At 62.4% G+C, this 113,338-nt stretch carries 111 protein-coding genes, 3 tRNA genes and 1 riboswitch; of the genes, 43 read left to right on the forward strand and 71 right to left on the reverse strand.

Going from position 1 to position 113,338, the window contains the following annotated elements:
• Window positions 1–85: 85 nt before the first annotated feature.
• Window positions 86–3,622 (forward strand): urea carboxylase, encoded by a 3,537-nt coding sequence (gene uca, locus FF80_RS03520; RefSeq protein WP_035097585.1) that lies wholly within the window; start codon window positions 86–88, stop codon window positions 3,620–3,622.
• The gene (atzF, locus tag FF80_RS03525) at window positions 3,622–5,427 is read left to right on the forward strand and encodes an allophanate hydrolase (RefSeq protein ID WP_035097587.1); all 1,806 of its coding nucleotides are present in this window, start codon (window positions 3,622–3,624) and stop codon (window positions 5,425–5,427) included. The genes uca and atzF overlap by 1 nt, the downstream gene beginning before the upstream one ends.
• 142 nt (window positions 5,428–5,569) lie before the next feature.
• On the opposite strand, the gene FF80_RS03530 is transcribed toward atzF, so the two are convergent.
• Complete coding sequence (locus FF80_RS03530) at window positions 5,570–6,316, reverse strand: SDR family NAD(P)-dependent oxidoreductase (RefSeq protein ID WP_035097761.1); 747 nt, start codon at window positions 6,314–6,316, stop codon at window positions 5,570–5,572.
• Window positions 6,317–6,456: 140 nt separating this feature from the next.
• Entirely contained in the window at window positions 6,457–6,852 is a 396-nt protein-coding gene (locus FF80_RS03535) for a metalloregulator ArsR/SmtB family transcription factor (RefSeq protein ID WP_035097589.1), read from the reverse strand.
• Window positions 6,853–7,032: 180 nt separating this feature from the next.
• On the opposite strand from FF80_RS03535, the gene FF80_RS03540 reads away from it, so the two are divergent.
• Window positions 7,033–7,719, forward strand: a complete 687-nt coding sequence (locus tag FF80_RS03540; protein WP_035097591.1) for a hemolysin III family protein — start codon at window positions 7,033–7,035, stop codon at window positions 7,717–7,719.
• Here FF80_RS03540 and FF80_RS03545 read toward each other — a convergent pair.
• Window positions 7,716–8,204 carry a DUF192 domain-containing protein gene (locus FF80_RS03545; RefSeq protein ID WP_052153131.1) on the reverse strand — a complete coding sequence of 163 codons (489 nt, stop codon included), beginning with the start codon at window positions 8,202–8,204 and terminating at the stop codon, window positions 7,716–7,718. The two genes, FF80_RS03540 and FF80_RS03545, sit on opposite strands and share 4 nt — an antisense overlap.
• 10 nt (window positions 8,205–8,214) lie before the next feature.
• A complete protein-coding gene (locus tag FF80_RS03550; protein ID WP_035097593.1) occupies window positions 8,215–8,760 on the reverse strand; it encodes a cold-shock protein in 546 nt (181 codons plus the stop codon).
• A gap of 260 nt (window positions 8,761–9,020) precedes the next feature.
• Here FF80_RS03550 and FF80_RS03555 point away from each other — a divergent pair, with 260 nt between their 5' ends.
• The 4 genes from FF80_RS03555 (at window position 9,021) to FF80_RS03570 (ending at window position 10,339) form a co-directional block, all read left to right on the forward strand.
• Window positions 9,021–9,437 (forward strand): VOC family protein, encoded by a 417-nt coding sequence (locus tag FF80_RS03555; protein WP_035097595.1) that lies wholly within the window; start codon window positions 9,021–9,023, stop codon window positions 9,435–9,437.
• A gap of 153 nt (window positions 9,438–9,590) precedes the next feature.
• Complete coding sequence (locus FF80_RS03560; protein WP_035097598.1) at window positions 9,591–10,067, forward strand: D-Ala-D-Ala carboxypeptidase family metallohydrolase; 477 nt, start codon at window positions 9,591–9,593, stop codon at window positions 10,065–10,067.
• Between the two features lie 72 nt (window positions 10,068–10,139).
• Window positions 10,140–10,214: transfer RNA gene (locus FF80_RS03565), tRNA-Glu, on the forward strand.
• 50 nt (window positions 10,215–10,264) lie between these two features.
• Window positions 10,265–10,339: transfer RNA gene (locus FF80_RS03570), tRNA-Glu, on the forward strand.
• Between the two features lie 123 nt (window positions 10,340–10,462).
• Here the strand turns inward: FF80_RS03570 and FF80_RS21570 are convergent.
• Complete coding sequence (locus FF80_RS21570; RefSeq protein ID WP_152558248.1) at window positions 10,463–10,765, reverse strand: hypothetical protein; 303 nt, start codon at window positions 10,763–10,765, stop codon at window positions 10,463–10,465.
• A gap of 400 nt (window positions 10,766–11,165) precedes the next feature.
• Here FF80_RS21570 and FF80_RS03575 point away from each other — a divergent pair, with 400 nt between their 5' ends.
• A complete protein-coding gene (locus FF80_RS03575) occupies window positions 11,166–11,435 on the forward strand; it encodes a hypothetical protein (RefSeq protein ID WP_035097600.1) in 270 nt (89 codons plus the stop codon).
• Here the strand turns inward: FF80_RS03575 and FF80_RS21575 are convergent.
• On the reverse strand, window positions 11,417–11,656 hold the full coding sequence (locus FF80_RS21575; protein ID WP_152558249.1) for a hypothetical protein: 240 nt from the start codon (window positions 11,654–11,656) through the stop codon (window positions 11,417–11,419). The genes FF80_RS03575 and FF80_RS21575 overlap by 19 nt on opposite strands.
• 226 nt (window positions 11,657–11,882) lie before the next feature.
• Here FF80_RS21575 and FF80_RS22045 point away from each other — a divergent pair, with 226 nt between their 5' ends.
• On the forward strand, window positions 11,883–12,068 hold the full coding sequence (locus FF80_RS22045; protein ID WP_035097604.1) for a hypothetical protein: 186 nt from the start codon (window positions 11,883–11,885) through the stop codon (window positions 12,066–12,068).
• 356 nt (window positions 12,069–12,424) lie between these two features.
• Here FF80_RS22045 and FF80_RS21580 read toward each other — a convergent pair whose 3' ends face one another.
• The 12 genes from FF80_RS21580 to FF80_RS03650 all read right to left on the reverse strand — a co-directional run bounded on the left by FF80_RS21580 (window position 12,425) and on the right by FF80_RS03650 (window position 26,928).
• A complete protein-coding gene (locus FF80_RS21580) occupies window positions 12,425–13,240 on the reverse strand; it encodes an ABC transporter ATP-binding protein (protein WP_035097606.1) in 816 nt (271 codons plus the stop codon).
• 12 nt (window positions 13,241–13,252) lie between these two features.
• Entirely contained in the window at window positions 13,253–14,308 is a 1,056-nt protein-coding gene (locus FF80_RS21585) for an iron chelate uptake ABC transporter family permease subunit (protein ID WP_200877155.1), read from the reverse strand.
• The gene (locus FF80_RS03605) at window positions 14,305–15,336 is read right to left on the reverse strand and encodes an iron chelate uptake ABC transporter family permease subunit (protein ID WP_052153132.1); all 1,032 of its coding nucleotides are present in this window, start codon (window positions 15,334–15,336) and stop codon (window positions 14,305–14,307) included. Before FF80_RS03605 ends, FF80_RS21585 begins: the two co-directional genes overlap by 4 nt.
• On the reverse strand, window positions 15,333–16,295 hold the full coding sequence (locus tag FF80_RS03610) for an ABC transporter substrate-binding protein (RefSeq protein WP_035097608.1): 963 nt from the start codon (window positions 16,293–16,295) through the stop codon (window positions 15,333–15,335). Before FF80_RS03610 ends, FF80_RS03605 begins: the two co-directional genes overlap by 4 nt.
• A gap of 3 nt (window positions 16,296–16,298) precedes the next feature.
• Window positions 16,299–17,258 carry an ABC transporter substrate-binding protein gene (locus FF80_RS03615; protein WP_081917219.1) on the reverse strand — a complete coding sequence of 320 codons (960 nt, stop codon included), beginning with the start codon at window positions 17,256–17,258 and terminating at the stop codon, window positions 16,299–16,301.
• Window positions 17,259–17,375: 117 nt separating this feature from the next.
• The gene (locus FF80_RS03620) at window positions 17,376–18,611 is read right to left on the reverse strand and encodes a cyclopropane-fatty-acyl-phospholipid synthase family protein (RefSeq protein ID WP_081917221.1); all 1,236 of its coding nucleotides are present in this window, start codon (window positions 18,609–18,611) and stop codon (window positions 17,376–17,378) included.
• Window positions 18,612–19,024: 413 nt separating this feature from the next.
• Window positions 19,025–20,815, reverse strand: coding sequence for a single-stranded-DNA-specific exonuclease RecJ (gene recJ / locus FF80_RS03625; protein WP_035097610.1), 1,791 nt, complete (start codon window positions 20,813–20,815; stop codon window positions 19,025–19,027).
• A 211-nt stretch (window positions 20,816–21,026) separates the two neighbouring features.
• Window positions 21,027–22,013, reverse strand: coding sequence for a class II fructose-bisphosphatase (gene glpX / locus FF80_RS03630; RefSeq protein ID WP_035097612.1), 987 nt, complete (start codon window positions 22,011–22,013; stop codon window positions 21,027–21,029).
• A 37-nt stretch (window positions 22,014–22,050) separates the two neighbouring features.
• Window positions 22,051–23,391 (reverse strand): homoserine dehydrogenase, encoded by a 1,341-nt coding sequence (locus FF80_RS03635; protein ID WP_052153160.1) that lies wholly within the window; start codon window positions 23,389–23,391, stop codon window positions 22,051–22,053.
• Between the two features lie 219 nt (window positions 23,392–23,610).
• Complete coding sequence (locus tag FF80_RS03640; protein ID WP_052153134.1) at window positions 23,611–24,588, reverse strand: ABC transporter substrate-binding protein; 978 nt, start codon at window positions 24,586–24,588, stop codon at window positions 23,611–23,613.
• A gap of 17 nt (window positions 24,589–24,605) precedes the next feature.
• Window positions 24,606–25,574: an iron-siderophore ABC transporter substrate-binding protein gene (locus tag FF80_RS03645; RefSeq protein ID WP_035097614.1), complete on the reverse strand. Its 969-nt coding sequence runs from the start codon at window positions 25,572–25,574 to the stop codon at window positions 24,606–24,608.
• A 139-nt stretch (window positions 25,575–25,713) separates the two neighbouring features.
• A complete protein-coding gene (locus FF80_RS03650) occupies window positions 25,714–26,928 on the reverse strand; it encodes an LL-diaminopimelate aminotransferase (protein ID WP_035097774.1) in 1,215 nt (404 codons plus the stop codon).
• Between the two features lie 425 nt (window positions 26,929–27,353).
• Here FF80_RS03650 and FF80_RS03655 point away from each other — a divergent pair, with 425 nt between their 5' ends.
• Window positions 27,354–28,664 carry a glycosyltransferase gene (locus FF80_RS03655; protein ID WP_152558251.1) on the forward strand — a complete coding sequence of 437 codons (1,311 nt, stop codon included), beginning with the start codon at window positions 27,354–27,356 and terminating at the stop codon, window positions 28,662–28,664.
• A gap of 233 nt (window positions 28,665–28,897) precedes the next feature.
• Here FF80_RS03655 and FF80_RS03660 read toward each other — a convergent pair whose 3' ends face one another.
• The 5 genes from FF80_RS03660 to FF80_RS03680 form a co-directional block, all read right to left on the reverse strand.
• Complete coding sequence (locus FF80_RS03660) at window positions 28,898–30,268, reverse strand: dicarboxylate/amino acid:cation symporter (protein WP_035097618.1); 1,371 nt, start codon at window positions 30,266–30,268, stop codon at window positions 28,898–28,900.
• A gap of 173 nt (window positions 30,269–30,441) precedes the next feature.
• Window positions 30,442–31,077 (reverse strand): SdpI family protein, encoded by a 636-nt coding sequence (locus tag FF80_RS03665; RefSeq protein ID WP_035097621.1) that lies wholly within the window; start codon window positions 31,075–31,077, stop codon window positions 30,442–30,444.
• 106 nt (window positions 31,078–31,183) lie between these two features.
• Complete coding sequence (gene rpsI, locus FF80_RS03670) at window positions 31,184–31,666, reverse strand: 30S ribosomal protein S9 (protein WP_035097623.1); 483 nt, start codon at window positions 31,664–31,666, stop codon at window positions 31,184–31,186.
• A 1-nt stretch (window position 31,667) separates the two neighbouring features.
• The gene (gene rplM, locus FF80_RS03675) at window positions 31,668–32,132 is read right to left on the reverse strand and encodes a 50S ribosomal protein L13 (RefSeq protein WP_035097625.1); all 465 of its coding nucleotides are present in this window, start codon (window positions 32,130–32,132) and stop codon (window positions 31,668–31,670) included.
• 143 nt (window positions 32,133–32,275) lie between these two features.
• On the reverse strand, window positions 32,276–33,349 hold the full coding sequence (locus FF80_RS03680) for a COX15/CtaA family protein (RefSeq protein ID WP_052153135.1): 1,074 nt from the start codon (window positions 33,347–33,349) through the stop codon (window positions 32,276–32,278).
• A gap of 69 nt (window positions 33,350–33,418) precedes the next feature.
• Here FF80_RS03680 and FF80_RS03685 point away from each other — a divergent pair, with 69 nt between their 5' ends.
• Window positions 33,419–33,655 carry a DUF2842 domain-containing protein gene (locus tag FF80_RS03685; protein ID WP_052153136.1) on the forward strand — a complete coding sequence of 79 codons (237 nt, stop codon included), beginning with the start codon at window positions 33,419–33,421 and terminating at the stop codon, window positions 33,653–33,655.
• Window positions 33,656–33,885: 230 nt separating this feature from the next.
• Here the strand turns inward: FF80_RS03685 and FF80_RS03690 are convergent, their stop codons facing one another.
• A complete protein-coding gene (locus FF80_RS03690) occupies window positions 33,886–34,926 on the reverse strand; it encodes a polysaccharide deacetylase family protein (RefSeq protein ID WP_035097627.1) in 1,041 nt (346 codons plus the stop codon).
• Window positions 34,927–34,938: 12 nt separating this feature from the next.
• Entirely contained in the window at window positions 34,939–37,146 is a 2,208-nt protein-coding gene (locus tag FF80_RS03695) for a GumC family protein (RefSeq protein ID WP_052153137.1), read from the reverse strand.
• A 138-nt stretch (window positions 37,147–37,284) separates the two neighbouring features.
• Between FF80_RS03695 and FF80_RS03705 the strand changes: the two genes are divergently transcribed.
• From FF80_RS03705 to FF80_RS03720, 4 genes are all read left to right on the forward strand, one after another.
• Complete coding sequence (locus FF80_RS03705) at window positions 37,285–37,848, forward strand: polysaccharide biosynthesis/export family protein (protein WP_052153138.1); 564 nt, start codon at window positions 37,285–37,287, stop codon at window positions 37,846–37,848.
• Window positions 37,849–37,859: 11 nt separating this feature from the next.
• Window positions 37,860–38,990, forward strand: a complete 1,131-nt coding sequence (locus tag FF80_RS03710) for a glycosyltransferase family 4 protein (protein WP_035097633.1) — start codon at window positions 37,860–37,862, stop codon at window positions 38,988–38,990.
• A 73-nt stretch (window positions 38,991–39,063) separates the two neighbouring features.
• A complete protein-coding gene (locus FF80_RS03715; protein WP_035097634.1) occupies window positions 39,064–40,581 on the forward strand; it encodes an undecaprenyl-phosphate glucose phosphotransferase in 1,518 nt (505 codons plus the stop codon).
• Window positions 40,578–41,864 (forward strand): O-antigen ligase family protein, encoded by a 1,287-nt coding sequence (locus tag FF80_RS03720; protein ID WP_052153139.1) that lies wholly within the window; start codon window positions 40,578–40,580, stop codon window positions 41,862–41,864. The genes FF80_RS03715 and FF80_RS03720 overlap by 4 nt, the downstream gene beginning before the upstream one ends.
• On the opposite strand, the gene FF80_RS03725 is transcribed toward FF80_RS03720, so the two are convergent.
• From FF80_RS03725 to FF80_RS03740, 4 genes are all read right to left on the reverse strand, one after another.
• Complete coding sequence (locus FF80_RS03725) at window positions 41,857–42,834, reverse strand: phosphotransferase (protein ID WP_052153140.1); 978 nt, start codon at window positions 42,832–42,834, stop codon at window positions 41,857–41,859. The two genes, FF80_RS03720 and FF80_RS03725, sit on opposite strands and share 8 nt — an antisense overlap.
• A 65-nt stretch (window positions 42,835–42,899) precedes the next feature.
• A tRNA-Pro gene (locus tag FF80_RS03730) sits at window positions 42,900–42,976 on the reverse strand.
• Between the two features lie 258 nt (window positions 42,977–43,234).
• A complete protein-coding gene (locus FF80_RS03735) occupies window positions 43,235–45,325 on the reverse strand; it encodes an adenylate/guanylate cyclase domain-containing protein (RefSeq protein ID WP_035097636.1) in 2,091 nt (696 codons plus the stop codon).
• A 3-nt stretch (window positions 45,326–45,328) separates the two neighbouring features.
• Window positions 45,329–46,246, reverse strand: coding sequence for a helix-turn-helix domain-containing protein (locus FF80_RS03740; RefSeq protein ID WP_052153141.1), 918 nt, complete (start codon window positions 46,244–46,246; stop codon window positions 45,329–45,331).
• Between the two features lie 105 nt (window positions 46,247–46,351).
• On the opposite strand from FF80_RS03740, the gene FF80_RS03745 reads away from it, so the two are divergent.
• The 6 genes from FF80_RS03745 (at window position 46,352) to FF80_RS03770 (ending at window position 54,122) form a co-directional block, all read left to right on the forward strand.
• Complete coding sequence (locus FF80_RS03745) at window positions 46,352–47,626, forward strand: extracellular solute-binding protein (protein ID WP_052153142.1); 1,275 nt, start codon at window positions 46,352–46,354, stop codon at window positions 47,624–47,626.
• A gap of 96 nt (window positions 47,627–47,722) precedes the next feature.
• Window positions 47,723–48,607 (forward strand): sugar ABC transporter permease, encoded by an 885-nt coding sequence (locus tag FF80_RS03750; RefSeq protein WP_035097638.1) that lies wholly within the window; start codon window positions 47,723–47,725, stop codon window positions 48,605–48,607.
• Window positions 48,604–49,422: a carbohydrate ABC transporter permease gene (locus tag FF80_RS03755; RefSeq protein ID WP_035097640.1), complete on the forward strand. Its 819-nt coding sequence runs from the start codon at window positions 48,604–48,606 to the stop codon at window positions 49,420–49,422. The genes FF80_RS03750 and FF80_RS03755 overlap by 4 nt, the downstream gene beginning before the upstream one ends.
• A gap of 10 nt (window positions 49,423–49,432) precedes the next feature.
• Complete coding sequence (gene ugpC, locus FF80_RS03760; RefSeq protein ID WP_035097642.1) at window positions 49,433–50,521, forward strand: sn-glycerol-3-phosphate ABC transporter ATP-binding protein UgpC; 1,089 nt, start codon at window positions 49,433–49,435, stop codon at window positions 50,519–50,521.
• Window positions 50,522–50,583: 62 nt separating this feature from the next.
• Window positions 50,584–52,596 (forward strand): aldo/keto reductase, encoded by a 2,013-nt coding sequence (locus FF80_RS03765; protein ID WP_035097644.1) that lies wholly within the window; start codon window positions 50,584–50,586, stop codon window positions 52,594–52,596.
• 319 nt (window positions 52,597–52,915) lie between these two features.
• Window positions 52,916–53,060: riboswitch (FMN riboswitch) on the forward strand.
• Window positions 53,061–53,159: 99 nt separating this feature from the next.
• Window positions 53,160–54,122, forward strand: a complete 963-nt coding sequence (locus FF80_RS03770) for a DMT family transporter (RefSeq protein WP_035097646.1) — start codon at window positions 53,160–53,162, stop codon at window positions 54,120–54,122.
• 142 nt (window positions 54,123–54,264) lie between these two features.
• On the opposite strand, the gene FF80_RS03775 is transcribed toward FF80_RS03770, so the two are convergent.
• Window positions 54,265–55,380 carry a Gfo/Idh/MocA family oxidoreductase gene (locus FF80_RS03775; RefSeq protein ID WP_035097648.1) on the reverse strand — a complete coding sequence of 372 codons (1,116 nt, stop codon included), beginning with the start codon at window positions 55,378–55,380 and terminating at the stop codon, window positions 54,265–54,267.
• Between the two features lie 120 nt (window positions 55,381–55,500).
• On the opposite strand from FF80_RS03775, the gene FF80_RS03780 reads away from it, so the two are divergent.
• The 6 genes from FF80_RS03780 (at window position 55,501) to iolB (ending at window position 62,693) form a co-directional block, all read left to right on the forward strand.
• Window positions 55,501–56,334, forward strand: a complete 834-nt coding sequence (locus tag FF80_RS03780; RefSeq protein ID WP_035097649.1) for a MurR/RpiR family transcriptional regulator — start codon at window positions 55,501–55,503, stop codon at window positions 56,332–56,334.
• A 154-nt stretch (window positions 56,335–56,488) separates the two neighbouring features.
• Window positions 56,489–58,411 carry a 5-dehydro-2-deoxygluconokinase gene (gene iolC / locus FF80_RS03785; protein ID WP_035097651.1) on the forward strand — a complete coding sequence of 641 codons (1,923 nt, stop codon included), beginning with the start codon at window positions 56,489–56,491 and terminating at the stop codon, window positions 58,409–58,411.
• A gap of 305 nt (window positions 58,412–58,716) precedes the next feature.
• Window positions 58,717–60,564, forward strand: coding sequence for a 3D-(3,5/4)-trihydroxycyclohexane-1,2-dione acylhydrolase (decyclizing) (iolD, locus tag FF80_RS03790; protein WP_035097653.1), 1,848 nt, complete (start codon window positions 58,717–58,719; stop codon window positions 60,562–60,564).
• Between the two features lie 159 nt (window positions 60,565–60,723).
• Complete coding sequence (gene iolE / locus FF80_RS03795; RefSeq protein ID WP_035097655.1) at window positions 60,724–61,641, forward strand: myo-inosose-2 dehydratase; 918 nt, start codon at window positions 60,724–60,726, stop codon at window positions 61,639–61,641.
• A gap of 61 nt (window positions 61,642–61,702) precedes the next feature.
• A complete protein-coding gene (locus FF80_RS21590; RefSeq protein ID WP_152558252.1) occupies window positions 61,703–61,948 on the forward strand; it encodes a hypothetical protein in 246 nt (81 codons plus the stop codon).
• A complete protein-coding gene (iolB, locus tag FF80_RS03800) occupies window positions 61,893–62,693 on the forward strand; it encodes a 5-deoxy-glucuronate isomerase (RefSeq protein ID WP_035097657.1) in 801 nt (266 codons plus the stop codon). The genes FF80_RS21590 and iolB overlap by 56 nt, the downstream gene beginning before the upstream one ends.
• Before the next feature lie 149 nt (window positions 62,694–62,842).
• On the opposite strand, the gene iolG is transcribed toward iolB, so the two are convergent.
• The 6 genes from iolG to FF80_RS03830 form a co-directional block, all read right to left on the reverse strand.
• Window positions 62,843–63,880 (reverse strand): inositol 2-dehydrogenase, encoded by a 1,038-nt coding sequence (gene iolG / locus FF80_RS03805; RefSeq protein ID WP_052153143.1) that lies wholly within the window; start codon window positions 63,878–63,880, stop codon window positions 62,843–62,845.
• 201 nt (window positions 63,881–64,081) lie between these two features.
• On the reverse strand, window positions 64,082–65,098 hold the full coding sequence (locus tag FF80_RS03810; RefSeq protein WP_035097659.1) for an ABC transporter permease: 1,017 nt from the start codon (window positions 65,096–65,098) through the stop codon (window positions 64,082–64,084).
• A gap of 178 nt (window positions 65,099–65,276) precedes the next feature.
• Complete coding sequence (locus FF80_RS03815; RefSeq protein ID WP_035097661.1) at window positions 65,277–66,815, reverse strand: sugar ABC transporter ATP-binding protein; 1,539 nt, start codon at window positions 66,813–66,815, stop codon at window positions 65,277–65,279.
• A 277-nt stretch (window positions 66,816–67,092) separates the two neighbouring features.
• Window positions 67,093–68,043 carry a sugar ABC transporter substrate-binding protein gene (locus tag FF80_RS03820; RefSeq protein ID WP_035097663.1) on the reverse strand — a complete coding sequence of 317 codons (951 nt, stop codon included), beginning with the start codon at window positions 68,041–68,043 and terminating at the stop codon, window positions 67,093–67,095.
• A gap of 82 nt (window positions 68,044–68,125) precedes the next feature.
• Window positions 68,126–68,944 carry a TIM barrel protein gene (locus tag FF80_RS03825; protein WP_035097665.1) on the reverse strand — a complete coding sequence of 273 codons (819 nt, stop codon included), beginning with the start codon at window positions 68,942–68,944 and terminating at the stop codon, window positions 68,126–68,128.
• Window positions 68,945–69,136: 192 nt separating this feature from the next.
• Entirely contained in the window at window positions 69,137–70,168 is a 1,032-nt protein-coding gene (locus FF80_RS03830; protein WP_035097667.1) for a LacI family DNA-binding transcriptional regulator, read from the reverse strand.
• A 152-nt stretch (window positions 70,169–70,320) separates the two neighbouring features.
• Between FF80_RS03830 and FF80_RS03835 the strand changes: the two genes are divergently transcribed.
• The 3 genes from FF80_RS03835 (at window position 70,321) to FF80_RS03845 (ending at window position 73,331) form a co-directional block, all read left to right on the forward strand.
• Complete coding sequence (locus FF80_RS03835; RefSeq protein WP_035097669.1) at window positions 70,321–71,400, forward strand: fatty acid desaturase family protein; 1,080 nt, start codon at window positions 70,321–70,323, stop codon at window positions 71,398–71,400.
• 217 nt (window positions 71,401–71,617) lie between these two features.
• Window positions 71,618–71,929 (forward strand): MocE family 2Fe-2S type ferredoxin, encoded by a 312-nt coding sequence (locus FF80_RS03840; protein WP_035097671.1) that lies wholly within the window; start codon window positions 71,618–71,620, stop codon window positions 71,927–71,929.
• Window positions 71,930–72,101: 172 nt separating this feature from the next.
• Window positions 72,102–73,331 (forward strand): FAD-dependent oxidoreductase, encoded by a 1,230-nt coding sequence (locus FF80_RS03845; RefSeq protein ID WP_035097673.1) that lies wholly within the window; start codon window positions 72,102–72,104, stop codon window positions 73,329–73,331.
• 13 nt (window positions 73,332–73,344) lie between these two features.
• Here FF80_RS03845 and FF80_RS03850 read toward each other — a convergent pair whose 3' ends face one another.
• The gene (locus FF80_RS03850; RefSeq protein WP_052153145.1) at window positions 73,345–73,890 is read right to left on the reverse strand and encodes a MarR family winged helix-turn-helix transcriptional regulator; all 546 of its coding nucleotides are present in this window, start codon (window positions 73,888–73,890) and stop codon (window positions 73,345–73,347) included.
• Between the two features lie 85 nt (window positions 73,891–73,975).
• Here FF80_RS03850 and FF80_RS03855 point away from each other — a divergent pair, with 85 nt between their 5' ends.
• Window positions 73,976–75,508, forward strand: a complete 1,533-nt coding sequence (locus FF80_RS03855) for an MDR family MFS transporter (RefSeq protein ID WP_052153161.1) — start codon at window positions 73,976–73,978, stop codon at window positions 75,506–75,508.
• A gap of 21 nt (window positions 75,509–75,529) precedes the next feature.
• Here the strand turns inward: FF80_RS03855 and FF80_RS03860 are convergent, their stop codons facing one another.
• From FF80_RS03860 to FF80_RS03885, 6 genes are all read right to left on the reverse strand, one after another.
• Window positions 75,530–75,985, reverse strand: a complete 456-nt coding sequence (locus FF80_RS03860) for a MerR family transcriptional regulator (RefSeq protein WP_035097676.1) — start codon at window positions 75,983–75,985, stop codon at window positions 75,530–75,532.
• 27 nt (window positions 75,986–76,012) lie between these two features.
• Complete coding sequence (locus FF80_RS03865; protein WP_035097678.1) at window positions 76,013–76,324, reverse strand: integration host factor subunit alpha; 312 nt, start codon at window positions 76,322–76,324, stop codon at window positions 76,013–76,015.
• 234 nt (window positions 76,325–76,558) lie between these two features.
• Entirely contained in the window at window positions 76,559–77,536 is a 978-nt protein-coding gene (locus FF80_RS03870) for a beta-ketoacyl-ACP synthase III (protein WP_035097680.1), read from the reverse strand.
• Window positions 77,533–78,603 (reverse strand): phosphate acyltransferase PlsX, encoded by a 1,071-nt coding sequence (plsX, locus tag FF80_RS03875; RefSeq protein ID WP_035097682.1) that lies wholly within the window; start codon window positions 78,601–78,603, stop codon window positions 77,533–77,535. Before plsX ends, FF80_RS03870 begins: the two co-directional genes overlap by 4 nt.
• 125 nt (window positions 78,604–78,728) lie before the next feature.
• Complete coding sequence (locus FF80_RS03880) at window positions 78,729–79,274, reverse strand: DUF177 domain-containing protein (protein ID WP_052153146.1); 546 nt, start codon at window positions 79,272–79,274, stop codon at window positions 78,729–78,731.
• On the reverse strand, window positions 79,271–79,798 hold the full coding sequence (locus FF80_RS03885) for a ubiquinol-cytochrome C chaperone family protein (protein WP_035097685.1): 528 nt from the start codon (window positions 79,796–79,798) through the stop codon (window positions 79,271–79,273). The genes FF80_RS03880 and FF80_RS03885 overlap by 4 nt, the downstream gene beginning before the upstream one ends.
• A gap of 161 nt (window positions 79,799–79,959) precedes the next feature.
• On the opposite strand from FF80_RS03885, the gene bamE reads away from it, so the two are divergent.
• Window positions 79,960–80,409: an outer membrane protein assembly factor BamE gene (bamE, locus tag FF80_RS03890; protein ID WP_035097687.1), complete on the forward strand. Its 450-nt coding sequence runs from the start codon at window positions 79,960–79,962 to the stop codon at window positions 80,407–80,409.
• A 47-nt stretch (window positions 80,410–80,456) separates the two neighbouring features.
• On the opposite strand, the gene FF80_RS03895 is transcribed toward bamE, so the two are convergent.
• From FF80_RS03895 to glyA, 7 genes are all read right to left on the reverse strand, one after another.
• Entirely contained in the window at window positions 80,457–81,662 is a 1,206-nt protein-coding gene (locus FF80_RS03895) for an MFS transporter (RefSeq protein WP_035097689.1), read from the reverse strand.
• 97 nt (window positions 81,663–81,759) lie between these two features.
• Window positions 81,760–82,254: a transcription antitermination factor NusB gene (gene nusB / locus FF80_RS03900; protein ID WP_035097691.1), complete on the reverse strand. Its 495-nt coding sequence runs from the start codon at window positions 82,252–82,254 to the stop codon at window positions 81,760–81,762.
• On the reverse strand, window positions 82,255–82,728 hold the full coding sequence (locus FF80_RS03905; protein WP_052153147.1) for a 6,7-dimethyl-8-ribityllumazine synthase: 474 nt from the start codon (window positions 82,726–82,728) through the stop codon (window positions 82,255–82,257).
• A gap of 10 nt (window positions 82,729–82,738) precedes the next feature.
• On the reverse strand, window positions 82,739–83,356 hold the full coding sequence (locus FF80_RS03910; protein WP_035097693.1) for a riboflavin synthase: 618 nt from the start codon (window positions 83,354–83,356) through the stop codon (window positions 82,739–82,741).
• Between the two features lie 56 nt (window positions 83,357–83,412).
• On the reverse strand, window positions 83,413–84,522 hold the full coding sequence (gene ribD, locus FF80_RS03915) for a bifunctional diaminohydroxyphosphoribosylaminopyrimidine deaminase/5-amino-6-(5-phosphoribosylamino)uracil reductase RibD (protein WP_035097695.1): 1,110 nt from the start codon (window positions 84,520–84,522) through the stop codon (window positions 83,413–83,415).
• Window positions 84,519–84,998 (reverse strand): transcriptional regulator NrdR, encoded by a 480-nt coding sequence (nrdR, locus tag FF80_RS03920; RefSeq protein ID WP_035097697.1) that lies wholly within the window; start codon window positions 84,996–84,998, stop codon window positions 84,519–84,521. The genes ribD and nrdR overlap by 4 nt, the downstream gene beginning before the upstream one ends.
• 11 nt (window positions 84,999–85,009) lie before the next feature.
• Complete coding sequence (gene glyA, locus FF80_RS03925; RefSeq protein WP_035097700.1) at window positions 85,010–86,314, reverse strand: serine hydroxymethyltransferase; 1,305 nt, start codon at window positions 86,312–86,314, stop codon at window positions 85,010–85,012.
• 197 nt (window positions 86,315–86,511) lie between these two features.
• Here glyA and FF80_RS20815 point away from each other — a divergent pair, with 197 nt between their 5' ends.
• Window positions 86,512–86,985, forward strand: coding sequence for a BA14K family protein (locus tag FF80_RS20815; protein ID WP_152558253.1), 474 nt, complete (start codon window positions 86,512–86,514; stop codon window positions 86,983–86,985).
• Window positions 86,986–86,996: 11 nt separating this feature from the next.
• Here the strand turns inward: FF80_RS20815 and FF80_RS03935 are convergent, their stop codons facing one another.
• From FF80_RS03935 to FF80_RS03950, 4 genes are all read right to left on the reverse strand, one after another.
• Window positions 86,997–87,200 carry a hypothetical protein gene (locus FF80_RS03935; RefSeq protein WP_052153149.1) on the reverse strand — a complete coding sequence of 68 codons (204 nt, stop codon included), beginning with the start codon at window positions 87,198–87,200 and terminating at the stop codon, window positions 86,997–86,999.
• Window positions 87,201–87,300: 100 nt separating this feature from the next.
• On the reverse strand, window positions 87,301–88,458 hold the full coding sequence (locus FF80_RS03940) for a L,D-transpeptidase family protein (protein ID WP_160172787.1): 1,158 nt from the start codon (window positions 88,456–88,458) through the stop codon (window positions 87,301–87,303).
• 405 nt (window positions 88,459–88,863) lie between these two features.
• Entirely contained in the window at window positions 88,864–89,373 is a 510-nt protein-coding gene (locus tag FF80_RS03945) for a MarR family winged helix-turn-helix transcriptional regulator (RefSeq protein WP_035097704.1), read from the reverse strand.
• A 218-nt stretch (window positions 89,374–89,591) separates the two neighbouring features.
• A complete protein-coding gene (locus FF80_RS03950; protein ID WP_035097706.1) occupies window positions 89,592–89,990 on the reverse strand; it encodes a hypothetical protein in 399 nt (132 codons plus the stop codon).
• Between the two features lie 130 nt (window positions 89,991–90,120).
• Between FF80_RS03950 and FF80_RS03955 the strand changes: the two genes are divergently transcribed.
• A complete protein-coding gene (locus FF80_RS03955; RefSeq protein ID WP_035097708.1) occupies window positions 90,121–90,849 on the forward strand; it encodes a helix-turn-helix transcriptional regulator in 729 nt (242 codons plus the stop codon).
• A gap of 16 nt (window positions 90,850–90,865) precedes the next feature.
• Here FF80_RS03955 and FF80_RS03960 read toward each other — a convergent pair whose 3' ends face one another.
• Together FF80_RS03960 and FF80_RS03965 are read right to left on the reverse strand one after the other, a co-directional pair.
• On the reverse strand, window positions 90,866–91,303 hold the full coding sequence (locus FF80_RS03960; RefSeq protein ID WP_035097710.1) for a VOC family protein: 438 nt from the start codon (window positions 91,301–91,303) through the stop codon (window positions 90,866–90,868).
• A 29-nt stretch (window positions 91,304–91,332) separates the two neighbouring features.
• The gene (locus FF80_RS03965) at window positions 91,333–91,722 is read right to left on the reverse strand and encodes a hypothetical protein (RefSeq protein WP_035097712.1); all 390 of its coding nucleotides are present in this window, start codon (window positions 91,720–91,722) and stop codon (window positions 91,333–91,335) included.
• Between the two features lie 94 nt (window positions 91,723–91,816).
• Between FF80_RS03965 and hemB the strand changes: the two genes are divergently transcribed.
• The 4 genes from hemB to FF80_RS03985 all read left to right on the forward strand — a co-directional run bounded on the left by hemB (window position 91,817) and on the right by FF80_RS03985 (window position 95,268).
• Window positions 91,817–92,830, forward strand: coding sequence for a porphobilinogen synthase (hemB, locus tag FF80_RS03970; RefSeq protein WP_200877156.1), 1,014 nt, complete (start codon window positions 91,817–91,819; stop codon window positions 92,828–92,830).
• A 66-nt stretch (window positions 92,831–92,896) separates the two neighbouring features.
• Window positions 92,897–93,415 carry an RDD family protein gene (locus FF80_RS03975; RefSeq protein WP_052153151.1) on the forward strand — a complete coding sequence of 173 codons (519 nt, stop codon included), beginning with the start codon at window positions 92,897–92,899 and terminating at the stop codon, window positions 93,413–93,415.
• Between the two features lie 59 nt (window positions 93,416–93,474).
• Window positions 93,475–94,203, forward strand: a complete 729-nt coding sequence (locus tag FF80_RS03980) for an arginyltransferase (protein WP_035097714.1) — start codon at window positions 93,475–93,477, stop codon at window positions 94,201–94,203.
• 75 nt (window positions 94,204–94,278) lie between these two features.
• A complete protein-coding gene (locus FF80_RS03985) occupies window positions 94,279–95,268 on the forward strand; it encodes an endonuclease/exonuclease/phosphatase family protein (RefSeq protein ID WP_035097716.1) in 990 nt (329 codons plus the stop codon).
• Here FF80_RS03985 and FF80_RS03990 read toward each other — a convergent pair.
• From FF80_RS03990 to FF80_RS04000, 3 genes are all read right to left on the reverse strand, one after another.
• Window positions 95,249–95,587, reverse strand: coding sequence for a Dabb family protein (locus FF80_RS03990; protein WP_035097718.1), 339 nt, complete (start codon window positions 95,585–95,587; stop codon window positions 95,249–95,251). The two genes, FF80_RS03985 and FF80_RS03990, sit on opposite strands and share 20 nt — an antisense overlap.
• Entirely contained in the window at window positions 95,584–97,884 is a 2,301-nt protein-coding gene (gene parC, locus FF80_RS03995) for a DNA topoisomerase IV subunit A (RefSeq protein ID WP_035097720.1), read from the reverse strand. Before parC ends, FF80_RS03990 begins: the two co-directional genes overlap by 4 nt.
• 108 nt (window positions 97,885–97,992) lie before the next feature.
• Complete coding sequence (locus FF80_RS04000) at window positions 97,993–98,625, reverse strand: TetR/AcrR family transcriptional regulator (RefSeq protein WP_035097722.1); 633 nt, start codon at window positions 98,623–98,625, stop codon at window positions 97,993–97,995.
• Window positions 98,626–98,693: 68 nt separating this feature from the next.
• On the opposite strand from FF80_RS04000, the gene FF80_RS04005 reads away from it, so the two are divergent.
• Window positions 98,694–99,293, forward strand: coding sequence for an NAD(P)H-dependent oxidoreductase (locus FF80_RS04005; protein ID WP_035097723.1), 600 nt, complete (start codon window positions 98,694–98,696; stop codon window positions 99,291–99,293).
• Here the strand turns inward: FF80_RS04005 and recO are convergent.
• Together recO and FF80_RS04015 are read right to left on the reverse strand one after the other, a co-directional pair.
• Entirely contained in the window at window positions 99,290–100,003 is a 714-nt protein-coding gene (recO, locus tag FF80_RS04010) for a DNA repair protein RecO (protein WP_052153152.1), read from the reverse strand. The genes FF80_RS04005 and recO overlap by 4 nt on opposite strands.
• Before the next feature lies 1 nt (window position 100,004).
• Window positions 100,005–100,484: a MarR family winged helix-turn-helix transcriptional regulator gene (locus FF80_RS04015; RefSeq protein WP_035097725.1), complete on the reverse strand. Its 480-nt coding sequence runs from the start codon at window positions 100,482–100,484 to the stop codon at window positions 100,005–100,007.
• Window positions 100,485–100,582: 98 nt separating this feature from the next.
• Between FF80_RS04015 and FF80_RS04020 the strand changes: the two genes are divergently transcribed.
• Window positions 100,583–100,921, forward strand: a complete 339-nt coding sequence (locus tag FF80_RS04020) for an antibiotic biosynthesis monooxygenase (RefSeq protein WP_035097727.1) — start codon at window positions 100,583–100,585, stop codon at window positions 100,919–100,921.
• Between the two features lie 126 nt (window positions 100,922–101,047).
• Here the strand turns inward: FF80_RS04020 and era are convergent, their stop codons facing one another.
• The 7 genes from era to rpoZ form a co-directional block, all read right to left on the reverse strand.
• On the reverse strand, window positions 101,048–101,971 hold the full coding sequence (era, locus tag FF80_RS04025; RefSeq protein ID WP_035097729.1) for a GTPase Era: 924 nt from the start codon (window positions 101,969–101,971) through the stop codon (window positions 101,048–101,050).
• A complete protein-coding gene (gene rnc, locus FF80_RS04030) occupies window positions 101,968–102,675 on the reverse strand; it encodes a ribonuclease III (protein WP_035097731.1) in 708 nt (235 codons plus the stop codon). Before rnc ends, era begins: the two co-directional genes overlap by 4 nt.
• Complete coding sequence (gene lepB, locus FF80_RS04035) at window positions 102,672–103,496, reverse strand: signal peptidase I (protein ID WP_052153153.1); 825 nt, start codon at window positions 103,494–103,496, stop codon at window positions 102,672–102,674. Before lepB ends, rnc begins: the two co-directional genes overlap by 4 nt.
• Before the next feature lie 30 nt (window positions 103,497–103,526).
• Entirely contained in the window at window positions 103,527–103,946 is a 420-nt protein-coding gene (gene acpS, locus FF80_RS04040) for a holo-ACP synthase (RefSeq protein ID WP_035097734.1), read from the reverse strand.
• Window positions 103,943–104,536, reverse strand: a complete 594-nt coding sequence (pyrE, locus tag FF80_RS04045) for an orotate phosphoribosyltransferase (protein ID WP_035097736.1) — start codon at window positions 104,534–104,536, stop codon at window positions 103,943–103,945. Before pyrE ends, acpS begins: the two co-directional genes overlap by 4 nt.
• Window positions 104,529–106,805: a bifunctional (p)ppGpp synthetase/guanosine-3',5'-bis(diphosphate) 3'-pyrophosphohydrolase gene (locus FF80_RS04050; RefSeq protein WP_035097738.1), complete on the reverse strand. Its 2,277-nt coding sequence runs from the start codon at window positions 106,803–106,805 to the stop codon at window positions 104,529–104,531. The genes pyrE and FF80_RS04050 overlap by 8 nt, the downstream gene beginning before the upstream one ends.
• 106 nt (window positions 106,806–106,911) lie before the next feature.
• Window positions 106,912–107,280, reverse strand: a complete 369-nt coding sequence (gene rpoZ, locus FF80_RS04055; protein ID WP_035097740.1) for a DNA-directed RNA polymerase subunit omega — start codon at window positions 107,278–107,280, stop codon at window positions 106,912–106,914.
• A 250-nt stretch (window positions 107,281–107,530) separates the two neighbouring features.
• On the opposite strand from rpoZ, the gene FF80_RS04060 reads away from it, so the two are divergent.
• The gene (locus FF80_RS04060; RefSeq protein WP_035097743.1) at window positions 107,531–108,124 is read left to right on the forward strand and encodes an NYN domain-containing protein; all 594 of its coding nucleotides are present in this window, start codon (window positions 107,531–107,533) and stop codon (window positions 108,122–108,124) included.
• Window positions 108,125–108,149: 25 nt separating this feature from the next.
• Here the strand turns inward: FF80_RS04060 and FF80_RS04065 are convergent, their stop codons facing one another.
• Entirely contained in the window at window positions 108,150–108,911 is a 762-nt protein-coding gene (locus tag FF80_RS04065; protein WP_052153154.1) for a DUF1007 family protein, read from the reverse strand.
• A 56-nt stretch (window positions 108,912–108,967) separates the two neighbouring features.
• Between FF80_RS04065 and FF80_RS04070 the strand changes: the two genes are divergently transcribed.
• Window positions 108,968–109,672 (forward strand): hypothetical protein, encoded by a 705-nt coding sequence (locus FF80_RS04070; RefSeq protein WP_152558255.1) that lies wholly within the window; start codon window positions 108,968–108,970, stop codon window positions 109,670–109,672.
• An 8-nt stretch (window positions 109,673–109,680) separates the two neighbouring features.
• Here the strand turns inward: FF80_RS04070 and smpB are convergent, their stop codons facing one another.
• Window positions 109,681–110,178 carry an SsrA-binding protein SmpB gene (smpB, locus tag FF80_RS04075; RefSeq protein WP_052153155.1) on the reverse strand — a complete coding sequence of 166 codons (498 nt, stop codon included), beginning with the start codon at window positions 110,176–110,178 and terminating at the stop codon, window positions 109,681–109,683.
• 5 nt (window positions 110,179–110,183) lie between these two features.
• Window positions 110,184–111,059 carry a 4-hydroxy-tetrahydrodipicolinate synthase gene (gene dapA, locus FF80_RS04080; protein WP_035097748.1) on the reverse strand — a complete coding sequence of 292 codons (876 nt, stop codon included), beginning with the start codon at window positions 111,057–111,059 and terminating at the stop codon, window positions 110,184–110,186.
• A 247-nt stretch (window positions 111,060–111,306) separates the two neighbouring features.
• On the opposite strand from dapA, the gene FF80_RS04085 reads away from it, so the two are divergent.
• Complete coding sequence (locus FF80_RS04085; protein ID WP_081917231.1) at window positions 111,307–113,334, forward strand: lytic transglycosylase domain-containing protein; 2,028 nt, start codon at window positions 111,307–111,309, stop codon at window positions 113,332–113,334.
• The last annotated feature ends 4 nt before the right edge of the window (window positions 113,335–113,338 follow it).

Here is a 113,338-nt window from a genome sequence, read left to right on the forward strand (position 1 = left end):
ATGCCAATACAGTCCTCAGCACCCCCACCCCTAACCCCTCCCCTCAAGGGGGAGGGGAATGGTCCCGCGTATGGGGTGACCACTAATGTTCACCAAAGTCCTCATCGCCAACCGCGGCGAAATCGCCGTGCGCGTCATCAAGACCCTGCGCCGCATGGGCATTGCCTCCGTCGCCGTCTATTCCGACGCCGACCGCTTCACCAAGGCCGTGTCCCTCGCCGATGAAGCCGTTCGCCTCGGCCCCGCGCCCGCCAGCGAGAGCTATCTCAATATCGACGCCGTAATCGCCGCCTGCAAATCCACCGGCGCCCAGGCGGTCCATCCCGGCTATGGCTTTCTCAGCGAAAATATCGGTTTCGCCGAACGCCTCGCTGCCGAAGGCATCGCCTTTATCGGCCCGACGCCGGACAATATCAAAGCCTTCGGCCTCAAGCACACCGCCCGCGAACTGGCCAAGGCCAGCGGCGTGCCGCTCCTGCCGGGCACGGACCTACTGACCAGCGCCGCCGAAGCCCTGTCCGCGGCCGAAACCGTCGGCTACCCCGTCATGCTCAAAAGCACGGCCGGCGGCGGCGGCATCGGCATGCAGCTTTGCGCAGATGCCGCAGCCCTCGCCGCCGCCTTCGACAGTGTGCAGCGCACCGCCACCGCCAGCTTTGGCGATGCCCGCGTCTATATCGAGCGCTTCGTTTCCGGCGCCCGCCATGTCGAAGTGCAGATTTTCGGCGACGGCAAGGGCAAAGTCATCGCCTTGGGCGAACGCGATTGCTCCCTGCAACGCCGCAACCAGAAAGTCGTCGAGGAAACTCCCGCCCCCGGCCTGTCTGAGGCCACCCGCGCGCGCCTGCACAAAGCCGCCACCGACCTGGGCGCTGCTGTCGCCTATGCCTCGGCCGGCACCGTGGAATTCATCTACGATCCCCTTCGCGAGGACTTCTACTTCCTCGAAGTCAATACCCGCCTCCAGGTCGAGCATCCCGTCACCGAAGCCGTGTTCGGCATCGACCTCGTCGAATGGATGATCCGCCAGGCCGCCGGCGAAGACCCTATCGCCCAGGCCGGCCCGCTCACCCCCAAAGGCGCCGCCATCGAAATGCGCCTCTACGCCGAAATCCCGCATGCCAATTTCCAGCCCAGCGCGGGCCTCCTAACTGAAGTGCGGTTTTCCGACACCGCCCGCATCGACACCTGGATCGAGACCGGCACCGAGGTCACCCCCTATTACGACCCCATGCTCGCCAAGATCATCGTGGCCGGGGCCGACCGCCCCGCAGCCATCGCCAATCTGCGCGCCGCGCTCAAGGACACTTCGATCACCGGCATCGAAACCAACCTGGCCTATCTGTGCGCCATCGCCGCATCCGACCTGCTCGCCAGCGGCAAAGTGGCCACCACCGCGCTCAAGGACTTCGCCTTCGTCCCCGATGTCATCGAAGTCCTTGCCCCCGGCGCCCAATCGAGCCTGCAGGAATTACCCGGCCGTCTGGGCCTCTGGCATGTGGGCGTGCCGCCAAGCGGCCCCATGGACGAGCGCTCCTTCCGCCACGCCAACCGCCTCGCCGGTAACGCCGACGTTACGGCTGCGCTCGAACTGACCGTCGCCGGCCCTACCCTGCGCTTCCACGCCCCGGCCACCATCGCGCTGGCCGGCGCCGCCATGCCCATGAAGCTCGACGGGAACCCCATCGCCCACAACACGGCAATTGCCGTCGCCGCCGGCCAAACCCTTGCCATCGGCACGATCGACGGCCCCGGCCAACGCAGCTATCTCGCCGTGTCCGGCGGCCTTGCGGCTCCCGTGGTCCTCGGCTCCCGCGCCACCTTCGGCCTCGGCCAATTCGGCGGCCACGCCACCGGTACGCTCAAAGCAGGGCAAGTGCTCCACCTGGCCCGAGCCGAGCAGACAGCTACCCAGCCTGCCAGCGCCCCGGCTCCCCTCACCCGCCATTGGGATGTCGGCGTACTCTATGGCCCCCATGGCGCGCCGGACTTCTTTCTCGACACCGATATCGAAACCCTGTTCGCCACCGATTACGAGGTCCATTTCAACAGCGCGCGCACCGGCGTCCGCCTTATCGGCCCTGCCCCCCAATGGGCCCGCACCGATGGCGGCGAAGCGGGACTGCACCCCTCCAACCTGCATGACAATGCCTATGCCGTGGGCGCCATCGACTTCACCGGCGACATGCCCATCATCCTGGGCCCCGATGGCCCCAGCCTGGGCGGCTTCGTCTGCCCCGCCGTTATTGCCCGCGATGAACTCTGGAAAATGGGCCAGTTCAAGCCCGGCGACACTATCCGTTTCCGGCCGCTCACCCGCCCCGACGATCCGATTGCCGCGCCCGCCATCCAGCGCCCGGACATCGACACCGGCTCGGCCATTCTCGCCCGCTCCGATGATGGTTCCGTGCCGGTCGTTTATCGCCGTCAGGGCGACGATAATTTGCTGGTCGAATATGGCGATATGTCCCTCGATATCGCGCTGCGTCTACGCGTTCACTTGTTGATGGAAGCCATTCAGCGTGATGGCAAGATTGGCGCGATCGATCTCACTCCCGGCATCCGTTCGCTGCAGATTCACTATGACAGCACCGCCATGTCGCGCAGCCGCCTGCTGGGTTTGCTGGGGGAAATCGAAAAATCTCTGCCCGCCGCTGAAGAGGTGGTCGTCCCCAGCCGGATCGTGCACCTGCCTTTGTCCTGGAACGACCCGGACATTCAACTAGCAATGCAGAAATACCAGGAACTGGTGCGCCCCAACGCGCCCTGGTGCCCGGACAATATCGAGTTCATCCGCCGCATTAACGGGTTCGACAGCGTCGATGCCGTCAAGCAAACCATCTTCGACGCCAGCTATCTCGTGCTCGGCCTGGGTGACGTTTATCTGGGCGCGCCGGTCGCTACCCCGGTTGATCCGCGCCATCGCCTCGTCACCACCAAATACAACCCCGCCCGCACCTGGACGCCCGAAAACGCCGTCGGCATTGGCGGGGCCTATATGTGTATCTACGGCATGGAAGGCCCTGGCGGATATCAGCTTTTCGGCCGCACCATTCAGGTCTGGAACACCTGGCGCTCGACGCCCGCCTTCCAGCCCGGAAAGCCCTGGCTGCTCAATTTCTTCGACCAGATCCGCTTCTTCCCCGTCGACCATCAGGAGCTGGCCGAAGCCCGTGCCGCCTTCCCGCATGGTGCCTACCCGATCCGCATCGAGGAGACCCAATTCTCCTATGCCGACTACGCCCGTGACCTTGCCGCCAATGCGGGTAGCATCACTGCCTTCAAGACCCGCCAGCAAGCCGCCTTCGACGCCGAACGCAACCGCTGGAAGGCCGAAGGCCTCGATAGCTTCATCGCCGACGACGCCGGCAATGGCGCGGTGGAAGGCGACATTCCCGCCGGATGCTTCGGCGTCGGCAGCACTGTCCCCGGCAATATCTGGAAAATCCTGGTCGAAGACGGCACCGCCGTCGCCGAAGGCGAAGCCGTCGCTATCGTGGAATCCATGAAAATGGAGATCACCGTCACCGCCCACGCCGCCGGCCGCGTCCGCGACGTGCGCGCGGCCCCTGGCCGCAATGTCAAAACCGGCGATGTCATCGTCGTTCTGGAGGAAATCTGATGCTGCCGATCATGCTGGACCTGGCAAACCTTAAAGCCCTCTATGCAGAGGGGGAGGCGACCCCGCTCGACATCATCGAAGCCGTTATCGAACGCCGTGCGGCCTGGCCCGACAAGGCGGTTTTCATTACGCCCGTCAGCGACGACGCCCTCCGCTCGGCCGCCCAGACCCTGATGGCCGAACATCCAAAGCCCAATAGCCTGCCGCTCTGGGGCATTCCCTTCGCGGTCAAGGACAATATCGACGTGGCGGGCCTGCCTACCACCGCCGCCTGCCCGGCCTTTGCCTATCAGCCCGCAGCCGACGCCACAGTCATCGCCCGCCTGCGCGCCGCCGGCGCTATCGTCATCGGCAAGACCAATCTCGACCAATTCGCCACCGGCCTCAACGGCACCCGCTCGCCGCACGGCGCACCGCGCTCGGTCTTTGATGCCGACTATGTCTCAGGCGGCTCCAGCTCCGGCTCGGCAGTCGCCGTCGCCGCGGGCTTTGCCAGTTTTTCCCTGGGCACCGACACGGCGGGCTCCGGCCGCGTCCCCGCCATGTTCAACAATCTGGTCGGCATCAAGCCAACGCCGGGGCTGCTGCCCAATACCGGCGTGGTACCCGCCTGCAAAAGCGTCGATTGCGTGACGATTTTTGCCGCGACCGTGGGCGATGGCGTCGCCATCCGCAAAGTGGCCGAAGGCTTCGACGCCGCCGATCCCTTCTCCCGCCGCGCCGCTTGGAGCAACCTGCCCGCTACAAGCCTGCGCGTCGGCGTTCTCGATGGCGCCGAGCGCGAATTCTTCGGCAATGCCGAGGTCGAAAAGCTCTATGATGCGGCGATAGAGAACGCCCGCGCTCTAGGTGCCACCATCGTCCCCTTCGACTATGCCCCGTTCCGCGAGGCAGCGGCCCTGCTCTATGACGGCCCCTGGGTCGCCGAGCGGCTGGCCGCAGTGAAGGATTTCTTCGCCAGCAACGAGGCCGATTTCGACCCCACCGTGCGCGCCATCATCGCCGGCGCCAAGGGGAAGACGGCAGTAGAAGCCTTCAACGGCAAATACCGGCTGGAAGAATTGCGCCGCATAACCGAAGCCGAATGGGCCAAGGCTGACGTGCTGCTGCTGCCCACCTCGCCCACCACCTATACCGTGGCCGAAATGCTGGCCGACCCCATCCGGCGCAATTCGCATTTCGGCCGCTACACCAATTTCGTCAACCTGCTCGATTGCGCCGCCATCGCCATCCCGGCCGGTTTCGATAGCGATGGCCACCTGCCCGCCGGCGTTACCCTGGTTGCGCCCGCCTTCACCGACAACGCATTGGCTCCCCTCGCCGATGCATTGCACCGCCGCGCCGCCAGCGGCATGGGTCGCGACAAGGCTGCAATCCTGCCCGAATCCAGCAAGGTTCCCGCAACGCCCGACGCCTTCATCCCGATCGCGGTCGTCGGCGCACACCTCTCCGGCATGCCGCTCAATCACGAACTGACCGGCCCCGGCGGGCGCCTGCTCAAACGCTGCCGCACCGCGCCCGACTACCAGCTCTTCGCCCTGCCCGGTACCGTCCCGCCCAAGCCGGGCATGGTACAACAGCCGGGCTTTGCGGGAAGAGGCCTCGAAGTCGAGATCTGGGCTCTACCCGCCGCCGCGTTCGGCCAATTCGTCGCCCGCATCCCCGCCCCGCTCGGCATCGGCAAGGTGAGCCTGGACGATGGCAGCACGGTTTCAGGCTTCCTCTGTGAGGCCCATGCCGTAGCCGGCGCCCAGGACATCACCCATCACGGTGGCTGGCGCAATTTCATTGCCTCCCGCACCTGACAAGGAGTTCAAAATGCTGGCCTGGCTCACAAAACTCCGCCGCCTTATCCAACAGGGGCTAATCGCCCGAATAGAAGCTGTCGGTTCCCACCGCTCAGCGGGCGATCGCCCCAAACGCTGAGAACTTCACTGGCGGCCTGCCCTAATAGGTGGTGCGGCCGCCGGAGAGGTCGAAAACGCTGGCGGTGGTGAAGGAATTGTCCTTGCTGACCAGCCAGGCGACCATGGCGGCGGCTTCCTCGACCTCAAGGAACCGGCCGCGGGGAATGCGGACCAGCATGTAGTCGATGAATTCCTGGGTCAGCGTTTCCAGGATACGCGTCTTGGCTGTGGCCGGGGTGATGGCATTGACCGCGATGTCGAACTTGGCCAGTTCCTTGCCCAGCGATTTGGTGAGGCCGATTACCCCGGCCTTGGCGGCGGAATAGGCGGACAGATTGGGATTTCCCTCCTTGCCGGCGACCGACGAGATATTGACGATGCGCCCGTAATTGGCCGCCTTCATCGAGGGGATCACAACCTTGTTGACGTAAAATGTGCCGTTGAGGTTGATCTCGATGACCCGGCGCCATTCTTCGGGATCATAGTCCTCAAGGCTCGCATTGCTGCCGGCGATGCCGGCCGAATTGACCAGGATCGACACTGGGCCGATTTCGGCTTCCACCTGCGCATGGACGGCGGCGAGGCCATCGAGGTCGGTGATGTCCACGACCTCGCTGGACGCCCCCTCGCCCAGTGCGGCAACGGCCTTGTCGAGCGCTGCGGCGTCGCGATCCCACAGGCTCACCTTGGCGCCGGAAGCCAGCATGCGGTGCGCCATGGCAAAACCCAGCCCCTGGGCGCCGCCAGTTATTACGGCGACCTGGCCATTCAAATCGATCTGGTTCATCTCGGAAAAGGCTTTCTGCTCAAATAGTTGCGACATCAGCGGTCGGCGATTCTCATGCCCCAACCGGCACATCGCAGACTCACTGGCACCCCTCCTCAGGCGGCGCTTCAAGCAGACAAGCTATCGCTGTATCGCAGCGCTTAGAAGTCAAAACCCATTTGAGATAGCGGGGCGGGTTTACGCGGCTTGGCTGGTACTGGCGCCTCAGTCACGACGTCCGCCACCGGATCAGGAAGGGGAGCAGGCGCAGGCTTGGCAACCGCAGCAGGCCCCGGAGCCGGCGCCTGCTTGTCCAGCCATTTGCGTACTGGCGTCAGGCGCTTGGCCTGCAAGGCGTAGTGGTTTTCCCGGCCCGACTTTTCCTCGCGGATCAACCCGGCTTCTCGTAGCACCCGCAGATGGCGCGAGATGGCCGGGCGGCTGATGTCGAACTCTGCAGCCAGGCGATGGACGGGCGACGGGCCCGCCCGCAGCAATTCGACGATGCGGCAGCGCGTCGGATCGGCCAGCGCGATGAAGATGGGAACAGGGGCCATAATTTTCTCGATATCGGAGCCCGTCTAAGTAACCCAGGTGTTACCCGTCAAGCCGGAACCGCTTGATAGCGCAGCTTGTTCACCGGAACCATGGCTTCACCTTTGATGCCCTAGTACGGCCTTGACCATGCAATAGTGTTCAATCTGCCGGGCTTGATGCCCGCAAAGGAGCCTTGACGCGTGCAGACAAATGCAAAGCCGGCCTATTCATGGTGGAGTCGCCAGCAGCGGCCCTATTCGATTGCCGAAATGGTCGTCGATTGCGTCGTCCACGTCCTGGGGCTAGTGGTTGCCGTTGCGCTTGGCTCGGTTCTGCTGGCCTACGCCACGACCGTCACAGCGCCGGAGGCCGTGCCGGCGCTATCGCTTTATGTCGGGACGTTGATTGCCGTGCTGGGGGTGTCGCTAGCCTATAATATGTGGCCGGTTTCGCCAATCAAACGGGTGCTGGCGCGCTTCGACCAGGCGGCCATTTTCCTTTTTATCGCTGGGACTTACACGCCATTCCTTGCCGTCATCGGCGGCACCACAACCGGCATGGTGATGACCAGTTTCGTCTGGGGGGCGTCCCTTGTTGGCGTTGCCCTCAAGCTGATCGTGCCGCAGCGCTTCGGGCGCCTCGCCATCGTGCTTTATCTGGCCATCGGCTGGAGCGGAATCCTGGTGTTTCAGTCGCTGGCGCAGACGCTGCCCGCCAGCACGATGTGGCTGATATTGGCCGGCGGCGTGGTCTATTCGCTGGGGATCGTGTTCCACCTGTGGGAACGCCTGAAATTTCAGAATGCGCTGTGGCACGTTTTCGTGGTCACCGGCGCAAGCCTGCATCTGTGGGCCGTGCTCGATTGCATGGTGATCCACCGGCTCTAATTGGCTGCGGCGGGCGCTCCGACCCTGGGATGGTCCATCGTGTCGCCGGCCTTCAGCCCGATTTCGACCGAGCGGCCACCGGGGATTTCCAGCACGAATTGCACCGGACCGTCGGACGGAATGCCCGTCGGATCATGCGGGCGTGCATTGACATGGATATTCTTCACCACGCCCTTGGCATCCACGAAGATCATGTCGAGCGGGATGAAGGTGTTGCGCATCCAGAAGGACACCGGCTGTTCGCCTTTGAAATCGAACAGCATGCCCGCATCATCGGCCAGTTCCTGGCGATACATCAGCCCCTGCGCGCGGCTTTCCGGCGTGTCGACCACTTCGACGTTGAAATTGTAGTCGCCGGTCGATGAATGCAGCACCAGCTTGCCTTCGTCGCTGCAGGCGGCGAGCGGCGCCGCTGCAAGGAGCACGGCCATGGCAATCCCGGCCCGGCGCAGGGTGGAGCCGATCCGATGGGCAGGCAAGGTCATGCTGAAATTCCTAGTGCGAGGACGGTGCTTCGCCCCAATTATCGGGCCGGATTTCGGCGACCATAAGGCCCTTGGGGCCGTTGCCATAGCGCACCAGCACAAATTGGCCCGGGCGCAGCTCGGTAATGCCGAAGCGGCGCAGCGTTTCCATATGCACGAAAATGTCGGGCGTGCCCTCGCCGGCTGACAGGAAGCCGAAGCCGCGAATGCGGTTGAACCACTTTACCTCAAGCCGAACCATGCCCGAGGTCGGCTCGACCACGACATGGGTGCGCGGCGCCGGCATCTGGGCGGGGTGGCGGGCGGTGGAATCATCCATGGAAACAATGCGGAAGGCCTGCAGGCCACCGGGGCGGTTGAGCGCTTCCACGACGATGCGGGCGCCTTCATGGGCGGTCTGGTAGCCGTCACGGCGCAGGCAAGTCACATGCAACAGCACATCGGCCATGCCATTGTCGGGAACGATGAAGCCAAAACCCTTGCCGGCATCGAACCATTTAATTGCGCCGGTGATCTCAATGGTATCGAGCCCGGCTTCGCCAGGCTGAATCGACATGTCGGAACGGTTGCTCGTGCTGCCGTCACCCGGTTGGGTTACGGGCTGATCACCGTCACCACTGAACTTGGCCCCCATAGTCCCAAAGCCCTTTAATACTCGACTCGCTACTGCGAGGTACTCCACACCAATGCAGTCTGGCCGATTCAGTGCCAAAAGTTAAGAAGGTGTTGCGATTTTGTTTGATCGCGGCGCCGGTTGCGGCGGGGCGGCGTGCTTGCTAGGCCATGGTCCAGCGGTTTTTGCCCAGGAGGAATGCCATGCAGTTTCTGCACACCATGGTTCGCGTTACCAATATCGAGGATAGCATTCGCTTTTATTGTCAAGGACTTGGCCTTGAGGAAGTGCGGCGGACGGAGAATGAGAAGGGGCGGTATACCCTGATTTTCCTGCGGGCGCCGGGCGATGCGGGCGGCGAGGTGGAACTGACTTATAATTGGGACCCGGAAGAGTATACCGGCGGCCGCAATTTCGGGCACCTGGCCTATCGGGTGAAGGATATTTACCAGCTCTGCCAGCACCTTGCCGATATGGGCGTCACCATCAACCGGCCGCCGCGCGATGGTCATATGGCGTTCGTGCGCTCGCCGGACGGCATTTCGGTGGAGCTGATTCAGGAAGGCACCCTGCCCCCGCAGGAGCCGTGGCTATCGATGCCAAACACCGGAAAATGGTAACGGACTGCTAACGCCGACGCGCGTTAAAGCTAAGGTTTCGCTAACCATCCGGGTTAGGCCCAGGTTAGCGAAACCGATCGTATTTTAGAGACTTCACAGGACCGAGCATTGCCTGTTGCGAATTTGCAACGGACCCGTCCCAGGAAGTCGCCGATGCACCCCCTCCTCCGCCCCATTGCCGCTGCCGTGGTTTGTTCGCTCACCTTGGGCGCCTGCGTACCCATGGCCATGTTCGCCAGTTCGAGCGGCTCGGCCTATTCGGGCAAGCGCAATGACTGGGGCACGTTCGTCGCCAGCCGGGAGGTGAATGCATTGTGCATCACCCCCAAGCTCAGATTCGTGATCTGGGAATTCGAGGGCCGGTTCGGGCGCAAGGTGATCATGAATTCGGGCTATCGCGACGGGCAGCACAATTCGGCGGCCGGTGGCGCCGACAGCTCCTATCACACCAAATGCATGGCGGCCGATTTCTACATTCCGGGCGTGCCCAAGGCAGAGTTGATCGCCTTTGCCATGCAGGTCGATGGCGTGGGCGGGCTGGGCTGCTATCCCGGGCGCCAGTTCATCCATGTCGACGTGCGCGACCGGCCGCGCGGCTATAACCGCCCGGTGACTTTCTCAGGCTGTTGAAAAAAGTCACTTTCATGTCGTCAAATGGGTTGCGCATCACGAGAGGCCCAACTATACGAACCCAGCGCTTAGGCGCCCTTCGTCTATCGGTCAGGACGCCACCCTTTCACGGTGGAGAGAGGGGTTCGATTCCCCTAGGGCGTACCATTCTTCTTGCTGAAGTTTGGCCAAGTAGCTAACACTGAGATCCTTGCTCCGCGCCCATCGTCTAGCGGTCAGGACACCGCCCTCTCACGGCGGGAACAGGGGTTCGATTCCCCTTGGGCGTACCAAGCGAACCAGGGGATCAGGTTTCCCCTCCCCGATTTCAATGATTGCGATAAGCGCGCGAGTTGCAGCCGCAATTGGACTGCACGCCAAGACGAGCTTGGCATGCAGTTGTGTGAACGTTCTGCCTAACTTACTGACATCTCGACGGTGCCGCCGCTGGCACACCAATTGACGTAAGTGCGCGCCCGTCCCCTCCCAAATCCAGTCACGGTGAGGTCGGCGCGACATACCCCGTCGGGCAGGGTAATGGTCTTGACACAAACATCCTCGCGCGGCGCGCAAGGCCTCCCCTCAACTGTGCCGCCCGTCACCCAAATCCTGCTAATTTCACTATTACCGTTGTTTGTGATTTTCAATGTGTAGGTAGCCGCAACGCTGGGTGTCGCTGTCAGCGCAAGAGCAAACACGACCGTAATAATCTTATTCATGATGTCCCCCAAGGTAATGAGGTCAGAAGATCGGCTCGGACGAGCGCTGTCAATTCAAGCACATAGAGCGGTTTTCTCGGATCCGCCGGCAATGGAGGCCGGACGGACGGGCCATCCAACTCGAGAGCCATCAAGCGGCCCTCGCGCGGCTTGCGCTGTAACAAATCGCGTCAATGTTTCACGATCGCAACAAGCGCGCGTTCAACAATTGGGAAAGTGAGCAGCTTATGGCGTCAGGGAGTGCATTTTGTTGTGGTTAACGCAGCAAATTCGTGCACAATATTTGGTGAGCCCAGATGATCTGGGAACGCCCACGAGAGAATGGCCCTGATGCCAGGCTCTCGGATCTGAAGAATGGCCGCTACGCCTGTAGCTGCCACGCTTTGTATCGGGGGCAGAAATGGCGGTCTTCAAAATACACACACTCGCTGGCGACCTGGTGACGGTGGAAGACGGACGAGACCTCACCACACTGTGCAACACGTTGCGCGACCTGGGCTATCTGCAGGTGCAACGGCGCGATTCCCACTATTCCCCCTCAATGATGACCCTGGTGTCCTTCATGGCGCATGCGGTCATTTCAATTGAGCTGGATTCGGCCGCAGGGGAGGCCGAAGGCGCCACATCCTCCAATATCTCGCTGCCCGGAACCTATAACGGGCGGCGCTGATGACGCGACGCGCCGAGCGCCGCAAGGCCAGTTTGTAACAGACGTAACGTGCCGTCTTGTGGCCTGGGACGATAGGCCAGCTCGATTGCGGCTTCGACCGCGACCTCGATATGCGCGCGCAGAGGCGCGGCGCCAGGCGCTTTGGGCACAATGGCCAGCGCCTGCTCCAGATGGTCACGGACGCATTCATAGCGGGGATCGGGAAGGTTGTGCTTGAGCATGGCGGCCTCGTTATAAGTAGCCGCACGAACAGGTTGCCTTGATCTGGTTGTTGAGCTGTCAAAACCGGCATGCCGATTTTATTCAAACAAGGGCTGAATCGACATTCAGGTTGGTTTCCGGGCACGGAGAAAGCGAAGGCCCCTCACCCGGCCCAAACGGGCCGGCCTCTCCCCCAAGCGAGAGGTGAAGCGGCGCCAACTCCGGGCGGCGGCAGCCTCTTTCCCGTTGCCTGGACGCGGCCGGCATCGCCTGGTCTGGTATGCCGGCGCCGAGGCCGCCTGGTTCATGCAGGATGGCCACCTTGGCCGACCGGGGATTCGGCTGCGAGTCGGCGACTGGCGCGTCATCATGGAGGATGGCGTGGTGCTTGAAGTGCTGGAGATTGGGCCGCGCGGCGGCGTCTATGAATGATCGGAGCGGAAATGAATGAAATGGTGACAATTCCCCGTGAGGAATATGAGCGGTTGCTGAGCGCGGCCGAAGATCTGGCCGATATCGCTGCCTATGATCGCGCCAAGGCCGGGCTGGCTGCGGGCCGGGATGAGCTGATCCCTGCTGCATTTGCCGATCGGCTCATTGCTGGCGAAAGCCCGTTGCGGGTGTATCGCGAATTGCGCGGGCTGACGCAGGTTGGCCTGGGCGAGGCTTCAGGGGTTAATCGCGTCCAGGTTGCCGATATCGAGGCCGGGCGAAAAACTGGTTCGGTTACGACCCTGCGCAAGCTGTCGACGCCCTTGGCATTGCTCTGGATGATCTGGCCTGACAGCCTAAGCCAGCACTTTTGCCCCAACGTGATGGCGGCCGATGGGGACGATCATGGGGGTGTCGGAGATGGGGTCGATGACGATGCGCGAGGCCATGCCGAAGATTTCGGCGACGATGGCTTCGGTCATGACTTCGGATGGCTTGCCTTCGGCGACGAGGCGGCCAGCTTTCATGGCCACGATGTGGTCGGCATAGCGGCAGGCGAGATTGAGGTCGTGCAACACGACGACGATTGTGCGGCCATTATTGCGGACGAGATCAGTCAGCAGGTCGAGGACTTCCACCTGGTGGTTGATGTCGAGAAAGGTGGTCGGCTCGTCGAGCAATAGCAGGTCGGTTTGCTGGGCCAGGGCCATGGCGATCCAGACGCGCTGGCGCTGACCGCCGGATAGCTCGTCAACAGGGCGATCAGCCAATTCGAGCGTGTCGGTGGCGCGCAGGGCCTCGGCGACGGCAGCGTCATCCTCGGGGGTCCAGCGGCGGAACCAGCCTTGATGGGGATAGCGGCCGCGGCCGACGAGATCGGCAACGACGATGGCGTCTGGGGCAATGGGCGATTGCGGCAGCACGCCCAGAATGGTGGCGACTTCGCGGGTCGGCATGGTGTGGATGGGCTTGCCATCGAGATAGACCGCGCCGCGCGTGGGCGCCAGCAACCGGGCCATGCCGCGCAGCACAGTGGATTTGCCGCAGGCATTGGCGCCGACGATGACCGTGAGCTTGCCGGGCGGAATGGTCAGGTTGAAATCGGAGACGACCTGGCGGTCGCCATAGCCCAAATCCATGCCGGCGGCGATAAATTGGTGTTCGGCGGACATGGCTGTCCTCCCCTAGTTGACCCGCCCTGCCCGATTGGATGCCATCAGCAGCCAGAGCAGGAACAGCGCCCCGAAAACGCCGGTGACGACGCCCACGGGCAATTGAATGGATGGAAGCGCGTGCTGCGCCACCATGTCTGACCCCAGCATGACCAGCGCGCCGACCAACCCGGCTTGCAGGAAGCCATTGCCGGCGCCGTTGAGCAGGCGGCGGGCAATCGGGCCGGCGACAAAGGCGACAAAGCTCACCGGGCCGACGGCGGCGGTAGCGAAAGCGGCGTAGCCGACGGCGGCGAGGATCAGGCCCAGCCGGGAGAATTCGACGCGGGCGCCGAGCGCGGTGGCGGTGTCGTCGCCCAATTGCATGGCGTCGAGCGTGCGCAACAGTGCGATGGTGAGGGGGATGAGCACGACCAGCGCCATGGCGAGCGGATAGATGTCGCCGGTATTGGCGGCATTGAGGCTGCCGATCAGCCAGGCGAGAGCTTGCTGCACTTCGAACAGGCGCGCGCGGGTGAAGAGATAGGACATCACTGCGCCCATGATGGCGGCCATGCCGATGCCGATCAGCACCACGCGATAGGCGGTGACGCCATTGCGCCAGGCAAGGCCATAGATGGCAAGAGCGGTCAGCACGGCGCCCGCGAAAGCGCCGACCGAGACCCAGAGCCCGGACAGGCCCAGCACGATAATGCCGAACACGGCAGAGGCGCTGGCGCCGTGGGAGATGCCGATAATGTCGGGGCTGGCCAAGGGGTTACGCAGCAATGTTTGGAAAATGATTCCGGACAGAGCGAAGGACATGCCGGTGAGCACGGCGAGCACGGCGCGGGGGACGCGCACATTGAGCACGATGAAATCGACGCCCTTGTTGACCTCCCCGGTCAAAGGGGACAGCAGCGAGCGCAGCACGTCGAGAGGAGCGACGGGGAAGTCACCGAGATAGAGCGCGAGTGCGAAGGTCAGCGCCAAGGCTGCGGCGAGGCCGAGCGTGACGTTGCGGCGGCGGGTGGCGAGGTTGCCGCGAATGGCGTGGACCGCTGCGGATGGGGTGAGTGCCATGGTCATAGCGAGGCCAGCTTGCGGCGGCGCACCAGCGCGATGAAGAAGGGCGCGCCGAGAAAGGCGGTGACGATGCCGACCTGCACTTCGCCGGGTGGAGCGAGGATGCGGCCCAATATATCGGCACCCAGAAGGAGAATGGGGGCCAGCAGCATGGAATAGGGCAATATCCAGCGGTAATTGGGGCCCGTTATCGCGCGCGCCACATGGGGCATTGTAAGGCCGACAAAGGCGATGGGACCCGCGGCGGCGGTGGAGGCGCCGGCCAGGATGACCGCGGCAAGGCCGGCGATGGCGCGGGAGAGGCCTATGCGTTGACCCAAGGCGCGGGCGACGTCTTCGCCCATGGAGAGGCCATCGAGCAGGCGGGCCGAGGCCAGAGCCAGTATGATGCCGACGGCGAGAAACGGGGCGACCTGGATGACGATATCCATATTGCGGCCAGCGAGCGAGCCGACCTGCCAGAAACGCACTTCATCGAGCGTGCGGGGGCTGGTGAGCAGGATGGCGCTGATGACCGATTGCAGCGCCGCCGTCATGGCCGCGCCGGCCAGCGCCAGCTTGATGGGCGTGGCGCCGTCGCGGCCCAGCGAGGCGACGGCGTAAACGATCAGCATGGCGGCCCCTGCCCCGGCAAAGGCCAGCCAGACATAGATGCTGAGCTGGGAGATGCCCAGGATGGCGACGCCCAGGACTACGAACAAAGCGGCGCCGGCATGGATGCCCAGGATGGATGGATCGGCCAGCGGATTGCGGGTGGCGCCTTGCAAGACGGCGCCGGCCAGGCCCAAAGCCGCGCCGACCAATAGGCCGATAACGGTGCGCGGCAGCCGCAATTCCCAGATGATGCGGTGATCGGTGGAGTCGGGATTGTAGGCGGTCAGGGCGGCCCAGACGGTGTCGAGGGTCACCGGGCGGGCACCGACAGTGATCGACAGGAAGGCGATGGCCAGCACCAGCGCCACAAGCCCGAGGAGGCCGAGCAGGAGGGGCGCGCCATGGCGGGCGTCGAATGTCGGCGCAACGTTGGTCATTGCGCGGTGGTCAGGTTCTCGTCGGCGGCCGAGACCACGGCGGTGAGCTTGTCCAACTCGCCGGCATAGGCAGTGTAATTGCGCAGCCAATAGGCCGGCCATTCGCCGATGGCGCCGGCAGCGGCGGCTTTCATGGCGGTCCAGGTGGGCTTGGCCTCGGCACTGGCGCGATTGGTGGGCTTGCGATTGTCGATCAGGATGATGTCGGGCTGGTAGGTGTCGGAGCGCTCCCAGCTGATGGTTTCCCAATAGCCGCTATCGGGGTTGAGCCCGGTCTTGAGGAAGCCCAGGCCCCAGCGCTTGAGGTCCATCAATTCGGCCGAGCCTTCGGGTGCAGCGACCCACAGCCCGTCATCGCCGGGCCAGACGGCCAAGGCGGTCATGTTTGGCTTGGCTTTGGCGGCGGCGGAGAAGGCGTCGCGGGCGCGCTCGAAATTGGCTTTGGCCGCAGCGATTTCGGGTGTCGACAGATCGGCGCCGAAGCTGGTGGCCAGCGCCTCGTATTCTTCGATCAGGCCGACGACGCTATCGAGCTGGGCTGGGCCGGTGACCGGCGCCAGAGCGCGCAACTGGCCGTCGGGGCCGGTGACAGCGGGACCGCCACCCCATTCGCGGTCGCCGGGCCAATATTCGGCAATCACCAAGTCGGGCTGCAGAATGGCGGCTTTTTCGATGTCGACTTCGTTATAGGCCACGCCGACCATTTCGATGCCGGTGAGATCAAGGCCCTGCAGGGCCCGCGAATCCTGGGGCTGGCTGCTGGCGATGATGCCGACGGGACGGATGCCCAAGGGAATGAGCGCGGCGGCGGCGTCTTCGGTGGCAATGATGCGCTGGGGCACTGCGTCGAGCGTGACCGTTTCACCGGCGCCGTCGGTATAGGTCCAGGGTTCGGCATGGACTGCCAGGGGCGTGGCCGCGAGCACGAGGGCGAGCAGGGTCTTGAGCGCGGAATGCATCGCTTACTCCGAAAGGTTCGCGTCGGCGGCGGTGATGGCTGTGGTCAGCTGGTCGAGTGCGCCGGCATAGGCGCCGTAATTGCGCAGCCAATAGGCGGGCCATTCGGTGACGGCACCGGCAGCGGCGGCCTTGATGGTGGTCCAGGTGGGCTGGGCCTGGGCGATCTGCAGCTGGGTGCTGGTGCGATTGTCCAGCATGATCAGGTCGGGCTGGTATTTGTCGGCATTTTCCCAGCTGATATTTTCGAAATAGCCGTGCTGGTCGATGGCATCCGGCACGATGATGTCGAGGCCCCAGGTCTGAAAGTCGGTGAGTTCGGCACTGCCAACCGGGGTGGCGATATAGAGCGCGTCAGTGCCGGCAAAGGCGGCCAGGGTGGTGAGGCCGGGCTTTGCTGATATAGCGGCCTTGAAGCCATCCAGCGCTGTTTCGAAGCGGGCGCGCTCGGCTGCGATATTGGGGTTGGCCAGATCGGCGCCCAGGCTTTGTGCCAGGGTTTCGTAATCCTCGATGATGGCGATGATGGAATCGCCGACCGTGACGCCGGTGACGGGGGCCAGGGCGCTGAGCGGCGAGTCGGGGCCGGCCAGCTTGTTGCCGCCGCTCCACTCGCCCGAAACGGGCCAATATTCCGCGACGATCAGATCGGGCTCGAGCGCAGCGGCCTTTTCGATATCGATTTCGCCCCAGCTCTGGCCGATGATTTCGATACCGGTGAGATCAAGCCCCTGCAAGGCCCTGGCATCGGCCACAGGACTATCGGCATAGATACCAACCGGGCGAATGCCGAGCGGGATCAGCCCAGCCGCTGCGTCCTGACTGGCGATGATGCGCGTGGGGACGGCGTCGAGCGTGACCGTCTTGCCCGTGCCATCGGTATGGCTCCAGCCGGCCGCAAAAGCAGTGGCGGAGAGCGGCAGGAACAGCGCCAGGAGGGCCAGGCGCATTGAGGTTCGGGTCATGATCGGCAGCTCCGTCGCGGTGTGGCGAAACGGGGCTACCTAACGGGCACAAACATGATAGGTCAAGTCATGTTTGGCGGAGAGGCATTTTCTTGGTGGCGCCAGGCGCCCTCGCGATCAAGCGGGCTTGCGATATTGGTAGATGCCGACGTCGATCGAGCCTTCGGTGAAGCCGGCCTCGCAATAGCTGAGGTAATAGACCCATTTGCGCTTGAATTCCTCGTCATAGCCAAGCGGGGCGATCATCGGCCAGCGCTCGAGGAAACGCTCGCGCCACAGCTTGAGCGTCTTGGCGTAGGACAGGCGGAAATTCTCGACATTTTCGAGTACGAGGCCGACCTTGTCGCCGAATTCGCGCATCACGGTCTTGGTCAGCAGCATGCCGCCGGGGAAGATGTAGCGTTGGATGAAATCGGGGCCGGAGCGATAGCCATCGAAATCGGCTTCGTTGATGGTGATGGCCTGGATCGCCGCCGTGCCGCCGGGCTTCAGCCGATCGTGCACAGTCTGGAAATAGCTGGGCCAATTGTCCTCGCCCACGGCCTCGATCATTTCGATGGAGCCGATATGGTCGAACTGGCCTTCGGTGTGGCGATAATCCTCGAATACCAGGGTGGCGAACTGGTCCAGCCCCTGCTTGGCCAGGCGCTCCTGGCCATATTTGAGCTGTTCGGCCGAAAGGGTAATGCCGCGCAGATGGGCCTTGTAGTCGCGCGCGACGGTTTCGGCAAAGCCGCCCCAGCCGCAGCCGATCTCAAGCACCGAGGAGCCCGCGGTGATGCCGGCCATATCGGCGACGCGATGGTATTTGGCCAGTTGGGCTTCCTCAAGGCTCTGGTCGCCGGAGGTGAATACTGCCGATGAATAGGTCATCGAGGGGTCGAGCCACATGCCGTAGAAATCGTTGCCCAGATCATAATGCTCGGCAATGTTCTTCTTGGAGCCTTCGAGCGTGTTACGGCGCGACAGGTGATAATGCAGATCGCCGGCAGCGCGCCGGAAAAAACCCGGATTGGCGCTTTCGAACATGTCGCGATTCTGCAGGAAGAATCGGAACAGGGCCGTCAGGTCATCGACCTCGATATCGCCGCGCATATAGGCGGCGGCAAAGCCCACCGTGCCACGTTGCATGGCCTCGGTCAGCACCCTGAAATTGTTGAGCCGCAGCACTGCGTGCTCGCCCGTTGCGGGGTTGCCGACGGTTCTGGTGCGGCCATTGGGGAAAATGACGGTAATGCCGCCGTGGCGGGGACGCCCGATCAGCGCAACGCCGATACGCTCCACGAGCCATGATACAAAATGAGTCCACGGCGTGGTGCCGGGGCCGGTATTCTCAACTGCTGTTTTGGTCATTGAGCCGCTCGGTCCAAATATCGAAAAACTTGGCGGCGGCTCCTCAGCTGTCGCCTGAATTCAAGCGTCGGCGGCATACCTTTGAGCTACAAAACCAGTGCTTCCCAGCGCATGCCCGTGACTACTTTAGCTGTCATAAATGGATATGCAAGCAGCAGTTTCAACGGTGTTACGCCGGATGGCGGGTGGGGCAAGGCACTGAAAATGCTGATCGAGTGGGCCGAGCCACGACTCACCCGCCCTTTTCGCGGCGCTTGCTCAAAGCCATCCTCACCCACGGTGTCATCCCGGCGCAGGCTGGGATCCAGGTCCGTGGTGATCAGCACACATCCGGTGCCGGGATGGCCTTCAGCATGGATTCTGGCCTGCGCCGGAATGACACGGTGGGTAGTTCAAATTCGGCAAAGCGAAGCTCACCCCTTGGGGCGGGCCAGGTCGGTCAGGCGGAACTGGACCTGTTCGCGGCCCTGATAATGGTCGATGGACAGCCCGCCGGCGAAGTGGAATGCGGTGTCGGTTTCGCGCAGCAGGGCATCGCCGATGGGGGTGTTGGCGGCGCGGAAGGCGATGGCCTTGAGGCGGGCGCCATCGCCCGAGGTCAGGGTGAAGCTGACATGGCCGCCCTTGCCCACGACCTGGGGGAATTTGGCGCGATGGGCGGGGAAGGCAAAGACCGGCGTAGGATTGCCCGAGCCATAGGGGCCGGCGCGTTCGATATCGTGGATGAGATCGACAGTTGCCCCGCGCGCCGTCAGGGCAGCGTCGATCTTGAGTGCAGTCATGGCGCGGGCGGCGGTGACGTCGAGCGACAGCGCCTGGGCGAGGAACGAGCGGAACGGGCCGAGTTGCCCCGGCTTGATGGTGACGCCGGCCGCCATGGCGTGGCCGCCGCCCTTGGCGATGAGCCCGGTTTCGACCGCCTCGATGACGGCGCGGCCGAGATCCACGCCCGGCATGGAGCGGCCTGAGCCGGTGCCGGTGCCGTCGGGCTGCAGGGCGATGGCGAAAGTGGGGCGCTCGAAGCGCTCGCGCAGGCGCGCGGCGATGAGGCCAACAACGCCGGGGTGCCAATTGGCCGAGGCGAGGACCAGTACGGGAGGCCCCTCCCCGCTGCCGATTTCCATTTCGGCCACGGCGGCGGCTTCTTCGACGGCCTCGATCTCGATGCGCTGGCGCTCGGAATTGAGTTCGTCGAGCCGGGCGGCAAGGGCCAGCGCGTGGTGTTCGTCGTCGACGGTGAGCAATTCGGTGCCCATGGCGGCATTGCCGATGCGGCCGCCGGCATTGATGCGCGGACCGATGAGGAAGCCCAGATGGTAGGGATTGATCGGGCCGCCGACGCGGGCGGCCAGAGCCAGTGCGGCAATGCCCTTGTTGTCGCCGCGGCGGGCGACTTCGAGGCCGCGCACCACGAAAGCCCGGTTGAGCCCGACCAGGGGCACCACGTCGCAGATGGTGGCAAGAGCGACGAGATCAAGCAGTTTGAGCAGGTCAGGCAGGCCGGTGTCGCCGCGCAGGCGCAGGGCGCGGTTGACGGCGACCAGCACCATGAAGGTGACGCCGGCGGCGCAGAGATAGCCCAGGCCCGAAATGTCGTCAGGCCGATTGGGATTAACCAGCGCATTGGCATTGGGCAGGTCGTGATCGGACAAATGGTGGTCGATGACCAGCACATCGGCGCCGCGTGCGCGGGCATGTGCAATGGGGCCATCGCTGGTGGTGCCGCAATCGAGCGTGATGATGAGGCTGGCGCCGGCATCGATCAGCTTGTCCATGGCCGCGCTATTGGGGCCATAGCCTTCAAAGATGCGGTCGGGGATGTGCACCTGCGCATTGATGCCGAAATGGTTGAGGTAGCGGGCCATCAGGGCACAGGAGCAGGCGCCGTCCACGTCATAGTCACCGAAGAGCGCGATGGCCTCGTTGTCGGTGATGGCTTTGGCCAGCCGCTGGGCCAGGGCATCCATGGCGGTGAGCGTCGATGGGTCGGGCATCAGCCCGCGAATGGTGGGTTCGAGGTGCTTTTCGGCATCCTCCAGCGTTACCTCGCGTGCGGCGATGATGCGGGCCAGGATTTCCGAAATGCCGCTGCGCTGGGCAATGGCACTGGCCATTCGCGTGGCATTGCCATCAAGACGATCCGTCCAGGCGCGGCCGGTGACCGAACGGCTGACGTCAAGAAAAGGGCGTGGCGTTTCGAGCATGGGCGAGAGGTAGGCGATTTAGGGGAGGCGGTCGAGGGGGAAGTGTGGGCCTCACCATGGTGTGCGCCCGAAAGCGCAACAATCACTGCATCTTCCTCGGGCTTGACCCGAGGATCGCTCGCCGCTTGTGCCGTGTGGCGAGTGGCCCTCGGGTCAAGCCCGAGGGAAAGCGGTGGGTGGGGTGGCCGTGGTGTTTCGTCCGGGGAAGGGATCACCGCGCGTGCTGGGCCTTGATCCAGCGCACCGTCTGGCTCCAGGAGCGCATGACGATGGTGTTGGTTTCGACCGAGTCGCGGCGCAGGCGGACGCCTTCGAGCAGGGTGCCATCGGTGACGCCGGTGGCGGCGACCAGGACGTCGCCGGCGGCAAGTTCGGTCACGTCGTAGATGCGGTTGGGGTCGGTGATGCCCATGGCATGGGCGCGCTCGCGCTTGGCAGGGCTATCGAGGATCAGCTTGCCTTGCATCTGCCCGCCAATGCAGCGCAGCGCCGCAGCGGCCAGTACACCCTCAGGTGCGCCGCCGGAGCCGAGATAGATATCGATGCCGGTATCCTCGGTGTTGACCGCATGGATGACGCCGGCAATGTCGCCATCGCTGATCAGCTTGACCGCAACGCCTGTGGTGCGCAGTTCCTCGATGAGGCCGGCATGACGGGGGCGATCGAGCACGATGGCGGTGATTTCGCTGAGCGGCACGCCCTTGGCGCCGGCCAGCGCCCTCACGTTTTCGGTGGCCGACCACTCGATATTGACCGTGCCGGCGGGATATTCGGCGCCGATGGCGATCTTGTGCATGTAGACGTTGCGGGCAACATTGAGCAGCCCGCCGCGCTCGGCCATGGCCAAGACAACGATGGAATCGGGCTGGTTCTTTGCGCAGAGGGTTACGCCTTCGAGGGGGTCGACGGCGATATCGACCTCGGGCCCCTGCCCCGCGCCCACCGGCTGGCCGATGAACAGCTCGTCGCATTCATGCTCTTCGCCTTCGCCAATAACGACGCGGCCGGAAATAGCGACGCGGTCGAGCTCGGCCTTCATGGCGCGGACGGCGGCATCATCGGCGGCTTTTTCGTCGCCCTTGCCGCGCCATTCGGCAGCAGCGATGGCGGCGCGCTCGGTGACGCGCACCAGTTCCAGCGTCAGGCTGCGGTGCAGATGCGCGGGGTTTCGATCACCCTCGGCTTTGGACAGTCTCATATTCCCTCCCGGGCTCCGACTTGCCCGGGACGGGGTATCAGAGCGTTTCGATCCGGATCAATTGCGGTTCGCCCACTATGAACCCGTCGGCGGCGATCTGCGCAAGCGAGTCGCGCACGTCTGATTCCAAAGTCTGCTGCGTGATCATGACCACGGTGCGGGTCGGCAAGCCGTCCGGCGCGACTGCTTTAGCGCTCAAATCGGACCGCTGGATGACGGAATCGATGGAAATACCGCGCTCGCCCATGCGGGTGGCGATGGCAGCAAGAGCTCCGGGCACGTCCTTGGCATTGAGGCGGATGTAATAGCCGCCCTGATGGGCGCGCATCGGCGCCTCGCGATAGGGCATCAACTCATCGCTGGGCACGCCGAGCGGCGGCACACGGGTGCCGCGGGCGATGTCGAGAATGTCGGACAATACCGAGGAGGCCGTGGGCGGGCCACCGGCGCCGGGGCCGGCCAGCAGAAGCTCGTGCACATGGTCGGTTTCGAGCGCCACGGCGTTCATTACCCCATCGACGCCGGCAATGGCGCTTCCCTTGGGCACGAAAGTGGGGTGGACACGCTGCTCGATGCCATCATTGGTGCGCTGGGCAATGCCGAGCAGCTTGATCTTGTAGCCAAGTTCGGCGGCGACCTTGATATCGTGCTGGCTGATCTTGGAAATGCCCTCGACGCGGATTTTGTCGGGCGCGATTTCGTAGCCGAAGCAGAGCGTGGCGAGAATGGAGAGCTTGTGGGCGGTGTCGTAGCCTTCGACGTCGAAGGTCGGGTCAGCTTCGGCATAGCCCAGCGCCTGCGCGTCTTTCAGGCAATCGGCGAAGGAAATGTCCTCATTGCCCATGCGCGTCAGGATGTAATTGCAGGTGCCGTTCATGATGCCGAACACCTTGGCGATGCGGGCCGAGCCCAGCCCTTCGCGGAGGGTCTTGATGACCGGGATGCCGCCGGCGACAGCCGCCTCGAAGCCGAGCTGGGCGCCGGATTCCTCGGCCAGTTTGGCCAGAACGACGCCATGCTTGGCCAGCAAGGCCTTGTTGGCAGTGACCACGGGACGGCCGATTTCGAGCGCGGCTTTGACGGCGGCAAAGGCGGGGCCGTCTTCGCCGCCGATGAGTTCGACGAAGAGATCGATGCCATCGGATTTGGCCAGGGCTACCGGATCGTCGAACCAGTCGAGCCCGGAAATATCGATGCCGCGGTCGCGGGAACGCGAGCGCGCGGCAACGGCCGTCACCACCAATTGGCGGCCAAGTTTTCGCGTCAGCTCGGCGCCATCCTTTTGCAGGATGCGCACCAGCGTCGCCCCGACATTGCCCAGGCCCGCCACGCCCACGCGCAGCGGCGGCAGCGCTTCGCCATCGCCGAAATCCTGCATGGCCTTGAGGATGCGCGCCCGCGTATCGGAACGCGGCTCACGCCCCTCGCGCAGGTCGAACACGAACAGCGGATCACCCGCAACGGTGCGGCCGAAACGGGTCGGGGTCCAGCCGCGTGCGGCAATGAAGGATTCAACGGTTTGGCGGAAGGAAGCGATATCACTCATGGTGGCGACATGTGCATAGGAATTCGCCTAGCCGTCAATAGGAGTTTGCGCCTAGTCGGCCTTTGCCACCGCGGCTGTTTCGCCGACGGTCTTGATGAAGTCGGCAAAGGCCCAGCGGAGCGAGAGGGGCGTGATGGCGCCGCCCACGGCCATGATGACGTCTTCACCCACGATGGCGGCCACGGCGTGCTTCTGCACCAGCGGCGCCAGCTTGATATAGGAGAGATCGAAGAAATCGTCGGCGCTTTGCTGGTTGTCGAAGAAGGTGACCAGCATGTCCGCCGCAATCTGGTCGAAGGTCTCGTAGCTCAGCGTATAGGAGGTGCCGGTGGAGACCATGAGGCCGCCCGGCGTCATCGGCGCCGCCTGCATGCCCAGATCGACCAGCAGGCGGACGCGCGGGTCTTCCTCCATGCGCACGGCGACAGAGCCGTCATTGCGATTGATCACATTGGCAAAGACGGTGCCCTGAATGGCGGGGTATTTGTCGGCCTCGGCCTGCATGAAAGCCTGCGTCTGCTGCTCAAGCGCCTCGGCTTCCGCACTCAGGCCGAGCGCCTTTCCGGTCAGTTCGACCACTTGCTGCCAGGAGGCGAACCAGGGCGTTTCGGGATAGCCAACTACCGGAGCGATATTGCTCAACAGGTCGAATTCTTCCTGGGTCAGCCCAGAATAGGGCGCGATGATTACGTCGGGTTGTAGCGCGGCAATGGCCTCGATGGGCGGCTCGGCGGAATCGGGTAGCACTACGGGCATGTCCACGCCAAGCCTGGCAATGGCTTCGGCGGTCCATGGCAGCACGCCATCGTCACCGCCGCCATAGCGGAAGAATGGCATGCCGACCGGCACCATGCCCAAATCGAGCACCACATCCTGGGCCGACCAGCCCCAAGTCACGACGCGTTTCGGCTTGGCGGGAATGACCGCATCGCCCAGAGCGGTGGTGATGGTCACCGGGAAGCTGTCTGCGGCATGCGCAACGGTGGCAAAAGCCATGGTTGCAAGCGCCACGAGTGCAAATTTGGTCATGGTGTTATCCTCGAAAACTATTCCGCTTTGGTCGCACGGGCGGCCTTGGCGATGACTTCGATATATTGTGGAAAGCCCCAGCGCAGCGACAGGACGCTGGGCGGGGAGACGGCGGCGACGTTTTCGGTGCCGACCAGGGCGGCTAGCGCGCCTTTTTGCACTTGCGGCATGGCTTTGACGTAGCTGCGGGTCAGGAGTTCGTCGAGCGGGGCCTGTTCTTCGTAATAGGTGATCAGGATGTCGCTGGTCAGCGTGTCGAAGACTTCGTAGCTCAGCGAAAAGATGAACTTGCCATCATCGGGGGAGAGCTGCTCGACGCTGGGCGCGAGCACGAGGCCAAGGCCGGTGAGAAAGCGCATGCGGGCGTCGAGCGGCGCATAGACGGCGATGGCGCCATCGAAATCGTTGAAGCCGGCAAAGGTGGTGCCGGGGATTTCGGGATATTTGGCGACTTCGTCGGCGAGGAATTGCTCGGTATCGGCGATCAGCGCGGCGGCTTCGGTGGGTTTGCCGAGCGCTGCGCCGACTATGGCAGTGACCTCCTGCCAGGTGGCGGACCAGGCGTCGCCGGAATAGGCGATGGTGGGAGCTATGCCCGAGAACAGCGTGTACTGGTCCTGCGTGATGCCGGAGAAAGCGGCGATGATCAGGTCGGGTTGCAGGGCGGCGATCTGCTCGAAGGGCGGCTCGCCGGTATTGGCGAGCACGGTTGGCTTGTCGTCGCCGGCCAGCGCCTGCTCGATCCAGGGCTGAATGCCATCTTCACCGCCGCCATAGGACTGGAAGGGGATGCCGACCGGTATCGTGCCCAACGCGATCACTGCATCCTCATTGCCCCAGCCCCAGGTGACGATGCGCTTGGGCGCGGACTCGATAGTGGTCGAGCCGTAGACATGCTCGAGCGTGACCGGGAATTGCTGGGCAGTGGCTCCGGCGGCCATGGCCAGCGCAAGGGGAATGCCGAGGAGGAGCGGGCGGGCGGACATGGATACACCATTTTGGTGGAGGTGGCTCTCCATACAAAAGGTGAGTTGCTATGTCATGTAATATTTGGGTCTGCCCAACCCACAATATCATTCCGGCCTGCGCCGGGATGACACTGTGGGTGTTGGAAGGGCGAGGCCCCTACCCCACCAGCGGCACGACGTTGCCGCCGGTGGTTTTGGAGCCCAGGAGCTTCTTGATGTTGCGGGCGGCCTGGCGGATGCGTTGTTCGTTTTCGACGAAGGCCAGGCGGATATATTGGTCGCCATATTCGCCGAAACCCACGCCGGGGGCGACGCCCACGCCGGTTTCCTTGATCAGGAGCTTGGCGAATTCGAGCGAGCCGAGATGGGCGAACTGAGCGGGAATGGGCGCCCAGGCAAACATGGTGGCCTTGGGCACCGGGATTTCCCAGCCCGAGCGGCCAAAACTCTCGACCAGCACATCGCGGCGGGATTTGTAGACCTTGCGGACTTCTTCGATCACGTCATCGGAGCCGTTGAGGGCTGCGGTTGCCGCCACCTGGATGGGCGTGAAGGCGCCGTAATCGAGATAGGACTTCACCCGCGCCAAAGCCGCGATCAGCCGTTCATTGCCCACGGCAAAGCCCACGCGCCAGCCGGGCATGGAATAAGTCTTGGACATTGACGTGAACTCGACTGTGATGTCGATGGCGCCCGGCACCTGCAGCACCGATGGCGGGGGCTCGTTTTCATCGAAGTAGATCTCGGAATAGGCGAGATCGGACAGGATGAAGATGTCGTTGGCCTTACAATATTTGACCACCTCGGTGTAAAAATCGAGGTCGGCCGTATAGGCGGTCGGGTTGGCCGGATAGTTCAGCACCAGCGCGATCGGCTTGGGGATGGAATGCCTGACAGCGCGATCCAGCGAGCGCATGAAATCCTCATTGGGATCAGCCGGCATGGAGCGCACGACGCCGCCCGACATGATGAAGCCGAAGGAATGGATCGGATAGGTCGGATTGGGCACCAGCACCACATCGCCGGGGGCGGTGATGGCGGAGGCCATATTGGCAAAGCCTTCCTTGGAGCCTAGCGTCGCCACGACCTGCGTGTCGGGGTTCAACTTCAAGCCGAAGCGGCGGCCATAATAGCTGGCCTGGGCCTTGCGGAGGCCCGGAATACCGCGCGAGGTCGAATAGCGGTGGGTGCGCGGGTCCTTGACCGTTTCCTGCAGCTTTTCAACGATGTGCTGGGGGGTCGGCATATCCGGATTGCCCATGCCCAGGTCGATGATGTCGACGCCTTCGGCGCGCGCCCTGGCCTTGAGCGGATCGATATGGGCAAAAACGTAAGGGGGCAGACGGCGGATGCGATGGAAATCGTCGCTCATATTATCCTCGGCGGTCCTGCTCGGGACCTTGATCTGGGCCGCGACGCGCCTTGGGCGCACCGGCATCTGATACAGACGCCGTGATTATCGCGGAATTATGGTTGTGAACGGGTTAAACGGCCCCGTTTGGGGCGCTTTTCTCATGTTCGGCTCTTCCCGGCCCTTTTGGTGAGGCCATTCGGGAAGAGCTAGCGGGCGTTCGCGCCCGCCGCTGCGAAGGCGGCCGCCGACACGAAATTGCCGGCGAGCGAGGCTCCAACCAATGCAAATGTGTACAGGGACGGCATGTCTCTTGCCCTTCAGAAGCGTTTTTTGTAATGAAACCAGCTATCGATAAGGCCGTTCATAAATCCTCGTCGGGGTATTGTAAATGGTCCGGAGGACGCCAACCTTCGGGATCAGAACGGCGTATGTGAGGTAATATCTTGAAGCGGATTGCCCTTGTTACAATCGGCACGCAAGGCGACGTTCAACCCTACCTAGCCTTGGCCATTGCGCTCAAGGAGCGCGGCTATTCGGTTGTATTGGGAGCCTCCGAGGAATTCCAGGACATGGTGGAAGGCTATGGCGTGGAGTTCCACACGCTCGGCCCCTCCATCCAGGCCTTCCTGCTGCAGCAGCGATTCGAGAATGCGATGAGCCAGTCCATGCTCATCAACGGCCCTTCCCTGTTGCGCCAGGGCCAACAGATCGTGGATACCGCCGCGCGCCACGCCTGGAATATGTGCCAGGGTGCCGACATGCTGATCCTCAACATGAATACCAGTTTCGGCATCGACATTGCCGAAGCGCTGCATATTCCGGCGGTGATGGTAGCCTTGCAGCCACTGAATTCGACCAGTGAATTCCCGCTCTGCATCTATTACGGCGCCGATTTCGGCCCGGCCTTCAACAAGCTGACCTATACGGCCATGACCGTGCAGCAGATCTATTACAACCTGCCGCGCAACAAACTGCGCCGCGAGTTGATGGGGCTGGATTCGCGCAAGAAGGGTGGCTTCTTCCGCAATACGGACGGCACGCCGCTGACCACGCTTTACCCCTATTCCCCCGAGATTTCGCCGCGCCCGCGCGATTGGCCCAAGAGTGCCATCGTCACCGGCTATTGGCAGCTCAAGGACCGGACCGACTGGCAGCCCTCCGAGGCATTCCAGAAATTCCTCTCCGAGGGCGAGGCGCCGGTCTATATCGGGTTTGGGTCGATGCCGTTCGGCGCCGAGCGCAATACCAAGATCTTGAAGGAAGCCGTGGCCATGTGGGGCGGCCGTGCGGTCGTGGCGCGCGGCTGGGGCGGCATCAATCCGCAGGATTTGCCGGATACCATCTTCGCCATCGAGAAGGCGCCGCACGACAAGCTGTTCAAATATGTTTCGGCCGTGGTGCATCATGGCGGCGCGGGCACGACATCGGCGGGGCTGCATCTGGGCCGGCCGACCTTCGTCGTGCCGCAGACGGTGGACCAGCCCTATTGGGGCCGCCGGATTTATGAGCTGGGCTGTGGGCCCAAGCCGGTGCGGCTGCGCAAGCTGACCTCGGAAATCCTGGCCGGAGCTCTGGCGGATCTTACGACCAACGAAGACTATCGCCGCAAGGCCGCCGATATCGCCGAAAAGCTGCATGCCGAGAATGGCACGGACAAGGCGATCACGATTATCGAGCGGGTCATGGCGAATTACGTGCCGGCCGCGAACAAGGTCAAGAAGGCCAGGAAGCCGTCGCTTAAGCTGGTTGGGTAGGGGTTCCCTGCCCTGACGTTGTGCGTGGGGGAGCTTTGGCGCTGATGACGTCTCAACACCGTTCTCCCTCGGGCTTGACCCGAGGGCCTCTCTCAATGCGGTGCGGGTGGTAAGTGGCCCTCGGGTCAAGCCCGAGGGAGAACGGTGGGTGCGGGAGCGCTGGACGCACGACCTCGCGGCACAAAAAAGGGAGGCTTTCGCCTCCCTTTTGCGTTTCCAGCGATTGATCCAGCTTACTCTGCCGGCACCGCGTCGGCGTCCAACGCGTCGATGCTTTCGCCGCGGTCGTAGACTTCCTGGTCGAGGATGCCTTCGCGCTTGGCGACGATGGTGGGGATCAGGGCCTGGCCCGCGACGTTGACCGCGGTGCGGCCCATGTCGAGGATCGGATCGACGGCGAGCAGCAAGCCGACGCCTTCGAGCGGCAGGCCCAGGGTCGAGAGGGTCAGGGTCAGCATGACGGTGGCGCCGGTGAGACCGGCAGTGGCGGCGGAGCCGATCACCGAGACGAAGACGATCAGCAGATAATGCTCGATGCCGAGCGGCACGCCAAAGAACTGGGCCACGAAAATGGCCGAGATCGCTGGGTAGATCGCCGCGCAACCATCCATCTTGGTCGTGGCGCCGAGCGGTACGGCGAAGGCGGCATATTCACGCGGCACGCCCAGATTCTGCTCGGTGACGCGTTCGGTGAGCGGCAGCGTGCCGATCGAGGAGCGGGACACGAAAGCCAGCTGGATGGCGGGCCAGGCGCTCTGGAAGTAGCGGATGGGGTTGAGGCCGTGGGCCTGCAACAGGACCGGGTAGACCACGAACAGCACGAGCGCCAAGCCAATGTAGATGGCGGCCGAGAACCAGCCAAGCTGCGCCAACGCGTCCCAGCCATAGACGGCGACGGCATTACCCAGCAGGCCAATGGTACCGATCGGGGTGAGGCGGATCACCCACCACAGGATCTTGTGCACGATCTTGAGGAAGGAGCGGTTGAACGCCAGGAACGGATCGGCAGCCGGGCCGACGCGCAGGGCGGCAATGCCAACGGCGATCGAGACCACCAGGATCTGCAGCACGTTGAAGCTGAGGCTGGTGGAGGCCGAACCATCGGTGACGCGGGTCGAGGCGGTGAGGCCCAGAATGTTGGACGGGATCAGGCCCTTGAGGAAATCGAGCCAGGAGCCGGTGGAGGACGGCGCCCGGGCGGCTTCTGCAGCGACGGCGGTGTTGAGGCCGGGCTGGATGATCAGGCCCAGCGCAATGCCGATGGCCACGGCAATCAGCGCGGTGATGGCGAACCAGAGCAGGGTCTGCCAGACCAGCTTGGCGGCATTGTTGAGTTCGCGCAGATTGGCGATGGACGCCACGATGGCGGTGAAGACCAGCACGGGCACCAAAGCGCGCAGCAGCGAGACGAAGGAGGAGCCGACGGTCGACAGCGTCTGGGTCAGCCAATTGGCATCGCCGGCCGCGTCGGGGCCCATATTGCGGGCGATGAAGCCCAGGACAAGGCCGATGACCATGGCGGCGAGCACCTGGAAGCCGAACGAGCGGTAGAACGGCTTGGGTGCACGCGCCGGGCGCGCGGCAGAAACAGTGGTTGGGGACATGTCAAACCTGTGAAGCACCGAGGAATCGCACACCAATTGAGCGAAGCGCCTCGAAATTAGCCACAAGATAGGCTTGCGGGGCAGTTTTTTCTGCGCATCGTTTTCCGTTTGGCACAAGTGAGAAGAAAATTCTTCTTGGGGCGACGGGCTTTTGCGGCAATCCTGATGCGCGATCAGAGGCGGCGAGACAGCAGCGTCGCCATGCCGGCAACGGCGGGCAGCAGGATCAGCGTGGCGGCATAGGCGATGACCAACAGGCCAAGGCCGGGGTCAAACCAGGCCAAAGCCAGCAGAACTGCGCCGGCAAGGCCGCTGGCGATACCCGTGATGCGATGCACCAGCTTCCAGGCGCGATCCGAGGCGATGGGCCAGGGCATGCGCAGGCCGGCATAGGTGTGGCGCTCAGCCTCAAAGAACACGATGCCCAGGATCAATAGCGCAATGCCCAAACCTGCCCCGGTCAGGCGCACCAGATCGATATCCGAGCCGATGCCGATGACCAAGAGGCCGAGCTGGATTGCCGTGACGACGGCCAGCAGCAGGGTCAGCGCGGGGTCGAGAATATGCTGGACCTTGGCAAAGTGGTTTTTGGTCAGCAGGCGAGCAAGCAGGAAGAAGGCGCCGATCACCAGCACTTCAAAGGGCGCGACCAGCAGGGCGATGTTGCGCGGCCAGAGCCAGTCGGCATAGCTGCCCGACCAATGCGCCGGATAGGCAAAATCGGCGGGAATGCGGACGAAGCCAACGCCGGTAATGGCGACGGTGACCATGAGCAGCAAGAGGTGGAAGCGGGTAACGAGGCTGGACATAGAAGCCTAGATGGGATGATCGCTGCGGAAAACCAGATGCTGCGCAATGCGGGCAAAACAAAAGGGCCGGTTTCCCGGCCCTTTCGCAAAATCGATAAATCCAGGCTTAGCGCTTGGAGAACTGGAAGGACTTGCGGGCCTTGGCCTTGCCGTACTTCTTGCGTTCGACGACGCGGCTGTCACGGGTCAGGAAGCCACCCTTCTTGAGGACCGGGCGCAGGGCCGGCTCGAAGAAGTTCAGGGCCTTGGAGATGCCGTGACGAACGGCACCGGCCTGGCCGGAAAGACCACCACCGGCAACGGTGACGACAACGTCGTACTGGTCATTGCGTTCGGTCGCGACGATCGGCTGCTTGACGATCAGCTGCAGAACGGGACGAGCGAAATAGGTGGCGAATTCGCGACCATTGATGGTCACGGTGCCCTTGCCCGGCTTGATCCAGACGCGGGCAACGGCGTTCTTGCGCTTGCCAGTGGCATAGGCGCGGCCGAGCGAATCCAGCTTCTGCTCATGGATGGGGGCGGTGTTGACGACCGGAGCGACCGAGGTGGTGCCGAGATCTTCGAGGGAGTTGATGGTGTCGGCCATATTACTTCACCCGCACATTCTTGGAGTTCATCGCAGCAACATCCAGCGTGGCCGGGTTCTGCGCTTCATGGGGATGCTCGGCGCCGGAATAGACGCGCAGGTTCTTGAGCTGGGCGCGGGTCAGCGGGCCACCAGGCATCATGCGGCGAACGGCGTTCTCGAGAACGCGCTCGGGGAAACGACCTTCCAGCAGTTCACGAGCGGTACGGTCCTTGATGCCGCCGGGGTAGCCGGTGTGCCAGTAGAAGCGGTGCTGGTCCAGCTTGCGGCCGGTCAGCTTCACCTTGTCGGCATTGATGACAATGATATTGTCGCCCATGTCCATGTGGGGGGTGAAGGTCGGCTTGTGCTTGCCGCGCAGACGCGAAGCGATGATCGAAGCGACACGACCCACGACCAGCCCTTCGGCGTCGATCAGGACCCACTTCTTTTCGATCTCGCTCGGTTTTGCCGAGTAAGTGCTCATCGTTGAATTCCTTAGATTTCTGGCTTGCCGACCTTCATCCAAGGAAGAAAGCAGCATGTTCGGCGGCTCGTGTATGAGGGAAACGCGACGCCGTCAAGGGTCTTAATAAAGACAAGTAATTTCAATCACTTATCTTTGCGGTATTATGATACCGCGCGCTTTGCCCGGATCAGGTCGGCCAGATAGAGCGTCCCTGCCCCCGCCAGCAGGAAGGCCATACCCTGGTGGGCGACGGCCAGATCGATCTGCACCATGCTCAAAAGGGTGGCTATGCCAAGCCCCACCTGGATCAGCACCATGATGGCCAGGCGCGGCAGCCAGACATTGGCGCCGGAAAAGCCGCCATTGCGGGCCTGACGCCAGATCAGCAGGCCAAGATAGATGACGATGGCGTAGGCGATGCAGCGGTGGATGAACTGCACGGTGAGGCCGTTTTCAAAGACATTACGCCAGAGCGGGTCCAGGCGGTCCAGCCCGCTCGGGATCAAAGCACCATCCATCAGCGGCCAGGTGTTGTAGCCCATGCCTGCATCGATGCCGGCGACGAAGGCGCCCGCTGCGATCTGGAGGATAATGAGCGCGATGAAGGCGCCAGCCGTCCAGAGATGGGCGGGCTTGACTGTGCCGGTGATATGGCCGGGATGCAGGCTGCGCGGCACATAGACCAGCGCGATGAACAGAATCGCGGCGGCAGTCAGGTGGGCAGCGAGGCGGTATTGGGAGACCGAGGTCAATTCGGTGAGGCCCGAAGAGACCATCCACCAGCCCAGCACGCCCTGAAAGCCACCCAGCAGGAACAGGCCGAACAGCGGCCAGGCCAGTTGCGCGGTGAAGCGCTTCTGCACCAAAAAGACCAAGAATGGGACGATGAAAAGCACACCCAGGAACCGGCCCAACAGGCGGTGGAACCACTCCCAGAAGAAGATCATCTTGAAGTCGTCCACGCTCATCCAGGTATTGTTGACTTGGTATTGCGGGATCTGCTTGTAGGCGTCGAACTCGGCCAGCCATTGCGCATCGTTGAGCGGCGGAATGATGCCGGAAATGGGCTTCCAGCTGGTGATGGACAGGCCCGACTCGGTGAGCCGCGTGATCCCGCCGACCACCACCATGAGCAGCACGAAGGCAGCCATGACATAGAGCCAGATGCGGACCGGGCGAAGGCGATCGGCCGGATAGCTGGTCTGACTGAGGGCGGGCGAATGGGTCGAAGTCACGGCGCTTTCCCGGTATGAGTTGGGGCATGGGAGTGGTATGCCCCCCCGAACTGTCCCGCAAGAGCACCGATGCCGCACATGACCCAGAGCCACCGCAAGTTGATCGGCGTGTTTTTGACCATGATCTCGATCGCCCTCTGGGCCGTGCTCGGCACCGCGATCTACCTGCTGCTGCCGCCCGGCCTGCCCGCCTGGGTGCTGCTGATCTATTTCATCATTGCAGGAATGGGCTGGCTGTTGCCATCCATGGCAATCATCCGCTGGATGGCGAAGCCGGACGCGGCTGTGAGCGCCAACCAGCAGTAGGCCTGATCCTGGAGGACACCTTAGGCTGAATTGGGCACCTGGTTACCTCGCCCCTCAGGGGAGAGGTCGGCGCGTAGCGCCGGGTGAGGGGTGCGATGCTGCAACGTGCGTGATGGTCGAGCATCGCACCCCTCACCCTGGCCCTCTCCCCTGAGGGGCGAGGGGACGATAGAGCCGCTGGATCGGCCGATATATGATGACTCTGGAGGAGTGAAGGGCCACCCCTGATCCTAGCCCGTCAGCTTGCCCATGGTGGAGAAGATCACTCCTGTCGCAAATACATCGACATAGCGGCGTGATTGAAAGTAACCGTTGAGCGAGACGCGCGGCAAAGCGTGCAGGCTTTGGGCGTGGTGGGCATAGAGGCCGCCCGGACGGGTGGTAACGCCGCTGACGAAGCCGAGTTCGCGCGCCATGTCGAATTCGCGCTGGCCGGCCGAGGCCGGGCCGCCGATGGGATAGGAAATGTGGCTGGGGCGTTGGCCGAACTGGGCCAGCAGCACATCGGCCGATTGCTGCATTTCGGAGCGAGCCTGATCGGCGTCGAGCTTGGCCAGCTCGTAATGGTGCACAGTATGGGCGCCGATGGTGCAGAGCGGATCGTCGGCCAATAGACGCAGTTCCTGCCAGTCCATGATGAGAGAGCGGCATTGCTGGGCCAGGTCGTAGCCGTAGCTGCGAGCAAAACTGTGCATCAGTTCGACGCGGTCGGCCTCGGGCATTTTGCGCATGCGCCAATAGAGCGTGTCATAGGCCTGCTGCTTCTGGGCCGTGGTGCGGGTATCGACATAGTCCGTCTCGTCGCCCTGGGTGAAGGCGACGGCATCCTGGCGAGCGATAATGTCCTCGATGGCCTGCCACCAGATGTCGCCAACGCCATCGACCAGCGCAGTGGGAACATAAAGCGTGAACGGCGCTTCGTGGCGGCGTAGCACGGGCAGCGCGTATTGCAGATTGTCCTTATAGGCATCGTCAAAGGTGAGGACGACGAAGGGGCGGCCCTTTTCGCTGGCCTTCAGCCGTTCGATGGCTTCGTCCAGGCTGACGATATCGATGCCCAGATCGCGGACGCGTTCGATGACATAGTCGAGGAAATCCGGCGTCACCTGCAGGATGGCATTGGGCGAGAAATCAGCCGGCGCATCGGGCAGGACCCGGTGCAGGGTTAAGATGACGCCGCGCGAGGCCGAAAGGGTCCGCAACAATCGGGGCAGCCGGGACAGCCACAGCGCCTCGAACATGGCCCTGATGGCGGTATATTTCAGCGACATTGCGGGCTCCGGTCAGGCAGCGACACGCTCGGGCGCGGCGGCGATCTCGATCGAGCCGAAGCCGGCTTCAGCCAGTTGAATGCGGGTCTGCTCGATGGCCTCGAAGGGCTCGTCCTTGGGGGCAACCAGCAGGATGCGGCCATCCAGCGCGCCGAACATGGAGAGGGTGGAGGCCATGCCAACGGGGCCGGTCATGATGACAACCACCTCGTAGATGTCGCCCAGGGCCTCGATCAGGGTGATCGGCTTGGTGGAGCGGCGGTCGATCGCACTCCCCTGCCCCCAGGGAATTTCGGCAAAGCTGTTATCGGCCGATTTGTGCACGACGTCGCCGAAGCTGACGCTTTCGGTGCTCAGATCGGTCAGGCCCGCCTCGTCGGAGGCGCGCCCGCTGCCAGCGTCGACCAGGGCCACGCTCAGGCCCTTGGCGAGCGCGTCGCCCACCAGTTCCTCGGCGAGGTCTTCGCAATCTTCATTGGAACTTTGGCCGGCCAGAATGACCAGATGGGTGCGGCCCAGCACCAGGTCCGAGGCGAGCTGGCTATAGCTGATGGTGTTCGCCGGCAGCATGTTTGCGCGGGCTGGCTGGGCGGCAACTTCGGCTTCGGCTGCGACTTCTGGCTCGGCCATGATGACCTGCGCAGGTTCTTCGGCCGATGGGGCTGGCTCGTCTTGCGCCGCGACAACGGGCTCCACCCGCTCGGGTGCAGGCTCGTCTTTCACGGGCACGATTTCGGCCACAGCGGGCTCTTCCCAGCGCTGGTCGGGCTCAAGCTCGTCTTCGGAGAATGGCACTTCTTCCAGCTCGTCCTGCGGGCGGGCGCCGGGAACGATGGCGCGGCCCGAGATCAGTTCGGAGAAGATGATGATGCCGACCTGCAGCGCCACCGAAACGATGCCGACAGCCAGCAGCACCATCTGGGTGCGCGGCGAGGCCGGGGAGACAGACGGGGCCGCGACGCTGATGACACGCACATCCGGCAGGGCCGAGTTGGAGTCGGTGCGCGAAATGGCTTCGTTATAGCGCTGCAGATAGCCCTCGAGCAGGTCGCGCTGGGCCTTGGCCTCGCGCTCCAGGCCGTCGAGCGTCACCGTATCCTGCGTGGCGGTGGAGGCGGAGGATTTGACGCGGGTCAGATCGGCCTGCAGCGAGGCTTCGACGTCGGCCTCGACCTGGGCTTCGGCTTCCAGCGCCTCGGCAACACGGCGGCCTTCGATGGCGATCTGGTTGTTGAGTTCGGCGATCTGGGCGGTCAGCGCCTGAATGGTGGGGTGATTGCCCAGCAAAGTGGCCGAACGTTGCGCCTTTTCGCCCTGCAGGCGAGCCTTTTCCTCGCTGAGCTGCTGGATGACCGGCGACTGGCGCACGTCATTGAGGCTATCGATCGGCTGGCCGCGATCAAGCAGGCCGCGAATGACGGCGGCGCGCGACAGGGCCGTATTCTTGCGTTCCTGGGCGGCGCTGATCTGGCTGGCAATGGTGGACAGCTGCTGATCGACCAGGCTGGTATTGTTGCCGCCGCTAAACAGGTCATTGTTCACCTTGAAATCGGCGACGGCCCGCTCGGCATCGGTCACGCGGACGCGCAGCTTGTCGATTTCCTCACGCAGCCAGGTGGACGCCTCGGCGGTATCCGAAAGCGAAAGCTGGGCGCGGCGGGTGACGTGCGCGTTGGCGACGGCATTGGCAATATCGGCGGCCAATTGCGGATTGGTCGAACGGATCAGCACCGAAATGATGCGCGAGTCGCGCGCCTGGATCACGGTCATGCGGTCGTAGAGTGTGCTCAGCACCACCTCGTCCACGCTGACCGGCGCCGATTTACGGCCCAGCATCCGGGTGATCACTGCCATGGGCGAAAAACCGCCGCCGGCAGACCCGTTGAACTCGGGCACCGAGCGCAGGTCGAGTTGGTCGACCACCTTGAGCAGAGTGTCGCGCGACTTCAGCAGTTCCATCTGGCTGGAAACCACGCTGGCGTCAGTGGGACTGGTCGAAGCCGACTCGTTGGCAGCCCGGGTATAAACATTGTCCCGCTGCTCGATCAGGATGGATGCCGAGGATTCATACAGCCGCGGCTGAAACATCAGAAAGGCGAAAGCAGCAGCCAGCAACAGCAGTGTAATGAGGATGATGCGAGGCAGACGCCTGAAGACGGCGCCAAGCACCGCTCCCACATCTATTCGCGCATCGCGCACAGCCGGCGACTCATAAGTCATCGCAATCCCTCGTTTGTCGGCAGGATTTATGGCCGCAACGTAGTAAGCAATCCGTTAAACTTCATGCAGATCGCAATAGTACGATGCCGGCTTAAGGGAATTCTTAACCATAGCCGGATGACATTGGCGTCACCTCAAATGCGCGAGATTCTGATGCGCTGGCTGCCAATTCTCATCGTCGCTCTCATGCCGCTGGCGGGTTGCGCCACTACGCGCCCGGCCACTTATCTGGTGGAGACCAAGGGGCCATATCAACTCGATACCGGCGACTCGGTGCGCGTTACCGTCTATGGCGACGCGGAACTCAGCTCGACCTATCGCGTCGATGACGCCGGCTCCATCGCCTTTCCGCTGGTCGGGCCGGTGCAGGTGCGCGGCACGACGACAACGGGCGCAGCCGCCCGGCTCGCGGCGGCGCTGTCCAATGGCTTCATGCGCAATCCCAACGTGGCCGTGGAAGTGGCTGAGTATCGTCCCTTCTTCATCCAGGGCGAAATCGCCAATGCCGGCCAGTTCCCCTATGTCTACGGCATGACGGTACGCGCCGCGATCAGCACGGCGGGCGGCTTCTCCGATACGGCCAACCGTGACACGGCGGTCGTTTACCGTAGGCAAGGCAATGAGATGGCCAAGGGCGTTGTTGGGCTCGACTTCCCGATCTTCCCGGGCGATACCATCGTCATCGAAGAAAGATGGTTCTGACGGAGCGATAGATGGCCGGACCCAAGCTGCGCATCCTGCAAGTGATGCGCGCTCCCGTGGGCGGCCTGTTCCGGCACGTTGCCGACCTCACACGCGCACTCTCCGAAATGGGGCATGATGTTGGCCTTGTGGTCGATAGCCTTGCCAATGATGCCCAGACCGAAAGCAAGCTAGAGGCTTTACTGCCCTATGCCAGCCTGGGCATTCATCGCTTTGCCATGCCGCGCGTGCTGGGGCGCGGGGATATGGTCACGCCGCTGGGTGTGCGCAAGCTCGCCAGATCGCTGGATATCGATGTGCTGCATGGCCATGGCGCCAAGGGTGGCTTTTATGCCCGGCTCGCCAGGATTGGCGGGGGCAAGGCGATTGCGGTCTATACGCCGCATGGCGGGGTGCTGCATTTTTCCCGCGCATCGCGATCGGGCCGCATCTTTCACCGGCTCGAGCGCCTGCTGATGGGTCAGACCGGCGCCATCATTTTCGAGAGCGCCTATGCGCAAAAAACCTATTCGGCGCTGATTGGCGAGCCCACCTGCCCCACGCGTATCATTTACAATGGGCTGACGCCGGACGAATTCGTGCCCGTACCGCCCGACGCTGACGCGGCCGATTTCGTGTTTGTCGGCGAATTGCGCGACCTCAAGGGTATTCACGTGCTGGCCGAGGCGCTGGCGGGGGTCCGCCGCCCCGATGGCCAGCCCGCGACGCTGACGCTGGCGGGCGACGGACCGGACCGGGCAGCATTGGTCGAGCAGATCGCACGGCTGGGACTTACCGAGCGGATCACCCTGCCCGGCGCACAGCCGGCGCGCGCGATGTTTTCGCGCGGGCGCTGCATCATCGTGCCCTCGCTGGCCGAATCCCTGCCCTATATCGTGCTAGAGGCCGCCGCCGCGCGGCTGCCGGTGATCGCCACCAATGTCGGCGGCATTCCCGAAATCTTTGAGGGCAGCGCGGAAAGCCTGATCCCGCCCAGCGATGTTCCGGCCCTGCAACAGGCCATGCAGCGCGTGCTGGACGACCCGCGGACGGCGCGGGCGGAAATGGAAATGCGGCTGGCGCGGATCGAAAGTGCTTTCTCGCTGGCCAACATGGCCGGGCAAATCGAAGCGCTCTATCAATTGCTGTTGGTAAAGACTTAGGCAGTCGGTTTCACCGAGTTTTCATTCCTTGAACCCAAGATGTCGCCAGTTTCGAGGACTGGTGGCATTCAGAATGTATCGTGTCGATGCAAAACAAGCCGTGCTGGATCACGTATCCAAGCAGGGCGTGGCGGGCGAGCGTCAGCTTTCGCCCGAGGCGGAGGCGATTATCGCAGCGCCGGTTGAGCGGACGCTGTCGGGCGCCGTGGTCGTGGGCATCGCGCAGGTGATCGAAGCCGTGCTGCTGGCGGGGCTGGGCTATTTCATCTTTGAAACGCTGGTGGCGATCGGGGAGGCCGAATTCTATGTGCCGGTAATCCTGGCATCGTGCCTGTTGGCGAATGTGCTGTTCAACGCCGCCCGCACCCACCGCATTGTCGCCTATCGCACCCTGTTCAACCAGATCGGCCGCGTGCTGGTGGGCTGGACGCTGGTGATGACCGTGCTGGCAGTCGGCATCTTCTTCTTCAAGGCCGCCGACCTGTTCTCGCGCCTGTGGCTGCTGAGCTGGTTCGTTGGTGGCGCGGTGTTGCTGGTCGCCTATCGGCTGGTCTTGCGCGCCATAGTCATGCGCTGGACGGCCGCTGGCAGGCTGCGGCGCCGCACCGTCATCGTGGGTGGCGGCAAGGATGCCGAAGTGCTGATCGAACAGATCCGCGCCAGCGCCAACAACGATATTCGCCTGCTCGGCCTGTTCGATGACCGTGTCGATGCACGCTCGCCCGATAGCGTTGCGGGCTCCCCCAAGCTGGGCAAGGTTGCCGATCTCATCGAATTCGCGCGCCGCACGCCGATCGACCTGGTCATCGTGTCCATGCCGCTTTCGGCCGAAAAGCGCGTGCTGGAAATGCTGACTCAGCTGTGGGTCCTGCCGGTCGATATCCGGCTCTCCGCGCATATGAGCAAGCTGCGGTTCACCGACCGCGCCTATTCCTATGTCGGCGATATCGCCGTGTTCGACATGGCCGATAGGCCGATTTCGGACTGGAACCTGGTGTTCAAATGGGTGTTCGACAAAGTGGTGGCGCTGACCGCATTGATCCTGCTGTCGCCCGTCATGATCGCCACCGCCATCGCCATCAAGCTCGAGAGCAAGGGGCCGGTGTTCTTCATGCAGAACCGGCATGGCTTCAACAACGAGCTGATCAAGGTCTATAAATTCCGCTCGATGCGCACCGACATGCTCGATGCCTCGGCCGCCAAGCTGGTGACCAAGGGGGATCCACGCGTCACCAAGGTCGGCAAGATCATCCGCAAAAGCTCGATCGATGAGCTGCCGCAGCTGTTCAATGTGCTCAAAGGCGAGCTTTCCATCGTCGGCCCCCGCCCGCACGCGCTACAGGCCAAGGCCGACAACAAGCTCTATTACGAGGCCGTCGAAGGCTATTTCGCCCGCCACCGCGTCAAGCCGGGCATGACCGGCTGGGCCCAGGTCAATGGCTGGCGCGGGGAAACCGACACGATCGACAAGATCATGCAGCGGGTGAACCACGACCTTTATTATATCGAGCACTGGTCGATCCTGTTCGATCTCTACATCGTGCTGCTGACCCCGGTGTCCCTCGTTTCCAAGAATGAGAATGCATATTGAGCAGCATCGGGGCGGTTGATGGCGGCGCCTTTACGGCCGGATCCAAGGGGTTCGGCCTTGCCGTGCTGCGCTCCAAAACCGGGCGGCTGCTGGATATCCTGGTGGGCTTCTGGGTCTTTACCGGCGCCCTGGTGTTTATCGAGCCCTCGCCCTACGAGGTGAGCTTTGCCGCCGTATTGCCGGTGGCGGTCCTGGCCGGCATGGGTCTCTATCGGTCCACCTACGGCCTTTTCGCCATCATGCTCGGCTTTATTCCCTTCGCGCTGATCGCGGTGTTTCAGGTGCGGACCACCCCGCTCGATGACGCATTGGTCTTCACCATCGTCACCATCTTCCTGCTGCTGACCAGCTATTTCATCGCCAATTACCTCGCCGAAGACACGACACGGCGATCGCGCCTTGTCATGGGCGCCTATACGGCAGCGGCGGTGATCGTGTCGGTGATCGGCACACTCGCCTATCTGCGGCTCATACCCGCCGCCGATCTTTTCATGCTCTATGGCCGCGCCAAGGGCACGTTCAAGGACCCCAATGTCTTTGGGCCATTCCTCGTGCTGCCGGCCATGTTCGCCCTGCAGCGCGTACTGCTGTTCAAGGGACGGCGGGCGCTGGTTGCGGGCCTGGTCTATGGCATTCTCTTTGTCGGCGTGTTTGCGAGTTTTTCGCGCGCCGCCTGGGGGCATTTTGCCTTCTCGTCCATCATGGTGATGGGCCTGGTGTTCTGGCTGGAGGCGGCGGCGCGCGACAAGGTGCGCATCATGATCATGTCGCTGCTTGGGCTGGTCATGCTCGGAGTAGCATTGGCCGGACTGCTCAGCATTCCCTCGGTGTCGTCACTGTTCGAGCAACGCGCCGCCGGACAAAGCTATGACGAGGGCGAAACGGGCCGGTTTGGCCGGCAGGGCTATGCCTACGATCTGGCGCTGGAACATCCCTGGGGCATCGGCCCCAAGGAATTCCGCAATTTGCGGGTGAGCGAAGACCCGCACAATGTCTATGTCACCGTGCTGCATGTCTATGGCTGGGGCGGCGGCTTTTTCTATTATCTGCTGGTGATCCTGACGCTCTGGCGCGGCTTCGCGGCTCTGGCACGCCCCTCGCCCTACCGGCTGATCATGATTCCATTGATCAGCACATTCGTCATGCTGGCCGGCGAGTCGGCCATTATCGACACCGATCACTGGCGCCACTATTTCCTGATTGCCGGAATGATCTGGGGTATCTCCACCGCCATTCGCAACGACCACCGTTCCGGCGCGCCGCGCGAGCAGATGGTCATTTAGGCCAGAGCGCGCCGCGCAGATAGCGCTCGGCCAATTGGGCGGTTCCGGCGGCGAAGCCCCGCCTGTGGGTTTGCGCCAGTCGCGTTTCGGCATGCGAGCCGATCCAGGCCAACAGGGCCATGCGGCGCAGCATGACCATGGAATCGATAGCCTCGACATGCTCATCGCCCAGCGGCCGCATGGTGCGGTAGCCCTCGATCCAGCATGAGCGCAGGCCCGGCACGGCGGCATGGGTTTCGTGGAAGGAGATGGCTGCGGCAAAATCGTAGACGAACCAGCAGAAGCCGGCATCGTCAAAATCGATCAGCGTCACATTGGAGCCATCGACCAGCAGATTGCCCAGCCGCATGTCCGCATGGATCAATCCGAACCGGTCTTCGCCCAGGCCATATTCGCTCAATCGCCGCCACAGGGCGGAATCGGTGCGGTCGAGAACGCTGCGGATCGCTGCGTCGACGCCCGGCGCGATGCGCCAATCGCCCCATAGCCCGTCGGCATCCAGAATGCTCGCCGCGCGCCAGACCGGCCGCTGGAAGCCCTCGGGCCGCTGCCATTGGGTGGCATGCAGGTGTAATTGCGCTGCATAGCGCCCCAGGGTGCGGAACAGTTCGCACATATTGTTGTCAGGTGCCGGCTCGATGCCGTCGGCAAAACGGAAAAGCACGGCGAGGTGCGTTTTCTCGGCCGGTGTCTTGAAGGCCTGCAGCAGCCTGCCATCCCTGCCGGGAATGGGTTCGGGAATCGGCACATCGGTATCGCGCCGCAGGGCCGTGAGCCAGGCCAGTTCGCTCTCGATGGCGGGACGCGACTGATAGCCGGGACGATGGATCCGCAGGGTAAAACGGCCGCGGCGCTCGGTCTCGACCAGGAAGGTCTGGTTTTCCGAATGATTGATCAGCCTGGCGGTGCCCCCGGCCAGATCGGGCCAGAGCGACAATGCCGGCTGAACGTCGCCTGCGCTGAGCGGCATCACGGCTCTCCAGATTGCATCGCACCCCGAGAGGGTAGCAAGAGGATCATCGATGTGGAGGGATTTGGTCGGAGCGGCCGGATTTGAACCGACGACCCTTTGTCCCCCAGACAAATGCGCTACCAGGCTGCGCTACGCCCCGACTGCGCGGAGACATACGGAAAGGGTGGTTTTGATGCAAGAGGTGTTTTCGGGAAAATGGAACAAACCCACATTCGTCGCAGCCTAAACGTGTTCGGGCGCCGCCGGGAGTCCCCAGACAGATTGGCTTTTTATGCTAATGCGATGGAAGTGTTGAGGGAACCCGGCTGCGATAGCGGCGTTTAGCATGAACAGGTTTGCCCCTGTGACCTCCAACGACGTCATGTCGAGACCCCGGCCCCTATGCACAGGACCGGGGTCATTTTTTGTCGGGCAGTGGCAGGAAATCGTCGGGACGCGTCAGGCAAGCGGCGTAGAAGTCCGCCAGACGTGGGTCGAGGGACTCGGCAAGCGTGCTGCAGTGTGCAATTTCGGCATGACCCGGCAATTGTTTCGCCAGTGATTCCAAAAGATTGGCATGCGCAGCCTCCAGCGCGACAAATGCCGGATCGGCAGCCAGCGTCTCGTCGCCCAAGAGAAGATGGACCGGCTCACGCTCGCTCATGCCCCTGAGGGCCAAGGCGCCGGTCGGCAGGCAGGCGAGTTCGGGCGCGGCGGCGCGGGTTTGGGCTGATATCAGGATGTCGTAGCCCACGATCCGGCAAGCGCTTTCGAGGCGGCTGGCGACGTTGACGGTGTCGCCGACACACGAATAATTGAAACGGCTTTCAAGCCCCATATTGCCGACCAGTGCAGGGCCGGTGGCAATGCCGATACCGATGGCGATGGGTTCGCTCGCGCCCGCATTGAGGCGCTGCAGTGCAGCTCGCATGGCGAGGGCCGCCCGGCAGGCATGGAGCGGGTGCCGGTCGAGCGTGGCGGGGGCATTCCAGAAGGCCATCACCGCGTCGCCCATGAATTTGTCGATCGTGCCATGCTGGCCGATGATCGCGGCACCCAGGGCCGCAAAGAGCCGGTTTAGGATGGCGACCAGTTCGGTGGGCGCGGTGCGCTCGCTGAGGGCTGAGAAATTGCGCACGTCAGAGAACATCACACTCATCTCGCGCAGATCGCCGCCCAGCTTGAGGAGGCTCGCGTCGCGATCGAGGCGATCGAGCAGCGTCGGCTCGACATAATGGGCGAAGGCCTGCCGGACACGGCGCTTGTCGGCGTCGGTCACCGCGAACTGGAAAAACGCCATGGCGGCATAGGTGAGTACGGCGCCGAACAGCGCAAAGCTGGGGTCGACCAGCAATCCATATTGGCTGAAGGCAAACCAGCTGCCCGCCACCGATAGAGCCGCGACCATTAGCGAGAACGCCAGCCCCACCATGGGTCCGCTCGACAGCAGCACCAGAACAATGGCCAGCCCGCTCACCGCCAGGACGACGATTTCGAGGCCTGCGACCCAATCGGCGCGATTGAGGAAGGTGCCAGTCAGAATCTGTTCGAGCGCCTGCGCATGGATGGAGACGCCCGCCACCGCCTCCCCCAAGGCGCTGGCGCGAATATCGAGCAATCCGCTGGCCGAGGCGCCGACAAAGACAATGTGGCCGGCAATGCGCGATGCAAGTGTGGCGTAGCCATCCGCAAGCAGATCGGCGGCTGGAATATAGATCGATGGCTCAAGGCGCCGGTAATAAAGCCACAGATCGCCCGTTGGGCCGGTGGGCACGGAATAGTCGCCGACACGCAGGCTATCGACCATGCCGGCGCTGTCGCCCAAGATCACCAATGTCGGCGCCCCCTGCGCCACGCGTAGAGCTTCCACCGCCAGCGTGGGTATTGGCGCGGTGCCGTTGGACCATAGCAGCGGCAGGCGGCGCGCCACCCCTGCCCCGGTTGTATCGAGGCTGGCGACGCCCAGACCCTTGGCCGCTTGCTCCAAGAGGGACAATGGCGAGGCTGCACCGCCCAAGACCGGCAGAGCGTCCAGCGGGTCCGTCCCGGTCAGCGCAAATCCCGATTTGGGCGATGGCAGCGCGGCCAGGCTCTTCTCGCTGCGCGTGAGGCTCAAGATGCTTGGCCCGGCCGCGAGCGCGGTGGCGAATTCGGCATCGTAGTCGGCACCAATCGACAGGATCGAGGATGGCGAAAGGCGGTCCGGTTCGGGAAACAGCACGTCGAAGGCGATCGCCGCCGCGCCCAGCTCGGTCAGGCGGTTGGCTATGGTCGCCATGGTGCGTCGCGACCACGGCCATTGCCCGATCCGGGCCAGCGAGGTTTCATCGATGTCGATGATCCGCACCGGCAGATCGGCCGGCACCGGCCGCGGCCGCAATTGCTGGAAAGTGTCGAAGGCGGTCTCGCGCGCCACCTGGACGGGATAGGGATCGCTGGCGCGCAATGCCACCAGCAGGCCGACGATGACGGCGCCGAAGACCAGAGCCGACAGCCGCCGTTTCCACATGGGCTAGTTGATACGCCTGCGGTTTTGCGTCCGCACCGTCACCGGTGCGCCCGGGCGGGTGCGCACATCGCGCCGGAAATCGCTAGGCGAAGTGCCCGCGATCTTGCGGAAGGACTTATTGAAGGCGCTGAGCGAGCCGAAGCCGCTATCCATCGCCACCTGCAGCACATTGGCCTCTTCCTGCATCAGCAGGGCCTGCGCGTAGCTCAGCCGCATCAGGTTCACATAGTCGTTCAGCGTCATGCCCGTGGTCTTCTTGAACACGTTCATCGCGTATTTCGGGTGAACATTGGCCGAGGCGGCGATATCGGAGGAATCGATGTCCTCACGAAAATTGTCGGCGATAAAATCGCAGATGCGCACCACGATGGGCGAGGAATGGTGATCCAGCCCCTCCACCGCATTGGCGATATCGGCGCGGCCAGGCAGCAGCGAATAGGCGTCGAACCGCACCCGCTCGATCCGCAGCAGCAATTCGTCGACAGCCATGCCGGCCTTCATCGGATCGCCGGAGCGCGCATAATCGTTCCAGCGGGCAAAGTTGAGCGTGTCGGAGGCGTCGGTGGCCTGGGTGATCAGCGTTGCGCCCTGCATCAGCTTGGATTGCACATCCTGGGGCAGCCGCAGGCGGAAGAAATGTACCAGCGGCAGATGGCCGCCGGCGTAGACGACATCGTCGGCCGCGTCATCCAGCTGATGCGGCAGCCCGCCCCAGAAGAGAGCCATGTCCCCTTCGCTGAACCGCACGTCATGGCCGCTCATCCTATAATGGACCCAGCCGCGCACGATGTAATTGACCTCAACCTGCGCATGCCAATGGGGCGCCCGCATCACCGGCGGCGCCGCATGAAACATCGACAGCACGGTGGGCAGCCGCTCCACCCCGTTGGCGTCCGGCACATAATACACCCTTTCGGTCATCTTACTTTCCGCCAACTCCGCATGCCTTTTCGCATGGACGTATTGCACCAGAGGCATAGCTTAGGAAGGGCTCAAGCTAAGAGCAAATGAAAAGGGAGGACTTACATGATCCGCATTACTTCGCGGTGGCGCAATACGCTTGCTGTTGCGCTGACCGGCGTGAGCCTGTTTAGCGTCGCTGCTGCTTCGGCAGCCGAAATCACCGTCTGGTGCTGGGACCCCAACTTCAACGGCGCGACGATGGAAGAGGCATTCTCGCGCTACAAGGCCATCCATCCCGACGATACGATCAAGGTCGAAATCTTCGAAAAGGCAGCGATGGAGCAGAAGCTGCAGGCGCAGCTCGCGTCCGGCGCCACCGATGGCCTGCCCGATATCGTGCTGATCGAAGACTATCGCGCGCAGAAATATCTGCAGTCGTTCCCCAGCTCCTTCGAGCCGCTGACCAGCCATGTCGATTACTCGACCTTTGCCCCCTACAAGGTAGAACTGGCGACCCTCAACGGGCAGACCTATTCCATCCCCTTCGATTCCGGCGTCACGGGCTATTTCTACCGTTCCGACCTGCTGGCTGAAGCCGGCATCACCCCGGACCAACTCAATGACATTACCTGGGACCAGCTGATCGAGATCGGCAAGACCGTCAAGGAAAAGACCGGGCTGCCGCTGCTGCCGATCGATCCGACTTCGTCCGACTGGATCCGCATCATGCTGCAATCGGCCGGCAGCTGGTATTTTGATGCTGATGGCAATGTGACCATCAAGGACAATCCGGTCTTCAAGGCCGCCGTCGAAACCTATCAGCGCCTGATGACCGCTGGCATTACCACGCCGGTTTCGGGCTGGACGGAATATACCGGTTCGTTCACCTCGGGTAAGACCCCCTCCACCTTCTCGGGTGTGTGGATGACCGCCACGATCAAGGCCAATGCCGATCAGTCCGGCAAGTGGGGCGTTGCCCCCTCCCCGCGCCTCGATGGCGTTGAAGGCGCCGGCAATGCGTCCAATCTGGGCGGCTCGAGCTGGTATGTCCTCTCCTCTGCGCCGGAAAAAGAAAAGGCCATCGATTTCCTGACCTCGATCTGGGCCAAGGATGTCGATTTCTACCAGAAGATCCTGGTCAACCAGGGTGCTCTCGGCACCTATCTGCCCGCCCGCGAAGGCGAAGCCTTCAAGGCCAGCGACGAGTTCTTTGGCGGCGAGCCCGTGTGGCAGAACTTCTCCACCTGGCTGGCCGCGATCCCGGCGGTCAATTACGGCATCTTCACCGAAGAAGCCGACACCGCCACGGTTGCGCAGATTCCGGCGATTACCAGCGGCGGCAACGTCGATGAAATCATCGCCGCCATCGATGCCCAGGTTCGTCAACAGATCCAATGATACCGCATCCCGGAGACGGCCTAGCCGTCTCCGGTCCTCCCGCGGCCTCGCGCTCTGCGCGGGGTCGTTGGCTCGATGTGGAAAAAAGGGGATATAATGGCGCAATCCGCATTGGCGCGCAGCGAACGGATAAACGGCTGGCTTTTTGTAATGCCGGCACTCGTTCTGCTCGGCATTTTCATGGTCTATCCGATCCTGTGGTCCCTCTGGATGAGTTTCCAGGTTGGCCGCGGGATGAATTTCAGCTTTGGCGGCACCGCCAACATCATGCGACTGACGCAGGATCCGGTTTTCCTGCGCGCGCTCAGCAATACGATGCTGTTCCTGGCCATGCAGGTACCGATCATGCTGGTGCTGGCGTTGTTTTTTGCCAATGCGCTCAATGACAGCAAACTCTGGGGTCGGGGCTTTTTCCGCACCGCGATTTTCCTGCCCTGCGTGACCTCTCTGGTTGCCTATTCGGTGATCTTCAAATCAATCTTTGCGATTGACGGCATTGCCAACCAGACGCTGCTGGTGCTCCACCTCATCGAGAACCCGATCAACTGGCTGTCCGACCCGTTCTGGGCCCGCGTCGTGGTCATCACCGCCATTACCTGGCGCTGGACCGGCTACAACATGATCTTCTATCTCGCGGCCATGCAGAACATCGACCGCTCGATCTATGAAGCGGCCCGCATCGACGGCGTTCCCGCCTGGGCGCGCTTCTGGTTCATCACCGTGCCGCTGCTCAAGCCGGTGATTCTGTTCACCTCGGTCATCTCGACCATCGGCACGCTGCAATTGTTCGACGAGGTCAATCTGTTGACGCAGGGCGGACCATCAGATGCCACGCTGACCCTGTCGCTCTATATCTACAATCTGAGCTTCAGATTCATGCCCAGCTTCGGCTACGCGGCAACCGTCAGCTACGTCATCGTCATCCTGGTGGGCATTCTCAGCCTCATCCAGTTTATCGTGGCCAAGGACCGCCGCGCATGAGCAATCCAATCGCCCTTATCGGTCGCGCCGGCACCTATCTTCTGCTGTCGCTCGCGGCTTTCGTGTCGATCTTCCCGTTTTTCTGGATGGTTGTCGGCGCCAGCAATACCTCAGCCGACATCATTCGCGGCAAGGGTACGCCCGGCGGCGCGCTGTGGGATAATATCGTCAAGTTCGTCAACTCGTTCGACATGGTGCGGGTGCTGTTCAACTCGTTCTTGCTGGCCGGTTTGGGAACCGTGCTGACCCTGCTGGTCGCCTCTATGGCCGGCTACGGTTTCGAGATGTTCCGCTCGCGCTTCCGCGAAAAGGTCTTTGGCGGACTGTTGCTGATGCTGTCCATCCCGTTCGCGGCCTTGATGATCCCGCTGTTCATGCTGATGGCGCAGCTCAAGATCATCAACACCTACCAGGCCGTACTGCTGCCCAGCATCGCCTCGATCTTCATCATCTTCTACTTCCGACAGGCGACCAAGGCATTCCCGAGCGAATTGCGCGATGCCGCCAAAATCGACGGGCTCAAGGAGTGGCAGATCTTCCTTTATGTCTACATGCCGGTGATGCGCTCCACCTATGCAGCGGCGACCATCATCGTCTTCATGGCAAACTGGAACAGCTATCTGTGGCCGCTCATCGTGCTGCAGACCAATGAGATGAAAACGCTCACCCTGGCGGTGGCGACGCTGGCTGCCGGCTATACGCCCGATTTCGGCGTCATCATGGTCGGCGCGATCGCGGCCACGCTCCCCACCCTCATCATTTTCTTCCTGCTCCAGCGCCGCTTCGTCGAAGGCATGCTGGGCGCGGTCAAATAAGGTTCAGTCCATGAGCAGTTTGAAACTTAGGGCAGTGCGCAAGTCCTACGGCAATGTCGAAGTCATCAAGGGCGTTAACCTCGACATCAAGGACAAGGAGTTCGTCGTTTTCGTCGGGCCGTCCGGCTGCGGAAAATCGACATTGCTGCGCATGATTGCCGGGCTCGAGCCGATCACCGGGGGAGACCTCGAGATCGGCGGCCAGCGGATGAACGATGTCGATCCCAGCAAGCGCGGCATCGCCATGGTGTTCCAGTCCTATGCGCTTTATCCGCATATGACGGTGCGCGAAAATATGGGCTTTGCGCTGCGCTTTGCCCGTGTGCCCAAGGAGCAGATCGCCAAACAGGTGAACGCTGCGGCGCGCATTCTGGCGCTCGATCCGCTGCTCGATCGTTATCCCAAGGAGCTTTCGGGCGGCCAGCGCCAGCGCGTCGCCATCGGCCGGGCTATCGTGCGGCAGCCGGAAGTGTTCCTGTTCGACGAGCCGCTGTCCAATCTCGATGCCGAACTGCGCGTGCATATGCGCATCGAGATTGCCCGGCTGCACAAGGAATTGCAGACCACCATCATCTATGTGACCCATGATCAGGTCGAGGCCATGACCCTGGCGCAAACCATCGTGGTGCTGCGCGACGGCATTATCGAGCAGGTCGGCCGGCCGCTCGATCTCTATGACGATCCGGCAAATCAGTTCGTGGCCGGTTTCATCGGCTCGCCCAAGATGAACTTCATGGCGACCAGCGTCGTCGCCTCGGGCAAAGGCTCGGTTACGCTGGAGCTGACCCACCAGGGCAAGACTGCGATCACCCTGCCGCTGACCGGCCCCCTGCCCGCCATTGGCGACAAGGTCACCCTGGGCGTGCGGCCGGAGCATTTCGAGCTGGCGGGAAGCGGCATCGCCGATATCGCGCTCGATATCGACGTGGCCGAGCATCTGGGCGCGACCAGCTATATCTATGCCAATACGGCCAGTGGCGAGCAGATCATCGTCGAGCGCGAGGAATCGCGCCACGAGCTGGAGCAGAGCGGCCTGTCCGTCGCCATTCCGGCCACCAAAGCCTACCTCTTCGACGCCGCGGGCCAGCGCCTGCGCTAAATCCATTCCGTCCGGGAGCATGCCCCCGGAACCAGAAAGCCGTTTCAACAAGGACTATTATCATGTCGACCGATCAGAAAATCCGCTGGGGCATTATCGGGCCGGGCAGCATTGCCAAGGCCTTCCAGGGCGGTGTTGCCGGCTCCAAGCACGGCGTTCTGGCCGCCATTGCGACCCGCGACCCCAATAAGCCGAACCTCGCCACCGACTTCCCCGGCGCCAGAATCGTGCATGGCTATGATGCCCTGCTGGCCGATCCCGAGATCGACGCCGTCTATATCGCCGTGCCCCATACCGGCCACGCCGAATGGGCCATCAAGGCGGCCGGAGCGGGCAAGCATGTGCTGGTGGAAAAGCCCTTCGCGCTCTCGGCCTTCGAGATCGACGCGGTATTCCACGCCCACCGCAAGGCCGGCACGTTTGCCGGCGAAGCCTTCATGTATCGCCTGCATCCGCAGACGGCCAAGCTGGGCGAACTCATCGCCTCCGGCGTCATCGGCGAAGTCCGCATGATCCAGTCGAGCTTCGGCTTCTCCATGGGCAAGTTCCAGCCCCAGCACCGCCTGTTCGCTTCCGACCTCGCCGGTGGCGGTATTCTCGATGTGGGCGGCTATCCCGTCTCCATGTCCCGCTTCATCGCTGGCGCGGCTTTGGGCAAGCCCTTTGCCGATCCGATCAAGGTTTCGGGCACGGCCAAGCTCAATGCCGAAGGCACCGATGACTGGGCCGCCGCCGTGCTCACCTTCGAGAATGGCATCGTCGCCCAGGTTTCCTGCGCCGTGATGGTCAACCTGGATAACGTACTGCGCATTCACGGCTCGGAGGGCCGGATCGAAGTGCCGGACTTCTGGTTTGCCGGCGGCAATCGCGACAAGGGCGAAGGCCAGATCGACATCATCAAGAAGGATGGCAGCCGCGAGACCGTCAGCGTCGGCGAACAGGGCCATGTCTATTCCTTCGAGGCCGATGCCGCTGCCGAAGCGATCTTCGCCAAGCGCCAGGAACTCGCCGCGCCGGGCATGAGCTGGGCCGACAGCCTGGGCAATGCCCGCGTGCTGGACAAGTGGCGGGCCGATGCCGGGATCGAATATTCGGTCGAAAAGCCCGCCAAGCGCGTTAATACCCTCGCCAATCGTCCGCTGGGCGCCAATAGCGGCGTCATTCCCAAGCGCGCGATCCCCGGCCTCGACAAGCAGGCTTCGGCCGTGGCGCTGGGCTTTGAAGATTTCAAGAGCTTCGCCTCGGGCGCCATCCTGCTCGACGCCTTCTGGGAAAAGGGCGGCAATCTGTTCGACACCGCCTATATCTATGGCGGCGGCTATACCGAAAAGCTGTTCGGCGAATGGCAGAAGCGCAGCGGCGTGCGTGAACAAGCCGTGCTGATCGGCAAGGGCGCGCATTCCCCGCTCGTCTATCCCGATGTCATCGCCAAGCAGCTGACCCAGTCGCTAGATCGCCTCCAGACCGATTATGTCGACGTCTATTTCATGCACCGCGACAATCTCGACGTGCCGGTGGGCGAATTCGTCGATGCTATGGATGCCGAGGTCAAGGCCGGGCGCATCCGGGGCCCCTATGGCGGCTCGAACTGGACCAAGGAGCGCATGGACCAGGCCATCGATTATGCCAAGGCCAATGGCAAGACACCGCCCAAGGCGCTGTCCAACAACTTTGCCCTGGCCGAAATGCTCGACCCGATCTGGGCCGGCTGCGTTACCGCATCCACACCCGATTTCAAGCAATGGCTGATCGACCGCCAAGTCACCAATTTCTCCTGGTCGAGCCAAGCCCGCGGCTTCTTCACCGACCTGGCCGGACGGGACAAGCGCGACAATGAAGAGCTGGTCCGCGTCTGGTACAATGAGCAGAATTTCGGCCGCCGAGACCGGGCCATTGAACTGGGCAAGCAGCTCGGCCATTCGCCGATCCACGTGGCCCTGGCCTATGTGCTGGCCCAGCCCTTCCCCAGCGTGCCCCTGATCGGGCCGCGTCGTCTGGTCGAGCTCGATGACAGCCTCAAGGCGTTCGACATCAAGCTGACGGCTGACCAGGTGAAGTGGTTGGAAAACGGCTAGGGGGTTGGGAGGGGTTCCTCCAGACTCCTCCTAGCAATGCTTAGCCTGCGACCTCTCCCACCCACTGCATCTCCCTCGGGCTTGACCCGAGGGCCACTCGCCGCTCGCGCCGGGTTGAGAAAGGCCCTCGGGTCAAGCCCGAGGGAGACGCGGTGGTTGATTGCGCAATGTGCGCACACCCGCCCCATCCCATCCAAGCCTTTCTCCGCGCAAAACTTTTCCGCACTGTTCAGTCAGCGCGTCCAGTATCATGCGTGTGTCTTCTTGCGCGCGTTAATCCCCTGCCCTATCTTCATCGTTGCGAGACGATGGTTCTCGCATTCGTTCTCAGGGCGGGGTGTAATTCCCCACCGGCGGTAAGGGGGAGACCTCAAGCCCGCGAGCGCCCCACCTCATGTTGGGGGTCAGCAGATCCGGTGTGATTCCGGAGCCGACGGTCATAGTCCGGATGAAAGAGAACGGGACAAACGCTGCTTGCCGGCGTCTGTGCCTTTTTGGCCGGGCGCTTGCTGCTGCGCCGCCTCCCGTAACCCTGAGGAAACTGGTTACGGAAAGGACTTTAGATGAGCCAGGTTTCCTCTTCGCGCAATGCCCCGGTGCTCGGGGCGCTGTTCATGCTCGGCGCGGGCATTACCTTCGCCATTTCCAATATTCTGACCCCGATCATCACCTGGCAGATGGGCGTGCCGTCTACAGCCGTGGTGTTCTGGCAATATGTCATTGCCACCATTATCGCCCTGCCCCTGATCTTCCGTATCGGGCTGGGTGCGCTCAAAACCCGTCATCCCGGCTGGCACGAGGCCCGCGCCTTCCTCTCGGCGCTTGGCGTGCAATTCTTCGCCTTCGGTTTTGCCAGCGGCGTGCCCGTCTGGCAGATGGTGGCGCTGTCGATGACCGGCCCCTTCTTCATCATCACCGGCGCCACCCTGTTCCTGGGCGAAAAGCTCACCCTGCGGCGGCTGGGCGCCACCACGATCGGCTTCTTCGGCGCCTTGATGGTCACCCAAATCGGCTCCGAACAGTTCACCCTCGCCTCGCTCCTGCCGATCCTGGCGGCGGCGTGCTGGGGCACGGTTTCGGTCATCACCAAATATCTCAGCCGCGACGAGGCTCCCGAGTCACTCACCCTCTACATGCTGGTGCTGATCACGCCGAACCACTTCCTGATCGGCCTGTTGCTGGGGATTGCCGTTGCCGTACTGCCAACTGGCGTGCTGCCGGCGAGCCTGGCCACCGGGTTCGATTTCGTCTTGCCGGGCGGCGATGCCCTCTGGCTGATCGTTCTGCTCGGCGTGGTCACCGCCGGCGCACAGTACTTTTTCAGCCTCGCCTACAAGGCGGCCGACGCCACCTATCTGCAGCCCTTTGACGATCTGAAACTACCGCTCAATACGCTGCTGGGCTGGATCGTCCTGTCGCAAGTGCCCGCCATCTGGTTCTGGCCCGGCGCCGTGCTGATCCTGGGGGCGTCGACGTTTATATTGTGGAGCGAGACGGAAAAGGGCCGGACGCTGAGCGTGGCATAGCGCTTTACCGCCGCAGACTAGTTCTGCGGCGGTCCTGTTTTGGAGACCTCATGGTGAGCCTGTCGAACCACGAGGTCGAGCGAGTGGAGGCATGAGTGCCACGACCTCGTCCTTCGACAAGCTCAGGATGAGGTCTACTGCATCAAACCTCCACCCAGCGCTGCTCCTGATGGCTCTGCGCCATGGCATGCACCGTCCGCTCGATCACCAGCCCCTTGGCAAAGTCGATCACCCGGGCCGGTTCCCCCGCAATGGCATTGAGCAATTCGTGGCACTCGATGATCTTGAGGTCATTAAACCCCAGCCCATGCCCCGGCGCCGGAATGAACCGGTCATAGGGCGCATGCTGCGGTGCGGTCAGGATGGTCCGATAGCCCCGCTCGGTGCCCGGCCCTTCGGTGGTATAGAGCTGCAACTCGTTCATTCGCTCCTGATCATAGACAATCGAGCCCTTGGACCCGAATATCTGCAGCGCAATGCGGCCCTTGCGACCCCAGGCCGAGCGGTTGAGCGCCATGACGCCGCTGATCCCGCTGCCCACCTCAAACAGCACGCTGGCAATATCGAAGGTTTCCACGGCCCGCGCCGTGCCTTCCTTGGTGGGCCGCGTTGGATATGGCCTGGCCAGATGCGCGAAGACCCGCGTCACCGAGCCGAACAGCACCTGCAACAGGCTGAGCGGATGCACGCCGAAATCGTCCAGCGCGCCATAGCCGGAGCTGGCCTCGCTTTTCCAATAGAACAGCGCCTCCGGATCCGCCATGAAGTCCTCGTCCATTTCCAGCCGGACGTGATTCACACTGCCGATGGCCCCCTGCTCCAGCAGCGTTCCGATATGGCGCACCAGCGGGTTCTGGATGTAATTGTAGCCCAGCACCGCGACCTTGCCCGATGCCTTGGCCACAGCTTCCATGCGCTCGGCATCGGCCAGCGTCACCGCCATCGGCTTTTCGCACCACACATGCTTGCCCGCCTCGAGCGCCGCGATCGCCATTTCGGCGTGGAAGGCATTGGGCGTGGTGACTGAAACGACATCCACCTCCGGGTCCGCGATCACTTCGCGCCAATCGCCGGTCGCCCTGGCAAAGCCGAACTCGTCCGCCTTGGCCCGCGCGATCGCAGCGTTCACCTCGGCCAGGTGCACTAGGCGCGGCTGTACTCCGCTGCCAAACACCGGCTTGACGCTGTTCCAGGCCAATGCGTGGCACTTGCCCATATAGCCGGTGCCGATCAGCCCGACGCCAATTGATGATTTCATTCCGTCCTCCACTCCACTCGAAATGGATATGCCATTTGTTCTATTTTCGGAATAGGCTTTCTAATAGCACTTGATTGGTGGGGCGGATTGGGGATTATGGGGGGTAAAAAGGGGGACGGGATGGCCGAGAAGATGCAGCCACCAGGTGATTTTGACGCGCTGCGGGGGGCCATTCTCGAGCGCAAGGGCGAGTTGCCGAAGCGGCTGACGCAGGTGGCAGCCTATGCGCTGGACCATCCCGACGAGATCGCCTTCGGCACCGCCGCCAGCATTGCGGAATCCGCCGAGGTGCAGCCATCAACGCTGGTGCGCTTTGCCCAGCATTTCGGTTTTGAGGGATTTTCCGGGCTGCAATTGCTGTTCCGGGCCCGGCTGCGCGAGCGCACATCATCCTATGAAGACCGGCTGCGCACGCTGGAGCAGAATGGCGCGGCTTTGGCCGAGAGCACCACGATTTTCAACGGCTTTGCCGCGGCCGCACACCGCTCGGTCGATGCGCTAACGGCCGCGGTGGACCCCGACGCCTTCGAGCGGACCGTGACTTTACTGGCCAATGCCGAGACGATTTATCTCATCGCCAAGCGCCGTTCCTACCCGATCAGCAGTTATATGGCCTATGCCTTTGGCAAGCTGAAGGTGAAGTATCAATTGGTTGGCACGGCAGCCGGCATCGACGACGACATGCTCGCCATGGCGACGCCGCGCGACGCCGCCTTTGCCATCAGCTTTTCGCCCTATGCCTCTGAAAGCGCCACCCAGGCGCGGGCGATGGCGGCGCGGGGTATTCCCGTCGTGTCGCTGACCGATTCGGCGTTCTCGCCGCTGGCCGAGTGCTCGCGCGAATGGTTTGAAGTAGTGGAAGCCGACCATGCCGGGTTCCGCTCGCTATCGGCCAGCATGGCCTTTGCCATGGCGCTCACCGTGTCCATCGCCGAGAAGCGGCGGCGGGGCTGATGTCACAGCTTTGCCGTGGTGAAGGTGCATTCTAGCGTTTGGAATGAACATTCCATATTGACGAACTGGCGGAACCCATGTTTCATATTCGCAGGCGCAAAACAGGCGCAGGAATAGCAAGCGACCGGCGCAAGCCGGTGGGAGGACCGGATCGATGAATGCGCAGCCAGGCCACGGGAGCCAGACGCTCGACGTCATCACGATCGGCCGCGCCTCGGTCGACCTCTACGGCCAGCAAATCGGCACGAAACTTGAAGATATTGGCAGCTTTGCCAAATCCGTCGGCGGCTGTCCGGCCAATATCGCCATCGGCACGGCACGGCTGGGGCTCAAATCCGCGCTGATCACCCGCGTCGGCAATGAGCAGATGGGCCGTTTCATCCGCGAGCAGCTGGTGCGCGAGGGCGTCGACACTGCCGGGATCGCCACCGACAAGGACCGCCTGACCGCGCTGGTGCTGCTGTCGGTCGAGGCCGAAGGCGTCTCCCCCATGATTTTCTATCGCACCGATTGCGCCGATATGGCCCTGTCGGAGGACGATATCGATGAGGCCCATATCGCCTCCGCCCGCGCCATCGTCGTCACAGGCACCCATTTCTCGCGGCCCAATAGCGAAGCGGCGCAGAAAAAGGCGATCCGCTTTGCCAAGGCGCATGGCGGCAAAGTGGTCTTCGATATCGATTATCGCCCCAATCTATGGGGTCTTGCCGGGCATGAGGCGGGGTTCGAGCGCTATGTCGCGTCCGATCATGTGTCGCAGAAATACCAGTCCGTGCTGCCCGATTGCGATCTCGTGGTCGGCACCGAAGAAGAAGTGCTGATCGCCTCGGGCGAGGCCGATCTGCCTTCGGCGCTGAAAACCATTCGTTCGCTGACCGCGGCGACCATCGTGCTCAAGCGCGGCGCCATGGGCTGCATCGTCTATGACGGCGCCATTCCCGACGATCTGGAAGACGGCATTGTCGGCGCGGGTTTCCCCATCGAGGTCTATAATGTGCTGGGCGCCGGCGACGCCTTCATGTCGGGCTTTTTGCGCGGCTGGCTCAAGGGCGAAGACCTCAAGACATCGGCGACCTGGGCCAATGCCTGCGGCGCTTTCGCGGTATCCCGCCTGATGTGTTCGCCGGAATATCCGAGCTGGACCGAGCTTGAGAGCTTCCTCACCAAGGGCAGCCCCAAGCGCGCCTTGCGCAATGACGACAATCTCAACCATATCCACTGGGCCACCAATCGCCGCCGGCAATGGCCCAGGCTGATGGCGCTGGCGATCGACCATCGTAGCCAGCTCGAAGACATGCCTGGCGCGGGGGAAGAGTCCATCGCCGCATTCAAGGTGCTCGCCGTGGAGGCCGCTGCCCGCGTCGCCAATGGGCGTCCGGGTTTTGGCATGCTGCTCGATGACAAGCATGGCCGCAAGGCGCTGTTCGCCGCCGAAGCCAATGGTTTCTGGCTGGCCCGCCCGGTCGAATTGCCCGGCTCGCGCCCGCTGCGCTTTGAATTTTCGCAGGATCTTGGCTCGCGCCTGCTCGATTGGCCGGTCGAGCATTGCCTCAAGGTGCTATGCTTCTTCCACCCCGACGATCCCGCCGCGCTCAAGGCCGAACAGATCGACAAGCTGCAGGCCGCCCATGATGCCGCCCGCAGAATTGGCCGCGATATCCTGATCGAGGTCATCGCCAGCAAGCATGGCGCGCTCAAAACCGACACTACCGCTCGCGCGCTGACCGAGCTTTACGATGCGGGCCTCAAGCCCGATTGGTGGAAGCTCGAGCCGCAGGCCGACCGCGCTGCCTGGGCGGCGGTCGATGCAGTGATCGAAGCGCGCGATCCATTCTGCCGCGGCGTGGTGCTGCTGGGGCTCGAAGCCCCGCAGGCAGCGCTCGAGGCTGGATTTGCGGCGGCGCATGCCTCGCGCACGGTCAAGGGTTTTGCCGTGGGCCGCACGATTTTTGCCGAGGCCGCCAGGAAATGGCTGCTGGGGGAAATCACCGACGAAGAGGCCGTGTCCGACATGGCGCGTCGCTTCGGCGCGCTGGTCGAGATTTGGGAGCGGCTGGGAGAGACCAAGGCTGCGTGAGTTTTAGGCCGTCCACGGACCACCGCTCTTCCCACGGTGTCATCCCCGCGAAAGCGGGGACCTCCGTTTGGGATGGCGAGAAAACAGTGGTTCCCGCTTTCGCGGGAATGACATCGTGAATGGGAATGGATTTGAGTGGGCTAGAGGAGCATCTCAAAACGGTCCGCATAAACTGAGACCTCATGGTGAGCTTGTCGAACCACGAGGAGGATTTGGCACCATTCTGCCACGACCTCGTGGTTCGACAAGCTCACTATGAGGTCTACTGTAAAGACTGGCGCAAAGCGCCGAAGCGAGGAAACGGCATGAGCCAGAACACGATCCGACTAACCATGGCGCAGGCTGTTGCGCGGTTTCTGACGATGCAGAAAACCGTGATCGATGGCGAGACAGTGCCGATTTTTGGCGGGGTGTTCGCCATTTTCGGGCATGGCAATGTGGCCGGTGTGGGTGAGGCGCTGCATGCCATCAAGGACACCCTGCCCACCTATCGGGCGCAGAATGAGCAGGGCATGGCCAATGCGGCGATTGCCTTTGCCAAGGCCAGTTTCCGCCAGCGCTTCATGGCTTGTACCTCTTCGATTGGGCCCGGCGCACTGAATATGGTGACCGCGGCGGCTTTGGCGCATGTGAACCGCCTGCCCGTGCTGCTGCTGCCCGGCGACGTGTTCGCCAATCGCCTGCCCGACCCGGTCTTGCAGCAGGTGGAGGACTGGGGCGATGGCACGGTTTCGGCCAATGATTGCTTCAAGCCGGTGAGCCGCTATTTCGACCGCATCACGCGGCCCGAACAGATCATCCCCGCTTTGCGCCGCGCCATGCAGGTGTTGACCGATCCGGCCGAATGCGGCCCGGTGACCCTCTCGCTGTGCCAGGATGTGCAGGCGGAGGCCTATGATTACCCGGAGAGCTTTTTTGCCGAAAAGGTATGGGTGCCCCGCCGGGTAATGCCCGATGCCGAGGAATTCGCTGCCGCCGCCGCCGCCCTGCGCATGGCCAGGAAGCCGGTGATCATCGCTGGCGGTGGCGTGCTCTATTCGCAGGCCACCGAAGCCTTACGCACTTTTGCCGAGGCCCATGGCATTCCCGTGATGGAAACGCAGGCGGGCAAAAGCGCCCTGCCCCATGACCATCGCCTCAATATGGGTTCGGTTGGCGTTACCGGTTCGTCGGCCTCCAATGCACTGGCGCAGGACGCCGATGTAGTGCTGGCGGTGGGCACCCGGTTGCAGGATTTCACCACCGGCTCCTGGGCGCTGTTCCAAAACCCGGACCTCAAAATCATAGGGCTCAACGTGCAGCCTTTCGACGCCCACAAGCACAATGGCATGCCGCTGGTGGCCGATGCCCGCGCCGGGCTCGATGCGCTTCATGCGGCGCTCCCGGGCTGGATCGTCGAGGACGCGTGGGCCGAAAAGGCCGAGGCCGGCAAACAAGAATGGCTGATCGCCGCCGACAAGGCGACCGCGACAACCAATGCCGAGCTCCCTTCGGATGCGCAGGTGATCGGGGCGGTGCAGCGCGCCCGCGAAAACGCCACCCTGGTCTGCGCTTCCGGCGGCCTGCCGGGCGAATTGCACAAGCTGTGGAAGGCCGGCACGCCGGGCAGTTATCACCTGGAATATGGCTTCTCGACCATGGGCTACGAGATTGCCGGCGGGCTGGGCGTCAAGCTGGCGCGGCCGCAGGACGACGTGGTCGTGATGGTCGGCGATGGCAGCTATATGATGCTCAATTCCGAGATCGTCAGCTCGATCATGCTGGGCGCCAAGCTCACCATCGTGCTGCTCGACAATGCCGGCTATGGCTGCATCAACCGGCTGCAAATGGCCACGGGCGGCGCCAACTTCAACAATCTGTTGAAGGACACCCACCATGTCACTCTGCCTGGAATCGATTTTGCCGCCCATGCCGCCGCAATGGGGGCGGTGTCGCGCAAGGTGGGCTCGATTGCCGAGCTGGAAACGGCGCTGCACGAGACCGAAAGCGCCGACCGGACCACGGTGATCGTGATCGATACCGATGCGCTGATCACCACCGATGACGGTGGCTCCTGGTGGGATGTGGCGGTGCCGGAAGTGTCCGACCGGCCACAGGTCAATGCAGCCCGCGAGGGTTATATGAAGGCGCTCAAGGCGCAGCGGGCGGGGTAGTTTACTTTCCCCTCCCCCTCGTTTCTCCACGGTGTCATTCCCGCGAAAGCGGGAACCTCCGTTTCGGGATGCGAGAGAAGAAAACAGAGGTTCCCGCTTTCGCGGGAATGACATTGTGGGGCTGAGATGCTCCAGCGACCAATGACTCGGAGCAGTAAATTGAAAGCCAAACTCGGCATGTCGCCCATCGCGTGGTGGAACGACGATCTGGTGGAACTCAGCGATGATGTGTCGCTGGAAGAATGCCTGCGCCAGTCGCGCTCGGCCGGGTTTACCGGCATGGAAAAGGGCCGCCGCTTTCCCGATGACCCCGATGTGATGCTGCCCATCCTGCGGGCGGCGGACGTCACGCTGTGCGGCGGCTGGTTTTCCGGCACGCTGGTCGATGAGGAACTAGCGGCCAACAAGGCGCGTATCCAGCCGATGATCGAGCTGTTCAAGGCGGTCAACGCGCCCTGCATCGTCTATGGCGAGGTGGGCCGCTCCATTCAGGGCGACCGTTCCAAGCCGCTGGCCACCAAGCCCCGGCTCACCGACGACGAGATGGTGGCCTATGCCAGGAAGGTCACCGAATTTGGCGAATGGTGCGCCGATCAGGGCATGCCGCTGAGCTATCATCACCATATGGCGGCCGTGGTCGAGACCGAGCCGGAGCTGGATGCCTTCATGAAGGCGTCGGGCGCGGGCATTCCGCTGCTGCTCGATGCGGGGCATCTGGCTTTTGCGGGCGGCGATGTATTGCGCGCTATCGACAATCACCATGCCCGCATCAACCATGTGCATGTGAAGGACATTCGCCGCTCGGTCGTCGATGGGCTGGATCGTACCAGGCAGAGCTTTCTCGATGCGGTGGCGCTGGGCGCTTTCACCGTGCCGGGCGATGGATCGCTGGATTTCGGCGCCATCGTGCAGAAATTTGCCGATTATGGCTATGAGGGCTGGTTTGTCGTCGAGGCCGAGCAGGACCCCAAGGCCAATCCGCCGCTGCTTATGGCGCAGGTGGGTCACAAGGAACTCATGCGCGTGATGAGCGCGGCCGGCTACACCGTCGAGACCGAGGGCTTTCCCAAGGGGTGAGTTTTCGTCCCGCGATGTGCTACAGGCTGGTCAGATTTCTTAAAGACAAGGCGGATCGGTTTTGAAAGCAGACGACCTTAAATGGTTCAAACCCCTGTGGCGGCGCGTTGCCATCACCGGGTTTCTGGCAGTGTGGTGCGCCTGGGAATGGATCTTCAACCAGGAGCCATTCTGGGGCGTGCTGGTAGGCGCGGCTTTGCTCTATTCGCTGTACAATTTCTTCTACGCCTTCCCCAAGGAGGAGACACCCAATGAGCAAACCCAATCTGCGCGTCCGCCCGAAGAGCAAGACGGGCCTGGTTCATGATGTGACCCCCGCTTCGGCCGGCTGGACTTATGTGGGCTTTGCCCTGCACAAGCTGGCCGAAGGCGAAGTAGCCGGCGGCGAGGCCGGGGATCGCGAGCTTTGCCTGGTGCTGGTCAGCGGCAAGGCGCGGATTTCGGTTGATGGCGTGGATTTCGGCGAGATCGGCGAGCGCATGAGCCCGTTCGAGGGCGCGCCCTGGGCGGTCTATGTGCCCATGGGTAGTGAGTGGGTTGCAGATACGACCACCGCGCTGGAGCTTGCCGTATGTGCGGCCCCAGGCGGCGGGGATTACAAGGCCAAGGTGATCCCGCCGGGCACCCATCCGCGCCTCACGCGCGGCAAGGGCGCCAATATCAGGCATGTCTACAATATCATGCCCGAGGACGATAATTCGGCCCATTCCCTGCTGGTGGTGGAAGTGATCACCCCGCAGGGCAATACCTCGTCCTATCCGCCGCACAAGCACGACCAGGACAACCTGCCCCACGAGAGCCTGTTGGAGGAGACCTATTTCCACCGGCTCAACCCACCACAGGGCTTCGCCTTCCAGCGCGTCTATACCGATGACCGTAGCCTCGACGAGGCGCTGGCGATCGAGGATGGCGACGTAACGCTGGTGCCCAAGGGCTATCACCCGGTGGCGACCACGGCGGGGTATGACTTGTATTATCTCAATGTGATGGCGGGGCCGAAACGGGTGTGGAAGTTCCACAATGCGCCGGAACATGAGTGGCTGTTGAAGTAATCCACCATGCCGTTTCGTCCACCGCATCTTCCTCGGGCTTGACCCGAGGACCTCTCCTAACTTTGCGCCGTGCTGAGAGCGGCCCTCGGGTCAAGCCCGAGGGAGATCGTGGGTGGGGAGCGCGTGGTGATCCACGCGCTCCTGAGGGCTCACCGCCCCTGGAAGATCGACTTATCCGCCAACACCCCAAGCACTTCGCTGACCTTCACGGCCCGGCCTTCCTTGACCGATTTCAGCGCAGCATCGGCCAGCGCCAGTGCAATCAACCCATCCAACCCGCTCGGCAATGCCGGAGATTTTGATTCAACGGCATCCACGAAGGTGCTGATTTCACGCGCATAAGCGTCGGTGTAGCGGGTCATGAAGAAGTCGTGCAGCGGCGGGCGCGTATAGCCGGCAGCATTGGCGACTTCGATGGAGACCGGACGCTGGTTTTCGGCCGAGACGGCGCCTTTGGAGCCATGCACCTCGATGCGCTGGTCATAGCCATAGGTGGCGCGGCGCGAATTGGAGATGGTGGCGTGCTTGCCGGTGGCGGTCGAGAGCATGACCGAGACGCTGTCGTAATCGCCGGCTTCGCCAATGGCCGGATCGACCAGCACGGAAGCCTGGGCGGTGACCGTGTCGATCTCTTCGCCGAGCAGCCAGCGGGCCATGTCGAAATCGTGGATGGTCATGTCGCGGAAAATGCCGCCCGAGCGCTTGATGTAATCGACCGGCGGCGCGCCAGGATCACGCGAGACGATGGTGACCATTTCGACAGCGCCGATCTCGCCCTTGGCGATCACATCATGCACGGCCATGAAATGGGGATCGAAACGGCGGTTGAAGCCCACCATGAGCGTGGCGCCTTCGGCATCGACCACCTTGAGGCAGGCTTTGACGCGCTCGACATCGAGATCGATCGGCTTCTCGCAGAAGATGGCCTTGCCGGCGCGGGAGAACTGCTCGATCAGATCGGCATGGGTGTCGGTCGGCGTGCAGATGACCACGGCGTCGATGTCGGTAGCCGACAGGATCTGCTCGATGCTGCGCACCTGGCAGCCATATTGGCCGGCGATGTCAGTGGCGGCCTTTTCAAAGGCGTCGGCCACGGCCACCAGCTGGGCGGTTGGATTGGACGAGATGGCCTTGGCATGCACCTTGCCGATGCGGCCAGCGCCGAGCAGGCCGAAACGAACAGTCATTTGATAGTCTCCGGGTAGTGGCGCCGGGAGGTGGCGCGGTTATTCTAAACTATATGGGCAATTGCCCGAAATTGCTCACCCCACCGCGTCGTCCTCGGGCTTGACCCGAGGATCATTCGCCGCTTGTGCCGGGCTTAGAGTGGCCCTCGGGTCAAGCCCGAGGGAGGCGCGGTGGTGGTTTTGACATGGGAGGACGGCAAATCAAACCTTCTTCCGCTTCCTTTGCCGGTATTGGTCGGTGACCACGGCGGCGACGATGATCATGCCCTTGATGATCTCCTGATAGTAGGCGTCGACGCGCAGGAAGGTGAAGCCCGAGGTCATGGTCCCCAGAATAATGGTGCCGATGACCGTGCCGGTGATGCGCCCCTGCCCGCCTGCCAGCGAGGTGCCACCGATAACCGCCGCGGCAATGGCGTCCAGTTCATACATTACGCCCATGCCGGCCTGCGCCGTCTGCGCGCGGGCGGCGGTGACCAGCCCTGCGAGCCCTGCCAGCATGCCGGCAATGGCATAGACCTTGATCAGGTGCTTTTCGATATTGATGCCCGAAACGCGGGCCGCCTGCGGGTTGGCGCCGATGGCATAGGTGAATTTGCCATAGCGGGTATAGCGCAGGGCGATGTGGAAGATCAGCGCCACGCCGAGGAAGATCACCACCGGCCAGATGCCCATGCCGATAAAGGTGAAATCAGGCGTCAGCCCCGAGACCGGCTGGCCCTTGGTGTACCATTTGGCCACGCCGCGCGCCGATACCATCATGCCCAGAGTGGCGATGAAGGGCGGGATTTTGGTGTAGGAAATCAGCGAGCCATTGATGATGCCGGCCAGGGTGCCGATGGCAAGGCCGATCACCAGCGGGATGACGACCGGCAGGCCGACCAGCGCCGGATAGACCGGGCGGGCCCAATCGGCCGACTGGGCGAAGCTGGCGGCGATCATGGCCGTCATGCCCACCACCGAGCCGGAGCTGAGGTCGATGCCGCCGGTGATGATCACCTGGGTCACGCCCACTGCGATAATGCCGACCACCGATACCTGCAGGATCATGATGGTCAGCCGCTGCTGGTTCATCAGGAAGGACTGGCCAATGAAGATCCAGCCAAGCAGCTCGAAAGTGAGCGCAATGCCGGCCAGCACGAGCAGGATGGAGAGCTCGGTCGGCAGTTTGCGCCGCCGCGCCCGTGGGGCTGCAAGGGTTTCTGATGATGTGGTCATGGCTGGGTCCTCCCCAGGACAGCTTGGGTTGTAAAAATCCTCCAGATCTCCGTCATTGCCCGGCTTGTCCGGGCAATCCATCTGCTGGCGTTCGCGGCGGGATGGACCACCCGGACAAGCCGGGTGGTGACGAAGGAACGGAATGCGTGGTGCGTTGGAGTGCGGTTGTGCGTTGTCATCATCGTGCCGCCAGATCCATGATCTTCACCTGATCTGCCTCGGCCCGGTCCAAAAAACCCGTCGCGCGGCCGTGGTGCATCACCATGATGCGGTCGCTCATGCCCAGCACTTCGGGGAGTTCGGATGAAATCATGATCACCGCCACGCCCTGGCGCGCCAATTGGCTGACCAGCTTGTGAATCTCGGCCTTGGCGCCAACATCGATGCCGCGCGTCGGCTCGTCCAGAATGAGGATTTTTGGATTGGTCAGCAGCCAGCGGCCGATCAGCACCTTTTGCTGATTGCCGCCCGAGAGGTTTTCCACCCGCTCATCGAGACTGGGCGTTTTGACGCGCAGCTTCTGGCTCATCTCCTCGCAGGTGCGCGACAGCTCCCCCTGCGTGACGAAGCCGAACCGCGTATAGCCGTCCTGCAGCACGGCAAGCTGCATGTTTTCCTGAATGTCGAGCGCCAGCAGGCACCCGGTTTCCTTGCGGTCTTCGGTGATGAAGGCCATGCCATGCTGAATGGCGACGGTGGGCGAGCCGATCGTGACCGGCTTGCCATTGATGGCGATGGTGCCGCTGGTGGCTGGACTCACCCCGAAAATCGTTTCGGCCACATTGGAGCGGCCCGAGCCGACCAGCCCGGCAATACCCAGGATTTCCCCGGCGCGCACGTCAAAACTGATGTCGGAGAACACGCCCTTGAGCGCCAGGTCCTTGACCGAGAGCACCACATCGCCAATCGGCACCTCTTCCTTGGGGAACATCTGGGTGATTTCGCGCCCCACCATCATGCGGATGATGTCGTCGCGGGTCACGTCGGTCGAGGCATGGGTGCCGATATAGCGGCCGTCGCGGAACACCGAAAATTCGTCGGCGATCTCGAACAGCTCGTTCATTTTATGGGTGATGTAGATAATGCCTTTGCCCTGGCTGCGCAGATCTCGGATGATCGAAAACAGGTGTGCCACCTCGGTTTCGGTTAGCGCGGAGGTCGGCTCATCCATGATGAGCACGTCGCTCTCATAGGACACAGCCTTGGCGATCTCGACCATCTGCCGGCTGGCGACGGAGAGCGTTGAAACCTGCACTTCGGGATCGATATCGATATTGAGCTTGGCAAACAGCGCGGCGGTGCGCCGGTTGAGTTCGCCATGGTCGACAAAGCCCAAGCGCGTCAGCGGCTCGCGCCGGATCCAGATATTTTCGGCCACGCTCATATAGGGCATCAGGTTGAGTTCCTGATGGATCATGGCAATGCCGTTTTCGAGCGCATCGAGCGGGGATTTGAGCTGGATATTGACGCCGCGCAGCTTCACCTCGCCGCTATCAGGCGTGTAAATGCCGGCGATGATCTTCATCAGCGTGGATTTGCCAGCGCCATTTTCGCCCATCAGGGCATGCACGGTGCCGCGGCGCAGTTTGAGCGACACATCGTCCAGCGCCACCACGCCCGGGAATTCCTTGCGGGCATTGGAGATTTCCAGCAGCAGCGAAGCATTGGGCACCGCCCCGCTTTCACGCACCGCACGCATTGTCTGCGGACTGACCATTGCTGCCTCCCTTTTGGCCGTGCCGGCCAACATCCACAGTGTCATTCCCGCGCAGGCGGGAGCCTCTGTTTACTTTACCGGGCATCGCCAACGGAGGTTCCCGCCCGCGCGGGAATGACGCCGTGGGCGAAATTGCACTCAGCACCCTCCTCCCCACCGCATCTCCCTCGGACTTGATCCGAGGGCCTCTCCCAACACGGCGAAAAATCCGAGCGACCCTCGGGTCAAGCCCGAGGGAGAACGATGGGTAGGAACGCATCCCCACCCACCAAATGCCTTAGTTCTTGGCCTGATAATCCGCCAAATTCGCCGGGGTCACCAGTTCAAACGGCACCCAGACTTCGCGTTCCACGGTTTCGCCGCGGGCCAGAGCCAACGCGGCATCAAGCGCGCCCGAGCCCTGTGCGGCCGCGTTCTGGAACACCGTCACGTCAAGATCACCAGCCGCCATTGCGGCCAGCGCGTCCTGGGTCGCATCCACGCCGCCCACGATTACCGCGTCCATGGCGACCCCGCCGGCCTTGAGGGCCTGGATGGCGCCGATGGCCATTTCGTCATTATTGGCGACCACGGCATCGAACTGGATGCCGGCGGAAAGCCAATTGGCCACCAGATCGGCGCCCTGCTGACGCGACCAGTTTGCCGTCTGCTCTTCGGCGATCTTCATGAACGAGCATTCGGGCGTGGCGATCACGTCATGCACGTCCTGGGTGCGCTGGCGGGCGGCCTGGTTGGAGAGTTCGCCCATCATCACCACGATATTGGCTTCGGTCTTGCCCGCTTCAGTCAGCAGGCGACAGACTTCCTTGGTTTCGAGCGTTCCCGAGTCCACTTCGTTGGATGCGACGAAAGCCTGCTTTTCGGGCAGCGTATCGAGGTTGACGGGCTGGCGGTTGACATAGACCAGCGGAATGCCCGCATCGGCGGCCAGCTGGGACATGGGCGCGGTGGCGTCGGTATCCACCGCGTTGACGATAATGGCATCGACGCCCGAGGCGATGAAATTCTGGATCTGGCTCATCTGCTTGGACACGTCATTCTGCGCGTCCTCGACCTGCAGCTCTACGCCATCGAGGGTCGTGGCATAGTCGCCCATGCCGTTGCGCAGCACGGTCAGGAAATTATCGTCAAACGCGGCCATGCTGACGCCGACGGTCTCGGCCATGGCTGCGCCGGTAAAGCCGGTCAGCATCGTGGTCGCCAATGCGGCCATTACGATCTTCTTCATTGCTCATTCTCCTCCAAGCGAGCCGGGCGTCCGGTTGCGCCCATTATGTCCGGATATTTCCCATTCTTCGGGAATTGCTTTATCAGGCGGCCCTCTCCTTGAGCCCCGAGACGATGAAATTCATGCTTTGGCTGATCGCCGCGGCCGGATCGGCCAGATGGCGCAGTTCTTCGGCAAAGGGTTCGAACGAGAGCGGGCCATTATAGCCCCCTGCCCGCAAGGCCTTGATCTGTTCGATATTGCCCAGGCGATCCTTGGGGCCGACCAGCAGCCGATGGCTGTCGCGCATATCGCTGATAGCGACGGCAGGGTCATCGACACCGGAGATGTGGACCAAGCCGGTCAGCTCTGGAAACAGCTCCGGCTCACCCGCCAGGTGATGGTGGAATGTATCGTGGGTCAGCCGGAAAACGTCGCGACCATTGGCGTTGTCGATCGCTGAAACCGCTTCGCTTTTGGAGCGCAACGAGCAGGATTCAAAGCCCAGACACTCAACCAGCCCGGTCAATCCCCGGTCGCGCAGGATAGGCGCGAGAAACGTTAGCGCAGTGCTAGCATATTCAACCCGTTGGTCTGCCAGCATCGAATGTGTGTCGTTGGCCGCAACCAGCACCAGGGCCTGCGCACCGGCTGCTGCGGCGTAGTCGGCTATGGCCTCGGCCTCGCTGGCACGGTTGCCGGACCAGAGATTAAATCTTTGCAGCGCATTGATGGAAATGATGGTTATATCATTTGCCTTGGCAAGTGCCCGCACTTCGGCCGCCGTTGTGCCGTCGAGGATGGCATTGCCGGCGATGTCATTGCGGATTTCGACGCGGGGGGCGCCCAATTGGCGGGCCAGCGCGAAGAACTCGGGCAGACGCAATTGCGGCGCCGACATGTGGTTGATGGCAAAATCCATCGACTGGCTGGTGGACACGCCCGAACTCCCTGGATCGCCGGGGCTCACCCGATCTCTCATTGGGTCAAATGAAATACTGGTTCTGTTCTGTTGTCAATGCGGAATGTTCATTCCAAAATGTGACAGAATGAACCGCATAAACCGCGATCAAACGGAATATTCGTGCGGCCCGAAACGTTTCAGGCGGCGAAACTAGATGTTTTCGGAGACATATATGTCGAAGGGCAAGAAGGTCTGTCCGGCAGAATCGGCGGCGGGATGAGCCAGTGCGGCTGCCATCAGGCTGACAATGCTGGGACCCAGCGCGGCCAGCGGGGTGCCAATGACGGCGGTGGCGATATTGTCGGCCAAAGCCGCATGGGTCACGGGGTTGAGCTCGTTGCAGACCAGGGCGACGCGGCCCGCCATGCCCTCCTCCCGCAGGGCGGTGATAACGCCTTCGGTGCCGCCGCCAGCGACATAAATGGCCGACAGATCGGGATGACGGCGCAGCAGGTCGAGCGTTGCTTCATGCGCGAGCGCGCCGTCTTCCAGGCTGACCTGGGTGTCGATGATCGACAGATCGGGCGCCGCCTCGCGCAGATAGGAGCGAAAGCCGATCTCGCGCATTTCATGACCATGAAAGCGGTGGCTGCCGACAAAGACCACCACCTTGCCCGGTGCCTTGGCGGATCTGGCGATCAACCAGCCTGCCGTGCGGCCGACCTTGCGATTATTGGTGCCGACATAGCCGCGCCTGATGCCGGCGGCGAAATCCGAGAGTAGCGAAAACACGGGCTTTCCAGCCGCCTCGACCTCCTGCACCGCAGCAGTGACGGCGGGATGGTCCACCGCCACCATGGCGATGGCATCAACGCGCGGGGTCATTTCGGCCAGCCGCGTGGCGATTTCACCCGGGGTCTGGTTGGCGAGGAAGGCGATGGTCGGCGTGACGCGGAATTGCGTTGGGCTGACGCTGGCCTGTTGCAGGGCCGCGGCGACATCCTGATAGAACAATTGATCCGGCCGCTGCAGCAGGAAGCCCAGCCGGTAATGCGGCAGGTTCTGCTCGAGCCGGCGGCGGATGAGGCCGGAGCCGTGATAGCCGACCTGCTCGGCGGCGCTGAAGACGCGCTGGGCGGTTTCCTGGCGCACCGGCAGGCGGCCATTGAGTACCCGATCGACCGTGGCGACGCTCAGATCGGCAATGCGGGCAATATCGGCAACTGTTGGGCGACGAGCCAAGGCGGACTCCTGCAAATTTCCATCATACGGACAAGCGCCGCAATGATGGTAATGATAGAAACCATCATGTGCCAATTGCGCAAAAGTTGCAAGTTTGCCAGCATCAAAAGCAGGGAATTCGCTAGCACACTGTTAGCATCGAGAGGCACCAATTGGCCCAAACTGCGAAACGCGACTACAACCTGCTCGGCCCCAGCTCTGAAGCCGCTATTGCCGGCGGTTTAGCCGCTGCCGAGTGGTATCACACCGAGGTTGACCGCAAGCAGATGAAGGCGCTGATGCAGCGTTCGGACGGCCCGGCGATCCGCGATACCGTCATCTGGTTGGGGTCGATGCTGGTGCTGGCGGCGGGCGGCATCTACTTCTGGGGCAGTTGGTGGGCGGTGCCGTTTTTCCTTGGTTATGGAGTACTTTACGGCTCGGCCTCGGACTCGCGCTGGCATGAATGCGGCCATGGCACGGCGTTCAAAACGCGGTGGATGAACAATGTCGTCTACCAGATCGCCTGCTTCATGATCATGCGCAATCCGGTGACCTGGCGCTGGAGCCATGCGCGGCACCACACCGACACGGTGATCGTCGGCCGAGACCCGGAAATCGCGGTGATGCGGCCACCCGACCTGTTCCGGGTAATCCTCAATTTCTTCGGCATTCTGGATGCCGGTTACGCCATGCTCGACATGGTGCGGAACGCAGCTGGTATTGTAACGCCGGAGGAGAAGAGCTTCATCCCTGAAATTGAGCATGCCAAGGTGATCCGCGTGGCGCGCATCTGGCTTGCTATCTATCTGGTGATAATAGCGCTTTCGCTGTGGATGGGGTCGATCCTGCCGCTGATGCTGATCGGACTGCCTCGGCTCTATGGCGCCTGGCACCATGTGCTGACCGGCCTGCTCCAGCATGGCGGGCTGGCCGACAATGTGACCGACCACCGGCTTAACTCCCGGTCGGTACTGATGAATCCGATAAGCCGCTTCATCTATTGGAACATGAACTACCATGTGGAGCACCACATGTTTCCGATGATCCCCTATCACGCGCTGCCGCAGCTGCATGCGCTGATCAAGCACGACTTGCCGGCGCCGAACCGCTCGATCCTCGATGGCTATCGCGAGATGGTGCCGGCGTTTCTACGGCAGTTGCGAAATGAGGATTACTTCTTGAAGCGGGAGCTGCCGGCGACGGCCAAGCCGTATCGGGAGGAGCTGCATAACGGGGTGGCGGCGGCGTGAGGTTTTTGGCCTTTGAAGTGTGGCTAGCAAGCGCTCCTCCCCTCTCCCCTTGAGGGAGAAGGTGCCCGAAAGGCGGATGAGGGGTCTGCCTCCGCAAGCATTGAAGCATGGGCGGGCGCAGGACCCCTCACCCCGTAATTTCTTCTGAACGAAGAAATTACGGTCCCTCTCCCTCAAGGGGCGAGGGGAAGCAGACTAAGAGTTTTGAGGATGACAAATGACCGAATGGATTGAGGCTTGTGGGGCCGGCGATGTGGACGAGGAGGATGTGATCCGCTTCGACCATGAGGGGCGGGTTTATGCGATTTATCGCAGTCCGGAGGACCGGTATTTTGCCACGGATGGGCTGTGCACGCATGAGCAGATCAGCCTGGCCGATGGGCTGGTGATGGACGACATCATCGAATGCCCCAAGCATAATGGGCGGTTCAATTACAAGACCGGCGAGGCCAAGGGCGCGCCGGTATGCGTGAACTTGCGGACCTACCCGGTGAGGGTTGAAGGCGGGATGGTGTTTATCGAGGTGTAGGCACCAGCATCGGAGTCCCCTCACCCTGGATTTCTGCTGAACGCAGAAATCCTGTCCCTCTCCCACAAGGGGCGAGGGTGGACCCGGTGGACGTCCATGCGCTGCGCCCATCCTTCTCCCCTCGTGGGAGAAGGTGCCCGAAGGGCGGATGAGGGGGACTTTGGAGGACGATATGAGCCAGCATTATGTGATCGTCGGCGCCGGAGAAGCAGGGGCACGGGCGGCCGTGGCGCTGCGGGAGCAGGGTTTTGCGGGCGATGTGACGCTGGTGGGTGGGGAGACCCATCTGCCCTATGAACGGCCACCATTGAGCAAGGAGGGCATGCTGGCGGAGCTGTTTGCGGCCAAGACGATCGCGACGGCGGAGCGGCTGGCTGAGGCGGGTATTGCGTTTCGTGGCGGGTTTGCCGTTACGAGGATTGATCGGGAAAGCAAGCGGCTGGAGGGCGTGGATGGCCGCGCCATCGGCTATGACAAATTGCTGCTGGCGACGGGGGCTGCACCGCGGCGATTGCCGGGCGTGGAGGGCGCGCGGGTAGTCTATCTGCGGACGATCGAGGATGCACTGCTTCTACGCGAGGCGCTGGTCACGGGCAGGCATTTGGCTGTCATTGGTGGCGGATTTATCGGGCTGGAGCTGGCGGCGAGTGCGCGGCTGCGCGGGGCTGATGTGACGCTGATCGAGGCCCTGCCCAGGCTGTTGTCGCGCGGGGTGCCAGAGGCAATGGCGCGGCAGATCGAGGCGCGGCACGTGGCGGGCGGGGTGACGCTGGTGTTTGGCGATGGGATTGCCGCGATTGCCAGCGGGCCGGACAGCGCTGTGGTGACACTGGCGAGCGGGCGGCGGATCGAGGCCGATCTGGTACTGGTGGGTATCGGAGCCGTGCCCAATGTGGCGCTGGCGGAGGCAGCTGGGTTGGCGGTCGAGAATGGGATCGCTGTGGATCGGCATCTGGCGACAGGAGACGCAGATATTTTTGCGGCGGGGGATTGTTGCTCGTTTCCGCTGCAGATTTATGGCGGGCGGCGGGTACGGCTCGAAAGCTGGCGCAATGCGCAGGATCAGGGGAATCTGGCGGCCCTGAACATGCTGGGCGCGGGTGAGGCGGTTTCGAGCGTGCCGTGGTTCTGGTCGGATCAGTATGAGCTGACGCTGCAGATTGCGGGGCTGAGCGACGAGGGCATCAGAACCGTCCGGCGTGATCTAGGGGATGGTGCGAGTATTCTGTTTCACCTCGCGAATGATGGGCGATTGGTGGCGGCGAGCGGGCTGGGTGTGGGGAATGCGGTGGCGCGGGATATTCGATTGGCGGAGATGCTGATTGGCAAGAGTGCGCGGCCGGATGTGGCGGCACTGGGGGATGCGGGGGTGAAGTTGAAGGAGTTGCTGGCGGCGGCTTAGATTTCTTGGGGCCCTACCCCTTGCCGGCTTTCGCCTTGGCTTCGGTCATCCAGCCGCTGAAGCGCTGGAAGAGGCGGGCGAAGGTGACGAGGTCTTCTTCGGGCCAATCGCCCAGGGCTTCGGCGAAAATGCGCCATTTGTAGGCGCGGATGACGGCGCCGTGGCGTTGGCCGAGTTCGGTGAGTTCGAGGCCGGTGCGGCGGGCATCCGACTGGGAAGCGACGCGGCGCACAATGCCTTTATCCACGGCGTCGGCCACGATGCGGCTGGCGCGGGAGGGATCGACATTGAGGCGTTCGGCGATAAGGCCGACCGTGGCCTCGCCACCTTCGATGGCACAAAGCTCGAGCGCGCCGAGGATTTCGAGGTCCGCAATATCGATATTAGGCCCAAGGTCACGCAGGGCCATGCGGCCCATTTCCCGGCGCTGCATGGAGCGGCGGATATGGATCATGACGTGGTCGATATCCATGGTCGCCTGCGCCGCGGCGGGGCTCAGCCCTAGCCCGATGAGGTGGGCAAGGTGGCTTTCGCGGGCGTCGCTCTCAGATTTGGCCATGCTGTTCCATGCTTTTATCATATATGTGCTATTGACATATATATGACTCTAGCACAGTTTGGCGCAAATTCAACAGGTGACCGCCATGACTGCCGCAGCTCCCGTCCTCACACATCGCCGCAAGATGGTGATCTATGTCCTGGTGCTGGTGGGCATGTTCATGGCCTCGCTCGACATGCAGATCGTGGCGACGGCGCTGCCGACCATTGCAGCGGATTTGGGCAAGCTCGAACTGTTTGGCTGGGTGGGCGCGGCCTATCTGCTGGCGACGGCGGCAGTGACGCCCTTTTACGGCAAGCTGGGCGACCTATTTGGGCGCAAGAAGGTGTTCATGGTGGCGATCGGGCTGTTCGTGATCGGCTCGCTGGCCTGCGGTTTTGCCTGGTCGATGGAAAGCCTGATTGCGGCCCGCGTGTTGCAGGGGCTGGGCGGCGGCGGGCTGATGACCTCGGCTTTCGGGATTATCGCGGACCTGTTCGAGCCGCGCGAGCGGGCGAAATACCAGGGCTATAGCTCGGCGGTGTTCACCCTGTCGGGGCTGATCGGGCCGGTGGCGGGCGGGGTGATCAGCCAGGCGATCGGCTGGGAATATATCTTTCTGATCAACCTGCCGATCGGCGTTGCGGTGATCGCCGTGCTGGCATTGGTAATGCCAAGTTTTGAGACCGGGCGGCAGCCAAGCATTGATTATCCGGGCGGCCTGCTGCTGGCGGGCGCGGTGACGGCGACGGTGTTCTGGGCCGAGGAGGCGCTGGGCGGCGGCTATGGCGGGGTGATGGTTTACCTGCTGCCGGTGATCGCGCTTGCGGCGCTTGCCGCCTTTGTATTGGTGGAAAAGCGAGCCGTGGAGCCGATCGTACCGCTGCATGTGCTGGGAAACCGGACGATTGCGCTGGCGCTGGTGATTTCGGTAATTTCGGGCGTGGCGACGCTGGGCATGCTCAATTATTTCGCGCTGTTCCTGCAGACGGTGACCGGGCTGCCGCCAGCTTATGCAGGGCTGCTGTTTTTGCCCTCGTCAGTAGGCTCGCTCGTGGCCTCGATCGGCACTGGCTATATCGTGGCGCGGACGGGGCGGTATAAGCCATTTCCGGTGGCGGCGATGGCGCTGGGCATTTTGGTGATGCTGGGCTTTGCCATGGTGCATGCGAGTACGCCGATCTGGGTGATCGGGGTTTTGATGTTCTTCTTCTCGTTCAGCATCGGGCTGCAGATGCAGACGCTGATGGTGGCCGTGCAATCTTCGGCGCCACGCCGGGATGTGGGCGCGGCGACCGGGACGCTGACACTGGCGAGGATGATCGGGGCTTCGCTGGGGCTGGCGGCTAATGGCGGAATTCTGACCGCAGGGTTGTTGCGGGGCCAGACCGGGATCTCGGCGGAGACGCTGGCCGTGATGCCCGGGACGATGAGCGAGATGACGCCGGCGGCGATCGCCACCCTGCCCGCGGCCGCGGCGCAGGAAGTGGTCGAGGTGTTCGCGACGGCGTTTGGCTCGGTGTTTTACTTTGCCGCGGGGCTGTTTGCCGTGGGGCTGATCTGTGCGCTGTTCGTGGAGAACAAGAAGCTGGAGCAGCATGCGGCAGAGCCCGGGCCGCAGGTGGCCGTGGCCGAATAAGCGGCTGGCTGGTCGGCCCGCTCAGGTCTCCCGGGCGCGTTCCAGGATGCGTTTGCATTCGAGGAGTTCGCGCAGGACGTCGGAGAGTTTGTCGCGGGATTCGCGGTCGAGGGCGGGGCTGGCCTGCATGACGGCTTCTTCGATTTCGGCTTCGTCGCCGGCTTCTTCGGCCATTTCGATCAGGGGGAGCAGCTCTTCGACCGGACGGCCTTCGCCGACGGCGATGACATAGCGGCTACCCTGATCCTTGAGGATGCGCTGCACGCCCTTGATGGTGAAACCCTGATCATAGAGCAGGTGACGGATGCCGCGGAGCAGGAGCACGTCTTCGGGACGATAGTAACGACGGCCGCCGCCGCGCTTCAGCGGCTTGATGGTCGCGAACCTGGTCTCCCAGAAGCGCAGGACATGCTGTGGCAGGTCGAGCTCTTCGGCTGCTTCAGAGATGGTCCGGAATGCGTCTGGTGACTTATCCACGGTGGGCCATAGACTCGCTGAAATGCCTTATTTTCCAGCGCTGACCATAGACTTGTTGATTTTGGACTTCAACACGTTGCTGGGTTTGAACACAAGAACCTGCCGCGGGAGGATCGGAACCTCCTCGCCAGTCTTGGGATTGCGGCCGATCCGCTCGTTTTTCGAGCGCACCTGAAACGAGCCGAAAGATGACAATTTGACATTGGCGCCCGTGATCAGGGCATCGCCGATCAGCTCGAGCACGCGCTCCACCAACTCGGCCGACTCAGTTCGAGAAAGCCCGACGCTGCCGTAAACCGCTTCAGCCAGATCTGCCCGTGTTACCGTCTTCTGCGTCATTCGCACCCCCGTGTTGCCAACAGGGTCAAATCCCCCAGGCCGGGACGACCAATGGCCTCCCTGATACACTTGTTCCGGCACCGCTCCCCAAGAGCTGTGCCACACTGCGGGATCCTTCCCTACGCCCCGGCGCTTCCTGCCAATCCATCGAGGGGCAGATTTCTGCGCGAGGTTTCCTCCGACGGCGTGGAGACTAACGCCTTGAAACGGTTGAGGTCAATGCGCGCTTCGGGGTTACCAGCGAATAAGGGAGGCGCCCCAGGTGAAACCACCGCCCATGGCTTCAAGCATGACCAGATCGCCCTGCTTGATGCGGCCATCGGCCACCGCAGCGCTGAGCGCCAGCGGCACGGAGGCCGCCGAGGTATTGGCGTGGCGATCGACCGTAACGACCACCTTTTCGGGTGGCAGGCCCAGCTTGGCCCCTGCCCCATCGATAATACGGCGGTTGGCCTGGTGTGGCACGAACCAGTCGAGATCGGCCACGGTATAGCCGGTTTTCTCGAGGGTCGCGTAGACCACGTCGGTGATCTTGCCCACGGCGTGGCGGAAAACTTCGGGGCCCTGCATGTGGACATGGCCGGTGGTGCCGGTGGAGGACGGGCCGCCATCGACATAGAGCTTGTCCCAATGGTGGCCGTCGGAGCGCAGCGCCGAGGCGAGCACACCACGTTCGGGCGCATCGTCGGCAAGCTCGACACGCTCCAGAATCGCAGCGCCGGCGCCATCGCCGAACAGCACGCAGGTGGTGCGGTCGGTCCAATCGAGCAAGCGCGAGAAGGTTTCGGCGCCGATGACCAGAGCGCGATTGGCGAGGCCGTTCTTGAGGTAGCTATCGGCAGTGGCGACGCCATAAACGAAGCCCGAGCACACGGCCTGGATATCGAAGGCCATGCCGTGATGCATGCCCAGCTTCATCTGTACCAGAGTGGCGGCGGCCGGAAAGGTGTAATCGGGCGTAGTAGTGGCGACGATGATCAGATCGATCTCGTCCGGCGTGACGCCGGCATTGGCCATGGCCTGGCGGGCCGCCTCGACGGCGAGATCAGAGGTGAACTGACCTTCGGCCGCGATATGGCGCTCCTTGATGCCAACACGCTGCTGAATCCACTCATCGGACGTGTCGACCATAGTGGCCAACTCGGCATTGGTAAGGATTCGCTCAGGGAGATACCCGCCGACACCGCGGATGATGGAACGCGTCTTGGTCACGCCGGTTTTGCCTCAGATTCGGTCACATCTGCGGCGGGGGCCGCATGGACGGGAAAGCGCTTCATGGTTTCGCCGATCTTGTCGATCAGGTGGCTGCGCGCCATGTCATAGGACAGGCCCAAGGCACTCTTATAACCGATTTCATCAGTTCCACCGTGCGATTTGATGACAATGCCATTCAAACCCATGAATACACCGCCATTGACGGTGCGCGGGTCCATCTTGCGGCGCAGGGCATTGAGCGCCGACATAGCAAAGAAGGCGCCGATCCGGCTCATCAGATTGGATTTGAGCGCACTGCGCAGATAGGAGCTGACCTGGCGGGCAGTGCCTTCGGCCGTCTTGAGGGCGACATTGCCGACAAAGCCCTCGGTGACGACAACGTCCACGGTGCCCTTGCCGATATCGTCGCCTTCCACAAAGCCGTGATAGGTGAAGCCGGCGCCGCTGGCCTGTGCCAGGATCTTGCCGGCATCCTTGATCGAATCGAGGCCCTTGACCTCCTCGGTGCCGACATTGAGCAGGCCCACGCTGGGCTGGTCGCTATCGAACAGGCAGCGGGCGAGCGCGGAGCCCAGAATGGCGTAATCGACCAATTGCTGGGCATCGGCGCCGATGGTAGCGCCCATGTCGAGCACGACAATGTCACTGCGCAGGGTGGGCCAGATCGCCGCGATGCCGGGGCGGGAAATGCCTTCCATGGGGCGCAGGCAGAAGGTGGCCATGGCCATCAGCGCGCCGGTATTGCCGCCGGAGACCGCGACATTGGCCTCGCCATCCTTGACGGCCTGAATGGCCATCCACATGGAGGAGGTGCCGCGGCCCTTGCGCAGGGCCTGGCTGGGCTTCTCGTCGCCGGCGATGACGACATCGCTATGGCGAACGGTTGAAACCGGCTTGAGGTCCGGGAACTCTTCGAGCAGAGGCGCGATCTGTTCCTCGCGCCCATGGAAGATGAATCTGGTGTTCTTGCGCTCGCGCAGCGCCAGATAGGCCCCATGGATCACCGCCCGTGGCGCGTTGTCCCCGCCCATGGCGTCCACAGAGATTGTAATCGTATCGGTCATATTTGCCCGTAAATCGACCCCGCAAGGGGCAGTGCCGCAACATATCCCATCACAGGGAGGGTGCAAGCCCGGCCGGTGATCCAACGGGCTTGATGAGGTGAGAAAGGGGCTTCCCTATGGCCGGATCATGCCTTTTCAGATCCCGGTTTGAGCTTTTTGAGGCCGGCAAAGGGCCCGGTATCGGTTTCGTCGGGCAGAATGCCCAAGGCATCGAGGCTTTCGCCCGGCAGGCGCGGATAGGGATCGATGCCCAAAGCCAGCGTTTCGATCAGCAGCGGGCTGAGATCCACTTCGGGGCCGTCGATGTGATCGGGGAAATCCTCGTCATCGAGATCGACGAAAACCTCGGAACCGGGCGTGGGCTTGTGGCTCTGTGCCTCGGGCAGGAAGACCCGGTCGATGGGTTCATCGATGTCCTGGGTGACCGATTCGAAGGTGACGACCGAGGGCTGCACGATACGTGCGGTCAGCCGGCCCTGGGCACGCAGGCCGCCGCGTAGAGGCACGACGGTGAGTTCGGCATGAAAGGCCTCGACTGCGGTGAGCTTGAGCAAGGCGGCCAAGGCCTCTCGGGTCGCTGCATCGGGCGCGACCTTGATGGCACGGCCGGTGGCGGGGAGCCGGTCGATGCGGACAATGGCGTCGAGCAATGGCGTGTCCTTATGGGTCATGCAGCAGCCTCGAACTGGACGGCGCCGGCCATGATGGATTCGGCAGGCTGGGCGGCAAGAGCATCGTCCTGCGCGAACAGATAGGCGGCAAGAGCCTGAACATGGGCGCCGGACGCCCCGTCATATATATTGCGCGATAGCACGGCCTCAAGGGCGGCGGCATCGCGGCGATCCATGGCCTCACTGATGGCGGCAAGCAAGCCGAAAAAGATATTTCCCATTTTCTGGATTTTCTTGGGGACACCGATATCCCCGACCCCCATTTCGCGCAGGGAACGGTCCATGTCCTTGAAGAACAGGTCGAACACGGCCTGGCTGAACGCCTTCTGACCGCCCTGCTCTGCCCGCAGCCGGCGGAACAACAGCGCCATATGGAGGCTGATCATGTCGAAACGGCCGGTGACGGTGTCGGGCACCTGCCAGTCCGCATAGAAGAAACGCTGCCGGGATTGCGCCACAATAGCGTTATAGACGGCGTAAACCGGCTCGGTGGCAGTGTTCTTGCGAAAGAGTGACAAGATCATGGGATTGCGCTCAATGGCTCGATCGTTTTAACAAGACACCCTGCCCGCCCGATGCCAGCTTGCCAGACCGACATGTTGGCGGCTACACATTCCGGCGGCCAGAACGGGCCAAAGCCTTGTCGTCGTGCCTATAGTCGAGAGCCATCGGGGAAGTCAAATTCATGCCTCTGCGTACCGTTTCAGGTTCCATAGCCGCCGTCGCAGCGATTGCCGTCGTGCTGGCGGGTTGCAGCAGCAGCGGCACCCAGCTGATCAGCCAGCGCACCCAGGGCTATGAAATCTCCGAATCCGCGATGGCGCAGATCCGCCCCGGCCAGAGCCAGGAACTGGTGACCATCGTACTGGGCTCGCCGCAATCGACCAATACGTTCGGCGACCAATCGGCCTATTATTATGTCGAGACCAAGGTGCAGCAGACCGCGTTCGGCCTGACGTCGATCAAGTCGCGCACGGTGCTGGCGATTTATTTCGACAAGAACAAGAAGGTCATCGACAAGGCCGTCTACACGGCAGCCGACGGCAAGACCGTGACGGTGGAAAGCCGCCGCACCCCCTCGTTCGGCGAGGATCGCACCTTCATCCAGCAGATTTTGCAGTCGTTCGGCGGGTAGACGGGCGAATGTTGGTAACGAAAAGGCCCCGGTTTTCCGGGGCTTTTTTATTGCGCTACCGAAATGGCGGGGCGGCGGAGACTGCCCCAGGCCAGCAGGGCAATAGTGACGGCGGCGAGCGGAATGGCCAGGATATTTATCGCCTGCCAGCCGACCAATTGCAGCAACAGGCCCGAGCCAATCGAGGCGATCGCCGTCACGCCGAACACGATCTGCTCATTGACCGCCTGTACCCGGGCGGCTTCCTCGGGGCGGTAGGCCGTTGCCAGCATGGTGGTGGAGCCGATGAAACCGAAGTTCCAGCCCAATCCGAGCAGGATCAATGTCAGGTGGAAGTGAGCAACGCTGATGCCGCTGAGCGCGATCGCGGCGCAGATAATGATCAGGACCAGGCCAATGGCGGTGACCAGATAGGACCCGAGGTAACGAATGATCGTGCCGGTGACGAAGCTGGGGGCGAACATGGCCACTACATGCCACTGAATGGCGCTGCTGGCCGCATCGGGCGAATGCCCGCAGATATAGACCATGGCGAGGGGCGCGGCTACCATCAGCAGGGTCATCAGCGAATAGGTGACCGAGGCGCCCAACATGGGCAGGAAAATCTCCGGCTGCCGCAACAACACGCTAAGCGGGCGGCCGCCGCCGGCCGCATTGGCGACCGCGGTGGGCGCAAGGCGGGTTTGCGAGAGAATGGCGATCGACGCGACGGCCAGGACAACGATGACAAGGAAACTTGCCGCATATTGCGAACCCGGGATCCAGTTGCGGGTGATCGAACTGGCCTGCGGGCCGAAAAAGCCGGCCGCTATGCCGCCGAACAGCACCCAGGAGATGGCGCGGCTTTTAAGATCGGGCGCGACACTGTCGGCCGCGGCAAAGCGGATTTGCTGGGCGAAGGCGCCGGAGGCTCCGGTGAGAAACGTGCCCAGCGAGAAGAGGTAGAAATTGGCGAGGATGACGCCCAGGCTGGCCAGAAGCGCAGCAGGAATGGCAATGAACGTGCCCAGAATAAGGCCCCGCGAGCGGCCCAGGCGATAGATCAACCGCGTTGCCACCGAGGTCGTCACCGCCAAGCCAATGACCATGGTGGTCACCGGCACGGTTGCCAGCGAAGGATCGGGGGCAAAGTTGATGGCGGCCAGCGCAGCCACCGTCATGATGATGGTCGAGCTCGAGCCCATGAGCGCCTGGACGGCGGTCAAAAGGCCGATATTGCGAATAGACTGCCGACGGGAGAGAGACTCGGTCATCGCAGCACCCGGAGTTGAATCCCGGGCAGACTAGACCGTTAAAGCTGCCCGTCAATCGAGCTGGTGAGGTGGTTGCCCGAATTGCGCCGGGCGCCCCCTATTTCGTCTCGCTCAGGTCCGAACCGGCTTCGCGGGCGATGGCGTCCAGGGCGGCGTTGACCATGCCGGTAGCGTCGTCTTCGTAGAAGGCCTTCGCCACATCGATATATTCGGTGATCACGACGCGGGGCGGGATGTCCTTGCGGCGCAACAGCTCGAAGGCGGCAGCGCGCAGGATGGCGCGCAAGGTGGCGTCGACGCGTTCGACAGGCCAGCCATCGGCCAGGGCGCGATCGACGGCGGGGTCAATGGCGAGCTGATGCTTGGTGACGCCGGAGACGATCTGGCGGAAGAAATCAGCATCGGCGGGCAGATATTGCTCGCCTTCAATCTCGCGACCGAGGTGGAAGCTGCCGAACTGGGCGAGCGTGTCCTCGAGGGTCGCGCGGCCGACATCCATCTGGTAGAGCGCCTGGACGGCGGCAAGGCGGGCGGCGCCGCGCTGGTTGGCGGGGCGTTCGGATTGCGGGTCGCGTTTGGGAGCGTCGGCCATTTAAGCGTTCAGCCGAATCTTGAGGGCGGCCATGGCCAGAGCCGCGCGGGCGGCGCCACCGCCCTTGTCCTGCTCGGAGACACGGGCGCGGGCCCAGGCCTGAGCCTCGTTCTCAACTGTGAGGATACCATTGCCGAGCGGCAGGGCATCGACCACCGAAATCTCCATCAGCGCGCGGGCGCTTTCGTTGGAGACGATCTCGTAATGGGTGGTTTCGCCGCGGATGACGGTGCCCAGGGCGATAAAGCCGTCGTAATCACCGGCTTCCATGGCCATGGAAATGGCGGCGGGGATTTCAAGGGCGCCGGGGACGGTCACCACGTCGAAGGTGGCGCCGGCAGCTTCGAGCGCGGCGGAGGCGCCGGCCAGCAGCTCGTCGGCGAGTTCGGTGTAATATCGGGCCTCGACGATGAGGAAGTGCTGGCCATCGGCGGAGCCGGGCTCGATGAGGAAGTTGGCGCCGTGAGAGGCCATGGGGCAGTCCTTATTTGCGGAAGTCGCCGAGGGTTTCAAACAGGCGCGCGGCATAGCGCGCCATGGGGTCGACCTCGATATTGACGCTGTCGCCAACCCCATAATCGCCCCAGGAGGTAACTTCAACCGTATAGGGGATCAAATGGACCGAGAAGCGGTTGCCTTCGACATCATTGACGGTGAGGGAGGTGCCATTGAGGGCCACGCTGCCCTTTTTGGCGATGAAGGGAGCGACGGCGTCGGAGACGGCGAAAGTGTAGGTGATTTGCTCGCCAGTCTCTTTCTTATCGACGATCTCGGCCATGCCATCGATATGGCCGGAAACGATGTGACCGCCCAGTTCGTCGCCGATCTTCAGCGAGCGTTCAAGATTAATCCGGCGGCCGGCCTGCCACTTGCCGACCTGGGTGACGGCGAGGGTTTCGAGCGCTGCGAAGACTTCGAACCAGTTCTGGCCGCTGTCATTGCCCTTGTCGGTAACGGTGAGGCAGATGCCATCATTGGTGATGGAGGCGCCCATGTCGATGGTCGCCGGATCATAGGCCGTGCCGATGCGCAGCAGGCGGCCGTCATTGCGATCTTCGACCTTGAGCAATTTGCCGACGTCGGTGACGATACCGGTAAACATGGGCAATCCTATATGTGAGTTGGCAGCACCATATAGCGAGGCGAAGGCGCCTGCGACTACTGAGAAATGGTTGAACGCCGTTCGAAGATGGTGAGCAGATCGTCGCCCAGCTGTTGACGGTCGGTTTCGACGACACCCGCCGCTTCGAGCCGAGCGGCCAGCGGTTCGCCGGAGCTGGCGGGCAGACCGCCCTTGCCGATGGTCAGCGGGCTGGTCAAAAGCGCGAAACGGTCGATGAGGCCGGCGTCGAGCAGGGCCGCGGTGAGGCGGGCACCGGGTTCGACCAGCAGGTTCTGGATGCCTTTGCCCGCAAGAGCGGTGAGCGCCAGGGCAAGGTCGGGCCGGCCCTTTTTACCTTCGACGCGGATGATTTCGACCGAGGGCGGCGCGTCTACAGACGCGTCGGTTTCTGCAATGATTGCAAGGCGATGGGCGGAGAAGCGATCAACCAGATTCACCTTGCGGTCAATGCCCTTGGCGCCGGCCAGGATGACGCGAAGCGGGCCGCGGTTTTCGAGGCCGGGCAGGCGAACGGTGAGCTGGGGATCGTCAAGGCGGGCGGTGGAGGCGCCGATGAGAATGGCTTCGGACCGGGCGCGCTGCAGATGCGTCCAGTCGCGGGCGGCCCCGCCGGTGATGGCGACATTGCCCTGGCCCTTGCGGCCAATCATCCCATCGGCGGAGACAGCGAGCTTGACGGTGATGAAGGGGCGCCCTGCCCCGTGGCGCATGGCATGGCCGGCATGCAAGGCTCGGGAGGGCGCGTGATCGGCCAGGATGACTTCAATACCGGCCGATTCGAGGCGGCGAATGCTCTCGCCAGCGGTGCGCGGATCCGGATCGCCGGTGCCGATGACGACGCGCAGCACGCCGGAGCGGATCACGGCATCGACGCAAGGCGGGGTGCGGCCCCAATGGTGGCAGGGCTCGAGCGTGACATAGAGGGTGCGGCCCGAGGCCTCAAAGCCGGCGGCTTCGAGCGCCTGCGACTCGGCATGCGGGCGGCCGCCCTTGGCGGTCACGGCGCGGGAAATCAGCGTCTGGTTGACCGGATCGACGACCAAAGCGGCGACGGTGGGATTGTCGGCCGTGGTGCCGAGATAGGGCGACGCGTAGCGGACGGCGGCATCGAGCCAGCGGGTGTCCTCGGGGCTGGGCCCACTCAATCGTCCTGATCCTGCACAATGCCCTTGCCGGAGGCAAGTTCGGCGAGGAAGGAACGGAAATCGTCAGCGGCGGAGAAATTCTTGTAGACCGAGGCGAAGCGGACAAAGGCCACGTCATCGAGGCCCTTGAGGCCTTCCATGACATATTCGCCGATCTGGTCGGAAGTGACTTCGACTTCGCCCAGGCTTTCGAGCTGGCGCACAATGCCGGAAATCATGCGTTCGGTGCGGTCAGGATCGACCGAGCGCTTGCGCAGGGCGGTATAGACCGATCGCGAGAGCTTCTCGCGATCGAAGGGCACCTTGCGGCCCGATTTCTTGACTACGGTCAGATCGCGCAACTGCACCCGCTCGAAGGTGGTGAAGCGGCCGCCGCAGCCATTGCAGACGCGGCGGCGCCGAATGGCACCGGAATCCTCGGTGGGACGGCTGTCCTTGACCTGCGTATCGTCGTTCCCGCAATACGGACAGCGCATTCCTAGCCCTTTTAGTTCGCGTAGATCGGGAAGCGCGCGGTGAGCGCCTTGACCTTGTCGCGCACGGCGGCTTCGACCTGGGCATTGCCCTCGTCGGAATTGGCCTCGCGCAGACCATCGAGCACTTCAACGATCAGGCTGCCGATTTCCTGGAATTCGGCGACGCCGAAGCCGCGGGTGGTACCAGCCGGGGTGCCCAGACGGATGCCCGAGGTGACGAAGGGTTTTTCGGGATCGAAGGGAATGCCGTTTTTGTTGCAGGTGATGAAGGCGCGGCCAAGGCCCTGCTCGGCACGCTTCCCAGTGGCATTCTTCTTGCGCAGGTCAACCAGCATCAGATGGTTGTCGGTGCCGCCGGAGACGACATCGAGGCCATGCGACTTGAGCGTTTCGGCCAGAGCGCGGGCATTGTCGACAACCTGACGGGCGTAAGCCTTGAATTCGGGCTGCAGCGCTTCCTTGAAGGCGACGGCCTTGGCGGCGATCACGTGCATCAGGGGGCCGCCCTGGAGCCCCGGGAACACGGCCGAATTGATCTTTTTGGCGATATCCTCGTCGTTGGAGAGGATCATGCCGCCGCGCGGGCCACGCAGGGATTTATGCGTGGTGGTGGTGGTGACATGGGCGTGGGGCACGGGCGACGGATGCACGCCGCCGGCAACGAGGCCCGCGATGTGAGCCATGTCGACCATGAGATAGGCGCCAATGGAATCGGCGATCTGGCGGAAGCGAGCCCAATCCCAGACGCGGGAATAGGCGGTGCCGCCAGCCAGAATCAGCTTGGGCTTGTGCTCATGGGCGAGGCGTTCGACTTCATCCATATCGAGCAGGTGATCGTCGCGGCGCACGCCATAAGAGACGACGTTGAACCACTTGCCGGACATATTGACGGGCGAACCGTGCGTGAGGTGGCCGCCGGAATTGAGATCGAGGCCCATAAAGGTGTCGCCCGGCTGCAGCAGCGCGAGGAACACGGCCTGGTTCATCTGGGAGCCAGAATTGGGCTGCACATTGGCGAAATTGGCGCCGAAGAGTTGCTTCGCGCGCTCAATGGCCAGGGTTTCGGCCACGTCGACAAACTGGCAACCACCATAATAGCGCCTACCGGGGTAACCTTCCGCATACTTGTTGGTCATGATCGAGCCCTGGGCTTCGAGCACGGCGCGGGAGACGATGTTCTCGGACGCGATCAGCTCGATTTCGTGCTGTTGGCGACCAAGTTCGTCACTGATCGCACCAGCGATCTCAGGATCGATCTCGGCAAGATTGGCGGAAAAGAACTTCGGAAAGAGCGGAAGAGAGGTTGCAGCGCTCATGGGCTTAACTCCAGGGCGATCCCAACATGTGGTGTCGGAAGGATGGTACGGGCGCAGCCTCTAGCACGAACCGCAGCTTCAATCCATGCATTGCCACAGTAAATTCTCAATTGGCAGGCAACCGGGATATGCGCTTGCGCATTTGTGTTGCACTGGGCCGGAATTCCGGCTGGCGGGGTGGTTTTGGAGAATTCGAAATGACGACGAAATTTGGAAAACTTGCCGCAACGGTGATGGCCGGAGCCGTGATGATGACCGGCGCGGCGCCCGTATCCGCCCAGGACTGGTTTAGCAACCAACACAATGGCAATGGCAACGCATCACAACGTGATCGGGTGATCATGAGCTATTGCCAGCGCAATCCTCGCGACCGCGACTGCCGCGGATACTATGGCGGGGGGTGGAGGGACCGCGATTATGATACCTTCTATCGTAGCCGCCGCAATTCGCTGGATGGGATCGCAGCCGGCTTGTTCGGCTTCGGTTTCGGCGCCCTGCTGGGCGGCGCCATCGCCAACCAGAACAATAACAATTATGGCGGGCAGCCGGTTTATGGCGGCAGCTCGTACCAGGCGCATGTAAACGCCTGCTATTCGCGCTACCGCTCCTATGACGAAGAGACCGATACGTTCATGGGCTATGACGGCATCCGCCGCCGCTGCCAGCTGTAATTGAGTGAAGGCTAGAATAGCCGCTTTACTGGCGCCGGGGCCTCGGTTTGGAGCTTCCGGCGCAATTTGGCGAGGGCTAATTGCTGCATCTGATTGCGCGTAGCCGAGACCGGAGTGATGACCACGACTTCGGTGCCGCTGGCGCTGTCGATGGCGGCGACGCGCATCTGCTGGCCGAGCTGGACGAATTCAAACAGAACTTCACCTTGAGGCATGGGCGCGGTCCCGATTTGCCGCTGAGTTTGCCCGATTCCCGCCAAAACAAAAACGCCCTCCAGATTGGAGGGCGTTTTGTATTGCGGCGTGATACCAGACTTACGCCTCGAAGGTGACCTTGCCCTGGGCGTCAAACTGGTAGACGTCGTCGCGGAAGCTGACGGTACCCTGCTTATTGGCCCAGGCGGTAATGTAGGTGGTGTGTAGCGGCACGCGGGCCTTGCACTCGACGTCGAGGCGCTGCAGGGATTCAAAGGTCATATCGACCTTGTTCTGATCCCAATCGCCATTGTCGCGCAGTAGCCAGTTGACCAGTTGGTTGACGCCCTCGACGCGCACGCAGCCTGAAGAGTGGAAACGCGCGTTTTCACCGAACAGCGCCTTGCTCGGGGTGTCATGCAGGTAGCAATCATAGGGATTGTAGAAGTTGATCTTGCAATGGCCCATGGAGTTGGCCGCACCCGGCTCCTGGCGGTACATGTAATTGACCGCATTGCCGATATTGGTCCAATCGATGGTGGCAGGCGAGATCTCGTTGCCGCTGCCGTCGTAGATATGGATGTTCTGCTCGGCCAGGTAGTTCGGATTTTCCTGCATGTACTTGGTCAGGTCACGTTCGACCAGCGATTTGGGCACATGCCAATAGGGGTTGAAATTGATCTGGCTGACCTTGCTGGCCATGATCGGGGTGGCGCGATCGACGCGACCGACAACGGCGGTGTGGCGCTGCTCGACCATGCCACCGGCGACGGCTTCGATGGTGGCGGCCGGAATGTTGACCACGACATAGCGCTCGCTGAGGTTCGCCGCCATGGTCTGTACGCGCTGGGCGTTGAGATAAAGCTGGTTGAGGCGGGTCTGGGCCGGCACCGACAGCGCATACCAGGTGGCTTCATCGACCTGGCCGTTGACGACCAGACCATGGCGGGCCTGGAAGGCGCGGATGCCGGCATCGGCGGGGGCGTCAATCATGTCGCTGACGCTTTCGACCATGGCCATATCGCCCGAGGAAATCAGGCGGCGCTTGAGCGCGATGGCGGCCTTGCGCGATTCACCCAGCTTGAGACCATAGGCTTCCTGCGGGGTTTCTTCCCAGCCGCCGGCAGCGACGAAGGGCTCGTATTGGGAAATCGCCAGCTGCAGATTGTAGGCAGTGTCGTAGGACAGGATCGGCTCATTGGTGGCAATCAGCGCCTGGGCGGCGGCCGTATTGCCGTTCTGATCAACATTGCGCAGGACACGATCGCGGTCGAACATATCCCAGAAGGAATCCTGAGCCCGCACCACTGAAGGCATGGCCAGGGCGGCACCGCTCACAGCCATGGATTGAAGAAGAGAACGACGATTCAATCGCATCAAGTCACCCGAAATATTCAGCCCGCCGCAGCAAAGCGGCTTTTACCATCGCGTCCCGCCCGTCACAACGCAGTCAAGCGAGTGTGAACCTTTGGACTTCGTATACCAAGAATAGGCGGGAAATGGTTTCAAACCACGTAACAATGGCAGATGATGGTCATTTGCGGCTGAAATAAGAAACGCCAGCGCTGAGGCTGGCGTTTGCTTTCGGGTGTGGCAGGAGGGCAACAACAACCGCCCTGCCCCGGGACCAATCGGGATTCACCTGATGCTGGCCTGAGATGAATCTCGATTGCTCCTTTCAGATCAGAGCTTGTAGAGAATCTGATCAACCCAGAAGCGCTCGAGGCGGGCCAGCGCCTTGTTGAGGCCGTCGAATTCGTCGTCGCCCAGGCCGCCGACCTTGTCGATCGACTTGAGGTGACGGTCATAAAGCTCGTCGATGACCTCGGCCACTTCCTCGCCCTTGGGGGTCAGCTTGATGCGGACCGAACGGCGATCGGAACGGGAGCGTTCCTGGAAGATATAGCCGGTTTCGACCAGCTTCTTGAGATTGTACGAGACGTTGGAGCCCAGATAATAGCCCCGCGACCGCAGCTCGCCAGCTGTCAGCTCAGCGTCGCCGATATTGAACATCAGCAATGCCTGAACGGGGTTGATGTCATCCCAGCCCATGCGGTCGAACTCATCCTTGATGAGATCGAGCAGGCGGCGGTGCAGACGTTCGACGCGCGAAACGGCTTCGAGATAAAGCGGCTTCAGGCTCTGGGGACGGTCCGGGGACATAGCCTCGGCTGCGTTGGATTTGATCGCCATTTGTGCCTCACTGTTCATCAGTCCGTGCGATTTTTCGCATCTCATGAGGCCAAACTACGGCGCCCCGACTAAGATCACCCTAAGCCACACGCTTAAAACTATCTTACTGGAATACAATGAGAATTTGGCTTAATTCTTCGTATCACCTGGTGATAAAATTGTAACCTTACCGAGGTGTGACGGGCGCGGATGACCTCGACCACCCACGCCCGCACCAGCTAGGCCGGATTGAAGAACGGCCGGGCGAAAGCGAGCTTGAGCAGCAGCATGCCGGCTACGGCAACAGCCTGCCCCAGCAGGAGAAACAGCCCCAATTGCCCCATTTGCCCGGCGTGGATCGCAGCAAGTGCAACGCTGCCGGCGACCCATAGCGCATCGCCCGTGACATGGGTGGCGAGGATAGCCGGGGTCAGGCGCGGGACGCGGGCCGTCATCAAATTGAAGGCAGCCCAGGGGAGCAGGATGACGCCCAGGACGATGAGAAGCGCCGGGGGCAAGGTCCAGCCCAGGAGGGTGGTCAAGGCTGGGGCAGCAACAATCAGGATCGCTCCGAGGACAAGGCAGGCGGCGGTGTCGGCGAGGTAGACCAGCCGGGGATGAAGGTTAAGAGCAGGCATTGGATGTCTCCGTGTCGGTGTGTTCGATGGACATGAGACTGGTGGAAGGACGTAATGCTCTCAATTACCTCCAAGGTAATGGAATTGCGGCGCTATCCTGGGCGATAAGAAGAGGACAGGAGAGTACAGCATGATCGGGCAGATGTTGCGGGAATGGCGGGGCTTGCGCGGCATGAGCCAGATGGAGCTGGCGCTGACGGCTGCTGTGTCCTCGCGCCATATCTCGTTTCTGGAATCGGAACGTGCCAAGCCGAGCGCGGAAATGGTGTTGCGGCTGGCGGAGGCGCTGGCCATGCCGCTGCGGGAACGCAATGCGCTATTGGTCGCCGCCGGCTTTGCGCCGCAATATGGCGAGAGCGACTGGCAGGGCGAGCAGATGGCCGAGGTGCGGCAGGCGGCGGGGATGATTCTTGCGGCGCATGCGCCCAATCCGGCGCTGGTGCTGGATGCAGCCTTCACTGTTCTGGATGCCAATGCGGCGGGGCTGGCGCTGACGGGTGGCGAGCGAGATGCTTTGGGCCGGGTCAACCTGGTGGATCTGGTGTTCAGCCCCGGGCCGCTGCGCGAAAGCATCGTCAATTGGCAGGAAGTGGCTGGCTATCTGATGCATCGGATGCGCGAAGGTGTGCGCTTGCGCGGGCCGCAATCTGCCATGGCTAAGGTGTTGCGGCGGGCGCGGCAGCAGCCGGGCGTGGAGAGCCTCGTGCAAGTGCATGGCGGGATGGGAACGGTGTTGCTGCCGGTGGTGGTCGATGTGGGTGGGAACACGACGCGGTGGTTTACAACCGTCACCACCTTTGGCGCGCCCCAGGATGCCTTGGCTGAGGAAATCACCATTGAGCAATTCCATCCGGCCTGACGCTTAGCCCCTGCGCTCAGTTGAGTTCTTCGGCGAGGCCTATGAGGAGGCCTTCGGGCCCGCGAATGTAGCAGAGGCGATACACGTTCTCGTACTGGACGACTTCGCCGACGAGCTGCGCGCCGCGATTGCGGAGCCTTTCGAGTGTCTCGTCGATATCGTCCACGGTGAACATGGCGCGGAGATATCCTAGGGAATTGACCGGGGCGGTGCGGTGGTCGGCGATGACAGCCGGCCTGATGAAGCGCGACAATTCGAGCCGGCTATGGCCGTCCGACGTGCGCATCATGGCGACTTCGACTTGCTGATCGCCCAGACCAGTGACACGTCCGGCCCATTCGCCTTCAATCGTGCCACGCCCTTCAAGCTCCAGGCCGAGCTCGCGGAAGAATTCAACAATTGCTTCGAGGTCTTCGACGACGATACCTACATTGTCCATCCGCTTGAGCGCCATATGCCAATCTCCAGGCGGTTGATCGAGGGCTAGTCGGTGGCGCGGGCACGGCGCATGCGTAGCCGTAGGAAGAAAATGATGAGGATGGAAGCCACCAGGACCAGCCGGACGGCGAAGCCGAAGGCGGTCATCTGCACTTCGGTGCGACCCGCCAGATAGAGGGCGAGTTCGACGCCGGTGGCGCCGGCGAGCAGGACGGCACCCCAGCTGGCTTTGATCCAGAGGCCGACCGCCGCGAAGAGGCGCGCAAGGCAGAAGATGGCGAGATAGATGAAGCCCGCTGTGCCCAAGGTGGTCAGGGGACTGGTAGCGCCCGTATTGACACCAAGCAGGCGCGCCGCGTCGTTAAGCCCGAGCAGCAGGCTGATTATGGCGACGATGCGGATGTAGATGCCAATGGCGGGGGCGTTGAAATCCATGGCGGGTTTCTACCCCTTGAAGCCAGATGCGACAAGCCGGAGCTTGGAGCGGCCCCCTGCCTTTGATACATGGAGCCCAACCAAGGAGCAGACGATGGCCGAGCACTGGAACAAGCACGACATGGACTTCCTGGGCGGCCGCCGGTTGCGACGCAGCCGCCGGACCGAATGGAGCCGATCCATGGTGCGCGAGACCGTGCTGACCCCAGCCGATCTGATCTGGCCGCTGTTTGTCATTGAAGGGCAGAACGAAAAGACACAGATCAAGTCCATGCCGGGCGTGGAACGGCTGAGCGTCGATCTCTGTGTTGAGGCGGCGCGGGCGGCGCGTGACGCGGGAATTCCGGCGCTGGCGCTGTTTCCCAATACGCCGGACCATTTGCGCAGCGAGAATGCGGCGGAAGCCTATAATCCGGACAATCTGATGTGCCGGGCGCTGAGCGCCATCAAGAGTGCCGTACCCGATATAGGGCTGATCGCCGACGTGGCGCTGGACGAATATTCGAGCGACGGCCAGGACGGGCTGGTGCGCGACGGGGAAATCCTCAACGACGAGACCATCGCGGTGATGGTGCGCTCGGCCATCGTGCAGGCCAAGGCGGGCGCGGACATTATTGCACCCTCGGATATGATGGATGGGCGCGTGGGCGCGATCCGCGAAGTGCTGGATGGCGAGGGGTTCGACCAGGTCCAGATCATGTCCTATGCGGCCAAATATGCGTCGTGCTTTTACGGGCCATTCCGCGAGGCGGTGGGTTCGGGCAGCCGGTTGCGCGGCGACAAGCGGACCTATCAGATGGATTTCGCAAATTCCGACGAGGCGCTGCGGGAAATCGCCGCGGATATAGAGGAAGGCGCTGACAGCATCATGGTCAAGCCGGGCCTGCCCTATCTCGATATCGTGCGGCGGGCCAAGGACAATTTCAATGTGCCGATCTACGCCTATCAGGTGAGCGGGGAATACGCGATGATCGAGTTCGCCGCTGCGGCAGGTGCGCTGGACCGGACGCGGGCTATTCTTGAGAGCCTGCATGCGTTCAAGCGGGCGGGGGCCAACGGGGTTCTCACCTATTTTGCGCTGGAGGTGGCGCGGGAATTGGGGCGTTGACCTCCCGGGCACATTTTAGTGCCTTGGCCTCTTGCAGAGAGGCAAGGTCATGACAATGTTTGCGGCATGAGCCAGACACAGACTGCCCGCCCCCTGTTGCCCGACCCGGAAACCGCGCCCGAGCTGTTTGACGGGGTATTGACGCGCCGTGTTCTGGCGTTTGGCATCGATCTTGCGATCATGGGCATGCTGATGCTGATGTTTGGCCTGATCGGTTTGGTGGCCGGGTTCCTGACCTTCGGGCTGGCCTGGTTGGCGCTGGTGTTTCTCGTGCCGGCGACTGTGCTGTTCTACTACGGCGTGACGCTGGGCTCGCACAGCCGGGCGACGCTGGGCATGCGTATGATGGACCTGGTGCTCACCCCGACGCGCGGGCAGCCGCTCGATGGATGGATGGCAATCATCCATGCGGGCGTGTTCTGGATCACGGTATGGATTTCACTCCCGGTTTCGCTGCTGTTCGCGCTGTTCACACCGCGCCGGCAGATGATTCACGACCTGATCGTGGGCACGCTGATGGTACGCCGCTCGCCGATGGCCCGCCATTGGGCGGCCTATAACCGCCGGAGCCAAGGGGCGTACTGAGGCGTTGCTTGAGGTAAGGCGGAGGTTTACACTCTGCTGATTGCACTCAAGGGTCATGGATGACCGACCACACGCCTGAAACCACCCAGTTGTTTTTGACAGCCGCCATGCCGTGCCCCTATCTGCCGGGCAAGCAGGAGCGCAAGCTGTTCACGCACCTGACCGGGCGGCGGGCTTCGGCACTGCATCATCTGCTCAGCGAAAACGGCTTCCGGCGCAGCCAGAACCTGATTTACCGGCCTGCTTGCGAGGGCTGCAATGCGTGTCAGTCAGTACGGATCGTAGCGGGGGAATTCGAAGCGTCGTCGCGCTTCCGCCGGGTATTACGCAACAATGACGACATTGCCATAGATGTGCGGCCGACCACCGCGACCAGCGAACAATATGACCTGTTCAAGCGCTACCTTGAGTCGCGCCATGCCGGTGGCGGTATGAACCAGATGAGTTTCATCGACTATGAATATATGGTCGAGGATACGCCGGTGCAGTCCGTGCTGGTCGAATATAGGCTGCGCGACCATCCAGACCAGCCATTGATTGCGGTGGCACTGACCGATGTGATGCCCGACGGGCTATCCATGGTCTATAGTTTCTACGACCCCGACCTGGCGCATCGCAGCCTTGGGACATTCCTCATTCTCGACCATATCGCACAGGTCCGCTCGGCAGGACTGAGTTATGTCTATCTAGGCTATTGGGTGAAAGATTCCCCCAAAATGGCCTACAAGGCGCAATACCGGCCGCTCGAAGTGCAGCGCGGGACGCTGGGCTGGTGCCCGCTCGAGTAGTTTGACCAGCGCCTTGTTTGGGCCATAAGGCTGAGCGAGACGGCAGGATTGCCGTTGCTTGCTACCGGATCGTTCATGTCATTGCTATTTTTCCTGGTCCGGCTGGGCTTGGTGCTGGGTGCTCTGGGCGCCGCCACGTGGTCGATATTGGCGGTGTTCGGCTTTGCCGTGCCTATGCTCGATCTGCTCAATCATGCGCAAATCCTGTTATTACCGGCAACGCTGATCGGGCTGTTCCTCGTGACCGTTTTGCCGCGCCGAAACTGGCGCAAAGCGGCGATGATCTACGCGTTTTTGGGTGTGGCTGCTTCGGCCAATGTCATGGTGCCCGAATTCATCGCCTCGACCCAGGCGCGGCCGGCCGCACCGGCAACGGGCGTGGTGCGGATGATGACGCACAATCTGTTCGGCATGAATTACGCGATGGACAAGGTGACCGCGGCAATTTTCGCCGAGGATCCGGACATTATCGTGCTGCAGGAATATTTCGGCGAGCAGGCGCGCGAGTTGCATCCGCTGCTGACCGAGCGCTATCCTTATTATGTGCGTTGCCGGGGCGGGAAACGCGCCAATCTGGGGCTCTATTCGCGTATTCCGTTCGAGCAGGTGGAGGACGGGGCCTGCCCGGACAATGCCTATGTGACCGAGCGGACGGCGCATATCCTGGCTAAATTCCACACATCGGATGGCAAAGCCTTCTCGGTGATCACCACGCATATGGACTGGCCACTGCCGGTGCAGCGGCAGCAGGATCAGCTTGATAGGCTATCGGGTGTGCTGGTCGGGATTGATGGGCCGATGATCCTCGCGGGAGATTTCAACTCGACGCCGTGGTCCTATGCGCTGCGCAATTTCGTCAATTGGAACGGTCTGGTGCGGCAGACGGTGAACCTGCTGACCTATCCAAAGCGCTGGTTTTACCTGGGGGCGTGGCGGGACACGATACCGTTCCTGCCGCTGGACCATGTGATGACGCGGGGCGGCATCGTCGTGCACGAGCTGCATGCCGGGCGGCCGACAGCGAGCGATCATTTGCCGGTGGTGTTCAGTTTTTCGGTGGAGTGAGGTTGAGGTCTTCGGCCTGCAGGTCGAAGACAATGAGCCCGTCGCGACCGCCTTCGAGCGCGGCGACAAGGCGCGCGCCGGCAGCCTGGTGGGCGGGATCGACGAGATAGCGATCGCGGGCGGCCTCATCGACAAGGTCCATGATGAAGCCATCCTTGAAGCCTTGGGCGAGGCCTTCAGGGGAAATGTTGGGTCCGAAATCGGCGGAGATCAGCCCTTCGATTTGCCCGACCAGCGCGGCAAGGCCGGCATAGATTTCGGCGCGCTCATCGCCCGAGACGCCCGAGCGGAACTTGACGAAAACGCAGTGGCGGATCATCCGACAAACCTGTTGTTGCGCGGGAAACCGTTGGGGGGCTGGCGGCCGGCGGAGGCGCGGTCGCCGAGCCAGTCGGTGAGCTCTTCGGTGGGCTTGGTGAAGGTGCGGCCCGAACTGTCGGTCCAGGTGAGGCCGTCGGCGGCGTAGAAGGCCTTGAGGTCGGAAATACCGCCATCCCTGTAGCGCTGCAGGCGCACGCCCTTGCCGCGGCCCATTTCGGCCAATTGCGACGCGGGGAAGACCAAGAGCTTACGGTTCTGTCCGATGACGGCGACGCGGTCGCCCAGCATGGGCACGAGCAGGCGGGCCTCGTCGGGCGTGGTGACATTGAGGATCTGCTTGCCCTTGCGGGTATTGGCGATCATGTCGTCTTCGGCGACGATGAACCCGTAACCGGCAGATGACGCGATGATGCGCTTCTGGCCGGGGCGATAGACGAAGAGGCTGACAATGTCCTGTCCCTCTTCCATATCGACCATGATGCGCACCGGCTCGCCCTGGCCACGGCCGCCAGGGAGCTTGTCGCCACCCAGCGTGTAGACCTTGCCGCCGGTGGTGAGCATGAGCAGCTTGTCGGTGGTTTCGGCCTTGATCGCCAGCTTGAGGCGGTCGCCGGTCTTGAAACCCTTTTCGTCGATCTCGTCAGAATGGCCCTTGAGGGCACGAATCCAGCCTTTTTCCGACAGGATGACGGTGATCGGCTCGCGCTCGATAAAGGCGGTGGTGATTTCGGCGTGGTCAGCATCGGGTGCCAGGCTGAACAGCGAGCGGCGGGCGCCAAGATGGTGCAGCGTGGTGCCATCGGCCTCGTATAGCGGATAGGCCTTTTTAAGGGCCTCGACCTGCTTGGCGATTTCGCCCCATTGACGTTTGTCGGAACCCAGCAGGGTTTCGAGCCGCCCCTTTTCCTCGGTGAGCTTGGTATGCTCCTCGCGCAGTTCCATTTCCTCGAGCTTGCGCAAAGACCGCAGCCGCATGTTGAGGATGGCTTCGGCCTGATTGTCAGTGAGCGAGAAGGCCGCGATCAGCGACGCTTTGGCGTCGTCTTCCTCGCGGATGATGCGGATGACCTCATCGAGATTGAGATAGGCAATGATGTAGCCTTCGAGCACTTCGAGGCGGCTGGCGATCTGCTCCAGCCGGTGCTGGCTGCGGCGAACCAGCACAATCTTGCGGTGATCGAGCCACGCCTTGAGCGCGTCGGCAAGACTCATGACGCGCGGCAGCGTTCCCTTGTCGAGCACGTTCAGGTTAAGCGGGAAGCGCAATTCGAGATCGGAGAGCTTGAACAGCTGCTCCATCAGGATGACCGGATCGACCGTGCCGGCGCGCGGTTCGAGGACAAGACGGATATCGTCGGCACTTTCGTCGCGCACGTCCTTGAGCAAAGGCAGGCGCTTGGCGAGCAGCAATTCGGCGATCTTTTCAACCAGCCGGGATTTCTGCACGCCATAGGGAATCTGGGTGACGACGATCTGATAGACGCCCCTGCCCTTTTCCTCTTTTTCCCAGACGGCACGCACGCGGAAGGAACCGCGGCCGGTCTCGTAGGCATTGACGATGGCAGCGCGGCTTTCGACCAGATGCCCGCCGGTGGGGAAATCGGGGCCGCGCACGAGATCGTCGCTGGAGGGGGGCGCGCTCAGATCCTGATGGATCAATTCGTCGGTGGTGGCGGCCGGATTGTAGATGATCTTGAGGGCGGCGTTGCACAGCTCAAGCACGTTATGCGGCGGCACCGAGGTCGCCATGCCAACGGCAATGCCCATGGAGCCATTGGCCAGAAGGTTGGGGAAATTGGACGGCAGAACGGCCGGCTCTTCGTCTTCCCCGTCATAGGTCGGTTTGAAATCGATGGCATTTTCGGTGATGCCTTCGAGCAGGCGCGTGGCCACGTCGGTCATGCGGGATTCGGTGTATCGCATCGCCGCGGCGCTATCACCGTCGATATTGCCGAAATTGCCCTGGCCATCGACCAGCGGGTAGCGCATGGCAAAGTCCTGCGCCAGGCGCACCAGGGCGTCATAGATCGACTGATCGCCATGCGGGTGGAATTTACCGATCACGTCACCGACGATACGCGCGGATTTCTTGTAGCCCTGATTGGGATCGAGCTTGAGCAGGCGCATGGCATGGATGATGCGGCGGTGGACGGGTTTTAGGCCGTCGCGGGCATCGGGCAGCGCGCGCTGCGTGATGGTCGAGAGCGCATAGGACAGATACCGCTCTTCGAGCGCCTGCCGCAGATCGACGATGCGCTGATCGTCGGCGGGAGGGAGGGTATCAGCGTCGGACATCGGCACAGTTTCCAGGGGAACGAATCAGGAAATCACTATACCGGCTGAGGCTAGAAAGCGCAGCGATTGGGGCTGAAACACGCGGTTTTACACGAGATTTGCCGACAATCAGCCGGCTTTGCCGCCGCCGCTCCGCGCGACCATGCCGAGGATGGTTTGGAAGAGTTCGTCCCGCGCCTGATCTGCTGTTATGTCGCCCATTGCTGCGGCGTCGGACAGAGCCTCGGCGGCGCCGAGCATGGCCCAGAGGCTGGGCGTTGCAATGGCATTGGGGGCCGCAAAGGGCGCGAGAATCCGGCGGCATTTTTCGATGAATATTGTCTGGTAGTCGCGCTTGAGTTTTACGAGTTCGGGCGAGCCGGCCAACGCCGCGATGACGCCGGGGATTTCGCGGCCCTGTAGCAGGACGCATTCGACATAAGAGGCGGCGATGACCGATGCTCGGCCCAGTAATGTGGACTCGCTGGAGGCAATGGCGGCATCCATGAGCTGGGTCTGGCGGCTGTCGAAATCCTGGTACAGCGCCGCAAGCAGGGCCGGCCTCGTGGGGAAATGGTCATAGACCACCGGCTTGCTGACGTCGGACTGTTCTGCCAGCCGGCCCAGTGTCAGGGCTTCCGTGCCCTCCTCGCTGATGGTCCGCCAGGCGGTGCTCAGCAATTGCTGGTGGCGCGCTTCGCGCGAGAGGCGTTGCCGGGGCCGTGTCGAGTCCATCGGAGCATTGCTGGCGTCGGTTGACATCGTTATATACCAAAAGTAACTTACTAAAAGTATATAGCCTGTTTTGGCTGGCAGCAAGGAGTTCATTCATGCACGCGCTTATCGTTCTCGCCCATCCCGATCCCAAATCGCTGACGCATGCCGTGGCAGCGCAGATTGCCGACGGTGTGCAGGGGAATGGAAGGAACAGTTTTGAAATTGCCGATTTAGCGGCAGAGGGGTTCGACCCCAGATTCACCAAGAATGACATTGCAGTTCATCTGAGGGAGGCGGAGCCGGCGAGCGGTATCGTGGCCGAGCAAGCGCGGATTGGGCGGGCGGACACGCTAGTGCTGGTCTATCCGGTCTATTGGTGGTCAATGCCCGGGTTACTGAAAGGCTGGATTGACCGGGTGTTCACCAACGGCTGGGCCTATTCCGAGGGGGCGGATGGCAGGCTGGTGAAGAAGCTGGACCACCTGCCGGTGCATTTGGTGGCGTTGGGTGGCGCTGACCTGCGGACCTATGCGCGGCACGGCTATTTTGGCGCAATGAAGACGCAGATCGATCATGGGATTTTTGGCTATTGCGGCGCTCCGGTGGTGACCTCGGAACTCCTCGTGCCCCCGGCTTCGGACAGTCATTTTGAAACTGCGCGGCGGATCGGCGGCGGCCTGTTCGCGGCAGCGCTGAGTGCAGACGCTGCCTAGACATCGTGGTCGCGCGACAGCATGCCGATAAGGATATCGCGGGTGGGCGATGGGGTCAGTTCGCGCGGCCCCCAGACGTGGTCTTGCAGGAAATGACCGGTGAGGCGGAAGGCGGCAGCGATGTCGGATGGGGCGGCGTTGCCGCGGCCCGCGAGGAAGGATGGGAGCGGCAGCAGGCGATCGAGATAGGGCTGGGCGGCGGCGCGGGAGACGGCGCGGCCGGACTTGGGCGAGACGTGGGTGAGATCGCCTGATGTGCCGGTGACGGCGCAGGTGGTGAGATCGAGGCCGTAGCCGAGGTCGTCGAGAATGGCGAGCTCGAAGCGGGCGAGTGCGGCGCCGTCGGGGGCGTGATCGAGCAGGTTTAGGGCCATGCCGAGGAGGCGATCATGCGGGTCGCGTTCGGGCAAGAGGCGCAAGTGATCGCAGATCAGCTGGCTGGTGTAGAGGCGGGTGCGGTCATCGATGAGCTGGGCGGCGCGGGCTTGCAGCAATTCGACGGTGAACTGGCCGAGCTGGTCTTCCAGCCGCGCCCGCCAGGTGAGCTGGATGGTGTTGCCGGGTTGGAGAACGGCCGAGAGGCGTCGGCTACGGCCGCCGCGCACCAGGCCCATATGCCGGCCGCGACCGGCCACCATGGCTTCGGCAATGACGCTGCTCTCGCCGTGGCGGCGCACACCGATCAGCAGGGCTTCGCCGGTCCATTCCATCTCAGTCCTGATCCGCCTCTTCCGGGTTCGTGCCGTCTTCGAGGCGATTGCGCAGGGTTTCGAGCACTTCGGCGGCGATGGCGATTTTGCTTGCGTCGAGGCCGGCCGCGAGGACATCGACCCAAGGGCGTTGCAGCTTGTGGGCGGCTGACATGACCTCCTGCCCGCGGGACGTCAGGTGGACCAGTTTGGCGCGGCGGTGATGGGGATTGTCTTCGAAGGCGACGAAATCCTCGTCGGCCAATTCGTTGACGATGCGCTGCACGCCCTGGCGGGCGAGGCCCATGTCGCGGGCAAGATGAGCCACGGGCTGGGGCGTGCTGGCCATGACGACGGCACCAAGCACCTGCCAGCGAGCGCTGGTGAGACCAAGCGGCGCGATGAGTTGATCCCCGGCGGCGATCAGCCGGCCATTGGCGCGGAAGATATCGAGGAACAGCGCGCTCAGGGCCATGGATGCCGCTTGATCGTCAGACTTCATGTTGACAACATATAACCAATATGACAATGCATTGTCAATTCAGCCGGGTATGGCTGAATCAATCGGGGCGAACATTCCGCCCCCGCATGGAGGCGGCTATGAACGCACATACACAATTACAGCATGGTTCGGTTTATCGCATCGACAAGTTCGCAGTGCCGGAGGCGGCGCGGGAAGAATTCCTGGCGCAAGTCAATGAAACCAAGGTGTTTCTCGATACACAGGCCGGGTGCCTGCAGAATCTGGTGCTGGAAGTGCAATCCGGGTCGGATCGCTTCAACTTCCTGACCGTGGTGGAATGGGACAGCGCAGCGGCATTCGAGAGAGCCAAGGCGGCGATGGGCGAGGTGCGGCGCGTCAGCGGGTTTGATCCGCAGGCGTTTCTTGGGCGGTTGGGGATTGAGGCGGATATGGCCAATTATGGGGTGATTGGTTAGATCGCGCCACGGCCTCGTGGTTCGACAAGCTCACCATGAGGTCTGCTTAGCCCACTCGTAGCAAACAGAGGTCCCCGCTTTCGCGGGGATGACATTGTGGGTGGTGGGAGAGGGGAAGAAGGGCGGTTAGCCCTTGCCGTGGGGATATTCGAGGCCCATTTCGCGGTAGCGTTCGGGGTCGTCGCCCCATTTTTCGCGGACTTTGACGAAAAGGAAGAGGTGGATTGGCACCTCGTACATTTCCATCAGTTCCTTGCGGGCTTCCTGGCCGATGGTTTTGATGGTCTGGCCGCCGGCGCCGAGTACGATCTTTTTGTGGCTGTCGCGGGTGACGTAGACGACCTGGTCGATTTTGTAGGAGCCGTCCTTCTGGATCTTGAAGCTCTCGGTTTCGACCGTGCAATTGTAGGGAATCTCGTCATGGACGCGCAGGAACAGCTTTTCGCGCGTGATCTCGGCGGCGGTGATGGCCATGGTGAGATCGGTCAGGTGATCCTCGGGGAAGTGCCACGGACCGGGCGGGATGTGCTTGATGCACCAATCCATGAAATCCTGCACGCCATAACCCTTGAGGGCCGAGATCATGAAGGTGGCCTCAAAGCGCAGCTTGTCGTTGAGGGTCTGCGACAGGGCCAGCAGGGCCTCGTTCTTGATGGTGTCGATCTTGTTCAGAATCAGGATTTTGGGATGGTTGATATTGGCCAGCCCCTCCAGCAGTGATTCAAGATCGGGGGTTATCCCCCTTTCGGCATCAATCAAAAAGGCGACGAGATCGGCATCCCCTGCCCCGCCCCAGGCGCTGTCGACCATGGCGCGATCGAGCCGGCGCTTAGGCGCGAAAATGCCGGGCGTGTCGATGAAGACGAGCTGGGCCTTGTCGAGCGTCACCACGCCTCGGACCTGGGACCGCGTGGTCTGGGCCTTGTGGGTGACGATGGACACCTTGGTGCCGACCAGGGCATTGAGCAGGGTCGACTTGCCGGCATTGGGGGCGCCGACCAGGGCGATGAAGCCGCAGGAAGTGTCGGTGAGTTCTGGGAGTGTGGTCATGCGGGCTCCTTCCAGACTTTCTGGTGGATAAGGAACAGCTCGGCGGCCTTGTGTTCGGCGATCTTCTTTGAAGGGCCGGTGGCGCTCAGCGTTTCGAAATCACCCAGAGAGACGGAGATGGTGAATTGGGGGGCGTGGTCGGGACCGGTGCGTTCGGTCTGGATATAGGTGGGGGGCTCGAGGCCACGGGCCTGGGCCCATTCCTGCAGCGTGGTTTTGGCGTCGGCCTTGTTGGCGGAACCATCGGCCAGGAATTCCTCGAACATGCGCTCGACGAATTCATAGGCCTTGTCCAACCCGCCATCGCAATAGATGGCGCCGATGACGGCTTCGGTGACGTCGCCAAGGATGGCGTCCTTTTCGGCACCGCCCGTGCGCGCTTCGCTATCACCAAGGTTCATTTCGCTGCCTAGGTCGAGCTGGCGGGCGATGATGGCGCAGGTTTCCTTGCGCACCAGGGTATTGAGCGTGCGGCTCAGCTCGCCTTCATTGGCCTTGGGATAGCGGCGGTAGAGCATATCGGCGACGACGAGGCCAAGGACGCGGTCGCCCAGGAACTCGAGGCGCTGATAGGAGCGCTCGATACGTTTGGCGGGTGAGACGGCGCTGGAATGGGTGAGTGCGCGATTGAGCAAGTCCGGATCGGCAAAGCGGTAGCCTAGCCGGAACTGGAGCTTGTCGTGATTACGCGCAGCTCGACTCACGGGGTGGCCGTGGTGTCGTAGGGCTGGTCGCTGGAGACGGGCTGGAACATCCGGTCCCAGCGCACATTGGCCGGCCACTGCCAGATCTGCCAGGGCGGCAGATTGTCCTTGATGGAGAAGAAGCGGGCCTCGGCCTTGGCGATCAGATTGACGGCGGGGACATAGCCGACCTGGCTCAGCACGCGGCTATCGGCGGAACGGTCGCGATTGTCGCCCATCATGAAGTAATGGCCGGCGGGAACAACATATTCCTGGGTGTTGTCGAGCGAGGCGTTGTCGGAGATTTCCTGGATAATGTGGGTCGTGCCCTCAGGGAAAGTCTCGCGGTAAACCGTGACTTCGCGGGTATCGCCTTCGCTATCGGTATCCTGCGCCTTACCGAGTTCTTCGCGCTCGATCATGGCACCATTGATGTAAAGGCGGCCTTCGCGCATCTGGATGCGATCGCCCGGCAGGCCGACAACACGTTTGATATATTCGATATTCTGCGGAACCGGGCGGAACACTGCAACGTCGCCACGGTTGGGCTCGCGGCCGAAAATGCGATTGGAGATAGGCAGCTCGAAATCGAGCAGGCTGAAATCGCCATAGCGGCCGAGCGAGAAGGAATGCTTGCCATAGCCCCAGACGAATTTGTTGGCGACGAAGTAATCGCCGATCATCAGCGTCTGCTGCATGGAAGCCGTGGGGATGGAGAACGGCTGGTAGAGGAAGGAGCGCAGCACGATGGCGATCAGCAGCGCCTCGACGACGACCACGATGGTTTCCCACCACTCGCTGGCGGCGGACTTCTTGGCGGTTTTGTCGGCGGGCTGGCTCATGAATATCCCCGGGGGAGTGGTGCCGAAGCGTTAGGCGTTTGTGACTGCCGGGTCAATTGGCAGCGCCTCGATGATGACGAAGGCTTGAGCAAGCCCGGCGTCATCGGTGATGGTCAGGTGAATGTGGGGAACATGTCCGGGCGGGACAAGCCGGGCCAGTGCCTTGGCAGCCCCATTGGTCAGATGCATGGTCGGTTTGCCCGATGGCAGGTTCACCACGCCCATGTCGCGCCAATAAACGCCGAAATTGAGGCCGGTGCCCAGCGCCTTGGAGCAGGCCTCCTTGGCGGCGAAGCGCTTGGCATAGGAGGCGGCGCGCATGGCGCGACGGTCCGATTTGCGGCGCTCGATCTCAGTGAAGCAGCGATGAGTGAAGCGTTCGCCGAACCGTTCGAGCGTGTGCTCGACACGGCCGATCTGGCAGAGGTCGGAGCCCAGGCCGATGATCACTTCACCCCCTGAATGCCGCGGCTGCCGGGCTTTACGGCGGGGAGCGCGGCGAGTTCGGGGGGGAGTTGGTCGGCGGGGTAAGCGGGGACTTTAAAATCGATGAGCTTGACCAGTGGCACGCCGACATCGGCCTCGCCGCCGGAGCGGTCGATGAGGCAGGCGGCGGCGATGACATTGGCGCCGATGCCGCGCAGGGCCTCGACGCATTCGCGGATGGAGAGACCCGTGGAAACGATGTCTTCGACCACAATCACCTTGTCATCGGGGGAGATTTCAAAGCCGCGGCGCAATTCGAACTTGCCTTCGACGCGCTCGGTATAAAGCGCGGGCAAGTTCATGTGGCGGGCGGTTTCGTAGCCGGGGATGATGCCGCCAATGGCAGGCGAGACGATCTTGGTGGCGTTGCCGAAGCCTTCGGAATGGATCTTGGCGGCGAGTGCCTTGCAGAGCTTTTCGGTCTGGTGCGGATATTGGAAGACCCGAGCCTTTTGCAGGAAAATGGGGGAGCGCAGGCCCGAGGATAGGATGAAATGGCCTTCGAGCATGGCGCCACATTCGCGGAAGATCGCCAGCACTTCATCCTTAGTCATCTTCATTTCTCCGGTCGATATTGCCGTCCCATTCCAGCGTCGAAATCATGCTGGCTTCCCGCATGCCCGCGCGCTGGACGGAGGAAAGGCCCGGGCTACGCTTGAGCGTTGCCAGAACATCGGTCAATTGCGCAAGGTCGCGGACTTCGATTTCGAAGATCATCTGGTGAAAATCGGGCGAAATCATCCGCATCACCAGATTGTTGATATTGGCGTCGCAGGCGGCAATGGCCGACGAAATCTGCGCGAGCGAGCCGGGGCGATTGACCGATTCCATCGAAATGACGGTGGGATAGAGGTCTTCCTTGCCAGATAGATTCCAGCGCACATCGACCCAGGCGACGTCGCTGTCGTGCAGATCGATCAGCGCCTCGGAATGGATGGGATAGACCAGCATAGGCGCGTCGGGCTGCAGGATGCCCACGAGACGATCGCCGGGCACCACCCCCTCCCCCGAAATGGTGACGGGCATGTGGAAATCGAGCTGGGCCAAAGCCGCCTTGGCGCGGGGGCCGGAGCGCTGGCCGCCCGGCACGCGGAAGCGGAACAGATCGGTGGCGCGCAGCGCGAACCAGCCATCGGCGGTGTCGGCGACGGGGAGATCGAGCTTGCGGCGGCGCTTGCGCAGACCCTTGAGGCGGCCGAGTTCGGCGGCCAGCGGCTCCGACCCGATCTTGCCTTCACCGACCGCGACCAGCAAATCACGCTTGGATGGGGAGCCGAGTGCCTCGGCCAGTGCCTTGGCCTCGCTGTCGTCGAGCATAACGCCTTCGCGCTCAAGCATCATCTTGAGAACGTGTTCGCCCAGGGCAAAGGCGCGCTGAGCGGCAGCATGGCGCACAGCGCGGCGAATGGCGGCGCGCGCCTTGCCTGTGGCGGCGATACCGATCCAGTTGGACGGCGGCATATGGTTCTGATCGCGGATGATCTCGACTTCGTCGCCGCTGCGTAATTGGGTCACCAGCGGCAGGATGGCGCCGTTGATCTTGGCGCCGACGCAGGTGTCACCAATATCGGTATGCAGCGCATAGGCGAAGTCGATCGGCGTCGCGCCACGCGGCAGGGCAATGAGACGCCCGCGCGGGGTGAAGCAGAACACCTGGTCCTGAAACAGTTCCAGCTTGGTATATTCGACGAAATCTTCGGTCGAGAGGCCCTGGGTCAGGTGGCCAATGGTCTGACGGAGCGAGCCATAGGCCTGCGACTCGATTTCGATACGGCCCATGTCGGCGGAGGCACCGTCCTTGTAGAGAGCGTGGGCCGCGATGCCGAATTCGGCGATGCGGTCCATTTCCTCGGTACGGATTTGCAGCTCGGCGCGTTGGCGGCCAGGGCCGACAATGGTGGTGTGGATCGATTGGTAATCATTGTGCTTGGGGACCGAAATATAGTCCTTGAAGCGGCCAGGCACGACTTTCCACTTGGTATGGACGACGCCCACCGTGTGGTAGCACTCCTCGATCGAGTTCACGATGACGCGGAAGCCAATCATGTCGGAGAGCTGTTCCAGGGCAATCGACTTGCGCTCGATCTTGGAAAAGATTGAGTAGGGCGATTTGACCCGGGCCTTGACGCGGGCCGTGATGCCTTCGGCGGCGAGGCGTTCGCTAAGCTCGGTCGAAATGGTCGAAATCGTTTCGTGATATTCGGCCTGCATCTCGTTGAGACGCTCGGTAATGGCGTTGTAGTGATCGGGCTGGAGAATCTTGAAGGAGATGTCTTCGAGCTCGTTGCGCATGTCCTGCATACCCATGCGGCCGGCGAGCGGGGCATAGATATCCATGGTTTCCTGGGCAATACGGGTGCGCTTTTCCGGCGGCATGTATTGCAGGGTGCGCATATTGTGCAGGCGATCGGCCAGCTTCACCAGCAGAACGCGTACATCCTGGCTGATGGCCAACAGCAGCTTGCGCAGGTTTTCGGCCTGGGCCTCCTCGCGCGAAACCAGATTGAGCCGCTCGATCTTGGTCAGGCCATCGACAATAGCGCCGATTTCCGAGCCAAAGAGCTGATCGATCTCGGCGCGGGTGGCGTCGGTATCCTCGATCGTGTCGTGCAGCAGGCCCACGGCGATGGAGGCATCGTCGAGCTTGAGCTCGGTCAGGATGGCGGCGACTTCGAGGGGATGATTGAAATAGGGATCGCCAGAGGCGCGCTTTTGCGAGCCATGCTTCTGCATGGCGTACACATAGGCCTTGTTCAACAAATTCTCGTCGGCGTTCGGGTTGTAGGCCTGAACGCGCTCGACGAGCTCATACTGACGCATCATGACTGTAAGTGCCTCACCCGCAGGGGGAGCTTAGCGATTGGAATAGAAATGAAAAGGGCGTCCGGTGATCCGAACGCCCTCTCCTATACGATAGCTTGAAGCCGGATCAATCGTCGCGGCGTTCCGGCGGGGCAAGGCTTTCGATACCGCGCAGCAATTCTTCTTCGCTGATGGTGTCGAAATTGATCGAGTCGTCGCCATTGGCGCTTTCGATCAGCGGAGCAGCGTGCTGCTCGGGTTCGTCGACTTCGACATATTTCTGCAGCGAATGGATCAGGTCTTCGCGCAGGTCTTCCGGCGAAATGGCGCCGTCGCCGATTTCGCGCAGGGCAACGACCGGGTTTTTGTCGTTATCGCGGGATACGGTGATCTGAGCGCCGGAGGAAATCATGCGCGCACGATGCGCAGCCATGAGGACGAGATCGAAGCGGTTCTCGATCTTTTCAATGCAGTCTTCGACGGTGACGCGGGCCACGAACGTCTCCAAAACTTATGGAATGAACGCTTCCCATACACGAGAGGTTATCAGGATACAAGGTTTGCACACGCTTGCCTGGTTTTCAGTGGCGCAAAGGTGAGCGCAGAACGCTTGCGGGGGCCTGAGCAAATGTGCGAATACCGAGTTTGACGGATAAATTGAGCCGCGGAACTTAATTTAGCTGCTTTTTGCCCGCTATCGGGCGCAAGTAATTTTGCAGCCTCGCTGCTGGGTACAGGAGTTCATCATGCCCATTGATCCGCGCGAAAAAATAGTACTGTTCATCGATGGCGCCAATCTCTACGCGACGTCCAAGGCCATTGGCGTGGATATCGACTATCGGCGATTGCTGGCTGAGTTCAACGCCAAAGCCTATTTACTGCGCGCCAACTATTACACCGCACTGGTGGAAGATCAGGAATATTCCTCGATCCGGCCGCTGATCGACTGGCTGGACTATAATGGCTTCACGGTGGTGACCAAGCCGGCCAAGGAATTCACCGACGCGGCGGGCCGCCGCAAGATCAAGGGCAATATGGATATCGAGCTCTGCGTCGACGCGCTGGAGTTGGCTCCCTATTACGACCATATGGTGCTGTTTTCCGGTGACGGCGACTTTACCGCACTGGTGGCGGCTTTGCAGCGCAAGGGCAAACGGGTGACGGTGGTATCGACGCTGACCACCTCGACACCGATGATTGCCGATGATTTGCGCCGGCAGGCGGACTTTTTCATCGATGTGGCGGACTTGGCCAAGAGCGTGGGGCGCCCGCCGAGCACACGGCCGGTGGTCGCCCCAGCGGCCGTGCCTGTGGTGGATGACGAAACGGACCCGGACTGAATGGACGTTGGTGAGCAACCCCGGTTCAGGGTGTTGGATGCATCGGCTGATGCGCCGGGCGGCCGAACGGTAGGCCCGGCGGTGCATTGTCAAAGTCGGTGGATTGACCACCAGGGGGCGGCGCTTCGCCCTCCTCGCAACGAACGAGAATGGCGCCTTGCATGCCGCGCAGTACTGCGCCGAGTTCGGGCGGCAGCTCGGTTACTTCGGTAGGCAGAGCGTTCAATTGATCGGCAAGCTCTGGGGGCAATTGCTTGGCAGGCCGCAGGCTCGCGCTGCATCCGGCTGGAGCATCGCGCAGGGTCACCGCGGCAATATCGTCCAGGCCGAGCGCGACATAATATTCCGGATCATAGACCGCTACTTCCAGCTCTTCGCCGATGCGATAGGCCCGGGTCGGCTTGAGGGAGAAATCGAGGACGGTGCGACCGCCGACATAGGACATGCGGCTATCGGAGCCGACCACGAAATGCAGGTCGGTCGCGCCCTCCCCGGCATAGGTGTAGAATTCGCGGCGGGCCAGGTCCGCCATGCTGTCGCGCGTCAGATCGGAGAGTTCGTCGCCACTGACATTGCCGTCGCCGTTCGTGTCCAGTCCCTGGATTTGCCAGGCGGAAAATGCCCGATCGAAAGTCCAGCGATGCTCGATGGCCGTTACATTTCCCGCATTGTCGAAGGCAATCGTTGTCTGCGCATCAATGAAGACATGAGGATGTGCAAAAGCCCATCCGGGGGTGAGCAGCAACGCCGCCAGGGCGAAGCCCGATGAAAGGGCGTGAAAACGCAACACTTGTGCCCTAGATAGATTTATCGGGTCGTCCGACTTTAGCAGAGCTGCAAGCATTGAAAAGACTGCGCCAACATCGCCGGCATTGGGTCGCTCTGCTGGCGGCCTGCGTCATGGCTCCTGCATTGGGCGCGGACGCCATTGCCGCCGAGCTGAAGGTGACGATGAACCAGATGCCCATCACGGTCCCCATCGCTGACTATCTGGTGGTGGATTTTGATCTCGACGGGCAGATCGTGCCTATGGGCTTCAGCGCCGACCCCGAGATCAGCAAGCGCCGCGAGAGCTTCTTTGCTGCCAACCCCGGTACATTGCCGGCGGTGCAGCTGCGCTATTTGTTTTATCTGGCAAGGGCGACCTGTAGCGGCGAAGGGTTTCTGCTGTCAGCCTGCGAAAGCCGCGACGGGACCGGGACTGCGCAGATTGTACAAATGGTGCTTCGTTCGGGTAGCGTTCCCGGCGTGGGTACGCAAATGTTGCGCCCGGCTGAGCTGTCACCCGCCGACGTGGAAGGCGAGGTCGTGACATATGACCAGCCGGGCTGGAGCTATATGGAGACGCTTGTGGACGGGAGCCGCCTCGCCGCGAGTTGCGCGCCTGCCGAAGAGACCGGCTGGGGCCTGACTTGTCGACACAGTGCGTCACTGGCCAACGGCATTTTCTATCAGGTCGACTTCCTGTTGAAAGGGAATGCGGCGGCCGGAGCGGGTGAAACCCTGCGGGCGAGCCATGCCGCCGCGCAGTCTCTGACCTCGCAATAGCGGGCGCCCTACCCGCGCCCGCCCTCCTTCATGATGCGGGATTTGTCGCGGTTCCAGTCGCGATTGCGCTCGGTTTCGCGCTTGTCGTAGTTCTTCTTACCCTTGCCCAGGCCAATCAGCACTTTCGCGCGGCCCTGGTCGTTGAAGAACAGCTTGAGCGGCACGATGGAATTGCCGGCGCGGGAAACTTCCTGGCCGAGATGAGCCAATTGCTTGCGCGAGACCAGCAATTTGCGGGGGCGCTTTTCTTCGTGGTTGAAGCGGTTGGCCTGCAGATATTCTGGGATATGGGCGTTGATCAGCCACAGCTCGCCCTTTTCCGGGGAAGCGTAGGATTCGGTGATCTGGGCCTTGCCGAGACGCAGTGACTTGACCTCGGTGCCGGTCAGCACAAGGCCGGCTTCGAGAGTGTCGATAATCTCGTAATCGTAGCGCGCGCGGCGGTTTTCAGCCACGAGGCCGTGGCTGATTACACCATTCTTGGATTTGTCGTTCTTGCTGGCCATAAAGGTTAGATAAGGCCTGCATGGCTCAATGCAAAGTCCATCGCCTCTTGCGTTGGCTTGCTGATCGGCAAAAGCGGCAGGCGCAGCTCGTTAGCGCAAAGATTGAGCCGATTGGCGGCGTATTTGGCCGGCGCGGGATTGGGCTCCATGAACAAGTCCTTGTGCAGGTAGGCCAGCTTGTCCTGGATGGCCAATGCGCCCTTGAAATCGCCGGCAAGCGAGAGCTCCTGCATCTGCGAGCAGAGGCGCGGGGCAATATTGGCGGTGACCGAAATGCAGCCATGGCCGCCATGGGCGTTGAAGCCCAGTGCCGAGCTATCGTCGCCGGAGAGCAGGATAAAATCCTTGCCGAGCTTGGCGCGCTGCAGGCTGGCGCGCTCCATATTGGCCGTCGCGTCCTTGACGCCAATGATATTGGAATGCGCCTCTGCCAGGCGCACGATGGTGTCGACGGTAAGATCGACGGTGGTACGGCCGGGTACGCTGTAGAGAATGACCGGAATGCCCACGGCGCTGGCCACAGCCGAAAAGTGCTGGAACAGCCCTTCCTGGTTGGGGCGGTTGTAATAGGGCACGACGGAGAGCACGGCATCGGCGCCGGTTTCCTCGGCGAAACGGGCGAGCGAGACGGCTTCGGCGGTCGAGTTCGAGCCCGCGCCGGCGACTACCGGAACGCGCTTATTGGCGACTTCGACGCAGATTTCGACGACGCGGCGATGTTCTTCGTGGCTGACAGTGGGGCTTTCGCCCGTAGTGCCAACCGGAACCAGGCCGTGAGTGCCCTCGGCGATCTGCCAATCGACAAAGCTCGAGAAGGCTTTCTCGTCCACTGCCCCATTAACGAAGGGAGTGATGAGTGCCGTAATCGATCCTCTGAGCATTTGCCTGGTATTCCTCGGTTTGTTTGACGCCACAGTTCAGCCGTGGCGGAATGTCATAGCCGTTTAATGGCGGCTGATTTGAGTGGCGCACCATAGTTTTTATTGCAAGCCATCACAAGGCGGCAGCGACACGAGCGGCATAGGACAGTGGCGGCAACTTGATGTTTACCCAGATGGGGTAACTTTGGGTTAACCGGACGGATGGGGGTTCTTGCCGGCCGGTTGAATGTGAGCAGCAGGACGGCAGATGGGACACGGCTTTCGAGCGGGCCTCATCGCAGCGGCGCTGGGCGTTTTGAGCATAACCCCAGTGGCCGATGTGATCGTGGCCAATGACACCATTGATAATGTGGTTTCCGGTTCAATCAACAGCGGGACGGCTACGCCTGCCCTGAATACCAAGGGTTCAGTTGCGTTTCGCGCGGCGCTGGATCTGCTGAGCGGCGATGATGCGGCGGGGGCGTATCAGGCGGCTCGCACCCTGCCCGATGCGCTTGAGCGGCGGACGGTGCAATGGGCGGCGATCTATTTCAGCCCGGGCAAGGTCGACTATCACTCGGTGCAGCGTTTTGCCGCCGATGCGCCTGATTTCGCGGCCAGCAGCATCTATCGAACGCGGATCGAGCAGGCGCTGGTCAAGGCCGAGCCTGCCGATGCGGAGGTTATCGCCGCGCTGGGCGGGGCGGTGCCCAATACGATCGAGGCGCAGGTGATGCTGGCTTCGGCCTATCTGGCCGAGGGGCAGAAAGACCGGGCCACACGGCTGGCGCACAGCATCTGGATCGACAATTTTCTGACCCCGGAGCAGGAAAAAACCGTGCTGGACAAGCTCGGCTCCCTGCTAGATCGCGATACGCATTGGGCGCGTGCAGAGCACCTGATGATGCATGACCGGGCGCGGGCCAGCGAGCGGTTGCTGGAGTTTTTGAGCCCGGCACAGAAATCGCTGGTGGTGGCGCGAGCCGCCGTGTCGCGCAACGATGCCGACGCCAAAAAACAGCTCGATAGCGTCGACCCCTCGATGCATTCCAACCCGGTTTTTATCTTTTCGCGGGCGCAGCGGGCGCGACAGTTCGAACTATGGCAGAGCGCCGTCGACTGGCTCAACAAGGCGCCGGAGGAACTGCCGGACGCGGCCGAATGGTGGTATGAGCGGCGCGCGCTGATCCGGCAATTGCTCAATGCGGGGCAGCCCAAGCTCGCTTATCAGGTGGCTTCTGGCTACACCAAGGGGCCGGATGGCCGCGTGGTGGAGGCGCAATTCCATGCCGGCTGGATTGCGCTGTCGTTCCTGGATGATGCGGCGGCGGCCAAGCAGCATTTTACCGCGCAAAAGGCGCTGTCCACCTTGCCGGACACGGTGAGCCAGGCCAATTACTGGCTGGCGCGGGCTGATACCAAGCTGGGTGATGCGGCCGGAGCCAAAGCAGCTTATGAGGCGGCGGCTCGCTATGGCAATGTTTATTATGGGCAATTGGCGCGGGCCGAGTTGGGCCATAAGGGCGTGGAAATCCGCCCCCTGCCCCATTGGCAGGATAGCGAAAGCCTGTTCAACGCCAATCCGATCGTGCGCGCGGTTCGCCTGCTGGCCGCAAACGGGCGGCAGAGCATGGCCGTGCCGCTGCTGCGCCATTATGGCGAGGGGTTAAAGACCGGCGGCGAATTGCTGCTGGCGGCGCGGCTGGCGCAGGAAATCGGCGCCCATAATGTCGCGATCCTGATTGCCGATGCGGCCGACAAGTTGGGCGTTCCGCTCGATCTGTTCAGCTTTCCCAAGGACGGGTTGCCGGCCGATGCCCGATTGGCGGCCGACCGGGCAGCGGTTTACGCCATTGCGCGGCAGGAATCGATGTTTCAGCTCGACGCGATTTCATCCTCGGGTGCACGCGGGTTGATGCAGCTGATGCCAGGCACCGCCAAGGAAGTGGCGGGCAAGGTGGGCGTCGATTATTCGGCCAGCCGCTTGATAAGCGACGCGGCTTACAATGCGCTGTTGGGATCGACTTATCTCGGAACGCAATTGGAGCGGTATGACGGCTCGCTGGTCTTGGCGGCGGCGGCTTATAATGCGGGGCCGGGCAATGCGAACAAATGGATTGCTGCTTATGGCGATCCGCGGGCCGAGAATGTCGATCCGGTAATCTGGGTCGAATTGATCCCGTTCCAGGAGACGCGGAAATATGTGCAGCGCGTGCTGGGCAATTATCTGGTCTATCGCGAGCGGCTGGGTGATGGCGGGCTGACGCTGCAAGAAGCGTTGCGGACAATCCGGTGATGAA

It is taken from the genome of Devosia sp. LC5, assembly GCF_000735585.1.
Taxonomy (GTDB): Bacteria; Pseudomonadota; Alphaproteobacteria; order Rhizobiales; family Devosiaceae; genus Devosia.

Coding starts and splice junctions, on each gene's coding strand:
- FF80_RS03690 (WP_035097627.1), bottom strand. CDS start 34,926: ATGTCGCTGAAATATACCGCCATCAGGGCCATGTTCGAGGCGCTGTGG.
- FF80_RS03985 (WP_035097716.1), top strand. CDS start 94,279: ATGTCATTGCTATTTTTCCTGGTCCGGCTGGGCTTGGTGCTGGGTGCT.
- FF80_RS03780 (WP_035097649.1), top strand. CDS start 55,501: ATGGCCGAGAAGATGCAGCCACCAGGTGATTTTGACGCGCTGCGGGGG.
- FF80_RS04000 (WP_035097722.1), bottom strand. CDS start 98,625: ATGTCAACCGACGCCAGCAATGCTCCGATGGACTCGACACGGCCCCGG.
- FF80_RS03945 (WP_035097704.1), bottom strand. CDS start 89,373: ATGGCGATCAAATCCAACGCAGCCGAGGCTATGTCCCCGGACCGTCCC.
- FF80_RS03530 (WP_035097761.1), bottom strand. CDS start 6,316: ATGAACCAGATCGATTTGAATGGCCAGGTCGCCGTAATAACTGGCGGC.
- FF80_RS03775 (WP_035097648.1), bottom strand. CDS start 55,380: ATGAAATCATCAATTGGCGTCGGGCTGATCGGCACCGGCTATATGGGC.
- iolG (WP_052153143.1), bottom strand. CDS start 63,880: ATGACTGTTCGTTTCGGCCTGCTCGGCGCTGGCCGCATCGGCAAGGTG.
- FF80_RS21580 (WP_035097606.1), bottom strand. CDS start 13,240: ATGTCCGCCGAACACCAATTTATCGCCGCCGGCATGGATTTGGGCTAT.
- smpB (WP_052153155.1), bottom strand. CDS start 110,178: ATGGCCAGCAAGAACGACAAATCCAAGAATGGTGTAATCAGCCACGGC.
- FF80_RS03855 (WP_052153161.1), top strand. CDS start 73,976: ATGACTGCCGCAGCTCCCGTCCTCACACATCGCCGCAAGATGGTGATC.
- FF80_RS04050 (WP_035097738.1), bottom strand. CDS start 106,805: ATGATGCGTCAGTATGAGCTCGTCGAGCGCGTTCAGGCCTACAACCCG.
- FF80_RS03745 (WP_052153142.1), top strand. CDS start 46,352: ATGATCCGCATTACTTCGCGGTGGCGCAATACGCTTGCTGTTGCGCTG.
- FF80_RS03620 (WP_081917221.1), bottom strand. CDS start 18,611: ATGACCAAAACAGCAGTTGAGAATACCGGCCCCGGCACCACGCCGTGG.
- FF80_RS03990 (WP_035097718.1), bottom strand. CDS start 95,587: ATGATCCGCCACTGCGTTTTCGTCAAGTTCCGCTCGGGCGTCTCGGGC.
- FF80_RS03710 (WP_035097633.1), top strand. CDS start 37,860: ATGGCCGGACCCAAGCTGCGCATCCTGCAAGTGATGCGCGCTCCCGTG.
- FF80_RS03825 (WP_035097665.1), bottom strand. CDS start 68,944: ATGGATTTTGCCATCAACCACATGTCGGCGCCGCAATTGCGTCTGCCC.
- glyA (WP_035097700.1), bottom strand. CDS start 86,314: ATGAGCGCTGCAACCTCTCTTCCGCTCTTTCCGAAGTTCTTTTCCGCC.
- FF80_RS03885 (WP_035097685.1), bottom strand. CDS start 79,798: ATGATCTTGTCACTCTTTCGCAAGAACACTGCCACCGAGCCGGTTTAC.
- FF80_RS03810 (WP_035097659.1), bottom strand. CDS start 65,098: ATGACCACATCATCAGAAACCCTTGCAGCCCCACGGGCGCGGCGGCGC.
- hemB (WP_200877156.1), top strand. CDS start 91,817: ATGGCCGAGCACTGGAACAAGCACGACATGGACTTCCTGGGCGGCCGC.
- FF80_RS03850 (WP_052153145.1), bottom strand. CDS start 73,890: ATGGCCAAATCTGAGAGCGACGCCCGCGAAAGCCACCTTGCCCACCTC.
- plsX (WP_035097682.1), bottom strand. CDS start 78,603: ATGACCGATACGATTACAATCTCTGTGGACGCCATGGGCGGGGACAAC.
- FF80_RS03635 (WP_052153160.1), bottom strand. CDS start 23,391: ATGCAGGATTTCGGCGATGGCGAAGCGCTGCCGCCGCTGCGCGTGGGC.
- lepB (WP_052153153.1), bottom strand. CDS start 103,496: ATGAGCCAGCCCGCCGACAAAACCGCCAAGAAGTCCGCCGCCAGCGAG.
- recJ (WP_035097610.1), bottom strand. CDS start 20,815: ATGCTCGAAACGCCACGCCCTTTTCTTGACGTCAGCCGTTCGGTCACC.
- FF80_RS03665 (WP_035097621.1), bottom strand. CDS start 31,077: ATGTCCAGCCTCGTTACCCGCTTCCACCTCTTGCTGCTCATGGTCACC.
- FF80_RS03770 (WP_035097646.1), top strand. CDS start 53,160: ATGAGCCAGGTTTCCTCTTCGCGCAATGCCCCGGTGCTCGGGGCGCTG.
- FF80_RS04005 (WP_035097723.1), top strand. CDS start 98,694: ATGCACGCGCTTATCGTTCTCGCCCATCCCGATCCCAAATCGCTGACG.
- nusB (WP_035097691.1), bottom strand. CDS start 82,254: ATGGCCGACGCTCCCAAACGCGACCCGCAATCCGAACGCCCCGCCAAC.
- FF80_RS04020 (WP_035097727.1), top strand. CDS start 100,583: ATGAACGCACATACACAATTACAGCATGGTTCGGTTTATCGCATCGAC.
- rplM (WP_035097625.1), bottom strand. CDS start 32,132: ATGAGCACTTACTCGGCAAAACCGAGCGAGATCGAAAAGAAGTGGGTC.
- FF80_RS03955 (WP_035097708.1), top strand. CDS start 90,121: ATGATCGGGCAGATGTTGCGGGAATGGCGGGGCTTGCGCGGCATGAGC.
- era (WP_035097729.1), bottom strand. CDS start 101,971: ATGACCACACTCCCAGAACTCACCGACACTTCCTGCGGCTTCATCGCC.
- FF80_RS03575 (WP_035097600.1), top strand. CDS start 11,166: ATGGCGGTCTTCAAAATACACACACTCGCTGGCGACCTGGTGACGGTG.
- FF80_RS21585 (WP_200877155.1), bottom strand. CDS start 14,308: ATGACCATGGCACTCACCCCATCCGCAGCGGTCCACGCCATTCGCGGC.
- dapA (WP_035097748.1), bottom strand. CDS start 111,059: ATGCTCAGAGGATCGATTACGGCACTCATCACTCCCTTCGTTAATGGG.
- FF80_RS03615 (WP_081917219.1), bottom strand. CDS start 17,258: ATGACCCGAACCTCAATGCGCCTGGCCCTCCTGGCGCTGTTCCTGCCG.
- FF80_RS03605 (WP_052153132.1), bottom strand. CDS start 15,336: ATGACCAACGTTGCGCCGACATTCGACGCCCGCCATGGCGCGCCCCTC.
- FF80_RS03715 (WP_035097634.1), top strand. CDS start 39,064: ATGTATCGTGTCGATGCAAAACAAGCCGTGCTGGATCACGTATCCAAG.
- iolB (WP_035097657.1), top strand. CDS start 61,893: ATGAGCAAACCCAATCTGCGCGTCCGCCCGAAGAGCAAGACGGGCCTG.
- FF80_RS03905 (WP_052153147.1), bottom strand. CDS start 82,728: ATGGCCTCTCACGGCGCCAACTTCCTCATCGAGCCCGGCTCCGCCGAT.
- FF80_RS03840 (WP_035097671.1), top strand. CDS start 71,618: ATGACCGAATGGATTGAGGCTTGTGGGGCCGGCGATGTGGACGAGGAG.
- FF80_RS03895 (WP_035097689.1), bottom strand. CDS start 81,662: ATGACCGAGTCTCTCTCCCGTCGGCAGTCTATTCGCAATATCGGCCTT.
- bamE (WP_035097687.1), top strand. CDS start 79,960: ATGCCTCTGCGTACCGTTTCAGGTTCCATAGCCGCCGTCGCAGCGATT.
- FF80_RS03975 (WP_052153151.1), top strand. CDS start 92,897: ATGAGCCAGACACAGACTGCCCGCCCCCTGTTGCCCGACCCGGAAACC.
- uca (WP_035097585.1), top strand. CDS start 86: ATGTTCACCAAAGTCCTCATCGCCAACCGCGGCGAAATCGCCGTGCGC.
- FF80_RS03705 (WP_052153138.1), top strand. CDS start 37,285: ATGCGCGAGATTCTGATGCGCTGGCTGCCAATTCTCATCGTCGCTCTC.
- FF80_RS03660 (WP_035097618.1), bottom strand. CDS start 30,268: ATGTCCCCAACCACTGTTTCTGCCGCGCGCCCGGCGCGTGCACCCAAG.
- FF80_RS03980 (WP_035097714.1), top strand. CDS start 93,475: ATGACCGACCACACGCCTGAAACCACCCAGTTGTTTTTGACAGCCGCC.
- FF80_RS03940 (WP_160172787.1), bottom strand. CDS start 88,458: ATGTTCGACCGCGATCGTGTCCTGCGCAATGTTGATCAGAACGGCAAT.
- FF80_RS03750 (WP_035097638.1), top strand. CDS start 47,723: ATGGCGCAATCCGCATTGGCGCGCAGCGAACGGATAAACGGCTGGCTT.
- FF80_RS03950 (WP_035097706.1), bottom strand. CDS start 89,990: ATGCCTGCTCTTAACCTTCATCCCCGGCTGGTCTACCTCGCCGACACC.
- FF80_RS21575 (WP_152558249.1), bottom strand. CDS start 11,656: ATGCTCAAGCACAACCTTCCCGATCCCCGCTATGAATGCGTCCGTGAC.
- FF80_RS03535 (WP_035097589.1), bottom strand. CDS start 6,852: ATGGCCCCTGTTCCCATCTTCATCGCGCTGGCCGATCCGACGCGCTGC.
- FF80_RS03725 (WP_052153140.1), bottom strand. CDS start 42,834: ATGCCGCTCAGCGCAGGCGACGTTCAGCCGGCATTGTCGCTCTGGCCC.
- atzF (WP_035097587.1), top strand. CDS start 3,622: ATGCTGCCGATCATGCTGGACCTGGCAAACCTTAAAGCCCTCTATGCA.
- FF80_RS03960 (WP_035097710.1), bottom strand. CDS start 91,303: ATGGCGCTCAAGCGGATGGACAATGTAGGTATCGTCGTCGAAGACCTC.
- FF80_RS04085 (WP_081917231.1), top strand. CDS start 111,307: ATGGGACACGGCTTTCGAGCGGGCCTCATCGCAGCGGCGCTGGGCGTT.
- nrdR (WP_035097697.1), bottom strand. CDS start 84,998: ATGCGCTGTCCGTATTGCGGGAACGACGATACGCAGGTCAAGGACAGC.
- FF80_RS03640 (WP_052153134.1), bottom strand. CDS start 24,588: ATGACCAAATTTGCACTCGTGGCGCTTGCAACCATGGCTTTTGCCACC.
- FF80_RS03755 (WP_035097640.1), top strand. CDS start 48,604: ATGAGCAATCCAATCGCCCTTATCGGTCGCGCCGGCACCTATCTTCTG.
- parC (WP_035097720.1), bottom strand. CDS start 97,884: ATGTCCGACGCTGATACCCTCCCTCCCGCCGACGATCAGCGCATCGTC.
- glpX (WP_035097612.1), bottom strand. CDS start 22,013: ATGAGACTGTCCAAAGCCGAGGGTGATCGAAACCCCGCGCATCTGCAC.
- iolD (WP_035097653.1), top strand. CDS start 58,717: ATGAGCCAGAACACGATCCGACTAACCATGGCGCAGGCTGTTGCGCGG.
- FF80_RS03935 (WP_052153149.1), bottom strand. CDS start 87,200: ATGCCTCAAGGTGAAGTTCTGTTTGAATTCGTCCAGCTCGGCCAGCAG.
- rpsI (WP_035097623.1), bottom strand. CDS start 31,666: ATGGCCGACACCATCAACTCCCTCGAAGATCTCGGCACCACCTCGGTC.
- FF80_RS03765 (WP_035097644.1), top strand. CDS start 50,584: ATGTCGACCGATCAGAAAATCCGCTGGGGCATTATCGGGCCGGGCAGC.
- FF80_RS03865 (WP_035097678.1), bottom strand. CDS start 76,324: ATGACGCAGAAGACGGTAACACGGGCAGATCTGGCTGAAGCGGTTTAC.
- FF80_RS03740 (WP_052153141.1), bottom strand. CDS start 46,246: ATGACCGAAAGGGTGTATTATGTGCCGGACGCCAACGGGGTGGAGCGG.
- recO (WP_052153152.1), bottom strand. CDS start 100,003: ATGGAATGGACCGGCGAAGCCCTGCTGATCGGTGTGCGCCGCCACGGC.
- FF80_RS03965 (WP_035097712.1), bottom strand. CDS start 91,722: ATGGATTTCAACGCCCCCGCCATTGGCATCTACATCCGCATCGTCGCC.
- ugpC (WP_035097642.1), top strand. CDS start 49,433: ATGAGCAGTTTGAAACTTAGGGCAGTGCGCAAGTCCTACGGCAATGTC.
- FF80_RS03685 (WP_052153136.1), top strand. CDS start 33,419: ATGCCGCACATGACCCAGAGCCACCGCAAGTTGATCGGCGTGTTTTTG.
- FF80_RS03550 (WP_035097593.1), bottom strand. CDS start 8,760: ATGTCGATTCAGCCTGGCGAAGCCGGGCTCGATACCATTGAGATCACC.
- FF80_RS03555 (WP_035097595.1), top strand. CDS start 9,021: ATGCAGTTTCTGCACACCATGGTTCGCGTTACCAATATCGAGGATAGC.
- FF80_RS20815 (WP_152558253.1), top strand. CDS start 86,512: ATGACGACGAAATTTGGAAAACTTGCCGCAACGGTGATGGCCGGAGCC.
- iolC (WP_035097651.1), top strand. CDS start 56,489: ATGAATGCGCAGCCAGGCCACGGGAGCCAGACGCTCGACGTCATCACG.
- FF80_RS03735 (WP_035097636.1), bottom strand. CDS start 45,325: ATGTGGAAACGGCGGCTGTCGGCTCTGGTCTTCGGCGCCGTCATCGTC.
- FF80_RS03880 (WP_052153146.1), bottom strand. CDS start 79,274: ATGACCCATAAGGACACGCCATTGCTCGACGCCATTGTCCGCATCGAC.
- FF80_RS03820 (WP_035097663.1), bottom strand. CDS start 68,043: ATGAAGAAGATCGTAATGGCCGCATTGGCGACCACGATGCTGACCGGC.
- FF80_RS04015 (WP_035097725.1), bottom strand. CDS start 100,484: ATGAAGTCTGACGATCAAGCGGCATCCATGGCCCTGAGCGCGCTGTTC.
- FF80_RS03560 (WP_035097598.1), top strand. CDS start 9,591: ATGCACCCCCTCCTCCGCCCCATTGCCGCTGCCGTGGTTTGTTCGCTC.
- FF80_RS21570 (WP_152558248.1), bottom strand. CDS start 10,765: ATGAATAAGATTATTACGGTCGTGTTTGCTCTTGCGCTGACAGCGACA.
- FF80_RS03610 (WP_035097608.1), bottom strand. CDS start 16,295: ATGCATTCCGCGCTCAAGACCCTGCTCGCCCTCGTGCTCGCGGCCACG.
- FF80_RS03695 (WP_052153137.1), bottom strand. CDS start 37,146: ATGACTTATGAGTCGCCGGCTGTGCGCGATGCGCGAATAGATGTGGGA.
- FF80_RS03645 (WP_035097614.1), bottom strand. CDS start 25,574: ATGTCCGCCCGCCCGCTCCTCCTCGGCATTCCCCTTGCGCTGGCCATG.
- FF80_RS03845 (WP_035097673.1), top strand. CDS start 72,102: ATGAGCCAGCATTATGTGATCGTCGGCGCCGGAGAAGCAGGGGCACGG.
- pyrE (WP_035097736.1), bottom strand. CDS start 104,536: ATGACTAAGGATGAAGTGCTGGCGATCTTCCGCGAATGTGGCGCCATG.
- FF80_RS03545 (WP_052153131.1), bottom strand. CDS start 8,204: ATGACCTTGCCTGCCCATCGGATCGGCTCCACCCTGCGCCGGGCCGGG.
- FF80_RS03910 (WP_035097693.1), bottom strand. CDS start 83,356: ATGTTTACCGGTATCGTCACCGACGTCGGCAAATTGCTCAAGGTCGAA.
- FF80_RS03815 (WP_035097661.1), bottom strand. CDS start 66,815: ATGGTCAGTCCGCAGACAATGCGTGCGGTGCGTGAAAGCGGGGCGGTG.
- FF80_RS04060 (WP_035097743.1), top strand. CDS start 107,531: ATGCCCATTGATCCGCGCGAAAAAATAGTACTGTTCATCGATGGCGCC.
- FF80_RS03650 (WP_035097774.1), bottom strand. CDS start 26,928: ATGAGCGACGATTTCCATCGCATCCGCCGTCTGCCCCCTTACGTTTTT.